The following is a 115,343-nucleotide window of genomic DNA, read 5'->3' as shown; positions in this document are numbered from 1 at the left end:
AGTTATTTTTGTAACATTTTCAGAGATCTTTATTTTTGGAATGATTTCTCCACCATCATTTACTGTGGCAGCAAGTTTATATACTCCTCCAAAAACTGGCGATGACTTTGAAGTTATAAGTCTTTCTCCAACTCCAAAGGAATCTATCTTAGCCCCTTGATGTAAAATATTTCTTATTGTAAATTCATCAAGAGAATTTGAAGCCATAATTTGTGCATCTGGATAACCTGCATCATCTAACATTTTTCTCGCCTTATTAGATATATAGGTTATATCTCCAGAATCAATTCTAATTCCCTTAGGTCTAAATCCTCTTGGAACAACTTCTTCATCAAAAATCTTTATTGCATTTGGCACACCTTCTTTTAAAGTGTCATAAGTGTCTACCAAAAGAAGACAATTGTCTGGATAAACTCTTGCAAAGGCTCTAAAAGCTTCTAATTCTGTGTCAAACATTTGAACCCAAGAATGTGCCATTGTTCCAAGAGCTGGAACTCCAAACATTTTGTCTGAAAGAGTATTTGCAGTGCCAGCACATCCTCCAATGTATGCAGCTCTTGCGCCTAAATTTGCAGCAGAATAACCTTGTGCCCTCCTCGAACCAAATTCCACAACTGGTCTTCCTTTTGCTTGTCTTACAATCCTACTTGCCTTTGTCGCAATCATTGACTGATGATTTATTGTCAAAAGCACCATAGTTTCAAGCATTTGTGCTTGGATGGCAGGACCTTTAACTGTGAGTAGTGGTTCTTCAGGAAAAGCAAGAGTTCCCTCTGGCATTGCCCACACGTCGCATTCAAATTTAAAATCTCTCAAATAATCCAAAAATTCTTCAACAAAAATATTTTTTTCTCTCAAAAATTCAATATCTTCTTCTGAAAAATGAAGATTTTCCATGTATTCAATTAATTGTTCAAGTCCTGCAACAATCGTGTACTGTCCGTTATCAGGCACCTCTCTAAAAAACATATCAAATATTACAATCTTATTTCTCATTTCTTCTTGAAAAAATCCATTTGCCATTGTTAGTTCATAAAAATCTACAAGAAGTGTGAAATTTTTCTTTACATTATAATTTACCATTTTTACTTTACTTCCTTCTTTTTTTCTTCGACTTGCTAAGTTCTTAATTAATTAAATAAATTATAACACAAAGAGTAACTTTTTTATAATTTAATCCCTTTATAGCAGAGTTTTATAGCAGAGTTTTCTACTTTTAATATTATTTTTAGAAAACATTTCTTGTGTTATAATTTTTAAACGAAAAGTTTTTAAATAGTCTTTATTTTTAAAATTTTTACGTTAAACTTATAAAATCGATTTAGTCTAAAAAATAGTAAATAACTGTGTTATAATAAAATTAGATTGGTAAAGGTGAAATAATTTTTGAATACAATTAAGAGTACTGTGGACATTGAAAGGTCTCTTATAAAAACTTATAGAAGAGATGTTTATAAAAAATTTGTGCAAGGAGTTAATAAATACGAACTAATAAGTCCAGGAGATAAAATTGCAGTTGCAATTTCTGGCGGAAAAGATTCTCTTACTCTTGCAAAACTTTTGCAAGAATTAAAAAAGCACAACAAGGTTCCCTTTGAGCTTGAATTTATTACAATGGACCCAGGTTATCTTCCTGAAAATAGAGAAAGATTGGAATTTAACTGCGAAAAACTTGGGATCCCAGTAAAAATTCACAATTCAGATGTCTTTTCTGTTGCAGAAAAAATGTCAGATGGCGGATCTCCTTGTTATATGTGTGCGAGAATGCGTCGTGGCAATCTATACAATAGAGCTCAAGAACTTGGCTGCAACAAACTTGCCCTTGGTCATCACTTTGACGATGTAATAGAAACTGTGATGTTAAATATTATTTATGCTGGCGATTTTAAAACTATGATGCCAAAATTAAAATCAAAAAATTTTGAGGGCATTGAGTTAATAAGACCAATGTATCTAGTTAGAGAAGAAGCTATAATTAGATTTATGAAATCAACTGGACTATCTGCTCTTGACTGTGCCTGTACTGTCACAAAGAAAAAGTCAGGTAACAAAAGATTTTTTATAAAAGATTTAATTGAAGAATTAAAAAAGGAAAATAAAAATGTTGACATAAATATTCTTCGTGCTACTGAAAATGTAAATATGGAACAAATCTTAGGGTATAAGGAAAAGGGCGAAAGACACGACTTTTTAGAATTTTATTAGGAGGAGATATGGAAGAGATTAAGATGATTTCTTGGAATGTAAACGGACTTCGTGCTGTTGTCAAAAAAGGTTTTATGGATGAATTTAAAAAACTTGACGCAGATTTATTTGCACTCCAAGAGATAAAACTTCAAGAGGGACAAATTGAAATGGACCTTCCCCATTACTATGAATTTTACAATTATGCAGAAAAAAAAGGCTATTCTGGTACAGCAATTTTCTCAAAAAAAGAACCTATCTCTGTCAATTATGGAATTGGAATAGATGAACACGACAAGGAAGGACGAGTTATTACTCTGGAGTTTGAAAATTTTTATTTTGTAACTTGTTATACTCCTAACTCAAAGAGAAAACTCGAAAGACTAGATTACAGACAAGTTTGGGAAGATGATTTTAGAAATTATTTAAATGAACTTAGAAAAAATAAAGAAGTAATTCTTTGTGGCGACTTAAATGTTGCCCACAAGGAGATCGACCTTGCAAATCCTTCTACTAATAGAAAATCAGCTGGATTTACTGATGAGGAAAGAGAAAAATTTACAGAACTTTTGAAAAATGGATATATAGATACTTTTAGATATTTCTATCCAGATTTAAAAGATGAATATTCTTGGTGGAGCTACTTTGCAAAATCAAGAGAAAGAAATGTAGGCTGGAGAATTGATTACTTTGTAGTTTCAGAAGGTCTAGAAAAACATTTAGTTGATGCAAAAATTCATCAGGAAGTTATGGGATCTGACCACTGCCCTGTTGAATTAAAAATAAAATTATAAAAATATAAGGAGGATTTAATGGAAAACTTATTGTCAGTACCTATTAAAGATGATATTTATTTTATAGGGACAAATGATAGAAAAACTGAACTATTTGAAGGGATGTGGCCACTCCCAAAGGGAGTTGCTTACAATTCTTATTTAGTTAAAGGCGAAAAAAATATTATCGTAGATCTTGTAAGAGCAAATACTACTGAAGCTTATGTTGAAAAGATAAATGAAATTATTGGAGAAGATGAAAAAATTGATTACATCGTAATAAACCATATGGAACCTGATCATTCATCTTCAATAAAATCAATCTTAGAAATTTATCCTGATGCAAAACTTGTAACAAATAAAAAAGCTGTTGCAATGTTAAATAATTTCTACGAAATTAAGGACAACATACTAGAAGTAAAAAATGGAGAAACTCTTGAACTAGGAAATAGAAAATTTACTTTCCACATGACACCAATGGTTCACTGGCCCGAATCCATGGTAACTTATGAAGAAGCAACAAAGACACTTTTCTCACAAGATATATTTGGTGGATTTGGAACACTTGACGGTGGTATTTTTGATGATCAAATTGAATACGACGCATACTATCTCGAAGAAACCACTAGATACTTTATAAATATTGTTGGGAAATATTCTTCCCAAGCACTTAAAGCATTAAATAATTTGGGCGGACTTGATATTGAATTAATTTGTCCAGTTCATGGTCCAATTTGGAGAGATAACCCCAAAAAAATAACTGACATTTACACATCTCTTGCAAATCAAGAAACAATTGATGGCTGTGTTGTAATATATGGATCAATGTATGGTAATACAGAAACAATGGCAGAAGCTGTTGCAAGAGGACTTTCACAAGGCGGTCTTAAAAATATAAAAGTGAGAGATATAACAAAAACTCCTTTCTCTTACCTTCTATCAGATATTTGGAGATACAAGGGAGTAATACTTGGTTCATGCTCTTATGACAACAACTTATTCCCACCAATGGATTATTTTTTGACAGAAGTTTCTCACCAAAGAATGAAAAATAATTATTGGGGAATCTTTGGATCTTATTCATGGAGCGGCGGTGCTCTTAAAAATCTAAAAAAATATATGGAAGAAGGAAAGTATGATGTGCTAGACACTCAACTTGAAATTCAAGGTGCAGCAACTGATGAAGAAATTAAAAAACTAATTGAATTTGGTGAAGAAATGGCTGCAAAAATTTTAGAAAAATAAATTTTAATAATTTTAATCGTCACGGTTTTATCTCGTGGCGATTTTTTTCTTAAAAATGTTAAATAATACTTAAATTCTTAAAAATTAATTGCAGTAAACTCTATAAAAAGGTAAAATTGCACAAAAAAAGAATGCCTCCACTTTTCATCGTAAGACATTCTTTTTTAGAAACCCAATTCCATCCAATGATTACTTTTTGGTTCAATCACGTCTATCACCTATATCTTATTTTACTAAAGCATCTTATAAATTTACATTGTCCAAAGTCCCAAACTCTAAGACTTTGTGCTCATTATAAAAATACTAAAAGTAATTTTTCTTACTAAACTTACTCGCAAATTAATAAAATCTTCCTATTCATTCGTTAAAACTATTCGATTTATATAAAAACTTTGGCATTTTAAGTCAAAATTTGTAAATTTAAAAAAATCAAAAACATTTTTACTTTTAATTGGATGGAATTGTCAAGCTTCTCCAAATAAGAATCGTAAATCTAAATTTCTATTTACTAATCAATTAATCTTATCTGGTATTAATATAATACCCTGTAAAATAATTTTAAAACACTTTTTATAAAAATTTTTTAAATTATTTTACTAATTTTTATAGTATAATAATTTTAAGTCAAAGGAGGCAAAATGAACACATTAATTGGATACAAAAAGTGCAGTACTTGTAAAAATATAGAAAAACTATTAGAAGAAAAAAACATTTCTTATAACTATAGAGAAATTGACAAAGATCTTTTGTCGAAAATTGAACTAAAAAATATAAAAGAAAAAGCAGACATTGATATTTATAAGCTCTTTAATTCAAGTGGAGTAAGATACAGAGAACTTGGACTAAAAGATAAAAAGAAGAGCATGACAGATGACGAAATCTATGAACTTCTTTCAACTGATGGTATGCTTGTCAAAAGGCCTATTCTCTTAACAGATAAAAAAGCTTTCATAGGCCCACAAGTAAAAAAATATTTAGAAAATTTATAATTTTTAATCTCATCTGAGGGTGAGATTTTTTATTGCAAAAAAATACTAGAATTGATATTTCAACTCTAGTAAAAATTTTTATTCTTTTCTATCTCTCTTAACCATACAAATTTTTTTATAAGTAATTCATTCTTTTTTAAAAAATTCATCTATCTCAAGAGCATCTTCTGAATTTATAAGGATAGTTATCTTATCGCCAAGTAATATTACATCATCTGCTGTTGGAACTATATCTACTCCATCTCTTTCAATTGAAATAATTATTAAGTGTTTTGGAAAATTTATTTCTCGAAGACTTTTACCTATTACATTTAGGTCATCTGTTATTGCATATTCAAAAATTGAATAATTGCCAAGTTCTCTCTCCTTTGGACTTAATAAATTTTTGTCATCTAATTGCCTTTCAAATAATGTGTCATAGATTGGAGCAACTTTTAAAAATTCTGCTACATAATAGGAAACTATTACAACCACAGAAAGTGCAATTAAGTGCTCAAATGTAGAGGTCATCTCCGATACTAAAATTATTGAAAGAATTGGACTTCTAACAACTGATGCCAAAATTCCGCTCATACCCAGAATTATAAAATTGATGTAGTAATCTTCAAATCCAAAAGTTTTATCTACGATTGCAAAAATAATAGCACCGCAAGATCCTCCTATTACAAGAACTGGTAGAAAAATTCCCCCTTGTACTCCCGAACCATAACAAAAAGTTGTGTAAAATAATTTTACTATTAAAATAATTAAAATATATTTTACAGAAAATCTTCCCTCTGCCATCTTTTCAAGAAGGTTATGTCCTCCGCCTGTTCCTTCAATAAATATAAATCCAATTGCAATTGTAACTCCCATTAAAAGTGTGAATTTTAAAACTTTTGAATTTATCTTTTTAAATAAGTCCTGAAATTTTGTAATAAAAAAATTGTAAATGCCGCCAATTAATCCCGTCAAAATTCCAATTAATATTGCAATCCACATAAATTTCATGGGAAGTGACTTTGTTACAAAAAAAGAAAAAGAAGTTTCTGCTCCCATTATTACAAAGGAAACATAATTTGCAACAATTGAAGCAATAAGTGCTGGCAATAGTACATATCTCGAATAAGTTTTATGCAATTCTTCTATGGCAAATATGCACCCTGCCATTGGTGCATTAAATGCTGCTGCAAGTCCTGCTGCTGCTCCTGCTGTTATCATATATTTTACTTCATCAGGAGGTCTTTTTAACATCTTGCCAATATATTTTGCAGATGCACCACCCATTTGGATTGATGGCCCCTCTCTTCCAAGAGAAAATCCCATTAGATTTCCAAGCCCTCCTCCTAAAACTTTTGATAAAAGCGTTGGCACTTCGTCCATATTAAACTTCCCAAGAATTTCTCCTCGTATTTGTGGAATCCCGCTTCCACCAGATAATGGCGCCCATTTAAGCAATTTATAAATAATAAATGAAATAATAATTGCTAAAAGTATTAAAATAAATAATGATTTAAAATTAAAATCTCTATATAAAAGCCCTCTGCAATAATCCATTTTTGAAATTACAAATCTGTACATCACAGAGAAAAGTCCTGCGAATGTCCCCACTATAATGGAATCAATTAAAATTCTAAATATTAATTTTTCTTTTTTATTAAAATCATTTTTCATTTTCTTCACCTTTTATTAAATTTTGCCAATCATCTCTATCTAATTTTAAAATTTCAATATAATCACTTTCCTTCTCAATCTTTTTGGGAACTGTATAAAAATTAAAATTTAGCTTTCTAAATTTTGAACCTTCTATGTCTGATATAACTTTAAAACTCTTTGCCCTTGTCAAATCAAAAATTCTAGATTCAAACTTCATCTTTTCATCGTGATATATTAATTTCTTTTCCTCAGGGTAATAGCTCATCCTGAAATTTCTGTCGTCAATTTTTCCTTTTATTGTATTTAATTTTTCATTTTCTTCTCTTTCCACATAAATATACCTATTTGGAACTCTAAGCTCAAGGGTATCTCCAATTATTAAAGTATAGCGATTGTCTTCTGAGTGCATTTTAAATAAATCAGAATCTTCATCTGTTTCCAGGTAAAAAATAATATTTTTTCTGTTTTTCAAATCGTGAGAAATATTTGCAAATTCTCTTTCCAAAATTCTAGTCAAATAATAGTTATAAAAAAAGTTATCTTCTAGAGAGTAAAATTCTTTTGTTTTTTTCATTAAGTTTTGAAGATCTTTTGACTTAACTTTCACTTCAAATTTATTTTCTGAAATATTTTTAACTCTAGTAGTTCTTATAATCTTTGTCCATTCTTTTTTGACATATTTTTTTAATTCTGTATTTTTTTCAGAAAAAGAAACTGGCGGTGCAAATAATTTTTCGTTATTTATATCATACCCTAAATCTTTTAGTGCGTCTGAATCCTCAGAAAGGCTTAACATTGTATTCCTATCCACAAATAAAGTTTTTTCCGAAATATATGGCAAATACAAATAAACATTGTTATTTACAATTTTTTCTCCAGATTTCTTTACCTTATTATCTCTTTCCACTCTTTTTAGAAAATACCTCGATTTATTAGTAGCACTTTCAAAATCTATTATGTTTAATTTATCACCACTTGTTTTTTTTGCACTCAATCTTATTCCATAATCGCCTGTACTTTTAACTTTATAAAAAATATCCCTTACTCCGACTTTCTCAAAATAATTATCTGCAAAGTCAAAAATCCTATCATCAATTGTATATAAAACTTCAGCAACAATTTTTTTTGGATAATGTCTAAATCTAAATTCAGCAAAAATTCCTAAAAATAATAAAATTATTATTAAAAAAATACTCTTCTTTTTCATAGAATCACTACTTTTAATATGTTAATTATAGTTTACAATAAAATTCTCCATTATTGCAATTAAAAAGGCATCTTTCGATGCCCAAAATTTTTTTAATTTATACTTTTTCTCCAGCTTCCAAATTTGAAATAAATTGACACTAATACAAAATTTAAAAAATATGACACTGGATAAATTATACTTATTACCCTTATGGATTGATATATCGGCATCGCAAAATAAACTACAACAAGCCTAAAAATACAAATTGTTAAAAGGGAAATAATCATAGGCCCCAAGGCGTGCCCGCTTCCCCTTATAAAACCTGATAAAGTTTCTGAAAGGCCAAAAGACCAAATTCCAAGACTTAAAATTTTTAAAAAGTCTGACCCATATGATATAACATTGGGATCTGTATTAAAAATTGCAATAAGCGGTTCTGCAAGTGTAAAAGCTATTATAGATAAAATTCCAGAAATTACAATTACGATAATTAAAGACACTTTTATACCTTCGCGAAGTCTTTCAAATTTTTTTGCTCCAAAATTTTGCCCAGAAAAAGTAGTGGCTGCAAGTGCAATTGCTTGTAGTGACATAAATAAAAATCCATCAATTCTTCCCTCTGCCGCAATACCTGCTATTGCATCTGAACCAAAGGAATTTATTTTTGCTTGAAAAACTACATTTGTAAAAGATAAAAGTGCAGTTTGAATTCCAGTTGGTATTCCAATTTCAAAAATTCTCTTTGCTTCAAATTTGTGAAGTTTAATTTCTTCTCTTCTAAGCTTATAAGACCCATCTGTCTTTAAAAGTGAAATTGTAACAAGTATTGCTGATGTAACTTGTGATGCGAGTGTTGCAAGTCCTGCTCCCAAAACTGACATGTGAAACATTCCAATTAAAATCAAATCTAGAACAATATTTACAACTGCAGATACACATAAAAAGTTAAAAGGTCTTTTTGAATCTCCAATTGCTCTTAGTATTGACGCTCCCATATTGTAAATTAAAATCGGAATTGTTCCCAAGAAGAAAACTCTCATATAAATTATTGCATCATTAAAAATTTCAGCAGGAGTGTCCATTATTCTTAGAAAAAAAGGAGTGGTTATATATCCAAAAATTGTAATTAAAAGCCCTGAAGTTATCCCTAGAAAATAAGAACATCCAACAGATCTTTTAAGTGCATCCCTGTCATTAGAACCATAATAAAGAGAAATTATTACAGAAGCACCAGTTGTAAGTCCCAAAAAAAGACCTATAAGTAAATTTGAAACGGGGCCAGTTGCTCCAACTGCTGCCATGGGATTTTTTCCTGCAAATCTACCTACAATCATAAGGTCGGCTGTATTATAAAGTTGTTGCAAAAAATTTGTCAGAAGAAGTGGAATTGCAAATTTTATAATACCCTCTGCAATGGAACCTTCTGTCAAATTAATATTTCTGCTAATTTTTTTACTCATCCCTGTACCTCACAATTCCAATATATATTTTTTTAATTTCTCCAACACTATTATTTAAAAGTTCCCCTTCTTTTACATCGGATATTGCATAAGTAATATTGGCAACAACACAATTGCCGTATTCTTCGCCTGTATCAGCATCAATGCCTGAGGGTATATCAACGGCAACTATATAATTCCCATGACAATTTATAACATCAATTAGATCTACATAAAATTTATCTAATTTTCTATTTAGACCAATTCCAAAAATTGCATCTAGGCACACTTCATTTACTTCCAAAGACTCAATAAGTTCGTCAAAATTTTTATCATCAATATATTTTACATCAGTCAATTTTTTAACAATTTCTAAATTTTTTGAAAATTCTTCTGTTCCTTCATCTGAAATAATAAAAACTTCAACTGATTTTCCAGTTAGTATTAAATGTCTTGCAATTACAAGTCCGTCTCCGCCATTATTTCCCTTCCCACAAATTATTGTAAAAGAATTATAATCTTTTATTTCACGAAAGATTCCCATGCCGGCGTTTTCCATTAAAATAAGAGAATCAATATTGTACTCACTCATTGTTCTCTTCTCAAGTTCAATCATTTTATTTTTTGAAATTGTCATAGTAATCCCTCCAGTTTCTATTATATGATATTTAAAATAAATTAACATCACATTCTAAGAATTATTTTTAAGTTTATTAAATTTTTTATATTGTACATTATAATTCTAAAAAATTCATAAATAATTCTTTAAATATATTCCGATAAAATTATTAATTGTAGTTAGTTGATATTCGGTATCAATTGTAATATAATTATTTTGTAAAAAAGTAATAGATAAAAATTTAAATGAAATAAAATTTTTTAAGGAGGAATTATGACAAATTATTTGCCAATTGCAGAAAAAACAAAACCTGAATGCATTAACTGTGCTCATGAGATTTTAGAAAATCTTTCAAAAAGTACTAATTTAAAAAATATAGATGAAATGAAAACACAAATCGAAGACTTAAACACTTTTTTATATACATATTTTTTAATTACATACAATAAAGATTTGTCCCCAGTTCATGCAGAATTTTCACAAAAACTCGCTCTAGTATTAGATCCTTCTTCTCTTAAATTGATAGCAAGAGATTTGATTGAAGCTTATTCAAACACCCTTTTAGATGCTCTAAATTTTTCTGAAAATGAAATAATAGACAGTGCAATTAAAATAATTAATGAAGAGTATAGTGACGGTCTTCATTTAGAAGAGCTTGCAGAAAAACTTCACCTTTCAAAAAATTATTTGTGCTCTCTTTTTAAAGAAGAAACTGGATTTACTTTTTGTCAGTATCTAAACACATTAAAGACAAATAAAGCCAAGGAACTTTTAAAAGAAGATAAAAAAACTTTGGAATATATAAGTTATGAATGTGGATTTTCTTCACAACCGCATTTTACAATGACTTTTAAAAAGTACACAGGAAAAACTCCAAGAGAGTACAAACTTAGTTTAGCAGAAGAAATCTAATTATTGAAATCCTCCATAATTTGCTATATTATATAGTGATTGGAGGATTTTATGCTTTTTAATTCATTTGAATATTTAATTTTTTTGCCTCTAGTTGTAATTTTTTATAACTTGTTTAGTGTAAAATTTAAAAATATATTTTTGCTACTGGCAAGTCTAATATTTTATAGTTTTTGGAATGTAAAATACACATTATTAATGATTTTCTCCATATTTATTACATACTTAACTGGGATTTATATAGAGAATAATAGAAATAAAGCTAAAAAAATGAAAATTGCTGTATTTTTGTGTTTTATAATAAATTTAGGAATACTTTTTGTCTTCAAATATTTTAATTTTTTTGCTGATTTAATAAATAATTTTTCTGGGAAAGATTTTAATATTTCAATAGATGTAATTTTGCCTGTGGGAATATCTTTCTACACTTTTCAGGCTCTCGGCTACACCATAGATGTATATAGAAAAGATCTCTGTGCAGAAAAAAATTTTATAGATTACGCTCTTTTTGTGTCTTTTTTCCCACAACTTGTCGCAGGTCCCATTGAAAGAAGCATAAATTTACTTCCACAAATTAAAAATCCGAGAAAATTTAGTTACGAAAATTTAATTAGTGGTCTTGTGCTCTTTTTCTATGGAATGTTTTTAAAATTAATTATAGCAGACAGGGCAGCAATTCTTGTAAATGAAGTTTTTAGAAACTATACAAATTTCTCAAGAGAAGTTTTAATTATCTCAGCAATTTTATTTACTCTTCAAATTTACTGTGATTTTTACTCATATTCTATTATGGCAAAAGGATCTGCAAGAATCCTTGGCATAAATTTAATGGACAATTTTAAAGAACCTCTATTGTCAAAATCAATTACTGAGTTCTGGAGGAGATGGCATATCTCTCTTTCTACTTGGTTTAAAGACTATCTCTACATACCACTTGGAGGAAATAGAAAGGGTAAAATAAAAAAATACTTTAATTTGATTATTGTCTTTTTAGTAAGTGGATTGTGGCATGGTGCAGATCTTTCCTTCGTTCTTTGGGGACTTATACATGGAATCTTAAATATATTTGAAAATATTTTTAATTTAAATAAAAAAATAAATAATGCTTTTATAAATTTTATAAGACGAGTTATAACTTTTATAGCAGTAGTCTTTGCCTTTATTTATTTTAGAGCAGAAAATATTTCTCATGGAAATAATTATATTAGTGCAATAATAAATAATCCAAAGAGCACAAATTTGACAGAAGAAATCGCAAAAACATCCTTTGGAATTTCAAATATTTATCCATTACTTATTGGGGTAATAATTTTAATTCTTTTTGATATTTTAAAATATAATAAAATAAATGTAGAAAAAATTATTTCAAAAACAATTTTTCCAATCAGATGGATTATTTATCTAGCCTTTATATTTGGAATTATTATTTTTGGAGTATACGGGCCACAGTTTTCTGAGTCACAATTTATTTATTTTCAATTTTAGGTGATTAAATGAAAAAATTCTTAAAAATTTTAAAATCAATAATTTTTATTTCAATAATAATTTGGGGCTCTTTAGAACTAAACAATATTTTTATAAGAAAATCTTTATCAAAACCTTGGGATATGGGAAATAAAATTGGAGGATTCTACAACGAAAAAGAAGATTACAACGTAATGTTTTTTGGCACAAGTCACAGCTACTGTTCCTTTGAACCTCTTGTTATTTATGAGAAAACTGGTATAAAATCTTATGTCCTTGCATCACAAAGTCAACCTCTAAAAATTACTGCAAACTATATAAAGGACGCTCTTAAAAGAAAAAATCCCCGCGTAATTTTTGTGGACATAAATGCAGCAATTTATAAAATTGACGAAGATACAAGTGTCGTCAACTCTTACTGCGACTATATGCCACTATCCCTAAATAAAATTAAAATGATTGCAAAAAAAGTTCCCTATAAAAATAAGCCATCCGCAATACTTCCCTTAGTGACCTATCACAGTCGTTGGGATGAATTAAAGGACGAAGATTTTAACTTCAATAAAAGTTCTTATTCAGACTACCTAAAGGGATATGTATTATTAAAAAATAAGAGCCAAAGTTTTTCTAAAGGGGATGGGGATATAGACGATTTTAGAGAAGGTGCAAGAAATTTTAATGAAAAAAAATACTTAGAAGAAAATTTAGAAGCTTTTGATGAAATTATGGAAGTAGCAAATAAAAATGGCGCTCGAGTTATTTTCGTAAAAACTCCAATTTATGATTACGATCTATATTCAAAAAATATAAAATATTTTGAAAAATATTTAAAAGAAAAAAATGCAGAATTTGTAGATTTTAATAAATTTACTAAAGAAATTAATTTAAGTAAAAGTGATTTTTATGATCCTCATCATTTAAATGTAGTTGGAGCAGAAAAATTTAATTTATTTTTCATAGATTTTATGGAAAAGAACAAAATCTTTGAAGAAAATTTGGCATCTGATAAAAGTTGGCAAGAAAATTTTAAAAAATATAATATAAATAAATTTTAATGGCAGGAATTTATCCTGTCATTTTATCATTATTTTTTATTTATAAAAGATTTTGTATTTACAAACAAAAATGAATTTTTTATAATAAATTTATAACCTTTTTTCTATATTTCTTGATTTTTCTTAAAAATAATAATAGAATATCTTTAAGGGGGTTCTTATGACTATTAGAGATTTAGAAATATTTATAGAAGTTGTTAAAGCAAAAAATATGTCAAACGCTGCGAAAAACTTGCAAATTTCTCAGCCAACTGTTTCTCATGCAATTTCTCAAATAGAAACTGAATACAATGTCAAGTTATTTGACAGAGTTTCAAAAAAATTATACATAACTGATGTTGGACTTAGATTATATGACTTTGCTTTAAACATTTTAGAACAGTTTGAAGATACAGTTATATTTTTGCAAGGATCATCAACTGCACACAATATAAACCTTGGCGTCAGTTCAAACTTTAGCTCACAATTTCTCTTAGAAATAATAGATGAATACGAAGCACAAAACGAAGATGTCAGCATAAGAGTTTATGTTGATTCTCGCGATAAAATTTTAGAAAAATTAGATTCTGGTATTGTCAACTTGGCAATAATAGACGGAGATAATGGAATAGAATACAATTCTTGTGAGCCTTTCTTGGAAGATGAAATTTTTATAATTTCATCAGGAGATTCTGATATAAAGGACAAAGATGTGCTAGATGCTAAAGACTTAAAAAATAAAAAGTTTGTCTTTGGAGATTTAGATGAATCTTCCAAAAAAATACTTTTAAATTATTTGCGTGAAAAAAACATTCCAATTGATCTTAAATTTATTTGTCAAAATAAAGACATGGTATTAAATATTATAAAAAATTCTGACGCAATCTCTATTGGATCTAGTTCGTCCTTTAGCGATCCATCTATTAAAAAGCACAGAATAAAAGATTTGGAAATTACTAGAACTTTTTATCTCGTTTATCACAACGATGCTTTCTTAAAAAATAATTTAAAAGACTTTATATATTTTGTAAAAAATAAGTTTAAATCATAAAATGGAATTACAAATTTTAGAATCTTTACAAAAAATCCACTTTAATTTTTTAGATAATTTGATGACTTTTATAACAAATCTTGGAAATGGTGGAATTATTTGGATAGCTATTATAATTATTCTTCTTTTTCAAAAAAATAATAAATTTAAAAGAGAAGGTTTTACAATAGCGATTGCACTAATTATCTTCTCAATAATTGGTCTTTTAATCTTAAAACCAATTATAAGAAGACCTAGACCTTTTAATTTTTCTAATGTGGATCTTTTGATAGGAGAACCCTTTGGCTTTTCTTTCCCATCAGGTCACACAGGCTCCTCATTTTCCGCTGCGACTGTGATTAACTTTCACAACAAAAAAGCAGGATTTTTTGCAATTGTTTTGGCATCACTTATAGCTTTTTCTAGAATGTATCACTTTGTACACTATCCAACAGATGTACTTGCAGGAATTTTAATAGGAATATTTTCTGGAACAATGGCAATTAAATTCACAAAAATATTGTCACAAAAAATAATTAAAAATTAATAAAAATATAAAGACCCCGCAGTTTTTAACTACGGGGTGCTATATTTTTCTGCAATTTTTATATTTAATTCCTCTCTAAGACCTGCATAAATTTCTTGATACTCTTCATATACATTTTTAAGTCTTTTCAAATTAAAATTTATGGCATCTTTGTCTTCCAGCATATCCAATTGATTTAAGGGAAACCTTTCAAATAAATTTGAAATTTCTATTTCCAAGTCATCCCTCATAAGCTGCAATACTTCTACACTTACATCAAGTTCTTTAGGTCTTTTTCTCTCTAAAAAATTTAAAAGTCCATCTTTGTCACACTCTTTAAAAAGAATTTTTGCTCTATCGAAGTCTTCCTTTGGAAAATCATAAAGTTTTGGACTGTAATGAAAGATAACTTCTCTAAAGATATCTTCAACTTCCCTTCTCTTCTCTTCATCTATATAAAAATTCTCATTTTCAAAAACTTCTTCGCTAAATTTTTTAAAATCATTTTTAAATTCTTCATCTGCTTTTTTTCTAGCATCTTCTGGAGGAAATTTATCTAAAAGTTTTATGTTTCTTCTAATTTTTCTTATATTTAAATTTAAAACATCGACAAAATTTTCAAGTTCGCCAAAAATCTCCCTATACTTTTCTTCAGTTTGGGGAATTAAGTTTGTAATAGTATCTTCTTTTACAAAAATAAGTTCAGATACCAAAAACTTTAAATAATCTTTTTCCATAATATCACCTACATTTAAACCTAGATTTTATTATAAACATTAAGACAAGTCAATGTTAAAAATATTGTAAGAAAAAATAGGTGCTTTCATAAAACCTTTTAAGGCATTGTAATCTATATAGGAAGGAGTTTTGTTCCAACCATCATAGACTTTTAAAATTTTTAATTTCATGCCTTTAAATTCATAAATTGAATAACCAAAGACTACAAGAGTATGCCTTTTATAATAACCACTGCCAAGATTCATCACCACTGGTCTAAAACTATCTATTTCTTCCTTCACATTTGAATAAAAATTACCAAGGTAAACACCTCTGCATCTTAATTTTAAATTATTATTGTAGCAAAATTTATTTGAAATGTGAGATATAAAAAAAGGAATTGTGCCAAAATCCTTAAAATAACCACTTCTCCTAGCTATTTTAAAGACTTCATCATAGATATAAAATTTATCCATGTCTTTGTAATAATAATTTATAATTCTAGTAAGACTTGCAATAGTGCAATTACTTGCTCCTACTTCAAAATCTTTTTGTAAAAAATTTGGAACATCAATTTCACTTGATTCGATAAATTCTGCGTCTTCATAATTTTCTTCAATATGTTTATCAAGGTTTGAAATTCTTTTGCCTTTCATTTACTACTTTTTCCTCCCTTATTATTATACCCTTTTATTTTAATCTATTCATTTCAGGAAGATTTTTCCAATATTTTTTTGGCATATTTTGAATTCTAAGTTTTTCATTTTTGCGTTCGTCTATTGCAATAGAATCATAAAACCTAAGCCAAAGATCCACATACTTATCTTCTATCTTTAAGTTCTTATCATCAATAAAGTCAAAAAATTTGCCTTTATTTCCATCGTAAAGTACAGCTTTTTTTCTATTTGTATCTGCGATTATAAATTTACAATTTCCCAGTCTATTTTTAAAATGTAAATATAAATAAAATAAAATATCATTCTCAGGACCAAATCTAGCAAATAAAATATTATCACACTCACTAAATCGAATAAGCCCCTTGTAAGAATGTATTTCCCCAGAAACTCTTTTTAAAATATTTCTAAAATCTACTACATTAGTATCTGCACTCTCAATATAATAAAATCCCTTAGTATAAAGCTTCTTCAAAGTTTTCGCTATTGCCATTTCCTTTTTATCTGATGAAGATGAAAAAACCATGCAAATATTATTGTAAAAAGAATAAGAGAAATTTTTTATAATGGATTTTTTCACTCTATTTGCTTTTTCAAGATCTGTTCTAGTATTTATTTTCTCACTAATAAAATCAATCTGCATATTTTTTACAGTTATTTTTTCCACACTTTCTAAAACTTTGTAAGAATCAAAAATAACTGTTAGAAGGCCTTCAAAACTTCCATCGTATACATAAATCATAATATCTTTCACTCCAAAAAGGATAGTTGCTCGCTACTTTCCCTATCCAAAATAATTGACCTAAGTGTATCTCTTGTGTCAAATTTTCTTCCATAATATTTTCCAGAAACTGTTATAAAATTAACTGCCCTTTTAGTGGATATTCTAAGCTTTTTCAAATCTTCAAATTTAAGAGGAAAAGCTCTTCTCGCCTTTACAATCTTTCTCGCAGCCTTTGGACCAAACCCTGGAACCTTTAAAAGTTCATCTAAACTTGCCTTATTTACCTCAAGAGGATTTGTAAAATTATCTATTGCCCAATCCATCTTAGGATCTAAATTTAGATCAAAATCTTTTTTCTCATGAGATAATAAATCACGAGAATTAAATCCATAAAATCTCATCAAAAAGTCAGCTTGATATATTCTATGTTCCCGAATAAGTGGAGTGCTTATATTAGGCAAATTAGAATTTTCTCTAACTGGAACATAAGAAGAATAATACACTCTTTTAAGAGAATAATCATCATATAACATTTGAGATCTAGTTATAACATCTATATCGTGAATATTTCCTGCTCCAACAATCATTTGAGTCGTCTGACCAGCTGGCAAAAATAAATTTTTTCTACTACGACTTTTCTTTTCCAAACCATTCATAAAAAGAGTTTTTGAAACTAAATCCATTGGCTTTGTAATTTCATCTATGCTCTTTTCTGGAGCTAAAAGTGCAAGACTCTCCTCAGTTGGCAACTCAATATTTATGCTCATTCTGTCCACATATCTTCCTAATTCTTTTATCAAATCTTCACTTGCTCCTGGAATTGCCTTCATGTGAATATATCCATTAAAATTTTTTTCAGTGCGAAGTTTTTTCGCAACTTCTATCAACTTTTCCATTGTATAATCGCAAGATTTAAAAATTCCAGAAGACAAAAAAAGACCTTCAATATAATTTCTCTTGTAAAAATTTATTGTAAGATCCACAACTTCGTCCACAGTAAAGGACGCTCTCTTAGAATCTACACTTTTAGCATTTATGCAATAATTACAATTGTATATGCAGTGATTTGTAAAAAGTATTTTTAAAAGAGATATGCATCTTCCATCTTCGCTCCATGAATGACAAATGCCACTTATACTCGCATTTCCCATTCCATTCTTTTTATTTTTTCTATTTGAACCCGATGAAGAACAACTCACATCATACTTAGCAGCATCGGAAAGAATTCTTATTTTTTCACTAAGTTCCATAATATCACCAAACTAATCTTATCATCTAAACTTTAGTTTGTAAACAAATATTTAAATGTATGTCTATCTCTATGCTTTTTATAAAATTAAATATATACATCTTTCTTTTATAAAATTTGCAATAAAAAAATCTGCCAGTTTCCCAACAGATAATTCTAAAATTTAATTTGCAAGCTTACTTGCGTTGGATATATATGAAGAAATTCTCTCTAAAGCAGCAAGAGTTTTTTCGTACAAAAGTCCACTTTCTGGATTACAAATCTTTTGTCGCATTCTTAGCATATGATTATTTCTAAAAGTAGACGCCTCCTTTTGCACCGTTTCGTTAGATTCACGCATAAATATAACTCTATCTCTTTTATCCAACTCACCCATTGCTGATTTGAACATTTTTTCTATAATCGCATTTAATTCACTCAATTCTTCAAAAGTTTTGTCTGTAAATTCCAACTTTTGATCATCCTTTAATTTTGCAACTTCTGCAATATTTTTTGAGTGATCTCCAATTCTTTCCATATCTCTTGAAATTCTAAGATATGCCGCAAAATTTGCTGATGTCTTTTCATTCATTGCAAGACCTAGAGAATCAATTATAAAAGCAGAAATTTCTTTATTTAAATAATTTATAGCTTCTTCTCTTCTAAATATTTCATCGTACTTTTCTTCATCAAAATTTTTAAGAAGGCTTACCGAATCCTCATAATTTTTAGTTACAACTTCAAGCAGTCTTCTAATTTCAGCCTTTACATCTGTAAATGTTGCTGGTGCATCCTTTATTACATTTTTATTTATAAATTGTAAAGACATCTCTTCTTGTTCTCTATCAATTCCCGGTATTATTTTAAAAGAAAGCTCTGCAAGTTTTCTAGAGAAAGGAAATAGTAAAAGTGTAGTTGTAACATTAAATAATGTATGCAAATTTGCAATCTGTGCCGCTGGCAAATCTCTAGAAATATTTGTTATTACCTCATCAATTGGAATAATAAAAGAAATTATTACAAAAATTATAGTTCCAATTATATTAAAAAGAACATGGACAAGGGCAGTTCTCTTTGCATTCTTAGACGAACCAACAGATGAAAGAACTGATGTTATACAAGTACCAATATTAAAACCAAAAATTATATACATAGCAGAGTGAAGTGGAATCACACCTTGATTAGCAATTGCCTGCAAAATACCAAGAGAAGCTGATGAAGATTGAATTATTGCAGTTATAGCAGTTCCTGCCAAAACTCCTAAGATCGGATTTTCAAATTTTGTCATCATAGTTACAAATCCAGGATAATCTCTCAAAGGCTCCATGGACTCACTCATAAATTCCATTCCCATAAATAAAAATCCAAGACCAATTACAGCTTGACCCACATATCTTTTTTTCTTATTTTTTGAAAATGTGTTTAATAAAAATCCTACAAAAGCAATAATAGGTGCAACAGTTGAAATATTAAGTGCAACTAATTGACCCGTTATAGTTGTACCAATATTTGCCCCCATTATAATACCAACTGCCTGATAAATTGTCATAAGTCCTGCATTTACAAAACCTACCACCATTACAGTCGTAGCAGAAGAGGACTGAATTATCGCAGTTACAAAAGTTCCGACAAGTATTGCTTTAAAAAAACTAGAAGTCATCTTTTCAATAACTGTTCTAAGTTTATCTCCTGCGACTAGTTCCAAACCACTGCTCATCATTTCCATTCCATATAGAAATAAGGCGAGCCCTCCTAATAGTTCGATAAAATAATTAATTTGCATAGCTCCTCCAAAATTGTATTACAATTTTATATTACAATATATTTTTCTTTTTTTAAAGTCAAAGTAAATATTTAGTAAAAATTTTGTAAACTAATTTCAGATTATTTTTAAAATTTTTTAGGAATTCTTTATAGGAACTAAATAAATTTTTCGCAAATAAAAAAGACGATTTTGAACTGACCCTCTGGGTTAATTTTGGCTCTAAAGAATCCATTGGGGGATGCTAACCTATAAAGTTGGCATCTCTTCTTAATTATACATCATTATTCACTTACTTTTAAAAGACCTATCTTAATAGTCACTTTCTACCTGTTTTTAGCGTCACTTAATAAGCCTATAGGCTTATTTTCCTAAAAGCTAATTCTTTTATTCAGTTCTTGTATATTATTCAAGTGCTAATATTCTATTTCTAAATCTTTTGAAATTTTTCATTCCAAATGTTATTCTCTTTAATACTTTTATTTTATTGTTAATTCCTTCTACATATCCATTTGTAAATTCGTAATCAAAACTGTTTGATATTTGTTCTATCCAGTTCTTAAATGCTGTTAGACAGGACCTCCATTTAATGGATCCATCTTCTAACAGGTAAACTATCCAACCTTGTATGTTTCTTTGAGCTTTCTCTTTGTTTTCACTCTTCATAACTAGGTTGTAGAAGGTTTCTTTTGTTAGGTATGCTTTTCTTATTTCTTCGTTTCTTTCTAACATTATTGATACTTTTATCTTTTCGTCATCTTCAAGTTTTATCATTGGTTTTGTCAGAAGGGATTTACTTCTCATAAAGTGTATTCTTTCTTGTTTTTTCATCTTTTTTGATTCTGATATTCTTGTATTTTCAAATCCCCATGTTACTTGTCTTATGAAATGATATCTGTCTATTAGATGTTTTGCGTTTGGAAAGTGTTTTTTCTTTATATCTCTATATGGTCTATACATATCGCTTACGAAGATTTTTACTTTATCTTTTTCTTCTTTTGGTATTTGACTAAAGTATTTATCTAAGTAATCAAATTTTCTTGTTGGTAGTACGTCTAATATCTTTTTGTTTTGACTATCTGCTATTATCGTCTGGTATTTCTCTCCTCCTGAATCTCCTTTGAATTCGTCTATGTTTAGGACTTCTCCTAGTTTTAGTCTTTTTATTTCTACTGTATCTATTATGTTTGAGACTGTTTTGGGTGAAATGTAAAATTTTTTAGCTATATCTTTGATGGATATTTTGTTTTTAAATTCTTCTAATACTCTTCTTTTTAGTCTTTTTGTTATTTGGCAATGTTTTGATACGAATGGCTTGTCTTCTGTGAATCTTTTTCCACATTCTCTACACTTAAATCGTCTTATGTCTATTTTTAATATTACTTGTTTGTCTCTATATGGTAAATCTCTTATGTTTTGTTGTCTATGGTCATGTATTTCTATCTTTTTTGATCCACAGCATAGACATGTTTTAGGTCTTTTCTTACATTTACCTGTTATTGTTATCTTATCTTCTGTTTCTTCTACTTTTTCTAATTTAATACCTTTAATTCCCACAAGCTTTGTGATATTATTTATTTGCACTTACTTTACCTCCTTTATTTGGTTGTGGTGACTTTATCTTAGGTGATTTGTAGAGTAAGTGCAATTTTTTTACTAAAAAACTGTTGAGATAGTATGTTTATTCATACCCCCCAACAGTTTCTTTTGTTCCTTTTTTAATACCATAGTTACTCTTCTGTAGCCATAGCTACCTTTTGATGCTTTTACTATGGTTTTAATTTCACCTTTAACTTCCTTGTCTTTGTCTGTTGGATTTTTTAATTTTATCTTCCATTCATAGTAGGATGATTTTGGTAACTTAGCTATTTCTATCCATTCACTTACCTTGCTTTTTGGATATTCTTTTTGTAGTTTGAGGATTATCTTTGTCTTTTCCTTGCTTCTGCTTCCTCTTCCAGTAGCAAGGCTTGTAGCTTTTTTTCGTAGATTATCTTCATTTTGAGAAGTCTATTTTCTTCTCTTAGTCTTATTAATTCTTCTCTCTCGCTTTCGTTTATTGGAGTATTATCCTTTGAATTCTTATTTAATTTGGTCATTTCTTTTTTAGGCCTTCCTCTATTGTCTTCTAACCCAGATAAACCATGCTTTTGATAAGCTTTCTCCCATCTATATACCATAGATCCATTAACAAGATTGAAATGCTCTGCAGTCTCTCTAAGCGAAGTATTATTGATTTGCCTATATTGTATTACAGATAGCTTGAATTCACTAGTGAATTTATTGTTTTTTAACTTTTTAGATAATTTATCGAAGCCACCAAATTTGTATTGATTTATCCATTCTCTTAATGTAGTCCAAGGAATATCATGTTTTTTAGCTACAATTCTATAGCCTCCAGATTTACCTGATAAGTATTCTATTACTAATCTTATTTTAAATTCATTTGTGTATTTTGGCATACAAAAACCCCTCCATCCGTATTCCGGATTTTGGGGTTCAGGTCATATGCGGGTAGGCGTTCTTAGGTTATACCAAAAAAATCACCAAGTATTATAATAGAGTTGTTCAGACCTAAAATAATAAGAGGTGATTTTATGGCAAATAAAACTAATTCATTGTCTCACACAAAATGGATGTGCAAGTATCACATAGTCTTCACTCCAAAGTATAGACGAAAAGTGATATTTTATCAATATAGAGAAAGTCTCATAGAAATATTCAAATTACTTTGTAAATACAAAGGAGTAAAAATAATAGAAGGGCATATGATGCCAGATCATGTACACATGTTAGTAAGCATTCCACCCAAAATATCAGTATCAAGTTTTATGGGATATTTAAAAGGGAAAAGTGCCCTAATGATGTTTGACAGACATGCGAATTTAAAATACAAATTTGGCAATCGTCATTTTTGGGCAGAAGGATATTATGTGAGCACAGTGGGATTGAATGAAAAGACAATAGCAAAATATATAAGAGAACAATAGCAACATGATATAGCACTTGATAAATTGAGTGTAAAAGAATATACAGATCCGTTTGGGAAATAGAAATTAAAAATCCCTTTCAGTGATAGGCTAAAGTGGCAAAAACAGTTAGATTTGAACGGAGTGAAAACCAGCGCCTTGAGACGCTGGTTGGTATCACTCGGGCTTATAGCCCTTGAACAAACCACCTGTTTTACGGGTGGTCATGATTTGTTGATATTATCGTTACCTTTTGGTTTTGCCAAAACAGAAATCACTATAAATACTACGCTAAATCCCAAAATTATAAAAAGATTAGGAAGAATTTTGGAAAGTTCTGGAAATTCTTCTAAAATTTCGTTATTACTTATATAGTAAAATCCTGGGAAGATTCTCCCTATTGTAAGAGCAGTTTTCCCTAGTAATTCTTGCGGAACAAATGCCCCACACAAAAACGACGATCCAAGTGAAACGATATTCATTACTCCTTGAACTGTGTTAGAATTTTTGATTACATTTGATATCATCACAGCCATCGACACCACAGATATAGTGAATACAAACGAATTAAGCATCATAAGATTGACGTGTATCTTTGTAAAATCGTATTTGTACAAAACACAGAAAAGTATCATGTAAATTAACCAGAACACAAGTCCTGTGACGATATGACCCAGCATCAACTCCAGATTTATTCTAGTTCTTGGACGTGGTGACACATTGTTTCTCATAAGAATTGGTTGTTTCTTGTAGACCAAAGCGATATTTGAAACGACTAATATCACTTGTGCAAGTAATAAGTAATTTAAAAAGTTAAAGTAGAATTTGGAGTTATCTTTTTTGGAATTTGTACTACCCTCTTTAATACTTACATCAATTTTTTTGTCCAAATCCTCAGTCGCATTTTTTATAGCCTCATTTTCAGTAAATCCACTTTTTTCGTAGGAACTTACTTGGCTCAGATAAATATTTATCTTTTCTTTGATATCCATCGCATAAGCATTATTCGGAGCGACTTTGTATAAAACTTCTTTTGTTTTGTCGAAATCCTCTGGGATTATCACAGCTGCGTTGATAATATTGTAGAAAAGCTTGTCGTCTACGATTGTTTCATCCATCGTTTTTATCTTAGCATTCTTGCCCAAATAATCGTAGAGAGATTTGGAAAGTTTGGTGTTCGCTTTGTCTTGCACATAAATATTTACATCAACGGGTTTGTAGGAAGTTTGTGTAGTGTTTTTTGTCGCAAAACTCATCAATACGAAAAATATTATCGTGTACAAAAGTATAGGAGTTTTGTGTGCCCATGTGATTTTAAAATAATTTTTAAAGACTCTCATACTCTTTACCTCTCATGAAAAATAGTGACGCTACGACAAATACAACTGTAATTATCAAAAGATTTATAATATCTTTGTTAAATCGTACCATTGAATCGTAATAATACAACGAATACACTGCATCTGTAACAACTGCAACAGGATTGATTTTGTTGATAATGGGAAGTTTCTCTGCGATAACTACTTTTATTTCTGGAACCATCATTCCCGCTAAAAAAGACATCAGCATCGTAATAGCGATTCCCATTCCGATTTTTGTATCAAGACTTTTTTTATTGGATACTCCGATTAAGATTCCAAACGCAACTCCACAAAAAGATGAAATACTTGCAAGTCCTATTATCGCCCCAATTCTATCTCCGAATTCAACTCCAAGTGCGTATTTCAAATATGCGATAAATAAAACTGTGATTGCAAAATTGATAATCCAGCTGACTAGAACTGATGCAGAAAGCATAGTGCCTTTTTTAGTTGGAGAAACTGCGTTACGTTTTGCGTTTGTAGACAAGTTCGCTTCGTATTGGAAACTCACGAAAAGTCCCCACATGTATCCGTAAATCGTCGTCATCCCCAAAAGCGTGTAGAAGAACACATTCACAGGATCCATATTTTTTCTTGAAACGTCTTTGATGTGATCGTCTACATTTAAAATTTTCCCGATATCAGCCGTCGGATTTTTCTGCATTATCTTAGTTATCATGGATACTTTTTGAGAATATGAATTCATAATAGTTTCGACGATTGTCTCGGAAATCCCCGATTTTTTCGTGTAAATTTTATCCATCGAATCAATGTACGCTTTTACATCTTCGTTAGTATTCAATATATCTTCGTTTTTTGATTCTACAACATTGAAATATTTCTCATCTTCCATCTCATTTATGAAGTTTTTGAAATTGTCGTCTTGCATAAGAGTTTCATTAACAGCTACATCTATCGTTTTAAATTTACTATTTTCATTGATATTTCCAAATGCTAATTTGAAGAAAATCCCCAAAACAATTGGAAACAACAACGCCCAAAATAGCATAGTTTTTTGTCTTAGAAGCAGCTTAAAAGTATTTTTAAATGAATGTAGAAACATATCAATCCCTCAAATCTTTGCCCGTCAATTCCAAGAAAACATCGTTAAGACTTGGCTTTTCGACATTTAAAGAACTGTACTGAACATTTTCTTCATCGAGAAGTTTAATCAACTTCATTAAATACCCATCTCCATTAGAAAAATTCAACTTAACATTGCCGTCCTTATTTTCAAAATTCATCAAATGTGGAAGAGATTTGATTTGAGATATCACATCTTCATTTAATTCGGTCGCTGTGAAGCTTATCTTCTCGTTCATTTCAATCATATCTTTGAGTTGTTCCGATGAGCCCTTAGCAATGACTTTGCCCTTGTCAATTATCACGATATTATCACACAAAAAATCAACTTCATCCATATAATGCGATGTGTAAATTATCGTTGATCCATCTTCGTTTAGTTTTTTTATTCCTTCCAAAATACTATTTCTAGATTGCGGATCAACAGCAACAGTCGGCTCATCTAGGATAATTAGCTCAGGTTTATGTGCAATTCCACAAGCTATATTAAGTCTTCTTAGTAAACCCCCTGATAATTTTTTCGGTTTAAACTTCACAAAATCATTCAGACTTACCAAATCCAACGCCCTTTTCACAAGCTTACTTCTTTCAGATTTGTCTTGTATGTACAATCCGCAGAAGTAGTCGATATTTTCGTATACAGTCAACTCATCATACACTGCGACATCTTGAAACACCACACCAATCCTTTTTTTGATATCATAAGCATCAGCTGACATTTCTTTTCCAAAAATCTTCACACTTCCAGAATCTTTTTTTAATAGCGACAATATGCAATTGATAGTCGTGGATTTCCCACTACCGTTTGGACCTAGTAGACCCAGAATTTCTCCTTTTTCCACGTCCAAATCCAAATTGTCGACCGCAGTAAGTTCCTTGTATTTTTTTACAAGACCTCTGACCTCTATAAGGTTTCCCATAAAATCCTCCATAAATTTTATTTCTATCTTTATTATATAATTAATCAATCATTATTGTGTAAAAAGTTTATAAACAAAGTGCAAAATTAATTATAAAATCTCTAAACTTCTTAAATTTGCCAAAAAAAATCAGCACAAAGAACAACTTTATGCTGAAATTTTTCGGCTCTAAAGAATCCATTGGGGGATGCTAACCTATAAAGTTGGCATCTCTTCTTAATTATACATCATTATTCACTTACTTTCAACAACTGCAAGAAAATCATCCCACATAAATTCCCTCTTAATTATACATCATTATTCACTTACTTTTAAAAGACCTATCTTAATAGTCACTTTCTACCTGTTTTTAGCGTCACTTAATAAGCCTATAGGCTTATTTTCCTAAAAGCTAATTCTTTTATTCAGTTCTTGTATATTATTCAAGTGCTAATATTCTATTTCTAAATCTTTTGAAATTTTTCATTCCAAATGTTATTCTCTTTAATACTTTTATTTTATTGTTAATTCCTTCTACATATCCATTTGTAAATTCGTAATCAAAACTGTTTGATATTTGTTCTATCCAGTTCTTAAATGCTGTTAGACAGGACCTCCATTTAATGGATCCATCTTCTAACAGGTAAACTATCCAACCTTGTATGTTTCTTTGAGCTTTCTCTTTGTTTTCACTCTTCATAACTAGGTTGTAGAAGGTTTCTTTTGTTAGGTATGCTTTTCTTATTTCTTCGTTTCTTTCTAACATTATTGATACTTTTATCTTTTCGTCATCTTCAAGTTTTATCATTGGTTTTGTCAGAAGGGATTTACTTCTCATAAAGTGTATTCTTTCTTGTTTTTTCATCTTTTTTGATTCTGATATTCTTGTATTTTCAAATCCCCATGTTACTTGTCTTATGAAATGATATCTGTCTATTAGATGTTTTGCGTTTGGAAAGTGTTTTTTCTTTATATCTCTATATGGTCTATACATATCGCTTACGAAGATTTTTACTTTATCTTTTTCTTCTTTTGGTATTTGACTAAAGTATTTATCTAAGTAATCAAATTTTCTTGTTGGTAGTACGTCTAATATCTTTTTGTTTTGACTATCTGCTATTATCGTCTGGTATTTCTCTCCTCCTGAATCTCCTTTGAATTCGTCTATGTTTAGGACTTCTCCTAGTTTTAGTCTTTTTATTTCTACTGTATCTATTATGTTTGAGACTGTTTTGGGTGAAATGTAAAATTTTTTAGCTATATCTTTGATGGATATTTTGTTTTTAAATTCTTCTAATACTCTTCTTTTTAGTCTTTTTGTTATTTGGCAATGTTTTGATACGAATGGCTTGTCTTCTGTGAATCTTTTTCCACATTCTCTACACTTAAATCGTCTTATGTCTATTTTTAATATTACTTGTTTGTCTCTATATGGTAAATCTCTTATGTTTTGTTGTCTATGGTCATGTATTTCTATCTTTTTTGATCCACAGCATAGACATGTTTTAGGTCTTTTCTTACATTTACCTGTTATTGTTATCTTATCTTCTGTTTCTTCTACTTTTTCTAATTTAATACCTTTAATTCCCACAAGCTTTGTGATATTATTCATTTGCACTTACTTTACCTCCTTTATTTGGTTGTGGTGACTTTATCTTAGGTGATTTGTAGAGTAAGTGCAATTTTTTTACTAAAAAACTGTTGAGATAGTATGTTTATTCATACCCCCCCCCAACAGTTTCTTTTGTTCCTTAATTTTTATTTAACCTTCTAGAGTCATCAAACTCGCCTTTCTTATTATTTTATTTCTCCTACCTTTAAGTAGAAAGGTATTGCCAAAATTTGTGCTGCAATAGAAATTGAAATCATAATAGGTATAGATACGCTATACATAACTCCCATTAACCAACTTCCCAAGAACCAAAAAATTCCAAAGGAACACTCAAATATTCCGTAGCCTGTCGCACGATTTTTCTTTGGAACCATTGACGTTACAGCTGCTTTTAATATCGATTCCTGTGCTCCCATTCCAATTCCCCAAAGTACTAAACCAAATAAAAGTGCAGGAACACTTTTCATTCCAAATATAAAAACAGAAAATGGTGCAGAAATTATCGTAGAAATAACAAGGGCTTTTACTCCATTCTTATCATATATATGACCAAATACAAGAGCCGCCACTGCATCCACAAGCATTGCTCCCGCATATAAAAGTGGAATTGTGCCACTATTTATTAAATTTGAAGTTTCATAAAGGTTTCCTGCAATAGAAGTGTAATTTTTTGATATGTGCATAATTATTATTGAGTAGTCAATAAACCCAAAAGCAAAAAAAGAAATACCAACAATATAAAATATAAAAGACTTCTTCATTTTAAAAGGCACATATTCCTTTGGCTCTGGCTCAAAATGTTCTGGATTTGGAAATTTTTTCTTTGTAAAAAATAAAAATAAAATTGTAATTATTCCTGGGATAAATAAAAATGCAAAACAAGTTTTGTAAATTTCAAAAGTGCTACCTTCTGTTTTAAATAACATCACAAGATAAAGCATAACTGGTCCAAGAAATGCCCCAATTTGATCTAGCATCTCTTGTATTCCAAAGGATTTTCCCACACCTTCTTGACTTGCTGCAAAGGACATAATTGTATCTTTTGCTGGCTTTTTTATAGCTTTTCCCATTCTCTGAATAACTAAGAGAATTGATGCAGCAATCCATCCATTTTCTCCAACAAGAGCAAGTGCAGGCACAGCTAAAATATCCAAAATATATCCAAAAATCACCATTGGCCAATATTTTTTAGTCTTGTCAGTAATTCTACCAAATACATATCTCATAGAATATCCAATTAGTTCTCCGAGTCCAGAAATAAAACCAATAGTTCCCGCCGATGCACCTAAAAGAGCGAGATAAGCTCCTCTTATACTAGCAGCACCTTCGTGAGTCATATCAGAAAATAAACTTACAATTCCAAATAAAATTATAAATAACATTGCTCGCGAAATATTTTTTTTCTTCACTCAATCACCCCAAAGTACTTTTTCATTATAGCACTTAATTATAAATTTTTATCTCTTTACAATAACTAAATTTGATTATATATTATTTTAAAGTTTTATAAAAAAATGACCTCAATCAAAATTAAAGTCATTAAAAATAATTTTTATAAATTTTTTACATATTGTCTTTTACGCCAACAGCAATCATTTTTGCCTTTGCACGAACTTCTCCATCAGCTTCCATAATCATATTTACAATAACTTTTCTGTCCCCAATTTCTTCTGCAGTAGCTGTAACAGTAATTTCTTTATCCATTGGAGTCGGCTTTTTAAAATCCACTTCAAGTCTTGCTGTTATAAATCTTCCAATAACTGTATCTTCTGTAAGTTCAAGTCCTTTATCCCTATGTTTAAACCAAGCTGCTGATGCAGTTCCATGGCAGTCAAAAATCATCGCAATCATTCCTCCAAATAAATTTGCAGGAACTCCTCCTGTATACATTTTGTCTGGAGTAATTTTTGTAATACACTCACTTCCATCTTCTGATGAATAAGATTTTAAATGCATTCCACTATCATTTTTTGGTCCACAACCCCAACAATGTTGAAATCTTTCACCATAAGTTTCTTGGATTGCAATCTTTTTATTTTCAGTCATAATTTTCTCCCTTCACAAAATAATTTATCTATATTATTTTATCACATTCTATCTTAATTCTATTATATCCAATTTAACTTTGAGTAATTATTTTTAAATTATAAAAATCCCAATAACTTTTACTCTTATTATTTTTTCTCTATCAAATTTTCTTTTATTAAATAATCTCTTGCAACTTCACTTGCAGGTTTTCCTTCTACATCAACCTGATAATTCATTTCCGTCATTTCACGAGATGTTATCTTACCATCAAGTTCTCCCAAAGCCTTTTCAAGTTCAGGATATTTTTCTAAAGTTTCTTCTCTTAAAAGAGGTGCTGCTTGATAAGGTGGAAATAATTTTTTGTCATCTTCCAAAACTCTTAAATTATTTGTAATAATCTGACTATCTGTCGAATAGACATCTGTTAAGTCAATAGATTTATTGGAAATTGCAGTGTATCTAAGTGCTGGCTCCATTGTCTTCACTTCAAAATTCAAATCATATAATGATTTTAACCCTTTATTTCCATCTTCCCTGTCATTAAATTCCAAAGTAAAACCTGCCACCATAGAATTTTCTAATCTCTTAAGATCAGAAACTTTCGTAAGATTATTTTTCTCTGCATAATCTTCTCTTACTGCAATCGCATAGGTATCCTGGAATTTACTTGGTTTTAAATAGACTAATTTATCTTGCTTGTATATTTTATCTCTTGCAATTTCATAAACTTCTTTTGGATCATTTGGGATTTTAAAAGTGTCCTCCTCAATTAAAGAGCTTGTGACAGTTCCTGTAAATTCAGGATAAATATCAATACTTTTTGACTTCAAAGCTTCGTACAAAAAACTTGTCTTTCCAAAATTTGGTTTCACTTCTACTTTTATATCTGTCTTATCTTCTATAAGTTCTTTATACATATTTATAATTATTTCTGGCTCAGCTCCTAATTTCCCAGCAACAACTAGTGACTTATTGCTTTTCATTGTAGAGGGAATAAAACTTATTCCTAATAAAACTAGAACCACTACAAATGAAATTAAAATTGTCTTTGGCTTTTTATTTTGCAAATTTTTAATTATTAAACTAAATAACACTGCCAAAATTGCTGATGATATTGCACCAATTAATATTAAAGCTGAATTATTTCTGTCAATGCCTAATAATATAAAAGAACCTAATCCTCCTGCACCAACTAGAGCTGCAAGAGTTGCAGTCCCTATAATCATAATACTTGATGTCCTCACGCCAGACATTATTATTGGCATTGCAAGAGATAACTTGTATTTTTTTAATTTTTCCCACTTAGTCATACCAAAGGCTGTTGCCGCTTCTTCTAATGATGGATCAATTTCAGCAAATCCTGTTACAGTTCCCTGATAAATAGGAAAAATTGCATAAATTACAAGAGCAGTAATTGCAGGCACCTTTCCTATTCCCATAAAAGGAATAAAAAGCCCCAAAAGCGCAAGCGAAGGTATTGTTTGAAAAATCCCCGTCACTTGTAAAATCCCTTCATTTACCTTTTTGTGATTTGATAAAAGAATTGCCAAAGGCACAGCTATAACTATTGCTATAATAAGCGACAATAAAGATATTTGCAAATGCTCAAAAAGACTAACTAACCAATCTGATTTTCTCTCATTAAAAGTTTCTATTAAAGTATTCATATGACGCCACTTTCGTTGTTAAAAAACTCACTTACAAATTTATTTTCAGGATTATCCATAATTTCCTTTGGTTCATCTATTTGAATAATCTTTCCTTCTCTCATAACACAAATTCTGTCAGCAAGCTTTAACGCTTCATTCATATCATGAGTTACAAAAACAGTTGTAATCTTATAATCATCATGAAGTTTTTTTATTAAATCTTGAAGTTGTGCCTTGCTTATTGGGTCGAGAGCAGAAAAAGGTTCGTCCATTAGAAGAATCTCTGGATCTGCTGCTATGGCTCTTAAAATTCCTATTCTTTGTCTTTCTCCTCCAGATAAATCTTTGGGAAGTCTATTTATATACTTTTTAGGATCCAATCCAACTTGTTCAAGCAATCTTTTTGTCTTTTTATTTATAGCTTTCTTATCCATCTTCTTCATCTCTGGAATAATGGCAATATTTTCGGCTACAGTTAGATTCGGAAAAAGAGCAATTTCTTGCAAAACATACCCAATCCTTAACCTTAATTCTCTTAAAGGATAATCTTTTATTTTTTTATCTTTAAATATTATATCTCCCTCAGTTTGTTCAATAAGTCTGTTAATAAGTTTTAATGTTGTCGTCTTTCCACTGCCACTTGGCCCAACTATCACAAAAAACTCTCCATCTTTAATATCAAAGTTGAGATTATCGAGAACTTTCCCACTATCTGGATAAGACATGGAAACATTTTTGTATGTTATCATTCTATTTTCCTCCCAAAATAAAATATCAACTAAACTATTAAATAAATCCCCACATATTTAATTTAAAGTTTACCCCACTCTATTATTAAAACTTATTAAAAATTTATATCATAAATTTCTTTTAAGATAAGTAACACTATTTTATTTAATAAAATCTCTGCATCCTTCTTTGTCGCTCCTTAAGTATTTTACTTTACAAAATCACCCCTTCTTTCATTAACTTTATTTTCCATTTTACACTCCCAATTTAAAATTAATATTCTTTTTTACAAACTATAATAAAAAATCTTTTGAACGAAGCCTTCGCTAATGTTTTTCCAATTAAACTAAAAGTATTTGACATACAGACTAAAAATCTTGTCAAAACTTATAAACTTAAAACCATAAAATCAGCATCATAATATTCATCCCTTATCTTTAAATGCTTTGGAATGGTAAATAATTTTTTAAACCCAAACTTTTCATAAAATTTTATAGCCCTAATATTGTCACTACGAACTTTTAAACTAATAATTTCAATTTCTCTACTTCTTGCAAACTCTATTAATTCATTTAGAAGTAAACTTCCTACGCCTCTTCCCCAATTATCTTTTATAACAGATAGACCAATTTCTGATCTATGGCTTGTTCTTCTAGGAAGTCTATTTAAATTTCCAATTCCAATGATTTTATCATCTTCAAGTGCACAAATAAAAATATTATTTGAATTTTCATCCATCTCTTCAATAAACTTCTTTTCCTCTTCTATAGATAAACCTATACCCTCTGAACCATACGTTAAGTTATCCGTTTCACTTCCTACCCTTTTACAATAACTTATAAGTTCATTAGCATCACTATGTTTAACTTTTCTAACTATAACCATAAAATATTTACCTCTCTTTCATTTACAAATAATTTCCAAGCTATAAAACTTTTACATCAGTTCTAATTTATATTTTTAATATTTTCTTATAAAAAAGATGCTCCTAAAAAGCAGAAGCATCCTATAATTTATTTTGTTAAATTTTTATTTATTTCTATTCTTTCTAGTCCATGGACTATTTTCCCACAAGTCTTCTGAAACAGGTTTCCATTCTACGGCATAGTCTTTACATTTATCACATAGTTCATCTACTTCTTCTTTTTCTAAAATGTCAGTAGACTTTGCCTTGGATTCTTTAACCATATTTCTAAGCATTTCTGGATTTTCAAGCATTGGACAAGGCCTAAGCATATTTTCATTAAAAGGTTGTCCATCATGATATGCCATAAATAGCGGTGACTGCAAACTTTCTATCAAAGATTTTTCTCTTATATTAGAATCTGAATAGTGAATAAATACACAAGGTTCTACATCACCATTTGCATTTATATGAAGATAATTTCTACCTCCTGCTATACAACCACCAATATATTCAGCGTCATTTTGAAAATCTAAGAAAAACATCGGCTTTCTTGATCTCATTTCTCTTAGATGTTCATAAACATAAGCTCTTTGTTCTGGCTTTGGAAGAAGTTCTTTGCCTGTTCCCTTTCCAACTGGCATAAAGTGGAAGTACCATGCAAATAACGCTCCTCTTTCTATCATTTCGTCTACAAACTCTTCGCTTATTATTGAGTCATAATTTGCAGATGTATAACAACAAGATATTCCAAAAGGTAGACCTTTTGCTTTAAGTCTATCCATAGCTTCAATAACCTTATTGTAGACACCATCTCCTCTTCTTGAATCTGTAGTAAATTCAGGGCCTTCAACGGAGATAGCCGGAATAATATTTTTAAGTCTTAACATTTCATCTGCAAACTCATCATCTATTAAAGTAGAATTAGTAAATATTAAAAATTCACAGTCACTATGTTTTTCACAAATTTTTAGCACATCTTTTTTGCGAACTAAAGGTTCTCCGCCTGTAAATATATAAAAATATATTCCAAGTTCCTTACCTTGTTTAATAATGTCATCAATCTCATCATAAGATAAATTTAAACTATTTCCATATTCAGCTGCCCAACATCCCTTACACTTTAAATTGCAAGCAGTAGTTGGATCTAACAAAATTGCCCATGGAACATTACATCCATATTTTTCTCTGCTTTCTTTTTTTAAATCTTCACTAAATAATCCTGCATTCAATAAAAAATTTACAACAAATTTATCAAAAACCTCTGGATCCAATCTGTCCAACATATTAATTGTATATTTATGATAGACATCGTCTTTATCTTTTACAATTCTTTCAATAAAGTCCATTTGACTTTTAAAAGCATCCGGAGAAATCTTTCTGCTTAAATTTAAAGCTTTTTCCAAATTCACCTCTGGATCCTTATGTATATATTTTAATGTTTGCTCCATACCATAAGTTTTTAATCTTTCACTTAAATTCATAATCCACCCCTAAAATTCTAACCTCTAAACATCATTCAAATCTTTTTCAACTTAAAATAAATTTTTTAATATATAAATTATTTTTTTAGAATTAGCATCATATAAAACACTTCTTAAATACCAACCCTCTTGCTATATACTCCAAACTCACATCTGAAATATACAAAGTGAAAAATTCCAAGAATTATGAAGAATTTTTCTTTACATTTATTAAAGCCTACAAGGCAAAATTAATAACTGTCCTATGTTCACATTATAGACTAGGACTAATTAGCTGTCAATTATAATTCCCTAAAAATGCCCTAATCAAGTTATAAAAATATAAGTATTAAAGAATAAAATTTCAAAAACTTCGAACAATTTTATAAAATATTTTTACCCAATTAAAAATGAATTTCTCTAATAAATAATACATTAATCAAATATTAAATATTTTCACAATTAAACAAATTCTATTTTATATCTAAATAATAAAGTAATTACTTCCGCATGGATTGAGTTGTTATTATGGATAAAATTAAAAGTTTTTCAAAAGCTTCATATGTGGGAATATATCCTTAACGAATAAGTTAAGTTATTCATCATAAGTCCAAACTTTCCTTGTTTAACAAAAAATCAAATAGATTAATAGTGAGTATTCCATTTTCATCTAAAAAGGGGGTTATTCTATCTTTTACGATAATAATTTTCTTAAATGAGTCGTCAATATTTAACAGGGACGCTTTTTCTTGATTTATTTTTTCGATTGATTGAAGACTATAGGCGGATTGAATATAATATCTTTTATTTCCAAGATTGGCTATGAAGTCAACTTCCAGCTGTTTCTTTATATCTTTATTATTAACATTTTCCCTTTTCATGACCATTCCTACATCAACCATATAGCCACGATATCTTAATTCGTTATAAATGATATTTTCCATTAGGTGGGTTGGTTCTATCTGTCTAAAGTTTAATCTTGCATTTCTCAACCCTACATCTTCAAAGTATATTTTATAAGGCGTGCCTATATATTTTCTCCCTTTAACATCGTATCGATAGACTCTTTTTAAAATAAAAGAATCTTCAAAATAGCCTATAAACTTATCAATTGTATTTGCAGAAATTTTAGATTTTTTTATGGATTGAAAAGTTGAAGCTATTTTACTTGGATTCGTAAGACTTGAAATGCCTGATGCCAAAATATTGAGTAGGTCTTCTAGTTCAGAAGTTAAACGTATGTCATACCTATGAACAATATCGCGCAAATATACATTTTCGAGTTGCCCCTTTAGATAATTCATCTTATCTTCATCCGTTTTCATTAAAGCCCCAGCTGGTAAACCGCCGTAAACTTGATATTCCGCAAAAGCATCTTCTTTGTCGCCATCATAAGTTTGAAGAAATTCAGAAAATACAAGCGGCATAACATGAATTTCATCACCCCTACCTGCAAATTCAGTAATGACATCTTTAGATAAGAATTTAGAATTACTCCCAGTAACATAAACATCAAAATTATCTTGACGCAAAAATCCATTTAAGACTTGCTCAAAAGATTTAAGCAATTGAACTTCATCTAAGAGGATATAAAATTTTTCCTTGTCATTCGTTTGGCTCATAATATAGTCTAAAAATTTTTTAGGATCTACTAATCTTTCACCACTTAGTAGATCTAAATCCATTAAATCTTCGCCAATTTTTAATAAATCCCTAGCCGAATCAAAGGCAAATTTTATAATATACTTATTATCTACTCCATTTTCATGCAAATGATTATAAAATAGATTATTCAGCAAATAAGATTTTCCGCTCCTTCTAATTCCTGTAATAATCTTAATAAATCCATTATCTTTTTTTCGTATTAATTTATCTAGATAGTAATCACGTTTTATTTCCATAAACCTACACCTTTTTCTATTTAGAATTATTTCCGTTTTGGAACTTAATCTAAGTACATCATAAATGATAAACCCATGTAATTCAACTCTATTTAGAAATAATTCCATATAGGACCTATTTCGAAGTTAATTTTACATCGTTTGAATTAGTTTTTAATATCCTTAAAGTGTTTGTTAATTTTTCATTCAAGTACTTGACCATTTTTTCTTATATAATACTTATGGAACAAGCCCTTACCATAACATGGTGGAGCTATTTTTACAACTAAAAGACCCAACTTACATCACTTTAAGAGGCATGTCGGATTCTGTGGGATTTATTGTGTATTTAGTTTTTATTTTTGTCAATTTTCTATTTCAACTTCAACTGAAGATTTAAATATTACTTTAATCATTTCATCATAAACTATAATCTTTTATATTAGTTAATTTGTAATTGAAGCCACCGCTTACCTTCGCTATTACATTAGCATTAATAATTGTATTTACATTTGCGTTCATACAACATTCGCATTAGCAGCTAAAATTATAAGAATTAATACTACAACCCTAGACTCAATGTCGTCACCTTGTATTACCAGTTTATTTTTTCATTTTCAATATACACAACTTTATCTTTTTTTAATTCTTAATAGATTCTAACTATTTTCTTTTTTCGCCAAAGCATTATTAACTTTATATCCAATGATGAAGTAGAATAGCATTTGCAATACAACTATGATTGTCATAGTTGTATTAGTTAGACTATTACTAAATATTATTATAATATTTAGTAATATAAAAAATATAGTATATATGCGCAAAAGTTTAGCTGCATACTTATGGGCATAATTCCAGTTTTCTTTTGATTTCATACTTAATGCTGTTCTAAATCCACTATACTTACTTATATTTCCATTTGCTTTATACTTATAAAAGAAAGACAAAAACAATCCTGCTATAGGTAATAAACTAATTACAATTTTTTCAAAATTCATACAAAACCCTCTAAAAATCCTAAAAGCTACTACTTTCAACACTATTATAACCTATAATCTTATTTTTGACATCAATACCACGCTCTCAACATGCATTGTCTTTTGCTTGGGAACATAATTTTTTATCCTCGTCATTCTTGTAGGAGCACAATTTATTAATGTCATTGTCTTTGGCATTTTTTCTATTATCTTTAAAGTTATTAGAATCTTGACTATCTTTAACCCCTGTTTTGAAATAGAATGTTAAGTCATAAGGATGGACTGTTCCGTCTTTGTCAATTCTACCCACTACGACTTTATCAACTATGCTTTCAAATACTGTTCTGTTAAATTCCTCTATGATTTCTCTATTCTCTAACACCTTTTTAAATTGCTTTAATCTTTCTTTAATAGAGTTTTCATCTTTTATTGTTAGCTCTAGGGTTTTCTTTTCATCAAGTAATTCTTCTTTTTGTTTTGTAAGTTTTTTATACTTTTTAGAATAAACTTCTTCGTCTATACTATCTTCTAAATGAAGATCAACTAACTTTCTTTCTTGACTAATGATTCTGTTTAATTGGTTTTCTAACTTTTTCAAATCTTTGACCAAAGTCTCATCATTTATTTCTTCTTCTACAATTTTTAAAAAGTCATCTATTACTGTTGAATCTACATGGCATAATTGCCTATAGCTTTCAACAAATGCTTTTTCTATTGCTGCTTCTTGTATTCCTTTTGAATGAGGGCAATATTTTTTACCTTTTTTAGTTGACTTTACACATTGCCAGTTAATTTTTTTATAAATTGAACTAGTGTGCCATGTTCTTCTTGAAAGTATTTCTCCACAAAATCCACATTCAAGCATACTTGAAAAAGCATATTGCCTTGATAGTTTCTGTCATCTTATTTCCTAATTAGCAATGGTGTTTCTATTTTGTGCTCTCCTGAGTCTAATCTCTTGTGCCTTTTCAAAATCTTCTCTTGGTATAATTGGCTCGTGATGATTTTCAATGTGGTATTTATCAGATTCACCAAAGTTTGCTAGTCTTCTTTTTGTTATGGGATCAACTGTGAAGGTCTTTCCCATTAGTATATCTCCAATATACTTTTCATTTTTAATTATTCCTAACACTGTAGTATCAGACCATTTTGTTTTACCTCTCGGGGTGAGATATCCTTGCTCTTCTAGTTCCCTGCCAATGACTGAGCCACCATTGCCCTCTAAATATCTTTTAAAGATGTATCTGACAATTTTGGCTTCTTCTTCATTTAAAGAGATACTTTTTGTTGTAGGGTCATAATCATATCCAAGACAACCTTGAAAACCAATAAGTTCCCCTTTTTCCATTTTCATTTTCAGTCCTTTTTTTACATGGGCTGAGGTATTTTCTACTTCTTGTTGAGCTACTGAACTTAATATTGTTAATAGTAACTCTCCATCCATTGTCAAAGTATCTATATTTTCTTCTTCAAATACTACACCAACATTGTTTTCCTTTAATAGTCTTACATACTTTAAAGTATCTAATGTATTTCTAGCAAATCTTGATATAGATTTAGTAATTATCATGTCTATATCTCCATTTTGGCAATCACTTATTAGTCTCATGAAATCTGCTCTTTTAGTAGCAGTTGTTCCTGTTGTCGCTTCATCTGCATATATACCAGCCAAAGTCCAGTTCTTATTATTTTTTATTAGATTTGTGTAATAATCAACTTGCGATTTATATGATTCAAGTTGGTCTTTGCTATCTGTACTTACTCTACAATACGCTGCAACACGTTTTAAATCTAAATGTAGTGCATTTCTATTTCTTGCTCCAGTATTTGAAGCTTTTATTAATTTTACTTTAGTATTCATTTTACCTCCTTCCCATTTTGTATCTTTCTACAGTGTTATTATATCACAAGATTAACTACTTTATATCCATCTTTTTATAATCATTTTCTAACCTATTCTTAATTTTTGTATATTCCTTATCATTAATTAATTTAAGCTCATAAAGTCTACGTAACATAGCAACTCTCATACTATAAATCTTTATTGCTTGCATTTTTACCTCCTATGTAAGTTAATTTTTTACCTTGATAAGTTGTTTAAATTTAAAATATACTAATCTCACCTAAGAAATTTATAAATATTCGCAACTCAAAGTATTTTGATTTTTATAGAAAGATGACAAAATACCCCTCACTTTATATAGTGAAATTTGCCCTCTTTGGTAACCAGAATTTTTATTTTTTTATAGTATTTTTGAGTTTTAATGATTAATTTGAACATAAAAAATGAGGACTTATGCTATTAGACATAAATCCTCTAATCTAAATTTTCCTGTTCAAAGACTTTAATATTTCTTCCTATCAATTATTTAATTTCCATGATTCCGCCTTAGCTTTTGCATTGATAAGGTCAGAATAAAGTCCATTATTTTTAATCAGTTCTTCGTGATTTCCACGTTCTACTATTTCTCCATCTTTTAAGACTAAGATTTGATCTGCATTTCTTATGGTTTTTAGTCTGTGGGCAATCATAATTACTGTTTTGTTTTTTGTTAGTGATTCTATCGCTTCTTTTAATTTATCTTCATTTTCTGGATCTATACTTGCTGTGGCTTCATCAAAGATAATTATATCTGCGTCTTTTAGCATGGCTCTGGCTATGGAGATTCTTTGTTTTTCTCCACCAGATAGGCTTGCTCCACCTTCCCCAATAATAGTGTCATATCCTTCTGGTAAAGCTTCTATAAATTCATGACACCTTGCCTTCTTTGCAGCTTCTACAACTTCTTCATGGCTTGCATTTTGTTTTCCAAATTTTATATTGTTTTCAATTGTATCTTCAAACAGATAGACGTCTTGAAATACCATGGAAATTGAATTCATAAGATTTTCTATCTTATAATCCTTAATATTTTTTCCACCTATTAAAATTTCACCAGAATTTACATCCCAAAATCTTGCAATAAGATTACAAAATGTTGTCTTACCAGATCCAGATGGTCCAACAATAGCAGTCATAGTATTTTCTTTTATCTCTGCTGATACATTTTTTAAAATTGGTCTATCATCATAGGAAAATGATACATTTTTAAAGACTATGTTGTGATTTTTTATAGGCTCTGTAATACTTCCTTCTCTCATATCAGGCATAGAGTCGATAAAACCTACAGAATCTATGGCATTTTCGCAAGCTCTTAGGATTGCCATGTTTGATCCTGCCCCGATTAAGCCTTCAAAGATAATAAAGGATGCCATAATCATAAGAATTGTTTCAGCAAGTGGAAGTTCACCAGATAAATTTAATTTTAATGATACATAGACCATAGCTACAGTTGTTATTCCCATTACAATTCTTTGGATAACTGTGTAAGGTGCTACAGATATTTCTAAATCTAAAAGTATATTTGATGTATCTTTTATAGACTTTCTTAAAGCTCTGTTATTTTCTCCACCAAGATTATAGGATTTTATAACCTGCATTCCTTGTAAAGTTGCTAATACTTCTTTTGTAAGTCTTGTTTGTGTTTCTGTCATTTTGTCTGCATTAGCTGATGATTTTTTCTCCATCATTGATGTAACTATAAAGAATACTATTACACCCACTACTGCAACAAGTCCTACCTTTACATTAAAAATTAAAGTTCCAAGGACAAAGACTAAAGTATTTAAAACTCCACCAAGTACAAGAACCAAAAGCATAGGCACCCACATTTCTGCTTGGGAAAGTGAAGATGTAGCAATAGTAGTTAATCTTCCTAGTGAAAAGCTTGAAAAGAAACCCATAGGAACTCTTTTTATCTTTTCTCCTATTTCTATTCTCTTGTGAGCTGCCATAAAATATCCAGCGTGTGTTTGTGCCATTTGTGATGATTTTTGTGTCATTATCTTTCCAACAAGGGATATAACTAATATTCCAAGACAAACAAAGATAGCCTTATAGTCTAAAGTTTTAGAAAATATATTTACTAGCATATAGTAAATCGCACCAAACTCAAGGGCATTAAATACTGCGTGCAAAAATCCAGCGAGAATAGATTTCTTAATATATACCTGTTCTTCTTTTGAAAAATTCCATATCTTTTTAAACACATTAAGCATTTTCATCACCCCTTAAATTTGCAGCATACATTTCCTTATAAAGTTCTGATGACTTTAATAGTTCTTCATGAGTACCATAAGAATTTAATTTGCCATCTTTAATAACAAATATCCTATCTGCATCAACAATTGTCTTTAACCTATGAGCGATTATGATTAAAGTTTTACCCTTAACTAGATTTGCCAAGGCGTTTTGTATGAGAGCTTCATTTTCAGGATCTATATAAGAAGTTGCTTCATCTAAAATTACGATTGGTGCATTCTTTAGCATGGCACGAGCAATAGATATTCTTTGTCTTTCTCCTCCAGACAGATAACCTCCACCTTCACCAACTCTTGTATCATAACCATTAGATAGATTCATAATAAAATCATGGCAGGCAGATTTTTTACATACATCTATAATTTCTTCGTCAGAGGCATTCTTATTTCCAAGCCTAATATTTTCCTTTATAGTCATATCAAAGAGGAAATTGTCTTGGGATACAAAAGAAATAAGTGAAGACAAGTTTTCGAGCGACACATCTTTTGTTTCTACTCCGCCAATTTTAACAGATCCCTTATCTACATTCCAAAATCCAGCAATAAGTTTTGCTATTGTGGACTTGCCTGACCCAGAAGGACCAACGAATGCTGAAACAGACTTTTCTTTTATTTCCATTGAAAGATTATCAATGATTTTCTTTTCTCCATTGTAAGAAAAGTCTACATCTTGAAGTTCTATATTATAGGATTCTATTTTCTCTCCCTTGTCAATATTTTCTAACTCTCTTGAATCTAAAATCTTTCCTATTTCAGAAGTTATAGTCGATATTCTTGACATATCATCCATATAGTTCATGATTTTTAAAATACTAGAAACTGTAGCAAAGGATAAGACGATTAAGGTAATTAAATTTCCTAAATCAATACTTCCATTTATATAAAATAAAATCCCAAAAGGTATGATTGTAATAATTCCCATAGGAGAAAGTAATCTACCTATAGCAACCTTATTCATAGATTCACCCATCCAGTTATAATAAAAGCTTGCATTGTCGTAAACGCTATCCGCATATTTTTTATAAGATGATTCGCTTTGATTAAAGGTCTTTATTACTTCTATCCCATTTATATACTCAACAATGGAATTATTCATATGTTGACCAATGGCAACTGACTTCCCAAACATCTCCTTATAATGAGCATTCATTACAGACATCATGGTAGCCATTCCTATCACAAATGGAATTAGTGATAGCAAGGTCAATCGCCAATCTAATGTAAACATATAAATAAATAATAGAATCGGTCCTACTAAGTTTGCCGTAAATTCTGGCACTAAGTGGGCAAGTGAAGTTTCCATAGAATCAACTTGCTCAACTATAATATTTTTTAATTCTCCAGATGATCTTGATAATACATCTCCCAGAGGCATCTTAAAAAATTTCTTAGAAATATCATTTCTGATTTCTCCAAGTGAATTAAAGGTTGCTGTATGAGAAATACTTGTTGATATTCCAGCTGCCACTTCTTTAATAACAAATGTTATTAAAATACTTATACATAGTGGAGTATATAAACTCATATCATTTGCACCATTAATCAAATTTACAATGATTTTTGCCATGTATATATAAGAAAAAAGCCCAGCAACTACTCCCACTATGGCAAGTAGTACGGATGCAAAATATGATCCTTTTCTTTTTCTTACATATTGTTTTATTAAATTCATCAAATCCCCTCCTAAATATTAAATTTTTTTCCCATTAATATAGCTAATATTTTTTCTTTATCCTCCTTTGTAGAAAATTCCTCAAAAGAGTATCCGTCTAAATAAAGAATTTTATTGCAGGAATTACACAAAAATTCATAATCATGGGAAATTATAAGTATAATTTTTTCTTTTTCTTGTAATTTCTTCATTCTTTCTGAAATAATTTGCATATTATGTCCATCTAAACCACTTGTTGGCTCATCAAATAAATAAACATCTCTTTCTAAAAGTTCTGCTGAAGCGATAGTTAATCTTTGTTTTTGTCCGCCTGACATGATTTGTGGATGGATGTCTTTTATATTTTCTAAGTTAAAATCAGCTAATATTTTATCTGTATCTGCATCTTTATTATTTAGTTTTAACTCGTCTTCTGCTGAAACTTCAAAAAGATTACTCTCAGGATTATTTGACAGGTAGTATATTCTTTTTTGCCTATTTCTTTTGTTTAATTTTTCTCCATTTATAGATATAAAACCACTATCTTTTTTCATAAGTCCACTTAAAATTTTAAACAGAGTAGATTTGCCTATGCCATTATCCCCAATAATTCCATAAATATTTCCACTTTTAAATGAGTAGGTCAAATCTTTTATTAGGACATTCTTATTATAGGAAAAATAAATTTTTTCTAAGTTCATAGAATTTATCTCTTTTAACTTATTTATTTTAGGAGATATTTTATTTAAAGAAAAGAATCTTAATCCTAACTTATTGAAAAAATCTTCACTTTTTGATGCGAGTTCTTCCTCTGTAAAAACATTGTTTATTTTCCCATTTTCAAGATAATAATATTTATCCACTAGTCCTCTAAGGTAGTACAGCCTATGCTCTGAAATGATTATTGTCTTTTTCTTTTTCTTTAATGAAAGCATAAGTTTTCTTAAAGCTTCAACACTTTTCATATCTAGGTTAGCAGACGGTTCATCAAAAACATAAATAGGTGGATTAAGTGCATTTATAGAAGCAATTGCTATTTTTTGTCTTTCTCCACTTGAAAGATGAAATAAGTTTTTATCTTTTAAATTTTCTCCATTAATAGATTGTAAGGAATTATTGATTATTTCATCTATTTTTTCTCTTTCTATCCCATAATTTTCAAGCCCGAAGGCAATTTCATCTTCTACATTTTCTGCAAAAAATTGACTCTTGGGATTTTGAAAAATAGATCCTACTTTCCTTCCTATTTCATATAATTCTTTTTCTAGGGGATTTATTCCATCTATGGAAATTTCTCCCTTTAATTTTCCTCCATAGAATTTATAAGCAAGACCATTTATAAGTCTTGTAAGGGTAGTTTTCCCACAACCACTCGCCCCTATAAAGGCAACACATTCCCCATCATTAATTTCCAAATTAATATTTTTTAAGATGTTTGCTGAATCTTTACTGTAGGCAAAGCTTACATTTTTTAACTTGATCATCTTAATAACTCCTCTCCAGGAAAATCATGCTCATTGTTATAAAGATGGTGATTAAACAAACAATAACATCAAGATTTCTAAATTTTATTTCTCTTCTTGAGCTATGTTTTCCAGATGCAGAAATTCCTCTTACTTCCGATGCGGCGGCAAGTTCTTCAGCTATTTTTGAAGATGAAAACATCATAGGAACAAATAAATATTCCATCGTTAAAAATGGTTTTTTAATAGAAATTAATCCTCTTAATCTCAACGAGTCGATAATTTCTTTAAACTCACTTTTAACTACTGGGAAAAATCTCATCATGAAAATAAGTGGCAAAGCAACATTTCTATGAATTTTCATTTTTTTCATTATTGCCATTATCTCTCCTGGAGGTGTTTTTAAAATTGGTATTACTGATAGAACTATAACTAATGTTCTTATAACCATAAACAGAAACATATCTGGAATCAAAATGCCAAAACCTTCACCATTTGAGACAAATCTCAAAAAACTTAAAACGCCAATTGCAATAATTAGTTTTATAGTAGATTTGCTATATCCTTGCAGTGATACATAAATAACTAGAATGGCGGCTAATAAAAAAAGTACAGTATCTTTGGACAATGCTGAAACCAAAAATACTGTACTTAAAAATACTACTAATTTGGAACGTAAGTCCAAATGCATCATTTTATTATGCCTGTCTTTTTAAAATGTTTTTCTGTCATCTTATTTCCTAAATAGCAACCAATAATTGCCGCCACAATAGTACATGCTAAAGAAATAAGAATCCACTTAGGATTTGTATAATACTGAGTTTGTATTTGAACTTGTTCTGGAGATACGCCAGACTTAATGAAAGCATCTTTAAAAAACCATATTTCGCTCATGCCATGAGCCGCTCTAGTTAATGATGTAATTATCCAAGCAATAGTAATTCTTTTTATATTCCTATAGCTATCTGTACCAAGCATAGATAACTCTGCAATTATCCCGCCACCTACAAACCATGGAATCATAAAAGGACCCATAAAGACAGTTGCTAATATAGCTTGTATAATATTATAAATTAGTGCAACTCCCGGTTTGCCTACTTTCATAGCCATATAAACAAAAAATGGTCCTAAAATTAGTGCAGTAAACACAGCATTAAAAATCATATTGAAAAATAATGATGCCCCTGTAATCATTGAAAAAGCAATGAATACAACAATCATGATTGCAGAAAAAATTCCTATGGTTGCTAAATCTTTTATAGTTAATTTTTTACTTTCCATAATTCAACCTCCTTAGTTGATAGCTGTTATCATTCTATAATAGACTAAGCTTATTTTCTTGACTATTTAGACTAAATGTGCTGTTTTAGATATTTTTCTATATTCTGAAGGAGTGAGATTAAACTTATTTTTAAAAGTATTTGAAAATTTAGCATGATCTGTGAAACCTACCCTAATAGCAATTTCCGTAATTGAAATTGATGTATTATTCAAAAAATCAGCTGCTACCTCCAATCTTTTACTTGTTATAACTTCCTTAATTGTTTGCCCAAAAACACTCTTATAGCAAGATTTCATTGTGGTAGAATTTATCTTAAAGATTTCCGATAGTTTATCATAAGTTATATTTTTTTCGTAATTATTCTTTATAAATTCATCTATTTTCTTTACAATATCAACATTTGTCTTAATAAAATATTTCCTATCGCTTATCTTGTTACTGGTATCAAGGCTTGAAATATATAGGAAAAGTTCTTGAAATTTTACCCTTAGATATTCAATTAGAATTTCATCTGGAACTTTATAAACTTCATAAAAAATATGTTCAATATGCCGAGTAGCTCTTTGTACAAAAACTTTGTCCTTATTGCATAATTTTCTTAAAACAACTTTAAATTTAATCCCTAACATTTCTTCTAAAAAATATATTTCGCTATCAAATTCATTTGGATTAATATAAAAAGTCACACCATGATAATGAGATATAGGAAAAAAAGATTCCTCGGAGCTGTTACTACTTGCATTGATTGCAAAATCTCCCGATTCCATATAAGTAATAGTTCCATCGCTTAATACGCATTCAAATCTTCCTTCTCTACAATGATTAATCTCGTAGCTTTGATTTAAATTTTTTGATAATTTTTTCTTTATGACAGAAGTGTGTATATCATTATAAAAAACTGTTACCCCTTTGAAAATTTCGTACTTCGAAACTATATACTTCCCATTTTCCAAATTATGAAATTCGCAAATTCTCCCTTTAGAATTTTCTATTATTTTTTCTAAATTTCTTCCATAAAGGTGGCACATTAACTCCTTACCCATAAAAATCTCCTAATTAATGAGTTTTTCTCTCAAATAACCTTCTAACATCTTTTTGATTGTTTCTTTATTTTCAATAAAAATTTCTTTTTGATTTAAACTTTCATATCCTAAAATCAAAGTATTTACAAAGGTCACTAAAAACTCATCTTCAAAAACAGATGATAGCTTATCGTTTGGAGGAAATGTAGACGATAAAATTTCTGTGTTTATTTCTTTTAAATTTTTAAACATTTCACACAATCTTTTATCTTCATTTTGAAGTTTCAAAAAAATTGCATATATGCTTTTAAATTCATTTTCATCATAAATTCTCTCCATCATCATCTCAGTAATTGCGTCTAAACTCGTTAACTTAGATGTGTCGATAGTTTTGTTTTTTTCTCCTCTATATTTGATGCCTAATTTCATAAAATCATAAATCATTTCATAGGTTGAGCCATAATGATAGTAAACACCACCTTTACTTAAACTTACTTTTTCTATAACATCTTCCATAGTTGTATTTTGGAAACCCTTTTCTAAGAAACATTTTTTTGCCGCTTCCAGAATTTCTAACTTCCTTTTTTCTCCAACTTTCAATTTTTTATCATTCAAAACTTTATCTCCTGTCAATAAATAATTCCGACGCTATCGTCAGTTTTATTGTAACTCATTTGATAATTAATTTCAATACATGAATTATTTTAAAATTTAGTAATCTTATTTAAGATATTTGTTTGAACGCCCTTTATATTTCTTTATTAATTTCTTTAAATGCGGTATAATTAATAAAACCTAATAAACGCTTAACGCTTATAACTTTAATAGCAAGCACAGTAAGTGTACGGACACTTACGAAAAAATTAATGGAGCAGACCTTTACGGATTGCTCCATTTTTTTAATTTTTACCTTGTTAGGGAGAACCCTAAGACCCCGAAATATATTTTATAAAGGAGAATAAAATGGCAAATAGATTTAGAAATGAAATAATAGAAATAAAACTAACTAAAGAAGAAAAAGAAGTTTTTGAAAAGAAAATGAGACTTGCAAACTGCAAAACTATGTCCCACTTTCTTAGAAAATGTGTATTAGAAAAAGAGATATATGTAGTAGATTTAGAACCATTTAGAAATCTACAATGGTTACTTTCAAATGCAACAAATAATATAAACCAGATTGCAAAAGCTACTAATACAACTGGTGTTATTTACAAAAATGAAATTGAATCAATGAATAAACAGATAGAAAAATTATCAAAAGAAATAAGGCAGGTCCATTCCCTACTTCTTAATAAATCAAAAGAAAATTCTGGTGATTAATATGGCAATTACAAAAATACATCATATAAAATAAACTCTAAATTTGGCAATAGACTACATTACTAAGAGTGAAAAAATCTTGGCATCTTCATTCAAATGTCACCCATCTACTGCCCATATTCAATTTATGAAAACAAGAGAATAGGATAATACTAAAGGTACAGTTTTAGCTAGACATCTGATTCAATCTTTTCTACCAGGAGAGGTTGATCCTACAAAAGCTCACGAGATAGGAATGAAATTATGCAAGAAAATTTTAAAGGAAGATTATGAATTTGTTCTTGTAACCCATATAGATAGAGGGCATATCCACAACCATATTATTTTTAATAATGTTAATTACAAAACTGGTAAATGCTACCAGTCTAACAAAAAAACTTACCATAAAATCAGGTATCAAAGTGATGAATTATGTAAAGAAAATAAGCTTTCAGTCATTGATAAATACTATGAAGCTTACAAGAGAAAATATAAAACTGCTGGTAAATCTTGGTACGAAAATGACCAATTTAATACATGTACTTCTTGGAAAACAGACTTCAATTTGACATTTATCATTTGATAAAATAGTCTAAGGCTTGGGAAGAATTTCTAAAGAAAATGACTGAGCTTGGTTATGAAATAAAGTATGGAAAACATATAGCCTTTAAGCAAAAAGATAAGCAGAGATTTACAAGAATTAAGATGATTGGGGATGACTATACAGAGGAAAGACTAAAATAGCGTCTTACAGAAAATCAAACTATTAAAACCCCATCTATCAAAAAACGAATCGGAAATGTCATCAATATGAATACTGATACAAAGGTTAAATATATCGAGGACTATGAATACTGGGCAACAAAACACAACTTAAATACAATGGCTGATTCAGTTGTTTTCATCAGAGAACATGGCATTAACTCCGTTAAGCAGCTTGATGAATACAACAAGAAAAGTACTGAAGAAAGACAGAACTTACAAGATAAAACCAAAGAAATTGACAAGGAAATGCATGAGCTTTCTGCAACTATGGAGCAAGTTTATACTATCAAAAAGCATCGAGAATACTACAAGGAACATAAAGCAAATCCATCTGACAAGGCATTTTTTTGAGAAATATAAATCTCAAATCATTCTATACGAAACTGCCCTTTCAGAGCTTAAAAAAACCATTCTAAGCCGCCAAATTCAAAAGATATTTTGACTAAACTTTATAAATTGCAAGAAAAAAAGAATACCCTTATGCAAGAGTACTCTTCTACAAAATCTGCTATGAACGAGCTTTGTCAAATACGAAAGAACTACGGAATTTACATGGGCAGGGAGATGGAGAGATAGCCTTTTAAATCTTCCTATTGCTTTAATAGAAATTTATGAACAGCTTCTAATGTAAATGCGTATGATAAAATTGACAAAAATATTACTATAATGCTAAGGAACATAACCGATTCAAATTGTTTTGTTTTAGCGATGAAACGACGAACTGATTGTATCGGTTTTTTCTTTTTTCTATCAATATAAACACTTATTACTCTAAGCAATAATATATAAGATATTAACTGTTGAATTACTCCTATAAATACGCCAAAAATTTTATATACCGATGCAAAAAGATTTCTTCCATCTGTTATTGTTGCACTCATTGTTGTCGCCATTTCTTTAAGATTAAGTCCATAATATAATGTCAATGCAGAAACAACTATTGAAACTGCGATGAATTTAACTGTAACTTTTTGAACTTCTTGACTAATAGATATAACAAATAAAAATAATATACATATCATCAGTGGGATAAGTCCAAACCACTTTAAAAACAAAGAAATATAATCTACATATTCTTTGAAAAAACTAACTACTATAGAAGCTACAAACACTCCTGCAATAATTAGCAAAAAAACATCATTGTCATTAGAATTTTCACTTCTAACATTTTCAGCTCGTCTTATTGTCGTGTAATGATAATCTGGAGATTCAATAAAAGTGGTTTTAGTAGATATTTCTATCTTCGTATTAAACAAATTTAATATGATATTTTTAATTTTAGAAGTTAAAAATTTAACTTTGTTAACAAGTTTTATTATAAGTAAAATTAAAAATGATGCTATTAGTCCTTTGATAATATCTTCAGGTATTGCTTTTACCAATCCCCATAACCAATATATAATTGTATCAGGCATAGTCATCACTCCCTCTAATCCTTTTCTAATATCATATCTAATAATTACATCCTAATGCAGTAATCCTAAATTTTTCAATGCCTCCATTAGCTTGAATCGGTATGTTTCCAAAATACATTGCTGATGTTTCTTGATAAAATCCCTCACAATAATATAATGTAAATAAATTAAGCATTGCCAACTCATATTCTTCTTTAGACAAACAAAGATGTTCTCGTACAACATTGCCATCTACGTACGAATTTTTTTATACCTAAGATTATTTCTATTCTGTATCCTAAGCTTCCCTCCTATACCACAACTGTTAATTTCTATTTCATATATCTTATCTTGATTCTCCATATCTCTTCACCTCTTATACTTGCTATAATTTTTATAAATATTCCATACCATCCCATTTACTGTCGATAGTGCAAAAAAACAAATACTATTCCCACTTAATTTCTTCATTAACTTTTTGGTGAATATCTACTCTATTAACAACATCGATTTCATTTACTAACCAACCATTTAATGTACAACTTCTGATAAATTCATCAATTCTATTAACTCCATTCATTTCTTTGAGTGTTACAACAACACCAAACCTAACTCCTATACCATCTTGAGGAGCTAATCGGTTATTTGTCTTCACTTCCATACCCCAGTTTTTATTTCTATAAGAGTCTTTTGGTATCATTCTTTTTGTAGCACTCTCTGCGATATACTTTACATTATCCCATTTTCTAAACTGCTTTCTGGCTTCACCTTCCAAAAGATAATTTCTTTCTCCCTCTAAAGTGTCTTCCGTATTCTGTTTATCCCCCTTAATATCCTTGATTTTTTTATCATCCCCTATTCGCCCAAAATGTAAATTTAATTCCGTATTTGTATAATCAACACCTTGCAATCTATCACACAATGGAAAATAACACATAGTAGCCTTTGCAATATATGGATACTTATTATCCTTTAGAGGCACTGGAAAATCGTAGCTATAAGTATTCCATTTTTCACTAACGTCTGATACCACAAATTTTATTTCATCATCTTTTGTTTGAATAATATCGTTTATATGAATTGGTACAACTCCATGCCCATATAAAGCAACTTCCTCAGGAGTCGGTTTTTCATCCCAACCTCTTGCAGCGTCAATAATAATGGCTTTTGCAACTTCTCTATTAAATCCTATCACATCAATTAAATAAGATAATTTTCTCGCAATCCACGGTGCAGCATAAGAAGTACCAGCAACACTCGCAGCCCCTAAAGGTTCACAAACCCTAATGTACTCTTCTTCACTGCCACCATAATAGCTCACATCAGGCTTTGCATAAAAAGATAATACCAATCCTTTACGAGCATATTTAGTAGACAGACCATTCTTACTAACTGAATTTACAACTATACTATTAACAGAATCTGCTGGAGATCCTATTTTTACTATATCTGCACTTGGTTTATTTGTCCCTGCCACAACAAATATTACATTGTTTTCAAACTGAATTTTATCTAATGTTGCAGCTTCAGCAGAAATAAAGTTGTCATTAATTTCCTGATTACTACCAAGTGAAATATTCCAGACTTTTATATCTGAATTATTTACCACAATACTCTTTATTTTCTTTATTATTGAAAATGAAGAAAATTCAGCACCTACCGCTACTCCAAAATGCCTAACTTTAAACCTTCCACAGCCATCATCCAGCCAAGGATTTAATCTTGCTCCATCAACAATAATGGAAGATACTGCTGTCCCATGATTATAATCTTTTGGATTTTTTGGTATATCTTCTGAGACCATATCATGATATTCAACCCAATCACTAAAATAAACACTTTCATCAAATAAGGTATCTATCACACCAATTGTTGGTTCAATAGTTGGGGATGGTATAGTTATCATTTTTGTTTGATGCTCATTGGTAAAATCATCAGGTGATAAACTTGACAAATCAACGGTTGCCATTGAAACAAGATAAGGTGCTTTTACTAAAAGTAGTTCTACCTGCTTTTCGTCTAAGTAAACAGTTTGATTATCTAAAATTCTGCTACTTAAAATATCTATCCCTAATCTTTCAAATAATAATTTTGTATCTTTTCTTACATCATACAAAGTTATAATACTCTGTTTTATATCTATCGTAGGTAACTCTACCTCAAAAGAATCAATATACGATACATCTGCAATCACCTGTTTAAATGTAGACATACTTACAGAAAGTTTTTTAAAAACCTCCGAATTAACAATACTTTTGTCTTTAAATTCGCTCTTGCTGATATTTCCTCTAAATTTTTGAGATAATATATTTGAAGTATTTACAATTAACTCTATACTTTTAGTTAAATCATCTTCATCAAGAAAATATGTTATTATATGCTTACTCTGATTTGAATTAAATTTTACTCCAACAATTGCTTCATTAGAATATGTCCCTTTAAAAAGTCCAGCAATTCGATTACTTTTCGCAACAATCTTATTATAATAAACACTAACCAAAATACCCTCAAACGGTTTTGTTTCTTTATCCCAAAATTCTTTAATCTGGATTAGCTGAGCTTTTAATCTTAATAAATGCTCTGTACTGACTTCCATCCTCCCATTCATGGATACACCACCACGATTACCATTTTTACTGGCTTGTACAAAGCGTTTCCCTTTTAATTCCAAGACATTATTCACTATCTACTTCCTCCTTATTTAACTTTCTTGAGACAGAACTTTTAGACTCTCCTTTTAATTTTTCTATTTCTCTTACAGTGAAGCCTTCCTCATGAAGCTGGTTTATATCCTTGTGATCCAGATTTCCTATCAAGCTATTATATAATCTCTTAAAATAATCATACTCAGAATCAACATCACTAAATGCAAGTGATGTTTTTATAATGTTTTTCAATTCTCCAGGATAAGGTATTTTTTTTGCTATTTTCAATATCTTTTTAAATAATCTTGTGTCTTTTGATATTCCTTTAAAATTCTTGATAAAAGAAGAAAAGTAATATTCAGCAACTTCTATTAAATCCTCATCGCTATACCTATTGAAATTAATAACAGCATCAAATCTCCTAATTAATGCTTTATCAAAATTTGAATATATATTAGTTGTTGCAATAAGCACTATTTCTTTATTAAGATCTGTTAATCTATCTAATTCTCTTAAAATTGTAGATGTTACTCTTCCCATCTCCCTAATATCATTAGAATTAATCCTATCTAAAGCAATAACATCAATTTCATCAAATAAAACCACAACCTTATTTGCATTTGGAAGCATATTTATTTCTCTAAATACTTTTACTATATTTTTATTAGTCTGTCCCAACTTGCTATCTATCAAATTTTCAAAATCCACTCTAAAAAGAGAGCGATCCAACAATCTTGCAACATTTTTTGCTGCTTCTGTTTTTCCGCTTCCCGGTAATCCTTCAAATAAAAATTTATTAATACCAACATTATGATTTACAGCATTAATAATACCTTTTATATCCTCTGTTATTTCAAGCGGTAAATTTAAAGCCTCCAAATTTTTTATTTCAACTTGCTTTAAAAACTCACTTTCAAAATCACTACTTTGTGGTGAATATAAATTTGATTCAGATATTAACCCCATAATATACTCAGATAACTGATAATCTCCTATGCTATCAAAATATCTTGCTATTGCTATAGCCTCATTTCTAAAGGAATTTTCATTCCTTTCCACATGGTATTTTATTAAATTCAAAACATTTTGTTTTTTCATATTGCCATACCTCCTAATTTCTTTATCATTATATCGCAAATCGGGACGTATTTCTACGTTTATGGGACAAATATTTAGATTTTTATGTCTAAAGTTATATTATCCTTTCTTCATAAAAAAAGAGCAGCCTTTTAAGCTACTCTTGTAGAAAGTACAAAATGAGTTTATCTTATTTTTTGTGTTTCCTCATACCAGTTGCAAAACTACTCTTACGTCCATGTAGTTTTTTTGAATCTTTTTTACATATCCTTCTTCATCTTTTTCAAATACAAAATGCTTATAAAACTGCTTGAAATGCAGGATTTCTAGATTTACATCTTTTGTATCAACGCTATAGTCTCCACATGAGAAGTTTTTGGAAATTGATCAATAATCTCTATTTCCTCTATTTTGTACCCTCCTTCTTCAAAAACTTTGAGATCTCTTACTTGTGTAACAGGATTGCATGATATATATAGAAATTTTTCTGGAGAAAAATCTATTATTCTTTCTATCGCTTTTGGATTTATTCCTTCTCTAGGGGGATCTAGTACAATTATATCTGGATTTTTTTCTAAACTATCTAAAACTTTTAGTACATCTTCTGCAATAAATTCTACATTTTTAATTCCATTTAATTTTGCATTTTCTCTTGCCGCTTCTACTGCTTCTTCCACAATCTCAACCCCAATTACTTTTTTCGCACTTCCTGCCAACATTTGTGTAATTGTTCCCGTTCCTGAATATAAATCAAAAACTAATTTATCCTTTGCATCAATTTTTTCTCTGGCTATATTGTAGAGAATTTCTGCTGATTTTGTATTTGTTTGAAAAAATGAAAAAGGACTTATTTTAAATTTTAGCCCTAAAACTTCTTCTTGGATATGATTTTTCCCATATATTAAATTTATTTCTTCTGGCACTATTGCATCTGATAGAGCATCGTTTTTTACATGAAAAATGCTTACTATTTTTCCATCTAATTCTAAACTTAATAAAAATTTTACAAAAGCATCTCTATCAAGTTCACTTTGAGTTGATGTGGCTAAAAGAACCATTATTTCTCCAGTTTTTGTTCCCTTTCTTATTAAAAGATGACGCAAAAATCCAAGGTGTGTCTTCCTATTGTAATGACTTTTCCTCAAATTCTCAAAATAATTTCTCACTTCACTTCTGATTTTATTGAAGTCAGAATCCACAATATTACACTCACTAGTATTTACTATTTCGTGAAACCTATTTTTTACATGCAATCCCAATGCAAGTGGTCCACCTTTGTACTCATCTCCAAAAGTATATTCCATTTTATTTCTATAAAATTTGTGACTTGGTGAAGGCACAATTTCTGGTGCAAAATCAAAATCATTTTCTTCAAATAATTTTTTTATTAAACTTTTTTTATATCCCAATTCATCTTCATATCTTAGCGTTTGATATGTACAACCTCCGCACTTCTCAAAATGAGGGCAGGGACTTTTCTTCTCTATGCTTGACCTTTCAACTACTTTTAATAATTTTGCTTTTCTTGATCTTTTCCCTCTCGGCTTTATCTCGACAGTTTGCCCAACTATGCCACCTTTAAATTCGTAATTTCTATTCTCAAAATTAGTCCTCGATATATTTGGAAATCTCGCTTCCTTTACTTTAACTTCTATACTCATATTGTCACTCCTTAGGAAAAATTATATCAAATTATATAAACCCCCTCAATTGTATTAATTTCATTGCTTAATTCCTTATATATTATTATCTAAAATATAATTATTATGATAATACATTTATAACTTTTAAAAGGCAAAAAAATAAGACAGTTTCCTGTCCTATTCGTAGAGATTCCTACTTCCAAATTTAATTTTGCTATTATTTAGAGCTCTCTTTTGTGGATAATTGTAATTAGAAATCATCGATCTAAATATTGTAGCTGCCTCTGACCTTTTAATAGATCTTCTTGGATAAAAGTTTCCATCTACATAGCCACGCAATATTCCACTTTCGACTAAAGTTCCTACATAACCTCTAGCCGATTCACTTATCTTGTTCTTGTCTTTAAATTCATTAGTTGCACTTTCCTTTGGAGTCAAAGAGTAAACATGGCCAAGAATTTCTGCAACTTCTTCTCTTGTAATTTCTCGAGTTGGGTTTAGTTTTCCAGTTGTCGGAGTAATATATCCTGCCTTGACACCCTTTGCAACATCATTATAAAACCAATCAGAAGTACTCACATCAGAAAAAGTAACAGTATAAGTTTTTTCATAACCAGCTAAACTATTTACAGTTGCATAAAACTCTGCTCTTGTCATATTTTCATCTGGTTTAAAATTGCCATCTTCATAACCTGACATAATATCTTTTTTAGTTACAAAATCAACTGCCGGCTCTGACCAATGCCCTCTTGTATCTTTAAAGGATCTTGCAATTACAGAACTTGGTAAAATCATCGTTGCACAGATAAGGATCAATGAAGTCTTATTAAAAATCTTCATTTTTATCACCCTCAATATAATTATAACTTAATTTTTTTCTTTTGAAATAGCTTCTATTTTAAGTTTTGATTACAAAGAATATTCTTTGTAACACTTGTGCAACAAATGTATCAAAATTACTTTTTTCCTATTTATTACAAAATTTTTATGTAAATAAAAAGAGAACAGATTATGTAAATAAATAACTGTTCTCTAAGGGAAGAAAAAAGATGATGAAGTTTTCACTTCACATATATTGTACTTTAGAAAGTTAAATTTGTCAACAACTTTATGAAAATATTTTCAAAAAAATATAAAAAAAATAAATTCCTTTATTTCCTTGATTTTAACTAATTTTAAATCTTTGATTGCAAATATTAAAAATATTATGAATATATTTGCACAGATTACTTTAATTAAATCTTTGTGGTAAAATGTAGTTGAGGTGATATTTTGTTAAAAGATACTATTTTAAAAAGAAGATCTGTTAGAAAATATAAGGATAAAGAAGTTGACAAAGAAAAATTAGAAGAACTTTTAATGTATGCTTCAATGGGGCCAAGCAATGGTAACTCCCATCCAGTAGAGTTCATAGTAGTTGATGATAAGGAAAAAATCGAAGAGCTTTCAAACATGGACTCCTTTGCAACTCTTTACCTAAAAGAAGCTCCAGTAGTTGTAATAGTGATTGCAAACACAGAAATTTGTAAAACTTGGGTTGAAGAAACTTCACTTACTGCAGCTTATCTTCAACTATTATTAGAAGAAGAAGGGCTTTCATCATCATGGATTAATGTAAAAGAAGGAAAAACTGCCGGAAAAATATCTTATGAAGAATATTTCGCAGAAAACTTTGGAATAAAAAAACCTTACAGAGCACAATGTTTAATTCCAATTGGCTACAAAAAATCAGGCACAAAGGATCACGAAGAATTTGATATATCAACAAAAGTTCACTACAACAAATTCTAAAATCTTTAAAAGATTTTAGAAGATTCAAGATCAATTTATATCAAAAAGACGAGGATACTAACTTTTCTCGTCTTTTTGTAATTATAAACTTTTCAAAAATTTCTTTATTAACAACTAGTCCTCATTAAATTCAATTAATGGTGCCGGCTTTCCTCCAGATGCTAAATCTATCTTAGTTACAATAAATATTACTATAAACGCAACTATTGCACCAGGCACTATTGCACTAAGTCCCCATGGATTATTTAAAATAAATATCCACAAAGCCGATACAATAGTGCCAGAAAGAATTGCTATAAAACCAGCTTTTTGTGTAACATCTTTCCAAAATAGTCCACAAACAAATGCTGCAAATGGTCCTGCTGAGCGTAATGCAAATGCAGACATCATAACGCTTATAATGTTAGAATTCAGTAGAGCCACACCTAATCCAAAGAGCCCTGCTAAAATCATTACTATTTTTGAAACTAAAACCTCTTCTTCAGGATCTGTGCCATTTTTAGCTATATAAGGTTTATAGATATCATTGGAAAACATTGTTGCTGTCCCAATCATATTTCCAGATGCACTTGATATTGTCGCTGCAACTACAGCCGCAAGAACTATACCTGCTACCACTGGTGGTGCAAACCTAATTGTTGCATCTGCAAGCGCCGATTTTGAAACTCCATTTTCTAAATATCCATCAATGTAAGAGTATGCTATTAAACCAATAAGCGCAGGAACTATGGCATATACTGCAGACAAAATCCCTGCTATTATGGAACCTGTCTTTGCCGCAGCTCCATTTTTTGCAGATGAAAATGTTTGTACAATTTCTTGTCCCGTTGGAAATGTCATACAATACATAGCAACATACCCAAGTACAGTTGGAAATCCTATTTTAGTCATACTAATTAAATCTACTTGTCCATTTGAACCAAGAGATACTTCTCTTGCTTTATCAAACAAACTAGTAAATCCACCAATTGTTTCACTCTTAACCATTATAAATAAAGCTATTGTCATACCAACCGTTATAAAAAATACATGCATCATATTGGCTGATGCAACTGACGCAAATCCACCAATCATCGTATAAGCAATTACAACTATTGTAGTTATAATTGCTACTATTTTAAAGTTTACTCCTGTTAATACATTTATTATAGAAGCTGTTGCTATTATTTGAGCTCCTGTAGCCATAAATAATGCTAAAATTGAAGTTATAGCAGTAATTATATGTGATGGTTTCCCATATCTCATTCCAATAATTTGTGGAACTGTATTAGCTGATGATCTTCTAAAATAAGAAGCAACCAAGGAAACAAGAACAAATCCAATGCCTGCGGCAATCACATACCATGCAGCTGAAATCCCATAGCTATAAACATTGGCTGCTATTCCTGTGGTTGATGCTCCTCCTGTATTAGCTGCAAACAATGTTCCTGCAAGTACTAAAGGTCCTAATGACTTTCCCGCCATTAAAAAATCTTCATTAGCATTATCAGACTTTGATTTCTTTTTTTGTCTAGCTGATGCGAAAAGACCAATTGCAACTGTTGCTACCATATAAATAATAATTATTATAAATGTCGTTTTTTGAGTAGCATTCATAGTTACCTTCCTTTAAATCTTAAAACTTTTCCCGCTTTTTTAGGAGTAGCTTTCCCATCTTCAATTAAAATATTTCCATTTACTATCGCGTAGTCGATACCTGTTGCTAATTGTTTAGGATTTGTGTAATCTCCATTATCTTTTATATTATTAAAATCAATAACTAGTATGTCTGCCGCATAACCGTCTTTCAAATAACCTCTGTCAGTAAGTCCTATTGTATCCGCTGCTTTGCCTGTCATCTTTCTAATAGCAACTTCAACTGGAAATACTTTTTCGTCCCTACAATACTTTCCAAGAACTCTTGCGAATGCTCCATAAAGTCTTGGATGTGGTTTTGCTCCTATGATTCCATCTGTACAAACATTTTGTTCATCTCTCTTCATAAATGTCTTTATGTGCTCTTCCATACCATAGAAATCAACTAATCCGATAATATTTTCTTCATCTCTAATTAAGTCAAATATTGCATCGTAAGGATCTTTACCTGTCGCTTCACCAAGTTCAATAAGATTCATTCCAACATACTTTTCTGACTCTTTATTCTTAACGAATGTTATATAAATTCCCTCAAATCCTGCAAAGTCTATAAAATTATCCCATCCAGGTATTCCGTCTTTAATGTCTTTCTTCATTTTTTCACGAAGATCTAGATCATTAAGTCTTTCTATTAGTTTATCTGTTCCTCCATCATGAACCCAAGGTGGTAGTATCACCGACATCATTGTTGACCCTGCAACATATGGATATTGATCAAAAGAAATTGTAAGTCCTTCTTCTTTAGCACTATCAAGCTTTTTTATAATGTCAGGAATTAAATCCCAGTTGTTCTTTCCACAAATTTTAAAGTGTGAGAAATGACTTCTGCATCCCCCTTCTCTTGCAATTTTTAAAATTTCATCCATTGATTCTAACATTGCATCTGCTTCTGATCTTTGGTGAGTTACAAACACGCCTCCATTTTTCTTTATAACTTTTCCAAGTTCTATAAACTCATCAATATCTGCATATACACATGGAGGATAAATCATTCCAGTGCTCATTCCAAAAGCTCCTGCATCAAAAGCCTTTTGAAGTTCATTGTTCATCCTCTCTTGCTCTTCTGCTGTTGGCTTTCTATTTTCAAGCCCCATACTAACCATTCTAAGATTTCCATGTGGTGCAAGATAGGCAATATTTGGGCCAAGGTCTAGCTTATCAACTTTGTTTAAATATTCTTCTATATTTCTCCAATCCCACTCGTACTCATATTCTCCTTCTAGTCCAGCCATTGCTTTCTTCCAAGGTTTTACAGTTTTATCATTTACTGGTGCAGGTCCCATTCCATCTTGTGCAACAAGCTCTGTTGTAATCCCTTGAAATAATTTTGGCGCAAGATATGGGTCTTCGATTACTAGCATTGAAGAGTGGGAATGTGTGTCAATAAACCCTGGAGTAACGATTTTTCCTTGTGCATCAATAACTTTATTAGCATCTACATCATCATCGACAAAATACATCTTTTCATCTTTAATAGCTATATTTCCATTAAATGTTTCTAAACCTGTTCCGTCAACTACAGTTCCATTTTTAATTAAGATATCGTACATATTATCTCCTTTACACTAATAACGCTTCCATTACAGCTTCATAAGAATCCACAACTTTATCTAGCTCAGAAATCTCTACATATTCATTTACGGTATGTGCTAAGTTTTCCTTAGAAGGTCCTATTCCAAGTGTCTTAATATTTCTTTCTCCAGCATAATGGCTCCCATTTGTGCAGAAATTATATTGAGTTACTTTTGGATTTTGCCCCTTATCTTTTAATTTTGCAACAACTCTTTTAACCCATTCTTCATCTTCGTCAAAAATCCAACCTGGAAAAAATCTTTCTCCCTCAATGATTTCTCCAGTAAAACACTTTTCATCTGCCTTTGTATAGTAAGCTCTAACTTTTAATTCACTGTCTTCTTTCATTAAACTTTCTAAAAGGTCATTTATTGGATCCAAAACAGATTCTTTAGTTTCGTTAACTAATAATCTTCTGTCATAAGTTGCAACACATTTTTCTGGTACAACTGATGCACCTGGATACGGACTTGATTTAATATCAACAAGTTCTAATATTCCATCGCCAAGTCTGTCGTGATGAATTGGTTTTAAAGTTTGCATCGCTTCAATCACCTTGCACATTTTATAAACTGCATTTATCCCTTTTTCAGGATTTGCTGAGTGAGATGGCTTTCCTAAAACTTCAATTTTAATTTCAGCTCTTCCTCTTTGTCCAATTTTAACATTACAATTTGAAGCTTCCCCAATTACTACATAGTCTGGTTTTGTAAAAGAACTCACTTCTCTTGCAGCAACACCTTCGAAGCATTCTTCATGAACAATTCCTGCAACAAAAATTTCACCAGCAAAGTCTCCAGCAGTTTTTTCTTTAAAATTAGTAGCTGCAACTGCCATTGATGCTAATGCCCCTTTCATATCGCTTGAACCTCTTCCGTAAAGTTTGCCATCATGAATTTCAGCTTTAAAAGGTGGATATAGCCATTCAGTTTCGTCAGTTACAGGAACTGTATCCATATGACCATCAAATACAATCTTTGGACCTGGCTTATTTCCCTTAATATGACCAATAGTATTTCCATATTTGTCCACGTGAACATCGTCAAAACTATTTTCTTTAAAAAATTTTTTAAGTTCTTCAGATACACCATTTTCATTACCTGAATAACTTTGTCTTCTAATTAGTTTTTGTGTTAATTCCACTGCAGTTATTTTACTCATTCTATACCTCCTGTACTTTCATATTTTCCATCCCAAACAATATCTAAATAATTTTGTGCATCTGTATCACCTTCTGTTGAAACAAATATTAAATTAGAATCTGAATTTATATCTAATTTTTTTCTCTCATCCTTATATTTATCATCAGTTAAAATTTTTATAATTGAACCAAAGGGAGCTGCTCCACTTTCTCCAGAAATAACTTTTTTGTCATCTTTATAAGGATTACCAAGAACTCTCATTCCATAAGCCGCAAATTCATCTGATACTTTTATAAAATTTTCACAATTATCTAAAAGTACTTTTAATCCAAAAGTATTTGGTTCTCCACAAGCAAGTCCTGCCATTATAGTTTCATGTTCTCCTCCTACTAGAACTCTTTCGTTAGCAATCGCTGATTCGTAAATGCACGCAACTGTATCAGGTTCTACTACAGTTATTATTGGCTTACCCTCATCTTTGTACATATTGGTGAAAAATCCAGTTGTCGCAGCCGCAAAGGATCCTACCCCTGCTTGTAAAAATAAATGAGTTGGTTTTATATTTTTCTCTTGCAAACTTTCATACATTTCCCATGCAAGAGTCATATATCCTTGCATAATCCACTTAGGAATATCTTCATATCCATCCCAAGCAGTATCTTGAACCATAATATATCCTTTTTTTTCTGCAAGTTTATTTGCTTTCCTAACGCATTCATCATAATTAGCATCTAAAACTTTTACAGTTGCTCCTTCCTTTTCTATATTCTCAACTCTTTCTTTAGCTGAACCTCTTGGCATGTATACTATTGCTTTCTGATTTAATTTATTAGCTGCCCATGCAACTCCACGCCCATGATTCCCATCAGTAGCCGTTATAAAGGTAATTTCTCCTAATTTATTTTTCACTTCTTTTGATGTTAGTTTTTCAAAAGTTAAATCTTTAATATCCATATCTAATTTTTTTGCAATTACTTTTCCTATTGCAAAACTTCCCCCGAGAACCTTAAATGCATTTAATCCGAACCTATAAGATTCATCCTTAACTAAAATATTTTTTACATTAACTTTTTCTGCAAGATTCTTTAATTCTATAAAGGGAGTTTTTTCGTACATAGGAAAACTATTATGATAATCATAAATTTTTTTTGCCTCTTCCTCATTCAAAAAACTAATATCATATTTTTCTTTTCTCTCATTTTTCTTTTTCGTAAAAACTTCTAAATTCATAAACCCTCCTAATAACTATATTTTTTCTTTTTCTAATTTATAACTTTACTTCGATATAAATATAAAAAAATATTATTTTTTCTAAAATTGTTAAAAAATTTTTAGCTAAACTTTTTTGTGTTGTGTGATATATTACATACTACATTTAACACCAACTTTTGTCAACACTAATTTATATTTTATGCTATACTTTATTTAATATAATAATGAGGTTTTTAAATTGAATTTAAATTTAGATAACAAAAAAATAAATAGAACTTTTATAAAAGATGAAGTATATGATACTCTTTCCAACTGGATTATCACAGGTATTTTAAAGCCAGAAACAAAAATAAATATAAACGATTTATCAGAAAGTTTAGGCACAAGTAGAACTCCTGTAAGGGAAGCTATTCTAAAGCTCGAAAATGAAGGCCTTGTCCTATCAAAAGCAAATAGATGGACTATTGTAGCTCCAATAAACTTAGACGTTTCTCTTTACACTTACTCTGTTGTTGCTAGTTTGGAAATGCTAGCTCTTGAACAAGCTTTTGACAAAATCGATAAAAACTTTATCAAGGATTTGGAAAATATAAATAAAAAATTAGATACTGCTTTTAAGAATTCAAATACCTTGGAACTCTTAGATTATGATAATGAATTTCATGATAAAATAATTTATCTATCTGAAAATCCTGAAATACCATTAATTATTCATCCACTGAAAAAGAAGATTCAAAGAGTTGAACTGCTGTTTTTTAAAGATAATGATGGTAAATCAAATACTTTTAAAGAACACCAATCTATAATTAAAGAATTAAAAAATAATGATTTAGAAAAAGCAAAATATTATTTAAAATCAAATTGGTACAATTCTATTAATTTAGTAAAAGAAAAAAATAAAAAATCATAGAATTTCATATTTAAGAACGCTAAAAAAGATTCGCCACAAAATGGTGAATCTTTTCTAACATTTTCTACACTTTTTCTAGAATTTATTATTTAAAAAGTGATACTATAAAATCTATAAATTTTTCTATAAAATTTTTTGTATCTTTTACTGCCTTTTCTCCCTCTTCGGAGTTTAGAAATTTTGAGGCTTTATTTTTATATTTTACTGCTGCATCTGCTATTTTATTCCAATCTACATCTGCATCTTTCATATTGTTAAATAGTGAAACAAGTTTATCTTCTTGCCCTTTGGTTAATTTTATATCGTAATTATCTGCTACTTCTTCTATTAATGATCTAACTTCTTTTTCATCCTTAGGCATATTTTTTGCCATTGCATCTTTTATTTGATAAATTATGTCATTAGAGTTCTCATCGCCAATTTCTTCTGAGAGTTCTGTTTGAACTACTAATTCTTCATTGGCAACTTTTTTTAAATCTTCAGGAAGCTTTTTTCCAGTATTTACTTCATAAGATTTCAAAATTCCTGTCAATGCTGCTGTTCCGCTAACTTTTCCTGGTGCAGTTACGTAAATATCTGCATCTTCTATTCCCACAGTTGTAAGTGCATTTCTAAAGGCATCTTCTTTTACGACTCGTATATTGTCTGATAATTTTATATTTATTCCACTACCTCTTTCTGTGTACTTAACTATTGCTGATGAAATTGCCTTATTGCCTATCTCCTTTGGAGAAAGTACATCACCTAAGTACTTATATTCTTCAGCATTTGTTACTTCAATTATTTTTGCATTCTCATCTGCTTTCATCTCTTGAAGCATTTCATCTTTTTGTGTTTCCTTTAAGTCGCTTCCAAGAATCACAATTTCATCCACATCTTTTGCAAAGGCAAAGGATGGTAAAATTAATAAAATTGCCAAGAATAAAATTGCAATTTTATTTTTATTCTTCATAATATCCCTCCGATTATTTATACAATATCATTTTATTATGAATTATATTTAAAATTTGTGTGAAATTTATTTCTATATATTTTTTTGAAACAATTATTTTACAACAAAAAGAGCCAGTTTCAACTAGCTCTATCTATATTTTGTTCTTATTCATCATAAAAACGCATCATATCTTCAAAGATAAACCACATATCTTTTACTTCATCTCTATCTTGTGATGAAAATGGAATTATATTTTCTTTGTGTTCTACACCCAATTTTTTTGCAATTGTATCTACGTGTTTATTTATTTGCGATCTTTTTATTTTATCTTTTTTGGTAGCTACAACTATTCCTGAAAATCCTGAATCTATTATATAGTCATACATTTGCTTATCTAAATTTGTGGGTTCATGTCTTATATCTACAAGTAAAATTGTTTCCAGAATATTCTCTCTAGTTTCAAGATACCTATTTATTATTCCAGCCCATTTTTCTTTTTCACTTTTTGCCACTTTTGCATAACCATAACCAGGCAAATCTACAAAGCGAAGAGAATTATTTATTTTATAAAAATTAATTGTGCGAGTCTTTCCTGGCGTTGATGAAGTCCTTGCTAGATTTTTTCTGTTTAGCATTGCATTTATAAAAGAAGATTTACCAACATTAGACCTTCCTGCAAAGGCAAATTCTGGCAAATTTTCATGTGGATATTGCTTTTCAAGCACAGCAACTTTTTCAAGTTCTGCGTTATTTATCTTCATTAAAATCACCTATCGCAATTTTTGCAACTTCTTTAAAATTTGAAACTGTTTTTATTTCCAACTTTTTAACAGCTGATTCTTCAATTTCTTTTAAATCTCTCTTATTTTCTTCCGGAATAATAACTGTACTAACTCCAAATCTTTCTGCAGCCAAAAGTTTTTCTTTAAGTCCTCCAATTGGAAGAACTTTCCCACGAAGAGTTATCTCTCCTGTCATGGCAACATCATTTCTCACTGGTTTTTTTGTAAGTGCAGACAAAACTGAGGTTGCAATTGTTATACCTGCAGATGGCCCATCTTTTGGCACTGCACCTTCTGGCACATGAATGTGAATGTCTTTATTAGTTCTAAAATTTGGATCAACATCAAATTCTTCTGCATTTGACGCAATATAAGAAGTTGCTGCTATGGCAGATTCTTTCATGACATCGCCAAGAGAGCCTGTAAGCGTAAGTTTCCCATTTCCTGGCATAACTGTTGTTTCTATTACAAGTGTAGTTCCACCCACTTGCGTCCAAGCAAGTCCATTTACAGAACCAATTTCAGAAATTTTTTCTCTTTCACTAATTAAATAAATTTTCTCCCCTAAAAAATCTGAAATATTTCTAGTAGACACCGAAACTTTTCCTTCATTCTCTTCTACAATCTTTAGCGCAGACTTTCTCACAATTTTTGAAATTTGTTTTTCAAGACCTCTAACTCCTGATTCACGAGTGTAATAATCAATTATATCTTTTAAAGCTCTATCTGAAATATTTATATTTTCACTTTTTAATCCATTTTCAGAAATTTGTTTTGAAACTAAATATTTTTTTGCTATATTTAATTTCTCATTTGGAGTATACCCTCCAATTTCAATTACTTCCATTCTATCTAAAAGAGGTCTTGGAATAGTTTGTGTTGTGTTAGCCGTAGCAATAAAAAACACTTTAGATAAATCAAAAGGAAGCTCCAAATATCTATCTGTAAAAGTATTATTTTGCTCAGGATCCAAAACTTCTAAAAGTGCAGAAGCAGGATCTCCTTTAAAGTCATTTCCCACTTTATCTATTTCATCAAATAAAAATACTGGATCATTTGTGCCTGCTTTTTTCATTTCACTTATAATTCTTCCTGGTAGAGCACCAATATAAGTCCTTCTGTGTCCTCTAATCTCTGCTTCATCAGTTACACCACCAAGGCTCATGCGGACAAATTCTTTATCTAGAGCTTTTGCAATGGACTTAGCAATAGAAGTTTTCCCAACTCCAGGAGGACCTACTAGACACAAAATAGGCCCTTTTTGTTTGCCCTCTGATAAAGTTCTTACAGCTATAAATTCTAAAATTCTCTCTTTTACACTTTTTAGACCATAGTGTTCATCATTTAAAACTTTTCTAGCATCTTTTAACTCAACTTTTTCGCTGCTGCCTTCAAGCCAAGGAAGGTCAATTATCCAATCTAAATAGTTTATAAGCATAGAATAATCTGGAGATTGTGAATTCAAATTGTTTAATCTTTTAATTTCACTAAGAGCTTTTTCTTTTACTTCTTCCGGAAGTTTTTTATCTTCAATTTTTTTCTTATAAGTTTCTGTAAGCTCGCCTTCTTCCTCTCCATCGCCAAGTTCTTGATGAATTATTTTAAGTTGTTCTTTTAAATAATATTCCCTCTGAATTTCGTCCATATTGCTTTTAACTTTGTCATTTATCTTTTTCTCAATAGAAAGAATTTCAATTTCCTTTTTCATTATCTCGTGAAAGGCAACAAGTCTTTCGTAAATATCAGTTGTCTCAAGTAGTTTTTGGTACTCTTCAAGTTTAAAGTCAAGATAGCCAACAACAGTGTCGATAAACCTTGATGGGTTGTCTGTGTCTGCAATGTTAGATAAAAGTCCTGGGAAGAATTTTTCATCTAAGGAAGCGTAAGATTCCAAGTCATTTAAAGCAAGGCGAAGTGCTGCCTCGATTTGGTCGTCTTCTCTGTAGTCAATTTCCTCTTCTTCTAGGATTTCTATATCCGCTTCAATTATCTCCTCGCTAATATCAAGGCTTGAGATTCTTGCCCTCTCTTCACCTTCAACTAGGACCCTAACAACTCCACCTGGGAGTTTTAAAATTTGTTTTATAGTTGCCACAGTCCCAACATCAAAGAGGTCTTCTCTCTTTGGGTCTTCAACTTCCAGTTCTCTTTGCGCCACCAAAAATATTTTTGAATCCTGCATTTCTGACCTTTCAATTGCGTTTACAGAAATTTTTCTACCGCAATCAAAGTGCATGACCATGTGGGGAAAGCTTACTAAGTCGCGAAGAGGGATTAGTGGTAATTTTACTTTTTCCATTTTTCACCTTCTAAAAAAGCCGTGTCAACCACGGCTAAATTTATTTTTATTTTTTTATTAACTCAGCAGATGCTGTGCCTTCTACTGATTCCTTAGTTATTTTTACTGCCTTGATGTCATCTCTTGAAGGAATTTCGTACATGACATTCATAATGGTGTTTTCGATAACTCCTCTTAAGCCTCTAGCTCCTGCCTTCTTTTCTATTGCCTTCTTTGCAATATAATTTAGGGCTTGGTCGTCAAAAATTAATTCAACATCGTCAAACTTTAATAGCTCCTTGTATTGTTTTACAAGGGCATTCTTTGGCTTAGTCAAAATTTCTACTAGGGCATCTTCGTCTAATTCCTCAAGAGTTATAGTTACAGGAAGTCTGCCTATGAGTTCTGGTATAAGTCCAAACTTTAATAAGTCTTCAGTTTCAACTTTTTTAAGAATATTTTCTCTATTTGCTCTTTTATCGACAATCTCTGACCCAAAACCCATAGAAGATTTTGCAGTTCTATTTTCGATAATCTTTTCAATTCCATCAAAAGCTCCACCAACAATAAATAAAATATTTGTAGTGTCGACTTGGATAAACTCTTGAGAAGGATGTTTTCTTCCGCCTTGTGGAGGAACATTTGCAACAGTCCCCTCAATTATTTTCAGCAAAGCCTGTTGAACTCCTTCACCGCTTACATCTCTTGTAATAGATACATTTTCAGACTTCCTAGCAATCTTATCTATTTCATCAATATAGATGATTCCCTTTTCTGCTCTTTCAATGTCATAATCTGCATTTTGAATTAACTTCAAGATAATATTCTCAACATCTTCACCAACATATCCAGCTTCAGTTAGGGTAGTTGCATCAGCAATGGCAAAGGGAACATTTAAAAGTCTTGCTAAAGTCTGTGCAAGAAGAGTTTTTCCTGATCCTGTTGGTCCAATCATTAAAATATTTGACTTTTGAAGTTCAATATCTTTATCTGCTTTTTTTGAAGAACTAATTCTCTTATAATGATTGTATACAGCTACTGCAAGAGCTCTTTTCGCATCTTCTTGTTTTACAACATACTGATCTAAAATTTCTTTTATCTCATTAGGTTTCTTCAAGTTGAAGTCTCTATTAATATTTACAGGAACTTCCTCTTCTAAAATTGAGTGGCATCTCTCTATGCACTCATCACATATATTTACATTAGGCCCGGCGATTAATCTATTCACTTGATTTTGTGTTTTCCCACAGAATGAACATCTCAAAATTTCATCTGTATTTGCCATATTTCACCTCAAGACCTTTTTTCAATAACTTTATCTATTAAACCATACTTTTTGGCTTCTTCTGAACTAAGCCAGTAATCTCTATCCGTATCTCTTTCAATTTTTTCAAGAGGTTGACCAGTTCTATCAGATAAAATTTCATTTAATTTGTGTCTAATTTTTAAAATCTTTTCTGCATTAATTTGTATATCACTTGCTTGACCTTGTGCTCCACCAGAAGGTTGATGAATCATAATGTCAGAATTAGGAAGTGCAAATCTCTTTCCTTTTGCACCTGACGCAAGTAAAAAAGCACCCATTGATGCAGCCATTCCTATACAAATTGTAGATACATCTGGCTTTATATAATTCATAGTATCATAAATTGCAAAACCTGCACTGACAGATCCGCCAGGTGAATTAATATAAAGTTGTATATCTTTATTCGGATCTTCAGATTCTAAAAACAAAAGTTGTGCAACTATTAAATCTGCCATAGCATCATTTACTTCGCCACTGGCAAAAATAATTCTGTCCTTTAAAAGCCTTGAATAAATGTCATAGGATCTTTCTCCCCTATTCGTTTGTTCTACTACCATTGGCACTAATGCCATTTAATCACATCCTCTGATTATTTATCTTCTTTATCTTTTTTTACTTCTTCTTTAATTTCTTCTTCAGTAGTTTCTTCTGGTTCTACAAATTTTACTTTTTCTACTAATTTATCAATTGCTTTTCTCTTCTTAAGGTCCTCTCTTACAACTTCCTTATTTTGATTTAGCATATATTCTCTCATTTTTTCCATGTGATCCTTGTCGTCTTTGAAGTACTCTTCTACAACTTTATTTACTTCTTCTTCGACTTCTTCATCACTTACTTCAACATTTTCGGACTTAACAAGAGCTTCTAGTGCAAGGTCATTTTTAACAGTCTTTTCAGCTTCTGGTTTCATAGTTTCCTTAAACTCATCAAGACTTTGACCTACCATTTTAATATAGTCTTCAAAACTTATTCCTTGTGCTCTAAGAGTTTGATCATAATTTCTAATCATATCATCAATTTGAGCGTTAATCATTCCTTCAGGAATATCTGTATCTACCATTTCACCGATTTTATCTATTGCTCTTCTTTCTTTTTCCATTTTAGAATTAACTTTGAATTCTTCTTCTTTTTTCTTTCTAAGATCTTCTTTAAATTCATCAAGAGTATCAAATTCAGAAATGTCTTTCACAAACTCATCGTCAAGTTCAGGAAGTTCTTCATAGGAAATACTATTTATTTTAATTTCAAATTTAGCATCCTTCTCGGCAAGATCTTTTTGATGATAATCTTCTGGGAACTTTACATTTATATCAAATTCTTCTCCAATTTCATGACCTATTAATTGTTCTTCAAAGCCCGGAATAAATGTATTTGAACCAACTTTAAGATCTTGACTTTCAGCAGTGCCACCATCAAAATATTCCCCATCTAAAGAACCTTTAAAATCAATATTTACAGTGTCGCCTTCTTCTACAGCCCTGTCATCAACATTTATAATTCTTGCATTCATTGCTCTTTCATTTTCAACTTCAGAATCAATAAGTTCATCAGTTACTTCCATAGTTGGATCTTCAATTTCTATTCCTTCATAATCCTTAATTTCTACTTCAGGCTTAACATCAACAGAAACATTTACAATTAAATCATCTTTATCAATTGATTCTTCGTCAATATCAATATTTGGTTGATCAACAACTTTAAGATCAAGTTCACTTATAGCTTTTTCATATTCTGCTGGCAAAAGTTCATTGATTGCATCTTCAAAGAATACATCTTTTCCATACATATTTTCAATCATTTGTCTAGGAACATGACCCTTTCTGAAACCAGGAAGTTGAAAATGCTTTTTATTTTTCTTGTATACTTCAGTTTCAGCTTTATTTATATCTTCTCTTTTTAAAACAATATCAAAAAAAACAGTATTGTTTTCTTTCTTTTTTATTTCCATTTTAATTGCCTCCTCGCACATGACTTTTTTTCATTCATATATTATAACATAAGTTATTTTAAAAATATATTAAATCCCTCTGTCCCTTAGTATCTTAGAGAGTATTTCTATTTCTTCATCATTAAGTGTTACACCTTTTGACATTTTTTCATGATTTGGATCCCATTCTCTAAGGTCATATTTAGGTGGTCTATCATTAAAACTAACTTTATTTAGTTCCTTAGTCCATCCCTTAGTACTTTCAGAAAGAACTCCTAAATGTTCTGTTATTTCAAATTTAAAATCGCTCATATTACCTAACCTTTTCTACTTCATTTAAAACAGTTCTAATTGCATCTTCAAAAGAAATCTCAAAATTTTTCAATTCTCTTCTAGTTGAATATTCAACAATATTATAAGAAGATTTTTTACCACAAGTAATTCTAAGTGGAATTCCAATTAAATCTCTGTCCTTAAATTTAACTCCTGCTCTTTCTTTTCTATCATCAAGCAAAACTTCTACACCTTGAGATTTTAAATCTTCATAAATTCTTTCGCCAAGAGCAACTTGATCATCATCCTTTGTATTTACAATAGTAACAATTGCTTCATAAGGTGCAACAGCCATAGGCCAAATAATTCCATTGTCATCGTGATTCTGTTCAATTACAGCAGTCACAGATCTTGTAATTCCAACACCATAAGAACCCATATAGAAATAATTGCTTTTACCATTTTCATCTAGATAAGTAGCATTTAAAGCCTCTGAATATTTTGTACCCAATTTAAAAATATTCCCAACTTCAATACCCCTTGCAAATTTATAGTCTTCATCAGTACCAGGCACCTTATCGCCTTCTGTCACAAGTAAAAGGTCATCAACAACTTCTCCATCAAAATCTCTGCCATAATTTGCATTAACATAGTGGTACTCATCTTCATTAGCTCCAATTACAAGATTATTTATTTCTGTTATTCTTTTATCAAAAATCTTTCTAACATCTAAATCAATTGGACCAGTGTAACCTTTTTTAGTTTTTATAGATTCAATTTCACTATCTTCCATCATTCTAATATCGTGTTCAGCTACGCCAGTGTAAGAAACAAGTTTAGCAAGATTAAGTTCCCTGTCCCCTGGAATAAAAACAATAACAGGCTCATCTTCAATCATAAGGTCAATTGCCTTAGCACATCTTTTAGAATCAACATCTAAAAACTTAGAAACCTCTTCAATTGTACTAGCATTAGGAGTGTGAACTTTTTCCAAATCTTTTACATCTTTACTTTGAGGAAGAATATACTCAACAGGAGCTTTTTCTTCTGTCGCACCAAACTTACCAGAATTAGAATAAACAATAACACCTTCACCAGTTTCAGAAAGAGCAATGAATTCATGAGAGCCAGTTCCTCCCATTGCACCATTGTCGCCCTCAACAATTTTATAATCAAGCTCTAACCTATCAAAGATTTTTTCATAAGCATTGTACATATTATTGTAAGAAATTTCTAAAGTTTCAGGAGAAACATCAAAAGTATAGGCATCCTTCATAGAAAATTCTCTGGCTCTATTGATGCCAAATCTAGGCCTTTTTTCATCTCTATATTTAGTTTGAATTTGATATAAATTTAAAGGAAGATCCTTATAAGACTTGACTTCATCCCTAACAAGAGTAGTAAAATATTCTTCCGCAGTAGGTCCAAGACAAAACTCTCTATCATTTCTATCCTTTAATTTAAACATCTCTGGTCCAAACTTTTCCCATCTTCCAGACTCTTTCCAAATTTCAGAAGGTTGGATAGCAGACATTAAAATTTCCATAGCCCCTGCATTATCCATCTCTTCACGCACAATATTTTCAATTTTTCTAATAGATCTATAACCAAGTGGCAAATATGTATAAATACCACTAGCAGATTTTCTAATCATACCAGCTCTTAAAAGAAACTTGTGAGATGCAATCTCTGCATCTTGAGGATCTTCCCTTAAAGTTGGCATATAAAGTTTTGATAATCTCATATTACCTCCATAATAAAAGTATTATAATAAATAAAATAAATTTCTACAAGTTTTTACAAAAAATCTCATAGCACGCTATTTTTATTATACTACAAAGCTATTAAGACTACACATTTGTTAAAGTATAATTAACTTTTTAATAAATTCAAATAAAAAATGCTTTTACAGTTGAGCAAATCAAAAATTAACTCTACCTAAAAGCATCATTTGTATTTTAAACTTTTATTTCAATTCACGCACCCATAAAGGATGCGACAAGTGGCTTTTCCCTTAGCTTCTCTACATTGTGTATATTTCAATCCACGCACCCATAAAGGGTGCGACTCACTGGTTTTTCGTAAAAATATCAAGTCGCCATCATTTCAATCCACGCACCCATAAAGGGTGCGACAAAACAAATATTTGGGAACTTTTGACACCATAGAAATTTCAATCCACGCACCCATAAAGGGTGCGACGGATAATAATCCATCATAATGTCGTTTACAATTGACATTTCAATCCACGCACCCATAAAGGGTGCGACTTAAATCTTCTAAAATGTTATATTGTAAATTTATAATTTCAATCCACGCACCCATAAAGGGTGCGACGGGTTTGCGTTATTAACGATGGTAGTAGATGCAAAATTTCAATCCACGCACCCATAAAGGGTGCGACTAGAAACTCCCGTCAGGTCATCAGAGACTTTGGAGATTTCAATCCACGCACCCATAAAGGGTGCGACAGGTCCTGCAGTAGAAAATTTCTCTGGAGCCTCATATTTCAATCCACGCACCCATAAAGGGTGCGACTTTCCCTTGCCTTTGCAAGATATATCATCAACCTCATTTCAATCCACGCACCCATAAAGGGTGCGACAACGGAATTTGAATTATCGTATAAAGTAAATAATGATTTCAATCCACGCACCCATAAAGGGTGCGACTTGTTTTTTGTTTTCTCTACTGCAACCACAACGGATTTCAATCCACGCACCCATAAAGGGTGCGACATAAAAACCAAAAACATACAATTTCTTTATTATATAATTTCAATCCACGCACCCATAAAGGGTGCGACTGGTGTTGTCAGACCTACATATACCATTTCATAAGATTTCAATCCACGCACCCATAAAGGGTGCGACCTAACAATTTAAATCTTATTATTGTTAGTATCTATAATTTCAATCCACGCACCCATAAAGGGTGCGACAAACGGTGAGGGAGTAACGTGATAGTAAAGCGTTATTTCAATCCACGCACCCATAAAGGGTGCGACTGTATGTAGGAACAAATAAAAGTGAAAATTTAACATTTCAATCCACGCACCCATAAAGGGTGCGACCTTTTTACCCTTTACTGCATACTTAGGATATTTTAATTTCAATCCACGCACCCATAAAGGGTGCGACTAGTGTGTTTCCCTTCTAAAATCCCAGTTAATGTGATTTCAATCCACGCACCCATAAAGGGTGCGACCAAATGGTATTAAGTACAAGTATCAAATAATGACAATTTCAATCCACGCACCCATAAAGGGTGCGACTGAAACAAAGGTAAGAGTCATCAACAATCCAGACGATTTCAATCCACGCACCCATAAAGGGTGCGACTGGTTATGAAAAGGCAATTTATATGACAAAGGATATTTCAATCCACGCACCCATAAAGGGTGCGACATACTAGATAAAGAAAATAATCTTGTCTATGATTCATTTCAATCCACGCACCCATAAAGGGTGCGACGTACAGGATTTTATGATACAGATATAGAGCTTGGAATTTCAATCCACGCACCCATAAAGGGTGCGACAGAACATTTGAATTTAGCATAGATGCACATGAAATTATTTCAATCCACGCACCCATAAAGGGTGCGACCTGCATCTTTTTTGCTTTTAAGATGTGCGTGCTGGATTTCAATCCACGCACCCATAAAGGGTGCGACTCGTTGCAATCACTAGCTTAGAGCGTGTTCCCAAAAATTTCAATCCACGCACCCATAAAGGGTGCGACATAATAGATTTATAACAAGTTTCTTCTATTTATAGATTTCAATCCACGCACCCATAAAGGGTGCGACGTGGTAAGCGAAAGTGAACTTGAAGCTGCTGAATTATTTCAATCCACGCACCCATAAAGGGTGCGACTTTTAGGTGCTAGAGTAGAAGTTTTAAAAGACGAATTTCAATCCACGCACCCATAAAGGGTGCGACCTGGCATATCACCTACGTTATACCTTAAAATTAGTATTTCAATCCACGCACCCATAAAGGGTGCGACCTGGCATATCACCTACGTTATACCTTAAAATTAGTATTTCAATCCACGCACCCATAAAGGGTGCGACAAATTATAACACAACAAAGGAGTGATTGCAATAGTAATTTCAATCCACGCACCCATAAAGGGTGCGACTTGTTGGCAACTTGATACAAGGTAAGGCAGATTTTATTTCAATCCACGCACCCATAAAGGGTGCGACGAATTTGAATCTGATTTAGATTTAGAAATTTATCAAATTTCAATCCACGCACCCATAAAGGGTGCGACATCAAAGATTTACTCGATAAAGGGGTGGAAAAATATTTCAATCCACGCACCCATAAAGGGTGCGACATGTGGATAACATTAGCAAGTCCTGTCTTTCTACCATTTCAATCCACGCACCCATAAAGGGTGCGACATACAAGCATTGAGTCTGAGGTTACTTACATGAATTTCAATCCACGCACCCATAAAGGGTGCGACAAGTCAAATGTATACACTTGATAAAGATATAAGAAATTTCAATCCACGCACCCATAAAGGGTGCGACTGAAAAGACGTGGGAACTTTTAAACTTTAGAGAGTTATTTCAATCCACGCACCCATAAAGGGTGCGACGTATCATTGCTCTCATTATTTTTTTTAAGTGCCTGTATTTCAATCCACGCACCCATAAAGGGTGCGACTATGAGATTTAAAGGAGTTAGAAAATGAATAACGTATTTCAATCCACGCACCCATAAAGGGTGCGACATTATCAGCAGTAAAAATAATATTCTCGCCTTTTTGATTTCAATCCACGCACCCATAAAGGGTGCGACTTGATGTGCAAGTTTGCCTAGTGATACCTTATAAATTTCAATCCACGCACCCATAAAGGGTGCGACACTTCTTTTTTGTCACTTGTACAGATAATTCTGTTATTTCAATCCACGCACCCATAAAGGGTGCGACTGCATTTTTTAGACATTTTCATCAATTAAAAAAAATACAGCTAATCATTTTTTTAGAGTTTTGTTTCTTTTTTACTATTTTTTGTGAGTTAGTTTATATGTTTTTATGTTTAACTCTAATTCTCATATCCATTATAACATAAGTAAATCTTTTTCTGGATTATAGGAATCATCTTTTCCTAATGTTTCTACTCTTCTCTCCCAATTTTTCCCTAAATTATAAATTCTTATTGAATCTTTTTGCGGATCAATTATTTTTATAAGTTTGTTTTTTATTTCTAATAAATCTGCTTGATAAATATTTAATTCAAATACTGAATTTTGTACTCTTTGCCCATAATCAACACATACTTTTGATACTTGCCTAAGTCTTTTTTTGCCTTCAGATGTTATTGTTTCTACGTCATATGTTATTAATACTTGCATTTTATCCTCCTATCATAAATGGTGGATAAGATTCTATATCTCCTCTTATGTATGAATTTAAAAGTTGCGCCTGTATATGAGGAAGTAATCCTATTTTTATATTTTCTTCTATAAATGTGTGATATATCTCATCTTGTTCTTTTTTGTTCCAATTTTCTAATACTATTTGTCTTCCTTTCTCGTTTAATAATGTTGCCCCATTTTCTTTTACTTCAAAATGATTTTTATTTATTCTGCCTAAGTTTATCATTGAAAGAGAAAACTTATCAACTAAAAGGGCTCTCATTTCTTCTATTATGTCTAGTGCCATGCTAACTCTTCCCGGTCTATCTGTGTGAAAAAAACCTGCATAAGAATCTATTCCAACACCTTCAAGTGCTGCTGCTATATTATTTGTAAGTAATGAGTATAAAAAAGAAATCAATGCATTGAATCTATCCATTGGTGGTCTTTTTGATCTCTCTATAAAGTAAAAGTCTTCTCTTTGTTTTATAATTAGTTCATCTAATACAGAAAAATAAAATCTCGCTATAGTCCCTTCAATTCCTCTCACACTGTCTTTATTACTACAGTTTCTAATTTCTAACATTAATATCTTTATTGCGTCTATTGCTTCTTCTAATCTTAATACATCCACTTTATCTTTGTGGTCTAATTTTCCTCTTATTAAAATTTTTCTAGAATTGTAGGCTTTGGCATAAATTATATTTTTTACAAAATCTAAGGACTCTTCTGATTCCTGCATTTTATATTGTTTTTTCCTTGTGTAAATATTTCCATAAGATGCACCTATTACTCTGCCACAATATTTCCCATAGGGTGTAAAAAATGTTATTGCAACATTTTCTTCCATGCACATCTTCATAAGAGCTGGGCTTACTCCCATATAGTTAAAGCAAACTATTTGTTTTAAAATGTGGATAGGATATCTTGCTACTCTTTTTGAATCCAATGTTACTGATATATTCCTTCCTTCTTTTTTAAGATAGTAATCTGGATTTGTCACATAAAGTGTGTTTAATAATTTTTTCATAACTCTGCTCCATAAATATAATTACTAACACTTTTTATCTTTTTTGTGAGTCTAGGTCTACATTCTTCACAAAGTGAACAAAGTTTGCAATTTTTAAAATATTCTGCTCTTGGTATGTATTTGTTTTTGTAATATTCATGCATTTTTTCTGAAGAATTTATTGTTAAACTTCTAAGTTCTTCTGTGAATTCTACTTTTTCTCTTGTATCAGTTTCGTTGTAGTAAACATATCCATATTCAAGTTTTATGTTAAAGTCCTCTTCTATACAAATTGCTTGTGCCATTAGTTGAGCGTTGTCATAATCATATTTTTTCTTTTTTCCTCGTTTGTATTCGACAATTATTGGTTTCCATTTTCCGCTTCTATTTTTTAGTTTGATTCCTTCTTCTGACCTATGAAATTCTATTACATCAAGCCTGCCCGAGAGCCCCAAAGTTTTGGAACTCACTGACATTGCTCTTGATATTATTATATTTTTTCTCTTCTCTTTTATAAAAGGTTCGTCTGCTTTTTCGTGAACTATTTGACCTTGTGCTGTGAAAAAATTTTCTGTCCATATATTTTCTATATGAATAAGTGCCCACTGTCTTTTGCAAAACAAAAAGTGTTGTAAACCACTTAGCATTAAATAGTCGTCTTCAGCATACATTTTAAATCCCTTTAATATATTCTAATCTTATTCCATTTTCTTCGTATTCTTTTAATTTTTCTTCATCTAATCTTATATTGTAATTTTCGTATTTTGGTTTTAAAGTTTCTGCGTCAGGCAAATCATATCTTAAAAGTTCTTTTATTTTTCCACTTGATACATCGCCAACTTTAGAAGAATGATTGAACCAGAATATGTCTTTAACTTCCATTGAGCCATCTGGTCTAGCTGAAGATATATCATTTATAAATAAAGTTTTAATACACTCTTTTAAAGTTTCTATATCATTTTCATTAAAACCAGTTTTTTCTGCAAAGTATGAATTAACACTTCCATTTACTACATAAATTCCATAATCTACAAAGTGTTTTGTACCCATGGTATCTGCACTTCTTGTCTTGCCAGCACTAGGCTCCATTCCACTTATGCTTTTTGTTATTTGCATTGTAGTTACTTCTATGGGCTCAATTGATTTTGCAATAGAAATGCTTACTGGTCCTCTTATTCCAAGAGCCCTCTTTTGATAAGTAAATACTTGCCCAAAAGATCTTATGTCAATCCACATTTCGTTGGCTCTTTTTTCGACTTCTTCATCACTTACATCCTTTTTAAAAATATTTTCAAATCTTTTTTCAAGAGATCTAAATCCATCATCACTTCTGTCCAAAGATTTTACAAATATTTCATTGCCCATATCTTGCATTCTATTTCTAATTTTTCTTTTTAAGCAAACGTCACTAATTTCTCCAAATCCACGATTGTCAATTCTAGGCATATTACCAGTAAGTGGGTCCCCATTTGGATTAGCTCCAGAAACTTCAATCGTGAATATAAAATCTATTTTATTGTTAATCATGTTTTTCCTCACTTTCTAAATCTTTTTTATCTTCTCTTTTTGTAAATAAATCTTTCATTTGAGCTTCGTATCCGAATATAAAACCTGGCCCTAGTGGTCTATTGTTTTCTTTTAACTTATAATCATAATTCTCACTCAATAGATTTGAAACTTCTCGTATATCTCTTTTTATTTTAAAATATATTCCTCTTTTAGATTCATTGACAATCAATTTATCTTCATAAGGTCTTAGTAAATTTCTAAGTCTTAAATTCATTGTTACAGGTTTATTGACATAACTCGTCCATAGTTTTTCTGCATTAGTTACTCTTTCGTTATCAGTATCATAAGTAATTTTTTCTAATCTTTCATAGAGTGCTAAAAGTCTTCCAAATAAGTAAGATCTATCTGTATCTTTTCTATCTAACATATCGCTTGTTATTCCCTCCTTTTCTTTTAAAACTGCTAAAGCACATAGCTTTACTTGTGCCCAAGATTTATCATAATTAAGTCTATTTCTTATGTTCATTTCCAATGCATATGAAATATTTTTTGGCATATCTCTACCTTCTATTATTGATGCCAAAATATTTTTATATTGATCTGTGACAAACTTCTTTTTAGATACCTCTAACCCCTTTTCTCTCTCAACTCCATAAGCTGCTAGTATTAGCATAAGTGGACTTGGTGTGTAATTTTTTATTTCACTATCTTTAGTGTGCTTAATCCAATTATATTTATTTTGCCAACTCACTAAATTTTCTTTTAACCTTGAACTATCCATCTCTCTAAAATATTTTACAGCAACCCTTCCATTGCTAACTTTGTCAACTATCGCCATATAATATTTTGATTCATTTGAAAATAAAATCTTTCCACTTGTAAATGACTTAACTATGTTTTCTGAATTTTCATCAGATATTTTCTCTTTTTTAAGAATTCCAGAGCTTTTTATGCCATCTTTTTTCCCTAGTAGGGATAATACTCCTCCAACATTTTCAATTTCAACACTCTTACCTGGATCTAGTCCAGATTTGTTTTGTATATCATCAGAAAACCAAGAAAGGGCATAAGTGAATTCTCCAAGCCATCTAGATGTTTTTTCTCCATCTAAAAGAGATTTTGCCATTTGAATAATTTTTTGACTAGATTCTTTTCCAATTTTTATAGTATTGTCTGGCTTTTCAAATCTACCTAAATAGTTTTCATTGTTAGCAGTTATTTGAGAAATTAATCTTGCAGAACCTATTAAAGGTTTATGCTTTAAACACAAAAAATCTTCTTTTCCGCTAATATTACAAATTATTTTTTCAGAGTCTTTGTCCCTTTCAAAGGTCTTTCTAGTATATTCTATAAATTTTTGTTGTAAATTTTTATTTTCAGAAAGGCTCAAGTCTTTTTTCTCATCATAATTTTGGATTTTAAAAGTTAAAAAAACTTTAGAAAAATCTATGTTCATCTTCTTTGATTTTTTATCAGAATTATCAATAAATCCAACATTTTTATCCTTTAAAATTTTATATTCTTTAAAAAGTTTACCTAATATTTCTTCAAAAACCTTTTCTTTAATGATAAAGTCATGAATTATCTTTACAAAATCATCTTCACAAGAATTTAACCAAAACTCCTGTTGCTCTATATACGCATTAGATTTTTTGGTGTCCTCTTGAATTACATAATCAAAATTATCAAATAAAGGATGTGGCGCAACCCCACTAGAACGAGCAACAGAATCTTCTGTAACTGGAAAAATTACAATTTCATTTTCATTTAAAAAATGAGCATCAACTAATTCACTTTTTTTATTTACAAGAATCTCTACAATATTTTTCCCATTAGACTTCATAGAATTGTGATAAATAGGTAAAATTAAACTTGATTTATTATCTAAATCTCCCACTAAATTATTTTCAAGTCCATAGTTATAACTATCGTATAAAGCTGTCAAAAAACTCAATATATCACCTCCATCAATAATCCTTTAATTCCTCATCAACTGTCTTAGTAAGACTTGGCTCTTTAAAAGAATAGTTTGAAACTTCATTTATTATCGGACATTCCTCTGGCTTTGGATAAACTATCCTCCCATTTTTCATGTTAATTGGTGCATAAGCTGATTTTAAAATTTCTCCAGATTCCCTTGGATAAATAAATCCAACAAACATAAGCCCAAATCCCTTTGATGTGTCATCATAATATCCAATATCATTTTCATATTCTTCTTCAGTTAGAATATCAATATAACCCATACATTCAGACACCCCTAAAAATATTGGTCTTCTTCCACCTCTTCTAAGGGATCTTTCTGTTATAGATTCGTGTTTATTAAAATTTCTGTCATTTTTCAAATCTTCTCTATACTCATTCCATTCAAAATGAAATTTCACATAATAGCATACATCCGTCAAAAATGTATATGCACTAAGGTCAGATTTATAATCTTTTAAAAGAAGTCTTATTCCTTGAGTATAGGATTCAATTTTATTCATTATTCTAACTTCGTCAATCACATTTAAAATTGTGGGTTTAAAATAATTTGCATCAATTATACCTTTCAAAACTTCTCCCGTAGGAATGTCATATGAAATTTTTTCTCCCCCACTCTTGCTTTCAGGAGCAGTAATTAATGCCTTTGCCCCGTAAATTTTTGCGTAAAAATATCTTGATTTATTCATAATTCACCTCCTCAAGCTTAAATTAAAATAACTTCCTTAATTACATATTAATATGAAAATTTATTTTTGTCAACTGTTTTTGAATTTTAAATTTTTTATTTTTTTGATATAATAGATTATCAGCAAGAGCTGTGGATTGAAAAATATTTATATGGAAAATAGACCTAATTAATTTAATAGGTCTTTTTTCTTTGGTATTATAAAATCATCCCTCCAAGACTTTTAAAATCTAATCCAAATTTTTTATCATAATAAATCTCTGGCAAAATATACACTTCTCCATCTAATATTTTGTCGCAACTACTCACATCTTTTTCTCTAATTGCAACTGTGTGTCTATTTAATTTTTTTAAAATTACCTTTAATTCCTTTAAAATATTTACATCATAAGATTCCAAAAATTTCTCTTCCAAATCCCAAATTTTCTTAATTTCTTCCCTTGTTTCGTCATAGTTTACTATGGCTGTCTTCTGGTTTTCTTCAATAAGCTGAAATTTATTATATGCCTTCTTAAAAGATTGAAATAAATTTAAAATCATTTTTTCTTCTTGTGCATAAAGAAATCTATCTTCCAAATTTTTAATATTTTCATCTTTAGTTTTTAATAAATTGTCAATTTTTTCTGGATTTTCAGACAGCCATTCCAAAATAGGAGAAAAATTATCTTCATTTAAATTTGCGTATAGTTTCTCAAAATAGTCCTCAGTCAAGCACTTAAGATCAAAATTTTCTTCTACTTCTCCCAAAACAAATTGGCTGGCACTTTTTCTCTCATCGACACCTTTTAATAGAGATGACTTTTCTTCATTTTTGTCCAAATTTATTAAATAAGTATATGCAATTTCTTTCTTGCCCTCTCGATTACACCTTCCCATCGCTTGAATTACAGAGTCCATCCCAGTTAAAGACCTTATCACAAGATCAAAGTCCACATCAACTCCAGCTTCTATTAATTGAGTTGATATTACGCAAATTTTTTCATTATTTTTTAATCTTTTCTTTATCTCTGAAATTTTTTTGAGTCTATCATTGGCAGTTAAATTTGTCGTAAGATAATATAAATCTTTTTCATCATAATTTTCTTTTAACAAATCATATAGTTTTCTAACTACACTTTTTGTGTTTAAAATAATTAAATTTGACTTGTAAGGATTTTCCAGAACTAAATCTCTTATATCTTCTATACCATACATATCTCTAATATTTCCAAATATTTTTAATTTAGCCCTTTCAAAAACACTGCATTCATAATTTTTTAAGTCAATTATATCTTCATTTTTTCCATCTAAATCTCCATAAAAAAGTTTATGTTTTAAATAATTTGATGCATTTGTTGGTTGAGTTGCAGTGGATAACACAATAGTTACATTCATTACAACTTTCATAAAATTTAAAGCTAAATTTGTTAAATATAAAAATTCTGTTGGAATAGATTGCCATTCGTCCAAAATAATTACAGAGTTTATCATTGACTTAAATCTAGTTAAATTAGAAGATTTACCTTTGAAAATAGTATTGTAAAATTGCACTGTTGTAGTCAATACTACTGGAGATGTCCAATCATCTAAAAGATATTTCTTTCGAACCTTCTTTATTGAATCATCGATATCATCATTTGTCTTGCTATCATAGTCTTCGTCAATAATATTTGAGTGATGTTCAAGTATATAATCATCGTTGTCAAGCACATCTTTCATTTCCTTTGCATTTTGCTCAAGAACAGAAAGAAAAGAAGTTACATAAAAAAATCTCTCTTTATTTTGATAATTCATTTGATTAATGCCATATCTAAGAGATAATAAAGTTTTTCCAGCGCCTGTCGGAAGATCAAGTTTATAAATTCCAGTTCCGTCTTCCTTTGATCTATTTAAAATATCTTCTGCTATTTCATTTCTCACAATATTTAACTTGCCGTCTGGATTTCCAAAGGAAGCATATTTATTTTCTACATTTTTTTCAAAACTCTTAATAACTTTTTTGAGTTCTTCTTCATCTTTTTTTATAATTATTTCATCATAAGAATTTATAGTGTCCTTTATATCTGCTGATTTTAAAATTGAAACCAAAAGCCTTATCATCATGCCTTTATAAAAAAATAGAGCTTCATTACCTTCGCTAAATTTTGAAGAAACATTTTTTAAACTCTTTAAAATTTCTGCATATTCACAAAAACCTTTGCAAAATAAATCTTTTATGTAAATATTTTTTGATTCAAAAAACTTTTGTGAATCTTCATAAAATTCATCAATATTTAAAATTCTTTCATTATTAATTTTTTTATCTTTATAAAGACTATTTTCAATTTTTTTAATTCTATCAAAACTTGTAAAAACAAACTCATTTTTATCATTTTTTCTTACCATATCATACTGACCATGATGGGACATAATCGTGTAAATTAAAATATTTGCATAATCTCCCAATTCAAAAACTAAAGAAGAATCCTCATTTAAAATAGAAAATAAATCTTGCCAATTATCAAATTTTTTATTTTCAACATCTCTATTAAAGTCTTCATAAATTTTTAAAATAAAAAGTCCACCCAAAGTAGAATGATCCACTAAAGCATTGCTATTTTTAGTGATCTTTTCTTGAAAATCGTTACTTGCCTTTCCAATATCATGCAGAAGACCAATTAAAAAAGAAAGATTTGCCATGTGAACTTTCTCTCCAATAGCTTTGCATTCACAAGCAGTATTGACTAGATGCGAAAATAAATCTTGTTTTTTATTACCATCAATGTGTGCATATAACTTATCTAACATTTACTTCACCCTTATAAATTATTAATCTAATTTAATTATATTGTAACCAAAAAAATATTCAATCTATATTAAAGATTTTTTAATTTTCTATATCTTTTAAAATAAAAAAATAAAGACTCCCATTGGAAGTCTTTAAGTCAAATTTTAATTATAAAACTGCTTGTGCTGCTGTTATAATTGCAAGTGAATATACTTCATCTTCTGAGCAACCACGAGATAAGTCATTTACTGGGGCATTAAGTCCTTGAAGGATTGGTCCTATTGCTTCAAATCCGCCAAATCTTTGTGCAATTTTGTATCCAATATTTCCTGCTTCTATGTTAGGGAATACAAACACATTTGCGTGACCTGCAACTTCTGAACCTGGTGCTTTTTTATTTGCAACTGATTCTACAAAAGCTGCGTCAAATTGAAGCTCTCCGTCTATTGCCATTTCAGGATTTTTTTCTTTAGCAATTTCTGTTGCTTCTGCAACCATTGTAACTCTTTCATGAGATGCTGATCCCTTTGTTGAGAAAGAAAGCATTGCAATTTTTGGATCCATTCCAAATTGTCTTGCTGTTTCATTTGAAACAAGTGCAACTTCTGCAAGTCCATCTTTGTCAAGGTCAATATTTATTGCACAGTCTGCCATTAAATACATTTCTTCATCTCTTAACATAATAAATGCTCCTGAGCATCTCTTGTATCCTTCTTTTGTTTTTATGATTTGAAGAGCTGGTCTAACTGTATCTGCTGTTGTATGTGCCGCACCTGATACAAGTCCCTTAGCTTTTCCCATATAAATTAACATAGTTCCAAAATAATTATGGTCTTTTAAAATTTCCTCAGCATCTTCTTCTGATACTTTTCCCTTTCTTCTTTCTACAAAAGATTTTACCATTGCATCTTTTTCATCATAATTAGCTGGGTTTAAAATTTCAAGATTTCCTAATTTTACTCCTTCTTTTTCTGCAAGAGTTTCAAGTTCTTTTTTATCTCCAAGAACTATTGGTTTAATATCTCCATCTTCATTAAGTCTAATTGCTGCTCTCAAAATTCTTGGATCATTGCCTTCTGGAAAAACTATTTCTGGTTTTGATGATCTTACACTAGCTTTCAAATTTTCAATTAATGACATAATGTCCCCCTTTTTTTATTCTAAATATATTATATCTCTTATAAAAAATAATTTAAAGTGAATAAGGTTTGAAATTTACATCTTCAATAACTTCATTCAATCTAACAGAATCAGCAACGAGTTTTGCAAGAAGATGATGTTTCATTGTGTGAACTCTTAGCACTTCAACACCTTTATATGAAGCTATTGTAGTAAGTGCAGCTGATGCTTCATCTCTATTTTCAAAACCTTCTTCATTATTCCCGTCTGCGTCAATATTATTTTCACTTAAAATATTTGTGATAAATCTCTTTCTAGAAACTCCCAAAAATATAAAACATCCAAAATCTCTTATTGTATCAATTTTATCAATTAATTTTAAATTTTCCTTTTTTGTAAGAGCAAATCCAATTCCTGGATCAAGCATTATTCTTTCTCTTTCAATTCCATTTTCATGAGCACGAAGAAGAGCCTTTTCAAAATACTTTTTCATAACTTCAACAATATCCATATCTTCAAAGGATTTCAATTCTTCTTCTGTAAAAGCACCTTCTCCACCAAAAGATGGAAAATTTGCACTACTTTTGTGTTTTGGCCTTGCAATTTTTGGATTAAACATTACAATTGCACCTACATCACTTTTACCAACAACTTCTGCCATTTTGGGATCACCCATAAATCCAGTTATATCATTTACAAAGTCGACCCCTGCTTCTATTGCAGCTTCTGCAACATCAGCTTTCCAAGTATCTATAGAAATTGGCACATCTGTCATCTCTTTTAATTTTTTTATAACTGGAATAACTCTACTTATCTCTTCTTCAACTTCAACATAAGTCGAACCCGGTCTTGTTGATTCTCCACCAACATCAATCATCCTAGCTCCAGATTCAATTAATTCCATTGCTCTTTTTACAGCTTTGTCCACTCCAAAAAATTTTCCACCATCAGAAAAAGAATCTGGGGTAACATTTATAATTCCACATAAAATTGTTTCCTTACCACTTTCTAAAACTTTATTTTTGTACTTACAAATTAATTCTTCCATTATTGTCCCATTCTCTCCATTTTTTTATTATTTCTAAACTTATATTAAATCAAAAAAGATTAAATTGCAAAATACTTGAGAACTCCATTCTCATCTTTTTTAACACCAGCTTTTCCTATTGCTCTTAAGTATTCAAGATGAGCATGAGCCTCTCCTGCTGCAAAAAACTTTTGTGTATTTGGGAATTCTGAAAAATCTTTTGCTCTCATATCCCAACTCATATTCATGGCAATATCTCTCACTGTGCACTCTTTATTTCTATTTAAAGTTTCAAAAGCTTCACCTATTCTCTTTTTGTGATGATTTTCTAGCTCATCAATTCTCTTTGGCACATCTTCTATTAAATCTCTGTGAGATGAATAAATATGATCAATGGGAAGATTTCTTAATTTTTCAATATTTTTTAAATATCTTCCCAAACTATCTCCCACTAGAAAATTCCAAAAAGTAATATTTGGAGTAATTTTTTTAAGAAGGTGATCTCCACAAAATAAAATCTTCTTATCTTTTTCATAAAGACCAACCATGCCAGGCGTGTGTCCAGAAAAATCCATTCCTGTAAAACTGAAATCTCCAACTTTTAAAGTATACCCCGGATTAAAAGAAATATATGGAAACTCATTTTTAGGTCTATACCTAAAGCCTGCATGCTCCCAAATTTTTAAATTATCTTCATCAAGACCTTGCATATGAGTTGTACCCATAACTTCTCTCCATCTCTTAGAATTCGCATCAGCCATTGAAGACATCATTTTGTAATCAATATCTCCCATATAAATTTCCACGCCAAGTTCATCAGAAAACCAATTTGCAAGACCAGTGTGATCAGAATGAAGATGAGTTAAAAATAAAATTGTTTTATTTAAATTAACTTCCATATCCTTTATAAAGGACAACATTTCACTTTTTATCTCTTCAGTATTAAAACCTGTATCGATAATCATTGCTTCGTCTTTCGACTTTACCATATAAATATTAATACTTTTAAGCGGATTTCCCTTTAAAGGAATTATTTTACAAAAAATTCCATCCTGCAATTTTTTTATCTCAGACATATTTCCTCCCAAAGCTCAATTCATGTATAATAAATAAGAGGTGAATTATGAGCGATTTTTTATTAAAACTGTTCAAAGTAGAAACAATAAACAAACTACCTATTGACAAATTATACCCTATTATTGAAAACTTAGACGATTATCAAAGGACACTAATATCAAGTTCTTATAAAATTGATATTTCTAAGTTAAACGAAGAAGAACAAAATAAAGTTTTGTACGAAAAAATTTTATCAGAATTTGAAAAAACTCTTATGAACTTTGATGAAAAAGAGCATAAGAGTTTCTACGATTTTTATAACGGTGCAGTAGATTATTCAGACGAAAATGTATATGTAAACATGAAAAAATTTACAGCACTAGGCATAATGTATTTATTTCTATCAAAATCAGGAACATACTTTAACTTTGTAATACCAACAGAACTTATTGAAAAATATGAAGAACTTTTAAAGTCAAGTTGATAAAAATCTAGAAATATCTACTTGCTATTTCTTTTTTATTTTACTGATAATGACAAATTTCTTGTAAAGATAAATTATCATAACAAGTACAAAACAAAATAAACTCCTAACTAACTTAAACCGCATTAATATATAAGAGATATTTTCTACTTAAAATCAAAGGATAAATATCTTGTAGAAAAAAATATTGCATATAATAATCCGAACATAACTAATAAATACTAAAATTAATAAGCTTTACTAAGATCAATTATTTTCAAAAAATTGGACAATAAATTTACAAAATAATAAAAGCTACAGAATTATTGGAAGGACAATAAAAATGGATGACATTGTAATTATTTTAATATTATTTTCGTTTATAGGAATTATAGTTAGTATAACTCAAATCGTGAAGAATATATTGAAATTTCTAACATCCATAAATTTAACTACGCATATTGGGAAAGTATCGATAAGTTGAAACAACTAAACATAGTTGAATTTAGCACTAGAGAATAAACTATTAATGCTGTACATATTTCTTATGAAAAATGCAATACATAATCTGAGATTATAAAAAATCAAATTTTTATTTTATATATGCTCTATTTTTATCTCTTATTTAATTTAGTAACTTTTGCTTATAAAAATACTAAAACTATTAAGTCCCAAATCAATTAAAATCTTTACTAATTAATAGTAAAATCTATTAATTGTTTTTGAACTTTAATGCTTGTACTCTTCCTTTCTAAAACTCAACTTTCAATATAAAGCCTTTGAAATGCTAAAAGACTATAATAAAAAATGACTTCTGTGAATGCTTCTTGATGAATGAATCTTCAGCATATATTATGAATCCATAATTACAAATACTTTTTATTAAATTTTTTTAACTTATAGCACAATTTTTTTATCTTTTCTTTCACACTAAAAGTGTAACCCTTCTTTCATTTATTTCTTTTGTCTTCAATAATTTTTTAGATAATCTTATCAGATTTTATTTATTTCTTTGGATATAACTGCTCTCATACCTGGTATCAATATGGTATCTCCACGTGGAACTATTATTTCTCCACTTGGACTTTCTACCATTATTATTAATTCATTTTTACCCACATCGATGTCTTTAACTTTTTTCCCTGCCCACTTGTGACTTTTAGAAATTTTTATCTCTAAAAGATCTTCCCCAGTTTTATCAAAATATGCTTCTCCACCTAATACAAGGATGTCACCTTCTTTAAGATAAGTATCTCCTCTTGGCACGATACTCTTTCTCTCTCTTTCAATTTTTGCAATTATTACATTGAATTCTATCTTTACATCTGATATTTTTTTATTTACCCAAGGAGAATTTTTTGTTACTTTAGTTTTTATAAATTCTAAATCTGTCTTGTCAGAGTAATAATTAAATGTTCTCAAAACTGTATCATCTGGATCGTACATATCTAATTTCTTTGTTGCAAAGGGAAGTGCTGTGCCTTGAATTAAAAGTGATATTATACAAATTACGAAAACTATGTGGAAAATGTCTATTGATAATTTTAGCCCGCTATTTACAACCATTATGGCAAAGGCAATTGCTGCTGCTCCTCTAAGTCCTGCAATTGAAATAAGTTTTAGCTGGTTTCTTTTCATTTTAAAGGGTGCCATAAGTCCAAAAACAGAAATTGGTCTTGCGATAAAAAGCATAAAAATTGCAATAATAAACCCAATTGGCAATACTCTTATTATCAAATGTATGTCTGATAAAAGTCCAAGAAGGAAAAACATTGCTATTTGAAAAATTGTTGAAAGCCCATCATAAAAAAATACTACATCTCTTTTTCTTTTAAACTCATGATTTCCAATGTAAATTCCTAAAATATAAAGTGCCAAGAATCCGTTGCCGCCAAAAAGAACTGTCACTGCATAAGTTCCAATCATAATAGTTGCAATAAATACAGAAAAAAGTCCATCTTCATCTATAGACAATTTCTCTATTATTTTTAAAAATATAAATCCAAGAAGAAATCCAAATATTAATCCAACAATTACTTGATTTAAAATTAAAAGTGGAATTGATACATTATTTCCTGAAAGTATTGACAAAAAAACCATTGTCATTGTATAAGCAGTTGGGTCATTTGAACCACTTTCTATTTCTAACAGCGGTGCTGTTGAATATTTTAAATTTAATTTTTTAGAAACTAAAATATTTGAAACTGAAGCATAATCTGTTGATGCTACAACAGAACCCAGTAGCATGGATTCCAAAAAGTTGAATTTCAATATATAGTGGCAAAAAAATCCAGTTATAATTGCAGTTAAAAATACTCCAACTGTTGCCAAAATTATTGACTCTCTTGCAGTAGACTTTCCCATGTTCCAGTTCGTTCCAAATCCGCCGTAAAACATAATTATCATAAGAGATATTGTGGCAATGTCTTCTGCAATTTTAAAATTATTAAAATCAAATCCAAAACAAGAAAAGATAACTCCAAGAGTTAAAAATAAAAGGAGCGATGGAAGTCCTGCTCTATTTGAAATTCTTGTAGCTATAATTGCCAAAAAAGAACTAGAGTTATTAGTAATAAATTCATAAATTCCTCTTCTTTCTAAAAAAGGGGCTGTAAAAACAGTCCCCATAACTATATTATAATTATACCATATTTAACATATGAGTTTATTATAATATTTTTATTTAATTTTAAATTCTATTTGCTGATTTAAATACATAAAATAATGCTGCCGTCAGTGCATAAAATCCAAGCATTACAAAAAACATTTTTTTATTTTTGCTCACAATTGCCATTATAAGTGTCAAAACTACAACTGCTATTGCAATAAAAATCTGTGCCATTCTAAAGGATTCATTTATTGCTCCTTGACTTGTTTTTATATATTGATTTGCCATTACTAAAACCATAATGGCAGTTACAAGAATTATTGTAATTTTTTCTAAAATTTTTAAAACCTTATCTCTATTCATTTTCATTCACATAAGCTTTTATACCTTCGCGCAAAATTTTCATGCTCTTCTTTAAATCTTCTGTGTTTAGTATAAAGGCAAGTCTAATCATTTGCTTTCCATCTTCTTGATTTTTGAAAAATCCTTTTGCTGGAGCAAACATAATAGTTTCTCCATCTATATCAAAGTTTTCAAGCATCCAAATTGCAAATTTTTCTGTATCATCAACAGGAAGTTTTGGCATTACATAAAAGGCTCCCTTTGGTTTTTTTACTGTGACTCCTGGAATATTAATTAGTTCTTCGTAAATTAAATCACGCCTTTTTTGATACTCTTCATTTACTTCTTTAAAATAACTTTCATCGATATCATAAAGTCTTGCTGCTGCCATTTGTTCAATTGTTGGTGCTGCAAGTCTTGAATTGCAAAGTTTATTTATTCCATCTTTAAATTCTTCATTTTTTGAAGCTACTGAACCAATTCTTGCACCACAAGCTCCAAACCTCTTTGAAATTGAATCTATTAAAATTAAATTTTCTTCAATTCCCTCAACTTCTCCAAAGGATTTATATTTATTTCCATCATATACAAATTCTCTATATACTTCATCTGCAACAATATATAAATCATATTTTTTTGCAATTTTACAAATTCTTTCTATTTCTTCTTCTGAATACAATGCTCCTGTTGGATTCGTAGGATTTGACAAAAGAATACCTACTGTTTTATCGCTTATATGCTTTTCTATTTCTTTTTCTTCTGGAAGTGCAAATCCATCATTAGGATCTGTGTCAAAAGTTTCTATATTTATTCCAAGTTGATCAAAGGCTGTCATATAATTTGTGTAGAATGGATTTGTTGTCAAGATTTCTTCTCCATAATCTGCAATTGTTTCAAAGGTAAATAAAAGTGCTTCACTTGCTCCATTTGTTATAAATATATCATCAGCATCAAAATTTATATTTCTATTTTTATAATATTTTGCTGTTGCCTTTCTTAGTTCTGGAAGCCCTTGTGCTTGGGCGTATGGGAGTGCACCTTTCTTTACTGTCTTAAAAGTTTCATAATAGACATCAGGTACAGATACATCTGGCGCTCCAATATTCAATTCATAAATTTTTTTACCATTTTCCTTTGCCTTTCGTTCATAAGGAATTAATTCTCTAATTGCTGAATATCCTACTTTTTGAATTCTGTTTGATAATTTCATTTTTCTCCCCTTTTCCATAAAATACTTACTGCCATCTTAAATCTGGTCCAAAAAATCTAATTGGAACAAATTTTTGGAAAACTCTTGAAAAAACTCGATCTGTATAAGTTTTCGAAAGTTCTTTGGGCGACAAATTCGTAGAGATCAAAGTTTTTTTGCCACGCAAGAGTCTTGTGTTTATAATATTAAAAATTTCTGAAGTTGTAAAAGAATTTACAAATTCAATCCCAAGATCATCCACTATTAAAAGATCTGCTTCAAAGTATAAATTGTATTTGTCATCATCTTTATTCTTAAATTTTCTGTCTTCCATTGTCTTTAAAATCTCGTAAGCTGTCTGATAGATAACTATAACATCTTCTTTTATAAGTTCCGCAGCAATACAGTTTAATAAGAAAGTCTTTCCCTGTCCTGTTGGACCCCAAAGAAGTAAATTTAAATCATTTTTTTCATCAAAAGTTTTTATATAATTTTTGGAAATCGCAAGAATATTTTTCATATTTTCCTTTGGCGACATATTAAATTTATCATAAACTTTTTCAGAAAATACATTTAAATCAAAGTTGTCAAAATTTTCTCTTTCCAACATATAGGAAATGGAACTCATATCATAAAGCTCTGATACAATTAATTTTTTGAGACAGTGACACTTTTCTGTAGTTTCTAGATGAACTTCATCTTCTATTATTCCAGTGTCATGACAATCCTTGCAAGTGTAAATATCATCAAGGTAATCTCTAGGATACCCCCTTTTTTCTAAAAAATCCATCTTTTTTAACTTTAATTTATAAATTTTTTCCGATTCTTCTATGGATTTATCTGAATCAGGATTTTTTATCTGTTCAATTGATGCTTTTAGTGCAATATCTCTTATTAGTGCATCCATTTCCCTTATCTCTGGAATCTTTTTGTAAATTTCTCCTACTCTTTTTTCATGAGTTTCTGCATTCTTTCTCCTGAGATTTTCATAATAATTACTTATCTTTGTGGTAAGTTCCATAATCAACACCTAACTTTTTAAAGCCTTCTTTTTGCTTTCTCATGGCGACATCATTTAACTCTTCTTCAGAATATTTGTCAGTTATTTGTTTAAAATTGTGAAATGCTGTGGGCTTTTTCTTTTTTTTCTTTTGATCTTTTTCTTCAATTTCTTCCACAGAATTAATATTTAAATCCTTCCACCTCATTAAAATCGCATCAACATACGCCACATTTGGTTTTGAAATTTTAGAAGTTCTGTTGCAGGCTGCAAAAATTAAATCCTTTGAGAATTTAAATTCGTCAAACCACGAATTAATAATATTAAAATCCGCTTGACTAAATTTTTTGTCCACTCCAATATATCTCATAACTTTTTTGTATCTATAATATTTTACATCATGTTCAATATAGGATTTCTCCACATCTTCCATAGTCCTAATATTTTCTTTTGACCAATTTCTAACAACTTTTTCAACATAGGAAATGTTGTAGATTCCCTTTATCTCCGTAGTATAAAAAAAAGCCTCTTCAATTAAATTTGCAGGCATATTGTAAGATGTGATCCAATTTATAATATCAATCTTTTTCATTGGAGCAATTGGCTCTCTCATAAGAAATTCAACTCTTGTCAAGAGATTTGCATAAGTCGGATTCTCTACAATTTTCGAATATCCTCTATCCTCTTTTTTCTCTTCTTTTAAATTGTAGACATTATTTATATAAAGTTCTCTTAAATTTACAAACTTTATTTTCTCATCTTCAATCTCAATTATGCCCATTTTTTTCCAATATTGCCAAGCTCTTTTTACATCTGACTCTAAAATCCCAAGGTAATCGGCTATATTTTCATTTGTAATATCTTCCCTATTCTCCTTTGCAAATTTATATCCTAAAATATAAACTTTTACAAATTCTCCATTGGCTCCTGGCATAAAGTCATTTATAAAAATATTTTCAAAGGAAGTTTCTCCCAAATCATATTTATTTTTCTCAAGTAAAAACATTTTTCACCAATCTCTTTCAAGGTTCAGTTCCATTTTAGTTGCATAATTAAAAGTCTTGTTTAAAATTATTTTAAAAGAAGATTTATTTTCTATAAAATCTTCATTATCTTTATCGTACTCTCCATTTTGGAATAACATTAAAAATTTATATTTTTCTTTAAATCCAAGGCTTTCGTAAACTCTTATCGCCCTTTTATTGTAATCCGCTACAAAAAGAATTATCTTTTTAAATCCTCTATCTTTTGCATAGTCCAAAAATTTTTTTAAAATATCTTTTCCAAGTCCTTTATTTATGTAATTAGGATCTAATACTATCCCCAGTTCTGCCGTCTTTAAAATTTTATTTATATTTTTAAAAGACATATATCCAATTATTTTATCTTTAAAAAGAGCAACATAGTATTCTGACATAGGTTTTTTAGTTTTCCAATTAAACCAATCTACTACTTCTTTTTCGCTCTCTTCAATAAAATTGTAATCTAAAAATAAAATTGAATCATGTCTTGCCCAATTTTTAAAAGTAAATACGTCTTCAAGCTCCATCTTTCTAAAACTAAGATATGATAAATTATCCATAAGAAGCCTCCGTAAAGATTATTATATACTATTTTATCTCGTCTATAAAGATTTATAATCTTTTGAATTTTTATTATAAGATAAAAACTTTTAATTTTTTCACTTCGAAATAATTATTTTACTTTTAAAGAGTTGTATAAATAAATTTTTTACATTATTCAATTCTTTCTAATTTATGTTAAAATAAAGTAAGGTTAATAAAAATTTTTATACAAATCGTAACAGGGAGAATTTTATGAGAAAAAATGAAAATTTAGATGAAATTGATATCGAAATTTTAGAACTCTTGAGAAAAAATGGAAGAATGAGTCACGAAGATATTTCTAAAAAATTAAATCTTACTAGGCCTGCTATACACAGAAGAATTTACAAAATGGAAGATGCTGGCTTTATCAAAGGTTATAAAGTTCTTGTGGATTGGCAAAAAATTGGATACAATGTGGACACTTATGTTTTGGCAAAGGTCAATACCAATGATTTTAAAAGCCTCATAGAAGAAATAATGAATATAAAAGATGGGAAATTTAAAATCTTTGAATGTTACAGAGTAACTGGTGAACATTGCATTATGCTTAGAATTAAAACTATTAATACTTCAGATTTGACAAGATTTTATGATATGATTTTAAAAATAGACGGAATACTTGATACAAAAACTCTTTTAATCTTGTATTCACAAAAGGGGAATGACGAAATTTTTACAAGAGTTGATGAAAATTAACAAAGGATGGTTTTATGGAAGAGAAAATACTCGTAGTAGACGATGAAACTGCAATTTCTGATATTATAAAATTTAATTTTGAAAAAGAAGGATATGTCATTGACACTGCAAACAATGGCAAAAGTGCAATTGCCCTTGTAGAAAAAAATAACTACGATTTAATTTTACTTGATATTATGATGCCAAAATTAAATGGTTTTGAAACTTTGCGCGAGATAAGAAAGTCTTCTGACGTCCCTGTAATTATGCTAACTGCAAGAGAAGATGAGGTCGATAAAGTTTTGGGCCTTGAACTTGGCGCCGATGACTATGTGGTAAAACCTTTCTCCATGAGAGAATTAATTGCAAGAGTAAAGGCAGTTTTGCGTCGATTTGATGTTCATGAAAAAAAAGAAGAAGATGTAAAAATTTTAAATGCAATGGATCTTGAAATTGATTTAAACAAATATCAAGTTTCGAGAAATGGCGAAATAATTGAACTAACTCTTCGTGAGTTTGAACTTTTAAAATTTTTGGCATCTCACCCAGGAAAAGTTTTTTCAAGGGAAGAACTTTTGCAAGAAGTTTGGGAATATGAGTATTATGGCGATATAAGAACTGTGGATGTAACTGTTAGAAGACTTCGTGAAAAAATTGAAGATGAAAACAAAAGCTTCAAATATATTAAGACAAAAAGAGGAGTTGGATATTTATTCGCTCAAGATAATGGTGAATCCTCATGAATCACAGTATTAAATCTAGATTTATTTTAATTTATGTCGTACTCGTTTTAATATCAATGTTTATAGCTTCTTCCTTTATAATAGATAGACTTGAAAGGGTACAAGTGGAAACTGCAACTACTTCTATGATTAAAACTATGGACACCCTTGCAACTACAACATCTGCTTTTTTTAAAAATAATAATTATGATACACTACCCCAGCTTGATGAAACTCTAAAAGACTGGGGTATTTCCAGTGAAGAATCTGCCTATATTATATCTGCAGAAAAAAATCCCAAAATTATCGCAAGCACAAAAAATATTTCTTATAAAGATTTAAAAAGTGCCTATGGGTTTAAATATATTGAGCCAAAACTTGTCATGGACACAATTAATGGAAAAAGTCGTGAAAAAATTGTGGAATACAAAAATGAAAAAAATGTAGAAAAACACATTACAAGACCAATTTTATCTGGTGACGGAAAGATCCTTGCTATAATCTATGTGACTAGAAATTTAAATTCAATTTATTCTGTCATTGACGACTCAAAGGTCATAATCACTTACGCAACTTTAATTTCTCTTATTGTAACTTCAATTCTTGGATACTTTATTGCCAATTCTATCACAGATCCAATTAGAGCCCTCACTAAAAAAACAAGGGCTATGGCAAAAGGAAATTTCAATCAAAGTGTTGAGATTAAAAGTGACGATGAAATTGGCGAACTTGGAAAAACTTTTAATTTTTTAACTAAAGAACTTCGTGAAACTATTGAAAAAATGGATCTTGAAAAATCTAAGCTTGACACAATTTTTAATTACATGGCAGAAGGTGTAATTGCAATTGACAGAAAAAACAGGCTTATTCACGCAAACTCCATTGCAAAGAAAATTTTAAACATTTCTGAAAAAGATTTTAATAGAGAAATCAATTTAAAAAGTATTAATTTATACAATGTAGATTACAAAAATGAAGAAAGTTTAAAGGGCGAAGAATTGACAAAAATTGGAGATAATTTTTATAAAATTAAATATGCTCCCTATAAATCAGATGCCTTTGTAAATTCTGGGCTTATTATTGTGTTACAAGATGTCAACAAAGAACACCTTCTTGATATTATGAGAAAAGAATTTGTTGCAAATGTAAGCCACGAGCTTAAAACTCCAATAACAACTATTAAATCATACACAGAAACTCTCTTGGAAAGTGAGCTTGACGATGAATCTGAAAAGAAATTTTTAAGAGTGATAGACAGAGAAAATTCTAGAATGTCTAGGATTGTAACAGATCTTTTATCTCTTTCAAACATTGATTACAATAGGAATAATTTGAGTTTTTCAAAATTTGACACTTATGAATTTATAGACGAAGCAATTGAGTCGCAATCAATTTTAATTTCTAGCAAGAATCACAAAATAGAATTTAATATTGCCATGGATATAAATGACATTTATGCAGATAGAAATGGAGCCGATCAAATCCTTACAAATATTATTTCTAATTCTTGTAAGTACACTCCTGAAAATGGAAAAATCTCTATTCTTGCAAAAAATGTAGATGACTTTGTTGAAATAAAAATATCTGATAATGGTATAGGAATCCCAGAAGAAGATCTTCCTCGAATAACAGAAAGATTTTACAGAGTTGAAAAAGGAAGAAGTAGAGCCATGGGCGGCACTGGACTTGGGCTTTCTATTGCAAATGAAATGATAAAACTTTTGGGTGGAAATTTAAAATTAGATTCAAAATTTGGCGAAGGAACAACTGTCACTCTTTTATTTAGGACTGGTGATGAAGATGGAAAAAAATAAAAAATCTTTATCCACTTTTCTAATATTTTTTTTGATAATTCTTCTAGTTATTCAGTCCAAAAATTTATGGCTCTCCTTTAGTACCACAGATGAAAACCCAAAAAGTAATTTCAATGCAAATGAGTTTTTACAAGAAATATTAACTCCACAGAGAATTATTGCAAACTTTTCAGAAAGAGAACACTTTATGACATCTGACACATCAGAATTTTGGAAGATAACTGCAGAAAGTATTTCTAAAAAACTCCAAAATGCTACTTCAGAAAATTTAAAAGTCATAAGCATAGATGAATATTTAAATCTGCAAAGTCAAAGATCCATTGTTTTTAAATTTAATTCTCCTCTTTCTGGTTCTGTTTTTGTAAATTTAATTGGCGATAATAGAAATAGCAACGAAATTAATTTAAGTGTAGACTCCATTTACATTTCTGATAAAGGTGAAATTTACATCTCTGGGAGCAAAAATTTTTATAAATTAATTGACATAAAAGTTGATTTTCAAATCGACGAAATTTTGAATAAAGTAAGAGAAAAGGGACTTCACGCAGTAAATTTCTATGAAGCCTATGGGATAAAAAAAGATATATATATTCCTTCTGAAAATTATATATCTTTGCAAAAAGTTTCTTATATTTCTGGCCTTTACAATTTGGAAGATGATAAAAAAAATGCCTTAGCCGAAAGATTTTTAAATGTAGATTCAGATTTTATGAGAGAACTTTCTGCCGATGGAAAAAACACTTATATATATGAAAATGAGTACTTATCTCTTTCTCGCGATGGAATAATAGAATATTCCTTGGAATCTCTTTTTGATTCTAAAATGAGGAATTTAAATAAATCCTTGGACCAAGCGGTTGAATTTATTGCACAAAAAGCAGGTATAAGTAGCGGGATATATTTAGAAAAAATTGAACCAATTGAATACAATAAAAATTTAGGATACAGGTTCTTCTTTAATTTAAAAGACGGACAAATCCCATTAGTTTTGCCTTCAAAGGAACATAGCTTTATTGAAATTGATGTGTATTCTGAATTTGTAAAAAATTATAGAGAATATTATATTAGAAAAGATGACAATCCAATTTACAAAAAGGAAAAAATTTATTTAACAGATATTCACAGAATTTTAAATAAAAACAAAAAATTATTTTCTTACAAATCTGCAATGGATATTTTAAAAAATATAGATAGCTTAAATCTCGTCTATTTAAGCTTCAATAAATTTGAAACAGAAGAGCCAATGTTAGTATATGAAATGTCCTACATGGATAACATTTATTATTTCAACACCGAAGACGGAAAATTAATGATGGTAAGGTAGATATTATGGATTGGAAAAAAATTAAAAAAATTTTAATAATTGCACTCCTAATTGCCAATGCTGTTTTATTTATCTACATCAATTACAATAATATAAGACTTGGCAATGAATCAAGTAGAATGGACTTTTCAAAGGAAGTAGAAGGACTTTTAGAGGAAAAAGATATTAAAATTGACACAAATATTCCAAGGAAGGTAGAAAAATTACCTTCTCTTCTAGTTTCCTTGGAAACATCAACAGAAGAAGACATAAACGAAAGATATTTTAATGGCAATGGAAAAATTGTAAGACCTAGTACAGACCTTGCAGAAATCTCTCGCGGAGATGAATATATTAATCTCGTAAATAACAGAAGAATCTTTTATGAAAATAGAATAAAAGAAAATAAATATAAAATTACAAATCTTGAAGATGCACAAGAAATTGCAAAAAAATTTTTATTAGATAAAAAATATGACAATAGAGATATTTATCTAAGTTACTACGCAATAGATGGAGATAAATATATTCTAAACTACACAAAAATTTATGAAAATATACCTGTTGAAAGTTCCTACACAAATTTTGTAATTGACAATAGAGGTGTGCTCTCAATGGATAGGCTTTGGCTAAACGTGTTAGATGAATCTGAACAAAAAATTTATCTACCTCCTGCCCCAAGACTTTTACTTTCACTAATTGACAACAACGATTATTACAACAAAACAATTGAAAAAATAACTACCTGTTTTTACTTTAATCCAGAAGATCAAGGATATATAGAGGATATAACTCGTGCCGTAAGGGGTAGAGCCATCCCTGCGTGGAAAGTAAAATTTTCTGATGGAGAGTACACTGTACTATACAATTACTAAACTTAACAAAATTTAAAGCCTGTGTTAGAATATCTTTGGAGGTTTTTATGAAATTTTGCTCATTGGCAAGTGGCTCTAGTGGCAACTGCCAATATATTGAATATAAAGATACAAAAATTATTATAGATGCAGGACTTTCAGGCAAAAAAATTGAAGAAAATTTGCAAAAAATTGGTGTAGATGCAAGTGAACTTGATGCAATTTTTGTCACGCACGAACACATTGACCACATAAAATCTGTGGGAGTTTTATCTAGAAGACATAACCTAAAAGTTTTTTCAAATATGATGACACTAGATGCCATACTTCCCACAGTAAAAAAACTGGATCCAAAAAATACTTTTATTTTCGAAAACGGAAAAAATTTTACATTTAAAGACCTTGAAATCTTGCCAATTCACACTTTTCATGACTGTCAAGACGGCTGTGGTTTTGTAATAAAAGGTAATAAAAAAATCTCAATTTTAACAGATACAGGTTGGGTAAATAGCAGCGCAATGGAAAAAATGGAAAATTCAAATTTATTCTATCTTGAATCCAATCACGATGTTGATATGCTTTTAAATGGAACCTATCCCTTCGCCACAAAACAAAGGATACTTTCAACTAAGGGTCATCTCTCAAATGAAAATGCAGCAGAAGTTCTCTCTATGATTTTGAAAAAGAAAAAAGAAAAAATTATCTTGGGACATCTATCATCTGACAACAACTTGCCAGAAGTTGCACTAAATACAATTAATAACATGCTTTTATCATCTCATAAAGAAGAAAATATTGATTACACAATTGATGTCGCACCAAGATTTTTGCCATCAGAAGTTTTTGAAATTTAAAGGGGGAAATTTTTTGAATATACTAGTTACAAATGACGACGGAATAAATGCTGAAGGAATAGAAATTCTTGCAAAAACACTAATTTCTGAGGGACATAAGGTTACAATTGCAGCACCAAATGTAGAAAACTCTGGCAAATCTCACGCCATTACTTTTAAAAGTCCACTAATTGTGCAAGATGCAAAACTAGATGGACTTCATAATGTAAGAAGCCTTTGTGTTTATGGAACGCCAGCAGACTGCGTGAGGGCTGCAGTTCACCTATTAGAAGAAGACTTTGATTTTTGTTTCTCAGGAATTAATTCTGGATTTAATACTGCAACAAACGTTCTTTATTCTGGAACAGTTTCTGCCGCCATAGAGGCAAATTTATTTAATATACCATCAATTGCAATATCATCACAATGGGTAAAGGGTCATTCTAAATTTGAAACAGCTGCAAAAGTTGCAATAGATGTTTTTAACAAATTAGATGATTTAAAAAGACTTCAAGTTTTAAATATAAATGTTCCTTACCTTGACTACGAAGAATTAAAGGGAATTAAAGTTTGCAAAGTTGGTGCCGATGTCATGAGTATCTACGACATTTCTGAAGAAGGGGAAGGATACAACATGAAGTTAAAGGGATTCCCAAAAGAAAACAACGCCAAAGATTCCGACGTTTATTATTTGGGACAAAATTACGCAACAGTAAGCCCACTTCTATATGATGTAACAAATTTAACCCTTATAAATGAATTAAAAGAAATACTTAAGTAGTTATTTAGCGTGAGTTTTTTGGATTACAAATTTACTCTAACTTTTTAAGTGTTCTAATCTTTTAGACTTTTCTCAAAACTTTTATGTAAAATAAATGAATTTAAAAAGTCCTTTTGACTTTTTATTTTTTGTTAAAATAAACTAAGGAGGTAATATAACTTTGAAGAAACTATTAATTTCTTTTATTTTGATATCTATTGTTATATTTTCTGGATGTAGCAAAAAAGAAGAAGTACTTTACGATTTCAAGACGGATTATGTAGGTGACAACTCAAAAGTATCTCAAATAGTTTATAAACAAAAATATCCCAAAAATTTTGAACCGGGAGAAATTAAAATACTATCGGAAAAAGAGCCTTATGGGTTAAAAGTCTTCTGCAAAAATTATAATGACATAAAAAAAGAAGAACTTTTTAAAAATGCAGCCACAACACTTTCCTTAATAAAAAACTTAGCCAACTTATACTATGTAGATGAAGAGGAAAAAGAAATTTTTACATTTACTCGATCTGAAGTAGAAGAAAAACTCCAAAAAGAAAATATGAGTCTTGACAAAATATCAGAAAACGAAGAAAGCTTAAGAAATTTTATAAATAATTAAAGGGAAGAACTAAAATTCAGTCTTCCCCTTTTTTATAAATTATCTTTCCAATGCCTTTAATTTATTAAATTTTAAACTCCAATTAGAACTGTTGCTATTTCAAAATATACAAATAACACCAATGTGTCTACTATTGTCGTGATAAGTGGCCCTGCCATAATTGTTGGATCTACTTTTAATTTTTCTGCAATTAAAGGTAGTATTCCTCCAATCATTTTAGAAAGTATTATCGTCGTTAAAAGTGTCAAAGAAACTGTCATGGTAACTCCAATACTTACATCATCAAGTATAGACATTCTAACTATATTTACTATTACAAGAGCAAGTCCAACAAGTATTCCTATTCTAAATTCTTTAAACATTACGCTCAAAAATTCTTTGAATTCTATTTCTCCTGTATAAAGTCCTCTTATAATTGTTGTTGATGATTGTGTCCCTGCGTTTCCACCTGAATCCATTAGCATTGGAATGTATGCTGCAAGGGCAACACTTGTCGCTAAAAGTGATTCATATCTCTTTATAATAAAACTCGTAAAAGTTGCTGTGACAAGACAAATTATAAGCCACATAGTCCTATTCTTTGCTAGTTCAAAAACTGACTTATCCCAATAGTGTTCTGAAGAAGAATCGCTAATACCATGAATATTTCCAAGGTCTTCGTCATATTCATCATGCATTACATCGATTGCCCACTCAACTGGAACAATTCCCACAAGTCTTCCCTCTGAATCTGTTACGGGAATTTCTGACAAATCATATCTGTGCGCAAGTTTTGCAACTACTTCTTGGTCATCTGTTGCATAGACACTAAAATTCACTGAATTCATAAAGTCTTCTACTTTGTCACTTTTATTTTTATTACGAATGAGGTCTGCTAAGTTTACATAACCTATCAAAACAAGTGAACTATTTGTAACCCAAACTTGTTCAAGTCTATCTGCGTCTAAATCTGAGTGAATTATCTTTTCTAGTGCTTCCACTGGACTTGCACTGCTCTTCACAAAAATAAATCCAACTGACATAATAGAACCAACAGATTCCTTTGGATAGCCTAATAGTTCATTTATTATAGGTCTTCTTTCAGCTTCAATAAAATGATCCATTAATTTTCTTACCATATTGGCCGGAAGTTCTTGAAGTGTATCTACAAGTTCATCTTCTTCCAAGTCTTTCATAAGAGTCATAATCCTTTCTTCTGAAAGAGAACCCATTATCTCAATTTTTTTATCTCTTGGCAAAAGTGAAAAAGCATCTGCCAAAAGATCCTTGTTCAAAAGTTTTATCCAAATGGCAACTTCTTCTTTTGGAAGCTCTTCAAGATTTTCTGCAATATCAACAGGATCCATTCTATTAATTTCATTTTGAAGCTCTTTTAATTTTTCTACATCATATTTTTTCACATCATACCTCCTAATTGGCACAAAAACCGCTTATCTAAGCGGTAAAGAGGCATAATTAAATAGACTTATCTTATAAATAAATCTTCTAAAAATAATTCCTTATCACTTAGACTTCTTACACAAATAATTTTCCAGGGTCGACTGGTATCCATGTAAACACCTCCATATTTTTAATTCTAACATAAAATTTTTTGCAGAACAATTAAAGCTTTTTAACAAAAAACCTTATGATTTAATTTTTCTATCTCTATAATCCTTTGGACTAAGTTCATAAATCTCCTTGAAAGCTTTAGAAAAATAAGAGTAGTCATTAAAACCAACATCAAGTGAAATATCGTAAATTGTTTTGTCCGAACTTCTCAAAAGTTTTTCTGCATTTGCAACTCTAACTTCTATTAAATATTTTGAAAAATTTTTGTCAACATATTCCTTAAAAGTCCTTGAGAAATGGCTCTTGCTATATCCAGCAACTAAAGAAATTTTATCTAAACTTATATCATTCATATAATATTTTTCTATATAAGCTTTTGCATTATTCATAGCAAGTTCTTTACTATCTTCTCTATCCAATTCTCTATCTATAAGATCAATTGTCTTTTTTAGATAATTATTTATGTCTTCAATATTATTTGCATCTACAATTTTTTCTATGATTTTAACAATTAAAATAGAAAGATCTGACTTGGAATTTTCCCTTTTAAAGTAATTTGTAATTTCAACTAAAATTCTTATTGCATTTGACTTTACATACTCCTCTGTCATATTTCTACCTATCATTTCTTCTATTATTTCGTCTATAATTTCATAAGAAGCCTCTCTATCTTGAAATCCAATTCTTATCAATAACTCATAAATATTTTTGTCAATTTGAGATTTATAATTTTCCTCTACATTTAAATTAACTTTTGTGGGCCTTAATATTTTCCCTCTGCCCTTGTTAAAAATATTTTCCAAAACGCTAAAAGCTTCTTCGTAACACTTTGCTATTTCTCTGTCGCTTTCACAATAAGAACTTATACCAATACTTACAGAATTTATTATATTATTTTTTAGTTCATCAATTATCTTTTTTGCAACTTCCATACTCAATTTATATGCATCTTTTTCATCTTTTCCTTCACAATCTAAAAAAATTATTATTTTATCCGTTCCAGTTAGTGTGGTGGAGATAGTTTTATAATTTTTTAAAATCACTCTAGTGTAAGACAAAAGTTTTTTCTTAATGTAGTATCTGTATTGATTGTCCTTATTTCTGCAAATTTTCCAAAAATCATCGTACATCACAATTAAAATATAATTTGTCTTTAAATTTAATTTATAGCTTTCAAAAGTGTCTTTAAATAATTTTGCACGAGCAAGGTCACCATAAATTAAGTTGTAAATATATTCTTTAGTTATCATGTCGTATAAAAGTACTTTTTCTTCCATGTTTATCCTCTTCTTATCTATAAAATCTTATCACTTTATTGTAATTAAATTATAAAGCAAAAACTTCAAAATATAAAGCAATATATTCCATGTGAAACCTATCTTAAAAAGTTTATTATTTAATCAAGAAGGAGGGATTTATGTGAATGAGAAAACTTTACATACTGATGAGAAACTTTATAAAGATCCAAAGCTGCTATTTAAATTTATTATTCTAAGTGCAATTGGTATTTTTGTATTTTTCATACCTATAAAGGTAAATGGGTCTTCAACAATTCCACTTGAATATGTAATTTCATTATTTATAAATAATTTTCCAAAAGTTGCCACAACTTATGCTTTTATAATAATAATGATTGGAGCAATTAGACCTTTTGTAAAGAAAAATTGGAATGAAGATAAGGTTTCAACTATATTTTCTATTACTAAATTAATTGGTGCATTTTTTACAATTTATTTGTTTTCAGGTTTTGCACCAGAAGCTGTATCAAGATCCGATCATGGTCCTTTTTTGTTTAATTCACTCGCAATACAAGTTGGAATTCTCATACCTGTATCTGCCATATTTATTACATTTCTAATGGATTATGGTTTTATTGATTTTATTGGAAATTTTTTAAGACCTGTAATGAGAAAAATTTGGAAAACTCCAGGAAGAACTGCTGTAATTGCAGTGGCTGCTTTTATGGGATCAACTGCTGTTGGAGTTATGATGACTGATGATTTATATAAAGAAAGAAAATATACCCTAAGGGAGGCAATAGCAGTTGTCACTGGTTTTACCACAGTAGCAATTTCATTTTTAATTGTTATTGCAAACACAACTGATCTAATGGCATATTGGGGAGAATATGTTTTTGTATCTCTATTTGTAACTTTTTTTCTTAGTGCTATTACAGTTAGAATACCTCCTATATCAACAGCACCTAATGTTTATTACGAGAATAAGGAAGGCTATCCTGAAGAAAAACTTGAAGGAAATTTATTTAAAGCTTCTTTAAATGAAGCTCTAACTCTTTGCAAAAATTCTGGTCCTGTTTTACCTAGAACTGCAAAAAATGTATTAGATTCCTTTAATTTGGCATTTGAAGTTCTTCCAAATTTTATGTCAATTGGTTTAATTGCTCTTATAATTGCAAACTACACTAAGGTTTTCGATTACTTTGGATATATATTATATCCTCTTACACTTTTACTTAGAGTACCTGAACCATTGCTTGCAGCTAAAGCAGCAATGCTTGGCTTAGCAGAAATGTTTTTGCCAGTCATGGTAATAACTAAGGCACCTCTTGTTACAAGATTTATAATCTCTGTAATGAGCGTTGCACAAGTAATAATGTTTTCAACTACAATTCCTACAATTGTAGCTTCTGAAATAGATGTATCAATTAAGGACTTAGTACTTATATGGTTTGAAAGAACTATATTGTGTTTCTTAATCACCACACCAATAGCATTTTTAATAATTAAATAATAATTACTTAACAAAAGGAGAGATTTTATGTTTTACGAACCTAAGAAAAATAATCATGGACTAAAGAAAAATCCATTTAAATCATGTACAGTACCAAGAGTAATCGGTTGGATATCAACTAAAAATGAAGATGGAACAGATAATATTGCCCCATATTCACAATTTACAAATTTAACTTTTGATCCACCACTAGTTTTATTTTCTGCAAATCAAAATGTATTTGACGATAGAAAAAATACTGTAAAAAATATTGAAAGAACTGGTGAATTTGTTTACAACATGGTATCAGAAGATCTTGCAGAAGCAATGAATAAATCTTCAATTGCAGAACTTCCTGAAGGATTTAAAGACAAATTTGATTACTGCGGTCTTGAAAAAGCAGAATCAAAAATAGTAGATGTTGCAAGAGTAAAGGCATCACCAGTACAATATGAAATAAAATATGTACAAACTCTTAGACTTCCTGGTGTAGATAAACTAAATACAATTGACATAATTATAGGAGAAGTTGTTGGAATTCATGTTAAAGATGAATTTATAACAGATGAAGATAAAGTAGACGTATGTAAAATAAGACCAGTTGCAAGACTTGGATACTTTGACTTTACAGTAGTAAACAATTCATTTACAATGGATACTCCAAAAATCGACCCAGCTAAGCAAGCTTTAGTAGACAAGGGTCTTGAAGGAAAAGCTTAAAATTTTTAAATTTTAATAAATATTTACCCTAAAAAGGCTCATTACTTTTGGTAGTGAGCCTTTTCCCTTTGATTTTTAAAACTTTTATTTTACAAAAATTTTGTAATCAGAATATCCCTCATCGTCCATATCTTCATAAGGAATAAACTCAAGTGCTGCGCCATTTATGCAATATCTAAGTCCCCCCGTTTCTCTTGGCCCATCATTAAAAACATGGCCTAAATGTGAATCCGATGATTTTGATTTTACCTCTGTTCTTATCATTCCAAAAGAATTATCCTTCTCTTCTTCCAAATAATTTGAAATAATTGGTCTTGAGAAAGAAGGCCATCCACAACCTGAATCAAATTTGTCACTTGATGCAAAAAGAGGTTTCTTTGAAAGTTTATCTACATAAATACCTTTTCTATATTCATCGTTTAAATTACTTGTAAAAGGTCTTTCAGTATCAGCATTTTCCATTACATCATAACTTAAGTCATCTAAAAATTCTCTTTTATTTTTTTCTGCAAATTTTCTGTCGTCATCAATTATAGGTTCATCTGCCCAATTTAAATTAACATGACAATATCCCATAGGATTTTTGTCTAAATAATCTTGATGATAATCCTCTGCCTTTACAAAATTTTTAATTGAAGAAATTTCTACTGCAACTTTTCCAATTTTATCTTCTTCATATTTTATAAATTCTTTTATTATTCTTTCAGATTCTTCATCGCCATCTTCCCAGTAAATTCCTGTGCGATATTGTCTGCCAAAATCATTTCCCTGTCTATTAATTGATTTTGGATCTATTATCCTAAAATAATGAAGAAGTATTTCTGTTAGAGAAATTCTAGAAAAATCATAATAAATCTTTACAGTTTCTGCGTGATCAGTCCTTGAAACTATTTCATAATTTGTCTTGTCACCATCTCCATTGGCATAACCAACATTTGTCTTTAAAATTCCCTTTAATTTTTTAAAATAAGCTTCTGTTCCCCAAAAACATCCACCAGCTAAATATATGATTTTAATATTATTCATTTAATCACCTTATAAAACTATACCCCAAAGATTTATACAAAAACTATTTTATGATTTCAATCTTTTTTCCTCTTAACAAAGTTTTCGTAAAATCCTTTTTAACTATTAAAAATAATTTAGTAAAGGTCTTAAAAAAAACTTTCTAAAATTGTTACACTATATTTCTTAAATGATAAAAAATATCATTTAAGAAAGTTGCGATTATTTTGTCACTCCTAATTTGTCTAGGACAAATAATTATTTTTCTTTAAATTACTTTAATTTTCTTTTTTGACAAAATATCAATACTTAAAAAAAGGAGGATTTATGAACAAAAAATTTAAAACATCATTAGCTATTTTTGCTATGACTTCTGCTTTACTCATTGGTTGCAACAAAAATAATGGAAATGTAGAAGATAATGCGAATGCAAAAGAAAGTAATACTAAAGTCGAGCAAAATGTAAATACAAAAGCTAGTGAAGAAAAAACAGAAGAAGTTTCTCTTTCTGATTGGGAAGGCGAATGGAATAGCATTGCAAACTACAAAGACGATGAAGGTTTAAAAGGTGCATATGAAGAAGTCGCTGAAAGAGATCATATAACAGAAGAGGAAGCTAAATCTAATTTTGCAAATCACGTGGCTGTCGACTTTGGAGCAGTAAAAATTGACGATGAAAGCATAACTTTTTTATCTGAACCTAATGGAGCAGAAATTGAAAAAGCCAATTTCAAATATGTGACCAAACACCCTATGGAACATGGTGGAAAAACTTTTTATTGGTATGAATTTTCTTCTGATGGAAAATATCCTACAATTTTATTAATGCCTGTCCATGGCGAAGATCACATGCCACACTTTCATTTAAGAGTTGGAGGCACTGCCGAAGAAATGCTCGCAAAAGACGACTGGTATCCAACTTTCGTAAGCCCAACAGTCACTATCGATCAAGTTTACGAAGAAGTTGCAGAATAATATTTTTTTATATCTATTTGTTCTATCCTCGATTTTTATCGGGGATAAATTTTTTTAATTGAGAGGAGATAATATGTCAAAAATAAAAAAAATTTTTTTAATAATTTTAATGTTCTCTTCTTTAGTAGCTTGTGACAATGAAAAAAATATAGATGATAGACCTGTGGTTTACACTTCTTTTTATCCTGTTTACAGTCTAACTAAAAGTGTAGTTGGAGATACTGTGGATCTTAGAATGTTTATGCCAAAAAATCAAGACCCTCATTTGTGGGAGCCTACTCCCAAAAAAATCAAGGAACTGTCTAATGCTAATCTTTTGATAATAAATGGTGCCAACATGGAAAATTGGGCAGACAACATTTCTAAAACTCTACCTAATTTGGATATTCTAAATCTGGCAAGTGGTGTAAATTTAATATCTTATAAAGGTGCTGCAGCTATGGGAGATTTTCAATATATGGTAAAAGGTAGCTTTGATAGAGAAACTTATTCCTTTGATTTTGGACACACTCACGAGGACAATATGCGAATTGCCTTCTTATATTGTGACAAAGATTATTCTGAAAAAGAACTCGTTAAAATAGGTCGCAAACTAATGGAAGATATTGGAGAAGATATTCCTCAAAAAAATTTAATTAATGTAGAGGATAAAAAAGTTTATAAATTAGAGATGGGTCACGAACATGGAGAAATATATTATAAACTTCCTAAAAAAGGAAAGTGGATTATGTTTAGTGACAGAGTTTCTACAGATTTATTATCTTATAAAATGCTTAACTCGCATGGAGAAGACCTTAATTTAGAAATACTAAGAGATACTTCCACAACTAATGAGGACAAAATAACTTATGATCCCCATTCGTGGATGAGCATTAGAAATGCCAAGAGATATGTAAATGACATTGAATATAAAATGAGCAAGCTATATCCAGAAAATGCAAAAATATACAGAAAAAATGCTTCCAAAACTTTAAGAGAGCTAACAGAGTTAGACTATAAGTACAGAGATTTATTTAAAAATACAAAGAGAAAGGAATTTATAGTAAGCCACTTTGCCTTTGCATATTTGGCAAAGGATTTTGACCTAATTCAATACCCTCTGCAATCTCTTACAAGCATGGATTCTCCAAGTATTAAAAAACTCACAAAAGTAATTGACGATTCTAGGTCCAAAAATATCAACACAATTTTTTATGAATATGGAATGCCAAAAAACGGTTCTGATATTATAGCTGAAGAAATTGATGCTGATTTAAAGGGACTTATCTCCATGGAATACCTTAATAAAGATATTGAAAGAGATATTGGAGAAGATTTTATAGACATAATGGAATACAACTTAAAAACTATATACGATTCATTGAGGTGACTATGAAGGCAATAGAAATACAAAATGCAAATTTTTCCTACGATAGTGATCCTATTCTAAAAGACTTAAATTTAACTGTTAATAATAAAGAAAAAATCACTATAATTGGAGGAAATGGAGTTGGAAAAACAACCCTAATTAAAATAATTGTAGGTGAACTAAAACTTAACAGTGGAACTATTAAAATTTTTGAAGATGATTTAAATTCTAATTCATTAAAAAGAATCGGCTATGTCCCACAATCTCAAAAAGAAAATCTGTATACTTTTCCCATAACCGTAAAAGAACTTGTAACTTTACAACTCTACGACAGTTTCGGAAAATTTAAAATCCCAAGAAAAACTCACTATGATAAAACAATAAGCTTATTAAAAAAAATGAATTTGGAAAAATATCAAAATTATCCCATAAGAGAATTATCTGGAGGACTTAGGCAGAGAGTAATTATAGCAAGAGCTCTTATGAACAGTCCTGATATTTTAATTTTTGACGAACCTACATCAGGTGTCGATGAAAATTCAAAGACACAGTTTGCACAAACTATTGAAAACTTAAATAAAAATTTTAATGTTTCCATAGTTTTGATAACTCACGAATTAGATTGGGTCAAAAATAATCTAAAAATGGACTGCATTTATGAACTTAAAAAAGGAGGTCTTATAAATGTTTCAATATAATTTTATGATTAGAACTCTCGCCGTTTCTCTTATGATTTCAATAATAATACCTCTAATAGGAATAGTAATTGTTAATCGCGGGACTTCCATGATGGGAGATGCTCTTTCCCATGTATCTTTAGCAGGAGTAGCAATAGGCCTTATTTTATCAATAAATCCTCTAATCGGTGCTATAATAGCTTGTATAATTGGTGCTTTTTCAATAGAAAAAATTAGAAAAAGATTTCCACAATTTGGAGATATGGCAACTGCTATAATTACATCAATAGGACTAGGTCTTGCAGCGGTTCTTTCTGATTTTTCTCCTGGAGGCAACAGTTTTGATGCCTATTTATTTGGAAGTATTGCCTCAGTTTCAAAATCAGATGTAATAATAGTCCTTGTAACTTTTATTCTCGTAGTCTTAACTTCATTTATTTATTACTTTGGACTTCTAAGCATTGCAGTTGATAAACAACTTGCAAAGATGAGTGGGGTAAATGTAGAAAAAATTAATTCTATTTTCACATTTCTTTCTGCAATAACTATTGCACTTTCTGCAAAAATAATTGGAGCTTTAATGGTAACTTCTCTTATAGTTTTACCTGTGGCATCATCTCTTCTTATAAGTAAAAGCTACAAAAAAACTTTTATGAACACAATTATATTGGGAATAATCTACACTCTTTCTGGCGTGACAGTTTCTTATTATTTTGATGTAAAACCAGGAGGAGCAATTGTAATTATTGCATCAATTGGAATGCTTTTATGTCTTTTAATTTCAAAAATTAAATACAAAAACACATCTAAAAAATAATTTTTATAAAATTTTAAACTAGAAATACATCTGTAAAGTTTAAAACCTATGGATGTATTTCTTTATTAAAACATAAAATTAAACTCTGATATTCTTATTTTTGCAATCCTTTTCACTTGTTATCCATAAAAATTATAGTACTTAATTAAAACATTGACACATAAACACACTAGTGGTACTTTATATTTATAAGATTTCTTTATAGATTTGTATTTCTATATTAGGAAAACAATTTTATTTTAAAGAAATTTAATTACTTTTTAGGAGGTTATTATGAAAAAAAATAAGAAAAAAATTCTAGTTGCAGGCCTTGTTTCTGCTCTTGTTTTATCAATGGCACAAAGTACTTTCGCCTGCACAGGCATTATTGTAGGAAAGGATCTCACAGATGATGGATCTTTTATCTTTGGAAGAACTGAAGATTATCAAAGAAATAGAACTATGCGTCTTGTAACTCACCCTCGTGGAGAAATGAAAAAAGGAGACAAATTAGTTGATGTAAACAATGGATTTGAATACATACATAAAGAAGACTCAATGAAGTTCTTCTCAACTCCTGACTCAAGTGCAAAACCAAAGGACATGGAACAAGGTGTTTATGATGCGGCAGGCTACAATGAAGCTGGTGTTGGGATTTTCTGTACAGTTTCTGCAGATCCATCAGAAGAAATTGAAAAAGCTGATCCTTTTGTAAAAACTGGTGTAAATGAAGCAAGCATGACTACATTTTTACTTGCACATGCAAAATCTGCAAAGGGTGCAATAGAACTTTTGGCAGATACAATTGACAAACAAGGTGCTTCAATGGGTGACATTGTTGCTTTTGGAGATCAAGATGAAGTTTGGTATATGGAAATTTATTCTGGCCACCAATATGTTGCAATAAAATACCCTGCTGACAAATTCAGTATTTTCCCAAATGATTTTTGGCTTGGCGGAGTTGATTTAAATGACAAAGAAAATGTAATCGCATCAAAAGATATTGTAAAAGTTGCCAAAGATGCAAACACTTATGTTGAAACTGAAGATGGTCTAATGCACATGGCTGCATCTTACGGTCCAAAAGAAATTTCAGACACAAGTCGTTCAAGAATTTGGTCTGGTATTCACGATTTAGACCCTAATTCAAAGGTTCCTTACGATGCAAGGAGATTTGATTTATTAAACGACTTATCTGATGGCAGTGAAAAAATTGATATAAATCACGCACTAAATGTATTTAGAAATAGATTTGAAGGAACAGATTATATTCCATCCGACAATAAAGCTGAAAGAAAAGCACACCCTGACACTCACAAAAGACCAATTGGAAGTATTAACACAATGCAAGCACATATATTTCAAATAAAAGAAGACTATCCAAAGGATGCTCCTGGAATTATGTGGATGACTCTTGGAAGCCCATTAAATATTCCTTGGATTCCAATTTTCCCTGACATCAATGATTCAACAGACGCTTGCAAAAATAACTCTCCAGTATATGATGCAAATTCATACTACTGGGTTGGATCTTCTGTAAATGATTTAGTTTCAGGAAATAGAGAAGAACTTGGAGATTCTACTCGCAAAAAAATAACTGAATACGAAGAAAAAGTTATGAAAGAACTTCCAGAAGTTGAAAAAGAATGGAAAGAACTTTATTCAAAGGACAAAGAAAAGGCTGCAGAATTTTCTACAAAGAAAACAATGGAATGGGAAAAAGAAGTTTTTGAACTTGAAAAAGGACTTCAAAATGAACTTTCAGAAATTTCAAAAACAGATTTAATCGACCACTGGGCAAGAAAACCAATTCTTGAAGCAATGGGCAAAAAATTAATGCTCGGCACAAGCGATTTAAAATTCTCTCCAAATGAAAAAATAACTCGTGGTGAATTTATCACTATCTTGGGAAGACTTGAAAAAATTGACATAGCAAAATATTCTGAAATCAAAGATAAAAATATCGAAGCTGGAAAATTCTACACAGAATATATGAACTGGGCAGTAGAAAATAAATTACTTCCAAAAACTTCAAAAGCTCTTGCATCAGAAAATATAACTCGTGAAGAAATGGCTTATACTTTGGCATCTTATCTAAAATTAAAAGGAGATGATACTGCAACACTTAAAGCAGTAGTATTTGATGACCAAAAAGAAATTTCTGACTGGGCCTTTGCAGATATTGAATTCTTAGTTAATAAAGGCATTCTAAGTGGAACTTCAAATAACAAATTCTCACCAAAGGAAAATCTAACAAGAGCAGAAGTTGCACAAATAATTTCAAATCTTTCAAAATAATTTAAACTTTTTGCAACAAAATCCTAGAGCCTAAAAACTCTAGGATTTTATTTTTGTTTAATTTCTTATGATAGATTATAAAATTAATATCCAAA

General features: G+C 30.0%; 97 protein-coding genes, 4 pseudogenes and 1 CRISPR repeat array (1 of these 102 only partly in view). Of the genes and pseudogenes, 30 read left to right on the top strand and 71 right to left on the bottom strand.

The genetic code is table 11. From position 1 onward, the window contains the following. Positions 1-1,083, bottom strand: the 5' portion of a protein-coding gene (locus BQ5450_RS06635) for a nicotinate phosphoribosyltransferase (protein ID WP_071126363.1). 372 nt of this gene lie to the left of the window's left edge; the window shows 1,083 of its 1,455 coding nt (coding positions 1-1,083); its start codon is at positions 1,081-1,083; its stop codon lies off the left edge, out of view. Between the two features lie 303 nt (positions 1,084-1,386). Between BQ5450_RS06635 and BQ5450_RS06630 the strand changes: the two genes are divergently transcribed. The 4 genes from BQ5450_RS06630 (at position 1,387) to BQ5450_RS06615 (ending at position 5,191) form a co-directional block, all read left to right on the top strand. Further along, positions 1,387-2,205, top strand: coding sequence for a tRNA lysidine(34) synthetase (locus BQ5450_RS06630; RefSeq protein ID WP_071126362.1), 819 nt, complete (start codon positions 1,387-1,389; stop codon positions 2,203-2,205). A gap of 17 nt (positions 2,206-2,222) precedes the next feature. Next, the gene (locus BQ5450_RS06625; RefSeq protein WP_071126599.1) at positions 2,223-2,978 is read left to right on the top strand and encodes an exodeoxyribonuclease III; all 756 of its coding nucleotides are present in this window, start codon (positions 2,223-2,225) and stop codon (positions 2,976-2,978) included. Between the two features lie 18 nt (positions 2,979-2,996). Continuing rightward, positions 2,997-4,202 (top strand): FprA family A-type flavoprotein, encoded by a 1,206-nt coding sequence (locus BQ5450_RS06620; RefSeq protein ID WP_071126361.1) that lies wholly within the window; start codon positions 2,997-2,999, stop codon positions 4,200-4,202. A 638-nt stretch (positions 4,203-4,840) separates the two neighbouring features. Beyond that, positions 4,841-5,191: a Spx/MgsR family RNA polymerase-binding regulatory protein gene (locus BQ5450_RS06615; RefSeq protein WP_010247931.1), complete on the top strand. Its 351-nt coding sequence runs from the start codon at positions 4,841-4,843 to the stop codon at positions 5,189-5,191. Positions 5,192-5,317: 126 nt separating this feature from the next. Here the strand turns inward: BQ5450_RS06615 and BQ5450_RS06610 are convergent, their stop codons facing one another. The 4 genes from BQ5450_RS06610 to BQ5450_RS06595 form a co-directional block, all read right to left on the bottom strand. After that, positions 5,318-6,844: a chloride channel protein gene (locus tag BQ5450_RS06610; RefSeq protein ID WP_071126360.1), complete on the bottom strand. Its 1,527-nt coding sequence runs from the start codon at positions 6,842-6,844 to the stop codon at positions 5,318-5,320. Next, entirely contained in the window at positions 6,834-8,033 is a 1,200-nt protein-coding gene (locus BQ5450_RS06605; RefSeq protein WP_071126359.1) for a hypothetical protein, read from the bottom strand. Before BQ5450_RS06605 ends, BQ5450_RS06610 begins: the two co-directional genes overlap by 11 nt. Before the next feature lie 92 nt (positions 8,034-8,125). Beyond that, on the bottom strand, positions 8,126-9,475 hold the full coding sequence (locus tag BQ5450_RS06600) for an MATE family efflux transporter (protein ID WP_071126358.1): 1,350 nt from the start codon (positions 9,473-9,475) through the stop codon (positions 8,126-8,128). Continuing rightward, positions 9,468-10,091 carry an NAD(P)H-hydrate epimerase gene (locus tag BQ5450_RS06595; RefSeq protein WP_010247919.1) on the bottom strand — a complete coding sequence of 208 codons (624 nt, stop codon included), beginning with the start codon at positions 10,089-10,091 and terminating at the stop codon, positions 9,468-9,470. Before BQ5450_RS06595 ends, BQ5450_RS06600 begins: the two co-directional genes overlap by 8 nt. A gap of 255 nt (positions 10,092-10,346) precedes the next feature. Between BQ5450_RS06595 and BQ5450_RS06590 the strand changes: the two genes are divergently transcribed. From BQ5450_RS06590 to BQ5450_RS06570, 5 genes are all read left to right on the top strand, one after another. Continuing rightward, positions 10,347-10,985 (top strand): helix-turn-helix domain-containing protein, encoded by a 639-nt coding sequence (locus BQ5450_RS06590; RefSeq protein ID WP_010247917.1) that lies wholly within the window; start codon positions 10,347-10,349, stop codon positions 10,983-10,985. Between the two features lie 51 nt (positions 10,986-11,036). Further along, entirely contained in the window at positions 11,037-12,470 is a 1,434-nt protein-coding gene (locus tag BQ5450_RS06585; RefSeq protein ID WP_071126357.1) for an MBOAT family O-acyltransferase, read from the top strand. Positions 12,471-12,478: 8 nt separating this feature from the next. Continuing rightward, complete coding sequence (locus BQ5450_RS06580; RefSeq protein ID WP_071126356.1) at positions 12,479-13,504, top strand: LB_356 family protein; 1,026 nt, start codon at positions 12,479-12,481, stop codon at positions 13,502-13,504. A 160-nt stretch (positions 13,505-13,664) separates the two neighbouring features. Beyond that, a complete protein-coding gene (locus BQ5450_RS06575) occupies positions 13,665-14,534 on the top strand; it encodes a LysR family transcriptional regulator (RefSeq protein WP_010247908.1) in 870 nt (289 codons plus the stop codon). Between the two features lies 1 nt (position 14,535). Beyond that, complete coding sequence (locus tag BQ5450_RS06570; RefSeq protein ID WP_010247904.1) at positions 14,536-15,060, top strand: phosphatase PAP2 family protein; 525 nt, start codon at positions 14,536-14,538, stop codon at positions 15,058-15,060. 29 nt (positions 15,061-15,089) lie between these two features. On the opposite strand, the gene BQ5450_RS06565 is transcribed toward BQ5450_RS06570, so the two are convergent. The 8 genes from BQ5450_RS06565 to BQ5450_RS06535 form a co-directional block, all read right to left on the bottom strand. Next, on the bottom strand, positions 15,090-15,776 hold the full coding sequence (locus BQ5450_RS06565; protein WP_071126355.1) for a hypothetical protein: 687 nt from the start codon (positions 15,774-15,776) through the stop codon (positions 15,090-15,092). A gap of 39 nt (positions 15,777-15,815) precedes the next feature. Further along, positions 15,816-16,412, bottom strand: coding sequence for a C39 family peptidase (locus BQ5450_RS06560; RefSeq protein WP_071126354.1), 597 nt, complete (start codon positions 16,410-16,412; stop codon positions 15,816-15,818). A 34-nt stretch (positions 16,413-16,446) separates the two neighbouring features. Then, positions 16,447-17,172 (bottom strand): TIGR03915 family putative DNA repair protein, encoded by a 726-nt coding sequence (locus BQ5450_RS06555; RefSeq protein WP_071126353.1) that lies wholly within the window; start codon positions 17,170-17,172, stop codon positions 16,447-16,449. An 8-nt stretch (positions 17,173-17,180) separates the two neighbouring features. After that, the gene (locus tag BQ5450_RS06550) at positions 17,181-18,404 is read right to left on the bottom strand and encodes a putative DNA modification/repair radical SAM protein (protein WP_071126352.1); all 1,224 of its coding nucleotides are present in this window, start codon (positions 18,402-18,404) and stop codon (positions 17,181-17,183) included. Between the two features lie 162 nt (positions 18,405-18,566). Then, entirely contained in the window at positions 18,567-20,165 is a 1,599-nt protein-coding gene (locus BQ5450_RS06545) for a Na/Pi cotransporter family protein (protein ID WP_071126351.1), read from the bottom strand. A 384-nt stretch (positions 20,166-20,549) separates the two neighbouring features. After that, on the bottom strand, positions 20,550-21,728 hold the full coding sequence (locus tag BQ5450_RS06540; RefSeq protein WP_071126350.1) for an ISL3 family transposase: 1,179 nt from the start codon (positions 21,726-21,728) through the stop codon (positions 20,550-20,552). Positions 21,729-21,800: 72 nt separating this feature from the next. Then, positions 21,801-21,974: an IS3 family transposase gene (locus tag BQ5450_RS09460; protein WP_394274020.1), complete on the bottom strand. Its 174-nt coding sequence runs from the start codon at positions 21,972-21,974 to the stop codon at positions 21,801-21,803. A gap of 92 nt (positions 21,975-22,066) precedes the next feature. Then, entirely contained in the window at positions 22,067-22,606 is a 540-nt protein-coding gene (locus BQ5450_RS06535) for a helix-turn-helix domain-containing protein (protein ID WP_071126349.1), read from the bottom strand. Between the two features lie 135 nt (positions 22,607-22,741). On the opposite strand from BQ5450_RS06535, the pseudogene tnpA reads away from it, so the two are divergent. Beyond that, a pseudogene (tnpA, locus tag BQ5450_RS06530) lies at positions 22,742-23,131 on the top strand (IS200/IS605 family transposase); the annotation flags it as partial. Between the two features lie 206 nt (positions 23,132-23,337). Here the strand turns inward: tnpA and BQ5450_RS06525 are convergent. The 21 genes and pseudogenes from BQ5450_RS06525 to BQ5450_RS06430 form a co-directional block, all read right to left on the bottom strand. Further along, positions 23,338-24,453, bottom strand: a complete 1,116-nt coding sequence (locus BQ5450_RS06525; RefSeq protein WP_010248766.1) for an ABC transporter permease — start codon at positions 24,451-24,453, stop codon at positions 23,338-23,340. Then, positions 24,440-25,483 (bottom strand): ABC transporter permease, encoded by a 1,044-nt coding sequence (locus tag BQ5450_RS06520; protein ID WP_234347018.1) that lies wholly within the window; start codon positions 25,481-25,483, stop codon positions 24,440-24,442. The genes BQ5450_RS06525 and BQ5450_RS06520 overlap by 14 nt, the downstream gene beginning before the upstream one ends. A 55-nt stretch (positions 25,484-25,538) precedes the next feature. Further along, a complete protein-coding gene (locus BQ5450_RS06515) occupies positions 25,539-26,477 on the bottom strand; it encodes an ABC transporter ATP-binding protein (protein WP_071126347.1) in 939 nt (312 codons plus the stop codon). A gap of 418 nt (positions 26,478-26,895) precedes the next feature. Beyond that, positions 26,896-28,068, bottom strand: coding sequence for an ISL3 family transposase (locus BQ5450_RS06510; RefSeq protein WP_159052473.1), 1,173 nt, complete (start codon positions 28,066-28,068; stop codon positions 26,896-26,898). Between the two features lie 185 nt (positions 28,069-28,253). Further along, positions 28,254-29,477 (bottom strand): MFS transporter, encoded by a 1,224-nt coding sequence (locus BQ5450_RS06505; RefSeq protein WP_010248447.1) that lies wholly within the window; start codon positions 29,475-29,477, stop codon positions 28,254-28,256. Between the two features lie 154 nt (positions 29,478-29,631). Beyond that, the gene (locus BQ5450_RS06500) at positions 29,632-30,114 is read right to left on the bottom strand and encodes a hotdog domain-containing protein (protein ID WP_071126345.1); all 483 of its coding nucleotides are present in this window, start codon (positions 30,112-30,114) and stop codon (positions 29,632-29,634) included. A 128-nt stretch (positions 30,115-30,242) separates the two neighbouring features. Next, positions 30,243-31,763, bottom strand: coding sequence for an ABC transporter permease/substrate-binding protein (locus BQ5450_RS06495; RefSeq protein ID WP_010248452.1), 1,521 nt, complete (start codon positions 31,761-31,763; stop codon positions 30,243-30,245). Continuing rightward, the gene (locus BQ5450_RS06490; RefSeq protein ID WP_010248454.1) at positions 31,760-32,494 is read right to left on the bottom strand and encodes an ABC transporter ATP-binding protein; all 735 of its coding nucleotides are present in this window, start codon (positions 32,492-32,494) and stop codon (positions 31,760-31,762) included. The genes BQ5450_RS06495 and BQ5450_RS06490 overlap by 4 nt, the downstream gene beginning before the upstream one ends. A gap of 367 nt (positions 32,495-32,861) precedes the next feature. Next, positions 32,862-33,359, bottom strand: a complete 498-nt coding sequence (locus BQ5450_RS06485) for a GNAT family N-acetyltransferase (protein WP_071126344.1) — start codon at positions 33,357-33,359, stop codon at positions 32,862-32,864. A 144-nt stretch (positions 33,360-33,503) separates the two neighbouring features. Then, a complete protein-coding gene (locus tag BQ5450_RS06480; RefSeq protein WP_071126343.1) occupies positions 33,504-34,862 on the bottom strand; it encodes a radical SAM/SPASM domain-containing protein in 1,359 nt (452 codons plus the stop codon). 581 nt (positions 34,863-35,443) lie between these two features. Further along, positions 35,444-36,742 (bottom strand): ATP-binding protein, encoded by a 1,299-nt coding sequence (locus BQ5450_RS06475; RefSeq protein WP_071126342.1) that lies wholly within the window; start codon positions 36,740-36,742, stop codon positions 35,444-35,446. Positions 36,743-37,380: 638 nt separating this feature from the next. After that, the gene (locus BQ5450_RS06470; RefSeq protein ID WP_071126341.1) at positions 37,381-37,719 is read right to left on the bottom strand and encodes an SdpI family protein; all 339 of its coding nucleotides are present in this window, start codon (positions 37,717-37,719) and stop codon (positions 37,381-37,383) included. 85 nt (positions 37,720-37,804) lie between these two features. Beyond that, a pseudogene (locus BQ5450_RS06465) lies at positions 37,805-39,559 on the bottom strand (recombinase family protein). A gap of 55 nt (positions 39,560-39,614) precedes the next feature. Then, positions 39,615-39,752, bottom strand: coding sequence for a hypothetical protein (locus tag BQ5450_RS09155; RefSeq protein WP_199820658.1), 138 nt, complete (start codon positions 39,750-39,752; stop codon positions 39,615-39,617). Positions 39,753-40,059: 307 nt separating this feature from the next. Continuing rightward, positions 40,060-41,796, bottom strand: coding sequence for an ABC transporter ATP-binding protein (locus BQ5450_RS06460; RefSeq protein WP_071126340.1), 1,737 nt, complete (start codon positions 41,794-41,796; stop codon positions 40,060-40,062). Next, positions 41,789-43,510 (bottom strand): ABC transporter ATP-binding protein, encoded by a 1,722-nt coding sequence (locus BQ5450_RS06455; protein ID WP_071126339.1) that lies wholly within the window; start codon positions 43,508-43,510, stop codon positions 41,789-41,791. The genes BQ5450_RS06460 and BQ5450_RS06455 overlap by 8 nt, the downstream gene beginning before the upstream one ends. Positions 43,511-43,521: 11 nt before the next feature. Then, on the bottom strand, positions 43,522-44,973 hold the full coding sequence (locus tag BQ5450_RS06450) for an ABC transporter ATP-binding protein (RefSeq protein WP_071126338.1): 1,452 nt from the start codon (positions 44,971-44,973) through the stop codon (positions 43,522-43,524). A gap of 1 nt (position 44,974) precedes the next feature. After that, on the bottom strand, positions 44,975-45,643 hold the full coding sequence (locus tag BQ5450_RS06445) for an energy-coupling factor transporter transmembrane component T (protein WP_234347017.1): 669 nt from the start codon (positions 45,641-45,643) through the stop codon (positions 44,975-44,977). Then, positions 45,643-46,233 carry an MptD family putative ECF transporter S component gene (locus tag BQ5450_RS06440; protein ID WP_002834820.1) on the bottom strand — a complete coding sequence of 197 codons (591 nt, stop codon included), beginning with the start codon at positions 46,231-46,233 and terminating at the stop codon, positions 45,643-45,645. Before BQ5450_RS06440 ends, BQ5450_RS06445 begins: the two co-directional genes overlap by 1 nt. Positions 46,234-46,299: 66 nt before the next feature. Then, positions 46,300-47,277 carry a helix-turn-helix domain-containing protein gene (locus BQ5450_RS06435; RefSeq protein ID WP_071126336.1) on the bottom strand — a complete coding sequence of 326 codons (978 nt, stop codon included), beginning with the start codon at positions 47,275-47,277 and terminating at the stop codon, positions 46,300-46,302. 9 nt (positions 47,278-47,286) lie between these two features. Then, complete coding sequence (locus tag BQ5450_RS06430) at positions 47,287-47,871, bottom strand: TetR/AcrR family transcriptional regulator (RefSeq protein ID WP_071126335.1); 585 nt, start codon at positions 47,869-47,871, stop codon at positions 47,287-47,289. Between the two features lie 348 nt (positions 47,872-48,219). Here BQ5450_RS06430 and BQ5450_RS06425 point away from each other — a divergent pair, with 348 nt between their 5' ends. After that, entirely contained in the window at positions 48,220-48,576 is a 357-nt protein-coding gene (locus BQ5450_RS06425; protein WP_071126334.1) for a plasmid mobilization protein, read from the top strand. Positions 48,577-48,619: 43 nt separating this feature from the next. Further along, positions 48,620-49,896: pseudogene (locus BQ5450_RS09320) on the top strand (relaxase/mobilization nuclease domain-containing protein). Positions 49,897-49,910: 14 nt separating this feature from the next. Here BQ5450_RS09320 and BQ5450_RS06415 read toward each other — a convergent pair. The 6 genes from BQ5450_RS06415 to BQ5450_RS06395 all read right to left on the bottom strand — a co-directional run bounded on the left by BQ5450_RS06415 (position 49,911) and on the right by BQ5450_RS06395 (position 56,919). Then, positions 49,911-50,735, bottom strand: a complete 825-nt coding sequence (locus BQ5450_RS06415) for a hypothetical protein (protein ID WP_036731808.1) — start codon at positions 50,733-50,735, stop codon at positions 49,911-49,913. Positions 50,736-50,772: 37 nt separating this feature from the next. Beyond that, complete coding sequence (locus BQ5450_RS09060) at positions 50,773-50,937, bottom strand: hypothetical protein (protein ID WP_159052472.1); 165 nt, start codon at positions 50,935-50,937, stop codon at positions 50,773-50,775. Positions 50,938-51,162: 225 nt separating this feature from the next. Then, positions 51,163-53,397 (bottom strand): S8 family peptidase, encoded by a 2,235-nt coding sequence (locus BQ5450_RS06410; RefSeq protein ID WP_071126333.1) that lies wholly within the window; start codon positions 53,395-53,397, stop codon positions 51,163-51,165. Beyond that, positions 53,390-54,457 carry an ATP-binding protein gene (locus BQ5450_RS06405; RefSeq protein ID WP_071126332.1) on the bottom strand — a complete coding sequence of 356 codons (1,068 nt, stop codon included), beginning with the start codon at positions 54,455-54,457 and terminating at the stop codon, positions 53,390-53,392. The genes BQ5450_RS06410 and BQ5450_RS06405 overlap by 8 nt, the downstream gene beginning before the upstream one ends. Positions 54,458-54,768: 311 nt before the next feature. Then, the gene (gene rlmD, locus BQ5450_RS06400) at positions 54,769-56,097 is read right to left on the bottom strand and encodes a 23S rRNA (uracil(1939)-C(5))-methyltransferase RlmD (protein ID WP_071126331.1); all 1,329 of its coding nucleotides are present in this window, start codon (positions 56,095-56,097) and stop codon (positions 54,769-54,771) included. A 159-nt stretch (positions 56,098-56,256) separates the two neighbouring features. Continuing rightward, positions 56,257-56,919 (bottom strand): S-layer homology domain-containing protein, encoded by a 663-nt coding sequence (locus BQ5450_RS06395; RefSeq protein ID WP_071126330.1) that lies wholly within the window; start codon positions 56,917-56,919, stop codon positions 56,257-56,259. A gap of 432 nt (positions 56,920-57,351) precedes the next feature. Here BQ5450_RS06395 and BQ5450_RS06390 point away from each other — a divergent pair, with 432 nt between their 5' ends. Continuing rightward, on the top strand, positions 57,352-57,870 hold the full coding sequence (locus tag BQ5450_RS06390) for a nitroreductase family protein (protein WP_010245105.1): 519 nt from the start codon (positions 57,352-57,354) through the stop codon (positions 57,868-57,870). A 114-nt stretch (positions 57,871-57,984) separates the two neighbouring features. Here BQ5450_RS06390 and BQ5450_RS06385 read toward each other — a convergent pair whose 3' ends face one another. From BQ5450_RS06385 to dpaL, 4 genes are read right to left on the bottom strand one after another with little or no spacing between them, the layout of a single operon-like run. Then, positions 57,985-59,466 carry a sodium:solute symporter family protein gene (locus BQ5450_RS06385; protein WP_071126329.1) on the bottom strand — a complete coding sequence of 494 codons (1,482 nt, stop codon included), beginning with the start codon at positions 59,464-59,466 and terminating at the stop codon, positions 57,985-57,987. A gap of 2 nt (positions 59,467-59,468) precedes the next feature. After that, positions 59,469-61,055 (bottom strand): N-acyl-D-amino-acid deacylase family protein, encoded by a 1,587-nt coding sequence (locus tag BQ5450_RS06380; RefSeq protein ID WP_071126328.1) that lies wholly within the window; start codon positions 61,053-61,055, stop codon positions 59,469-59,471. Positions 61,056-61,065: 10 nt separating this feature from the next. Beyond that, positions 61,066-62,238: a YgeY family selenium metabolism-linked hydrolase gene (locus BQ5450_RS06375; RefSeq protein ID WP_010245114.1), complete on the bottom strand. Its 1,173-nt coding sequence runs from the start codon at positions 62,236-62,238 to the stop codon at positions 61,066-61,068. Next, entirely contained in the window at positions 62,235-63,449 is a 1,215-nt protein-coding gene (gene dpaL, locus BQ5450_RS06370; RefSeq protein ID WP_071126327.1) for a diaminopropionate ammonia-lyase, read from the bottom strand. The genes BQ5450_RS06375 and dpaL overlap by 4 nt, the downstream gene beginning before the upstream one ends. Positions 63,450-63,669: 220 nt before the next feature. Here dpaL and BQ5450_RS06365 point away from each other — a divergent pair, with 220 nt between their 5' ends. Then, complete coding sequence (locus BQ5450_RS06365) at positions 63,670-64,341, top strand: GntR family transcriptional regulator (protein WP_010245121.1); 672 nt, start codon at positions 63,670-63,672, stop codon at positions 64,339-64,341. Positions 64,342-64,426: 85 nt separating this feature from the next. Here the strand turns inward: BQ5450_RS06365 and BQ5450_RS06360 are convergent, their stop codons facing one another. From BQ5450_RS06360 to BQ5450_RS06275, 18 genes are all read right to left on the bottom strand, one after another. After that, entirely contained in the window at positions 64,427-65,293 is an 867-nt protein-coding gene (locus BQ5450_RS06360) for a DUF1002 domain-containing protein (RefSeq protein ID WP_010245124.1), read from the bottom strand. Positions 65,294-65,439: 146 nt separating this feature from the next. Beyond that, complete coding sequence (yihA, locus tag BQ5450_RS06355; RefSeq protein ID WP_071126326.1) at positions 65,440-66,036, bottom strand: ribosome biogenesis GTP-binding protein YihA/YsxC; 597 nt, start codon at positions 66,034-66,036, stop codon at positions 65,440-65,442. After that, positions 66,023-68,356 carry an endopeptidase La gene (lon, locus tag BQ5450_RS06350; RefSeq protein WP_010245129.1) on the bottom strand — a complete coding sequence of 778 codons (2,334 nt, stop codon included), beginning with the start codon at positions 68,354-68,356 and terminating at the stop codon, positions 66,023-66,025. Before lon ends, yihA begins: the two co-directional genes overlap by 14 nt. Positions 68,357-68,402: 46 nt before the next feature. Beyond that, a complete protein-coding gene (gene clpX / locus BQ5450_RS06345) occupies positions 68,403-69,620 on the bottom strand; it encodes an ATP-dependent Clp protease ATP-binding subunit ClpX (RefSeq protein ID WP_071126325.1) in 1,218 nt (405 codons plus the stop codon). Between the two features lie 8 nt (positions 69,621-69,628). Then, positions 69,629-70,213 carry an ATP-dependent Clp endopeptidase proteolytic subunit ClpP gene (gene clpP / locus BQ5450_RS06340; RefSeq protein WP_010245135.1) on the bottom strand — a complete coding sequence of 195 codons (585 nt, stop codon included), beginning with the start codon at positions 70,211-70,213 and terminating at the stop codon, positions 69,629-69,631. A 17-nt stretch (positions 70,214-70,230) separates the two neighbouring features. Beyond that, positions 70,231-71,589: a trigger factor gene (tig, locus tag BQ5450_RS06335; RefSeq protein WP_010245138.1), complete on the bottom strand. Its 1,359-nt coding sequence runs from the start codon at positions 71,587-71,589 to the stop codon at positions 70,231-70,233. 69 nt (positions 71,590-71,658) lie between these two features. Further along, positions 71,659-71,880 carry a YdbC family protein gene (locus tag BQ5450_RS06330; protein ID WP_010245141.1) on the bottom strand — a complete coding sequence of 74 codons (222 nt, stop codon included), beginning with the start codon at positions 71,878-71,880 and terminating at the stop codon, positions 71,659-71,661. 1 nt (position 71,881) lies between these two features. Next, complete coding sequence (locus BQ5450_RS06325) at positions 71,882-73,585, bottom strand: proline--tRNA ligase (RefSeq protein ID WP_071126324.1); 1,704 nt, start codon at positions 73,583-73,585, stop codon at positions 71,882-71,884. Positions 73,586-73,809: 224 nt separating this feature from the next. Further along, positions 73,810-76,791: direct repeats of the CRISPR family, unit length 32 nt; unit sequence ATTTCAATCCACGCACCCATAAAGGGTGCGAC. Positions 76,792-76,922: 131 nt separating this feature from the next. Beyond that, positions 76,923-77,216, bottom strand: coding sequence for a CRISPR-associated endonuclease Cas2 (cas2, locus tag BQ5450_RS06320; RefSeq protein WP_010245148.1), 294 nt, complete (start codon positions 77,214-77,216; stop codon positions 76,923-76,925). Between the two features lies 1 nt (position 77,217). Beyond that, complete coding sequence (cas1c, locus tag BQ5450_RS06315) at positions 77,218-78,249, bottom strand: type I-C CRISPR-associated endonuclease Cas1c (RefSeq protein WP_071126323.1); 1,032 nt, start codon at positions 78,247-78,249, stop codon at positions 77,218-77,220. Further along, positions 78,246-78,899: a CRISPR-associated protein Cas4 gene (gene cas4, locus BQ5450_RS06310; protein WP_010245155.1), complete on the bottom strand. Its 654-nt coding sequence runs from the start codon at positions 78,897-78,899 to the stop codon at positions 78,246-78,248. The genes cas1c and cas4 overlap by 4 nt, the downstream gene beginning before the upstream one ends. A 1-nt stretch (position 78,900) precedes the next feature. Further along, positions 78,901-79,755, bottom strand: a complete 855-nt coding sequence (gene cas7c, locus BQ5450_RS06305) for a type I-C CRISPR-associated protein Cas7/Csd2 (RefSeq protein ID WP_071126322.1) — start codon at positions 79,753-79,755, stop codon at positions 78,901-78,903. After that, the gene (cas8c, locus tag BQ5450_RS06300; protein ID WP_071126321.1) at positions 79,748-81,691 is read right to left on the bottom strand and encodes a type I-C CRISPR-associated protein Cas8c/Csd1; all 1,944 of its coding nucleotides are present in this window, start codon (positions 81,689-81,691) and stop codon (positions 79,748-79,750) included. Before cas8c ends, cas7c begins: the two co-directional genes overlap by 8 nt. A gap of 13 nt (positions 81,692-81,704) precedes the next feature. Beyond that, positions 81,705-82,409, bottom strand: a complete 705-nt coding sequence (gene cas5c / locus BQ5450_RS06295) for a type I-C CRISPR-associated protein Cas5c (RefSeq protein ID WP_071126320.1) — start codon at positions 82,407-82,409, stop codon at positions 81,705-81,707. A 197-nt stretch (positions 82,410-82,606) separates the two neighbouring features. Then, positions 82,607-85,174: a CRISPR-associated helicase/endonuclease Cas3 gene (locus BQ5450_RS06290; protein WP_071126319.1), complete on the bottom strand. Its 2,568-nt coding sequence runs from the start codon at positions 85,172-85,174 to the stop codon at positions 82,607-82,609. Positions 85,175-85,322: 148 nt separating this feature from the next. Further along, positions 85,323-86,294, bottom strand: a complete 972-nt coding sequence (gene pta / locus BQ5450_RS06285) for a phosphate acetyltransferase (RefSeq protein ID WP_010245169.1) — start codon at positions 86,292-86,294, stop codon at positions 85,323-85,325. Between the two features lie 52 nt (positions 86,295-86,346). Continuing rightward, positions 86,347-87,321: a dihydropteroate synthase gene (gene folP, locus BQ5450_RS06280; protein WP_071126318.1), complete on the bottom strand. Its 975-nt coding sequence runs from the start codon at positions 87,319-87,321 to the stop codon at positions 86,347-86,349. 59 nt (positions 87,322-87,380) lie between these two features. After that, the gene (locus BQ5450_RS06275; RefSeq protein ID WP_083379743.1) at positions 87,381-88,376 is read right to left on the bottom strand and encodes an MBL fold metallo-hydrolase; all 996 of its coding nucleotides are present in this window, start codon (positions 88,374-88,376) and stop codon (positions 87,381-87,383) included. A gap of 47 nt (positions 88,377-88,423) precedes the next feature. Here BQ5450_RS06275 and BQ5450_RS06270 point away from each other — a divergent pair, with 47 nt between their 5' ends. Next, entirely contained in the window at positions 88,424-88,840 is a 417-nt protein-coding gene (locus tag BQ5450_RS06270) for a hypothetical protein (protein WP_071126317.1), read from the top strand. 972 nt (positions 88,841-89,812) lie between these two features. On the opposite strand, the pseudogene BQ5450_RS06265 reads toward BQ5450_RS06270, so the two are convergent. From BQ5450_RS06265 to BQ5450_RS06240, 6 genes and pseudogenes are all read right to left on the bottom strand, one after another. Continuing rightward, positions 89,813-91,401 (bottom strand): annotated as a pseudogene (locus tag BQ5450_RS06265) (potassium/proton antiporter). A gap of 107 nt (positions 91,402-91,508) precedes the next feature. Beyond that, a complete protein-coding gene (locus tag BQ5450_RS06260; protein WP_010245184.1) occupies positions 91,509-91,790 on the bottom strand; it encodes a hypothetical protein in 282 nt (93 codons plus the stop codon). Next, positions 91,783-92,979, bottom strand: coding sequence for a pyridoxal phosphate-dependent aminotransferase (locus BQ5450_RS06255; protein WP_071126316.1), 1,197 nt, complete (start codon positions 92,977-92,979; stop codon positions 91,783-91,785). Before BQ5450_RS06255 ends, BQ5450_RS06260 begins: the two co-directional genes overlap by 8 nt. 25 nt (positions 92,980-93,004) lie before the next feature. Beyond that, positions 93,005-93,979, bottom strand: a complete 975-nt coding sequence (locus BQ5450_RS06250; RefSeq protein ID WP_071126315.1) for an ATP-binding protein — start codon at positions 93,977-93,979, stop codon at positions 93,005-93,007. Further along, positions 93,954-94,964, bottom strand: coding sequence for a DnaD domain protein (locus BQ5450_RS06245; protein WP_071126314.1), 1,011 nt, complete (start codon positions 94,962-94,964; stop codon positions 93,954-93,956). Before BQ5450_RS06245 ends, BQ5450_RS06250 begins: the two co-directional genes overlap by 26 nt. Before the next feature lie 3 nt (positions 94,965-94,967). Continuing rightward, positions 94,968-95,540 (bottom strand): GNAT family N-acetyltransferase, encoded by a 573-nt coding sequence (locus BQ5450_RS06240; RefSeq protein WP_010245201.1) that lies wholly within the window; start codon positions 95,538-95,540, stop codon positions 94,968-94,970. A gap of 235 nt (positions 95,541-95,775) precedes the next feature. On the opposite strand from BQ5450_RS06240, the gene BQ5450_RS06235 reads away from it, so the two are divergent. From BQ5450_RS06235 to BQ5450_RS06200, 8 genes are all read left to right on the top strand, one after another. Further along, positions 95,776-96,261 carry an Lrp/AsnC family transcriptional regulator gene (locus tag BQ5450_RS06235; RefSeq protein ID WP_010245204.1) on the top strand — a complete coding sequence of 162 codons (486 nt, stop codon included), beginning with the start codon at positions 95,776-95,778 and terminating at the stop codon, positions 96,259-96,261. Between the two features lie 14 nt (positions 96,262-96,275). Next, positions 96,276-96,983, top strand: coding sequence for a response regulator (locus tag BQ5450_RS06230; protein ID WP_010245206.1), 708 nt, complete (start codon positions 96,276-96,278; stop codon positions 96,981-96,983). Then, positions 96,980-98,776 carry a HAMP domain-containing sensor histidine kinase gene (locus BQ5450_RS06225; RefSeq protein ID WP_083379741.1) on the top strand — a complete coding sequence of 599 codons (1,797 nt, stop codon included), beginning with the start codon at positions 96,980-96,982 and terminating at the stop codon, positions 98,774-98,776. Before BQ5450_RS06230 ends, BQ5450_RS06225 begins: the two co-directional genes overlap by 4 nt. Next, positions 98,763-100,100, top strand: coding sequence for a hypothetical protein (locus BQ5450_RS06220; protein WP_071126312.1), 1,338 nt, complete (start codon positions 98,763-98,765; stop codon positions 100,098-100,100). The genes BQ5450_RS06225 and BQ5450_RS06220 overlap by 14 nt, the downstream gene beginning before the upstream one ends. 5 nt (positions 100,101-100,105) lie before the next feature. Further along, positions 100,106-100,954, top strand: a complete 849-nt coding sequence (locus BQ5450_RS06215) for a two-component system regulatory protein YycI (protein WP_071126311.1) — start codon at positions 100,106-100,108, stop codon at positions 100,952-100,954. A 47-nt stretch (positions 100,955-101,001) separates the two neighbouring features. Then, positions 101,002-101,787, top strand: coding sequence for an MBL fold metallo-hydrolase (locus tag BQ5450_RS06210; protein WP_071126310.1), 786 nt, complete (start codon positions 101,002-101,004; stop codon positions 101,785-101,787). Between the two features lie 13 nt (positions 101,788-101,800). Then, entirely contained in the window at positions 101,801-102,547 is a 747-nt protein-coding gene (gene surE, locus BQ5450_RS06205) for a 5'/3'-nucleotidase SurE (protein WP_071126309.1), read from the top strand. Between the two features lie 160 nt (positions 102,548-102,707). Continuing rightward, positions 102,708-103,148, top strand: a complete 441-nt coding sequence (locus BQ5450_RS06200) for a DUF4825 domain-containing protein (RefSeq protein ID WP_071126308.1) — start codon at positions 102,708-102,710, stop codon at positions 103,146-103,148. Between the two features lie 71 nt (positions 103,149-103,219). On the opposite strand, the gene mgtE is transcribed toward BQ5450_RS06200, so the two are convergent. Then, positions 103,220-104,548, bottom strand: a complete 1,329-nt coding sequence (gene mgtE / locus BQ5450_RS06195) for a magnesium transporter (protein WP_010245243.1) — start codon at positions 104,546-104,548, stop codon at positions 103,220-103,222. A gap of 225 nt (positions 104,549-104,773) precedes the next feature. Then, complete coding sequence (locus tag BQ5450_RS06190) at positions 104,774-105,976, bottom strand: helix-turn-helix domain-containing protein (protein ID WP_071126307.1); 1,203 nt, start codon at positions 105,974-105,976, stop codon at positions 104,774-104,776. Between the two features lie 142 nt (positions 105,977-106,118). Here BQ5450_RS06190 and BQ5450_RS06185 point away from each other — a divergent pair, with 142 nt between their 5' ends. Together BQ5450_RS06185 and BQ5450_RS06180 are read left to right on the top strand one after the other, a co-directional pair. Continuing rightward, positions 106,119-107,450: a YjiH family protein gene (locus BQ5450_RS06185; RefSeq protein WP_071126306.1), complete on the top strand. Its 1,332-nt coding sequence runs from the start codon at positions 106,119-106,121 to the stop codon at positions 107,448-107,450. 27 nt (positions 107,451-107,477) lie between these two features. Next, on the top strand, positions 107,478-108,149 hold the full coding sequence (locus tag BQ5450_RS06180) for a flavin reductase family protein (RefSeq protein ID WP_010245251.1): 672 nt from the start codon (positions 107,478-107,480) through the stop codon (positions 108,147-108,149). An 84-nt stretch (positions 108,150-108,233) separates the two neighbouring features. Here the strand turns inward: BQ5450_RS06180 and msrB are convergent, their stop codons facing one another. Beyond that, positions 108,234-109,175: a peptide-methionine (R)-S-oxide reductase MsrB gene (gene msrB / locus BQ5450_RS06175; protein ID WP_071126305.1), complete on the bottom strand. Its 942-nt coding sequence runs from the start codon at positions 109,173-109,175 to the stop codon at positions 108,234-108,236. A 306-nt stretch (positions 109,176-109,481) separates the two neighbouring features. On the opposite strand from msrB, the gene BQ5450_RS06170 reads away from it, so the two are divergent. The 5 genes from BQ5450_RS06170 (at position 109,482) to BQ5450_RS06150 (ending at position 115,248) form a co-directional block, all read left to right on the top strand. After that, positions 109,482-110,129 carry a ZinT/AdcA family metal-binding protein gene (locus BQ5450_RS06170; protein ID WP_010245255.1) on the top strand — a complete coding sequence of 216 codons (648 nt, stop codon included), beginning with the start codon at positions 109,482-109,484 and terminating at the stop codon, positions 110,127-110,129. Between the two features lie 73 nt (positions 110,130-110,202). Continuing rightward, positions 110,203-111,498 (top strand): metal ABC transporter substrate-binding protein, encoded by a 1,296-nt coding sequence (locus BQ5450_RS06165; protein WP_071126304.1) that lies wholly within the window; start codon positions 110,203-110,205, stop codon positions 111,496-111,498. Between the two features lie 2 nt (positions 111,499-111,500). Then, positions 111,501-112,175: a metal ABC transporter ATP-binding protein gene (locus tag BQ5450_RS06160; RefSeq protein ID WP_071126303.1), complete on the top strand. Its 675-nt coding sequence runs from the start codon at positions 111,501-111,503 to the stop codon at positions 112,173-112,175. Next, entirely contained in the window at positions 112,162-112,971 is an 810-nt protein-coding gene (locus BQ5450_RS06155; protein WP_071126302.1) for a metal ABC transporter permease, read from the top strand. The genes BQ5450_RS06160 and BQ5450_RS06155 overlap by 14 nt, the downstream gene beginning before the upstream one ends. Before the next feature lie 273 nt (positions 112,972-113,244). Further along, positions 113,245-115,248: a C69 family dipeptidase gene (locus BQ5450_RS06150; protein WP_071126301.1), complete on the top strand. Its 2,004-nt coding sequence runs from the start codon at positions 113,245-113,247 to the stop codon at positions 115,246-115,248. Positions 115,249-115,343 lie beyond the last annotated feature (95 nt).

The organism is Peptoniphilus lacydonensis (assembly GCF_900106515.1).
Lineage (GTDB): Bacteria > Bacillota > Clostridia > Tissierellales > Peptoniphilaceae > Peptoniphilus_A > Peptoniphilus_A lacydonensis.
This window is presented reverse-complemented; position numbering and strand designations above follow the sequence as displayed.

Coding starts and splice junctions, on each gene's coding strand:
- BQ5450_RS06620 (WP_071126361.1), top strand. CDS start 2,997: ATGGAAAACTTATTGTCAGTACCTATTAAAGATGATATTTATTTTATA.
- BQ5450_RS06615 (WP_010247931.1), top strand. CDS start 4,841: ATGAACACATTAATTGGATACAAAAAGTGCAGTACTTGTAAAAATATA.
- BQ5450_RS06610 (WP_071126360.1), bottom strand. CDS start 6,844: ATGAAAAATGATTTTAATAAAAAAGAAAAATTAATATTTAGAATTTTA.
- BQ5450_RS06605 (WP_071126359.1), bottom strand. CDS start 8,033: ATGAAAAAGAAGAGTATTTTTTTAATAATAATTTTATTATTTTTAGGA.
- BQ5450_RS06600 (WP_071126358.1), bottom strand. CDS start 9,475: ATGAGTAAAAAAATTAGCAGAAATATTAATTTGACAGAAGGTTCCATT.
- BQ5450_RS06595 (WP_010247919.1), bottom strand. CDS start 10,091: ATGACAATTTCAAAAAATAAAATGATTGAACTTGAGAAGAGAACAATG.
- BQ5450_RS06590 (WP_010247917.1), top strand. CDS start 10,347: ATGACAAATTATTTGCCAATTGCAGAAAAAACAAAACCTGAATGCATT.
- BQ5450_RS06585 (WP_071126357.1), top strand. CDS start 11,037: ATGCTTTTTAATTCATTTGAATATTTAATTTTTTTGCCTCTAGTTGTA.
- BQ5450_RS06580 (WP_071126356.1), top strand. CDS start 12,479: ATGAAAAAATTCTTAAAAATTTTAAAATCAATAATTTTTATTTCAATA.
- BQ5450_RS06575 (WP_010247908.1), top strand. CDS start 13,665: ATGACTATTAGAGATTTAGAAATATTTATAGAAGTTGTTAAAGCAAAA.
- BQ5450_RS06570 (WP_010247904.1), top strand. CDS start 14,536: ATGGAATTACAAATTTTAGAATCTTTACAAAAAATCCACTTTAATTTT.
- BQ5450_RS06565 (WP_071126355.1), bottom strand. CDS start 15,776: ATGGAAAAAGATTATTTAAAGTTTTTGGTATCTGAACTTATTTTTGTA.
- BQ5450_RS06560 (WP_071126354.1), bottom strand. CDS start 16,412: ATGAAAGGCAAAAGAATTTCAAACCTTGATAAACATATTGAAGAAAAT.
- BQ5450_RS06555 (WP_071126353.1), bottom strand. CDS start 17,172: ATGATTTATGTATACGATGGAAGTTTTGAAGGCCTTCTAACAGTTATT.
- BQ5450_RS06550 (WP_071126352.1), bottom strand. CDS start 18,404: ATGGAACTTAGTGAAAAAATAAGAATTCTTTCCGATGCTGCTAAGTAT.
- BQ5450_RS06545 (WP_071126351.1), bottom strand. CDS start 20,165: ATGCAAATTAATTATTTTATCGAACTATTAGGAGGGCTCGCCTTATTT.
- BQ5450_RS06535 (WP_071126349.1), bottom strand. CDS start 22,606: ATGCCAAAATACACAAATGAATTTAAAATAAGATTAGTAATAGAATAC.
- BQ5450_RS06525 (WP_010248766.1), bottom strand. CDS start 24,453: ATGAGAGTCTTTAAAAATTATTTTAAAATCACATGGGCACACAAAACT.
- BQ5450_RS06520 (WP_234347018.1), bottom strand. CDS start 25,483: ATGCTATTTTGGGCGTTGTTGTTTCCAATTGTTTTGGGGATTTTCTTC.
- BQ5450_RS06515 (WP_071126347.1), bottom strand. CDS start 26,477: ATGGGAAACCTTATAGAGGTCAGAGGTCTTGTAAAAAAATACAAGGAA.
- BQ5450_RS06510 (WP_159052473.1), bottom strand. CDS start 28,068: ATGAATAATATCACAAAGCTTGTGGGAATTAAAGGTATTAAATTAGAA.
- BQ5450_RS06500 (WP_071126345.1), bottom strand. CDS start 30,114: ATGACTGAAAATAAAAAGATTGCAATCCAAGAAACTTATGGTGAAAGA.
- BQ5450_RS06495 (WP_010248452.1), bottom strand. CDS start 31,763: ATGAATACTTTAATAGAAACTTTTAATGAGAGAAAATCAGATTGGTTA.
- BQ5450_RS06490 (WP_010248454.1), bottom strand. CDS start 32,494: ATGATAACATACAAAAATGTTTCCATGTCTTATCCAGATAGTGGGAAA.
- BQ5450_RS06485 (WP_071126344.1), bottom strand. CDS start 33,359: ATGGTTATAGTTAGAAAAGTTAAACATAGTGATGCTAATGAACTTATA.
- BQ5450_RS06480 (WP_071126343.1), bottom strand. CDS start 34,862: ATGAATTTAAGTGAAAGATTAAAAACTTATGGTATGGAGCAAACATTA.
- BQ5450_RS06475 (WP_071126342.1), bottom strand. CDS start 36,742: ATGGAAATAAAACGTGATTACTATCTAGATAAATTAATACGAAAAAAA.
- BQ5450_RS06470 (WP_071126341.1), bottom strand. CDS start 37,719: ATGAATTTTGAAAAAATTGTAATTAGTTTATTACCTATAGCAGGATTG.
- BQ5450_RS09155 (WP_199820658.1), bottom strand. CDS start 39,752: ATGCAAGCAATAAAGATTTATAGTATGAGAGTTGCTATGTTACGTAGA.
- BQ5450_RS06460 (WP_071126340.1), bottom strand. CDS start 41,796: ATGCTTAATGTGTTTAAAAAGATATGGAATTTTTCAAAAGAAGAACAG.
- BQ5450_RS06455 (WP_071126339.1), bottom strand. CDS start 43,510: ATGAATTTAATAAAACAATATGTAAGAAAAAGAAAAGGATCATATTTT.
- BQ5450_RS06450 (WP_071126338.1), bottom strand. CDS start 44,973: ATGATCAAGTTAAAAAATGTAAGCTTTGCCTACAGTAAAGATTCAGCA.
- BQ5450_RS06445 (WP_234347017.1), bottom strand. CDS start 45,643: ATGCATTTGGACTTACGTTCCAAATTAGTAGTATTTTTAAGTACAGTA.
- BQ5450_RS06440 (WP_002834820.1), bottom strand. CDS start 46,233: ATGGAAAGTAAAAAATTAACTATAAAAGATTTAGCAACCATAGGAATT.
- BQ5450_RS06435 (WP_071126336.1), bottom strand. CDS start 47,277: ATGGGTAAGGAGTTAATGTGCCACCTTTATGGAAGAAATTTAGAAAAA.
- BQ5450_RS06425 (WP_071126334.1), top strand. CDS start 48,220: ATGGCAAATAGATTTAGAAATGAAATAATAGAAATAAAACTAACTAAA.
- BQ5450_RS06415 (WP_036731808.1), bottom strand. CDS start 50,735: ATGCCTGATACAATTATATATTGGTTATGGGGATTGGTAAAAGCAATA.
- BQ5450_RS06405 (WP_071126332.1), bottom strand. CDS start 54,457: ATGAAAAAACAAAATGTTTTGAATTTAATAAAATACCATGTGGAAAGG.
- rlmD (WP_071126331.1), bottom strand. CDS start 56,097: ATGAGTATAGAAGTTAAAGTAAAGGAAGCGAGATTTCCAAATATATCG.
- BQ5450_RS06395 (WP_071126330.1), bottom strand. CDS start 56,919: ATGAAGATTTTTAATAAGACTTCATTGATCCTTATCTGTGCAACGATG.
- BQ5450_RS06385 (WP_071126329.1), bottom strand. CDS start 59,466: ATGAATGCTACTCAAAAAACGACATTTATAATAATTATTATTTATATG.
- BQ5450_RS06380 (WP_071126328.1), bottom strand. CDS start 61,055: ATGTACGATATCTTAATTAAAAATGGAACTGTAGTTGACGGAACAGGT.
- BQ5450_RS06375 (WP_010245114.1), bottom strand. CDS start 62,238: ATGAGTAAAATAACTGCAGTGGAATTAACACAAAAACTAATTAGAAGA.
- dpaL (WP_071126327.1), bottom strand. CDS start 63,449: ATGAATTTAGAAGTTTTTACGAAAAAGAAAAATGAGAGAAAAGAAAAA.
- BQ5450_RS06360 (WP_010245124.1), bottom strand. CDS start 65,293: ATGAAGAATAAAAATAAAATTGCAATTTTATTCTTGGCAATTTTATTA.
- yihA (WP_071126326.1), bottom strand. CDS start 66,036: ATGAAGATAAATAACGCAGAACTTGAAAAAGTTGCTGTGCTTGAAAAG.
- lon (WP_010245129.1), bottom strand. CDS start 68,356: ATGGAAAAAGTAAAATTACCACTAATCCCTCTTCGCGACTTAGTAAGC.
- clpX (WP_071126325.1), bottom strand. CDS start 69,620: ATGGCAAATACAGATGAAATTTTGAGATGTTCATTCTGTGGGAAAACA.
- clpP (WP_010245135.1), bottom strand. CDS start 70,213: ATGGCATTAGTGCCAATGGTAGTAGAACAAACGAATAGGGGAGAAAGA.
- tig (WP_010245138.1), bottom strand. CDS start 71,589: ATGGAAATAAAAAAGAAAGAAAACAATACTGTTTTTTTTGATATTGTT.
- BQ5450_RS06330 (WP_010245141.1), bottom strand. CDS start 71,880: ATGAGCGATTTTAAATTTGAAATAACAGAACATTTAGGAGTTCTTTCT.
- BQ5450_RS06325 (WP_071126324.1), bottom strand. CDS start 73,585: ATGAGATTATCAAAACTTTATATGCCAACTTTAAGGGAAGATCCTCAA.
- cas2 (WP_010245148.1), bottom strand. CDS start 77,216: ATGCAAGTATTAATAACATATGACGTAGAAACAATAACATCTGAAGGC.
- cas1c (WP_071126323.1), bottom strand. CDS start 78,249: ATGAAAAAATTATTAAACACACTTTATGTGACAAATCCAGATTACTAT.
- cas4 (WP_010245155.1), bottom strand. CDS start 78,899: ATGTATGCTGAAGACGACTATTTAATGCTAAGTGGTTTACAACACTTT.
- cas7c (WP_071126322.1), bottom strand. CDS start 79,755: ATGATTAACAATAAAATAGATTTTATATTCACGATTGAAGTTTCTGGA.
- cas5c (WP_071126320.1), bottom strand. CDS start 82,409: ATGAATAAATCAAGATATTTTTACGCAAAAATTTACGGGGCAAAGGCA.
- BQ5450_RS06290 (WP_071126319.1), bottom strand. CDS start 85,174: ATGTTAGATAAGTTATATGCACACATTGATGGTAATAAAAAACAAGAT.
- pta (WP_010245169.1), bottom strand. CDS start 86,294: ATGTCATTAATTGAAAATTTGAAAGCTAGTGTAAGATCATCAAAACCA.
- folP (WP_071126318.1), bottom strand. CDS start 87,321: ATGGAAGAATTAATTTGTAAGTACAAAAATAAAGTTTTAGAAAGTGGT.
- BQ5450_RS06275 (WP_083379743.1), bottom strand. CDS start 88,376: ATGTCTGAGATAAAAAAATTGCAGGATGGAATTTTTTGTAAAATAATT.
- BQ5450_RS06270 (WP_071126317.1), top strand. CDS start 88,424: ATGAGCGATTTTTTATTAAAACTGTTCAAAGTAGAAACAATAAACAAA.
- BQ5450_RS06260 (WP_010245184.1), bottom strand. CDS start 91,790: ATGAATAGAGATAAGGTTTTAAAAATTTTAGAAAAAATTACAATAATT.
- BQ5450_RS06255 (WP_071126316.1), bottom strand. CDS start 92,979: ATGAAATTATCAAACAGAATTCAAAAAGTAGGATATTCAGCAATTAGA.
- BQ5450_RS06250 (WP_071126315.1), bottom strand. CDS start 93,979: ATGGAACTTACCACAAAGATAAGTAATTATTATGAAAATCTCAGGAGA.
- BQ5450_RS06245 (WP_071126314.1), bottom strand. CDS start 94,964: ATGTTTTTACTTGAGAAAAATAAATATGATTTGGGAGAAACTTCCTTT.
- BQ5450_RS06240 (WP_010245201.1), bottom strand. CDS start 95,540: ATGGATAATTTATCATATCTTAGTTTTAGAAAGATGGAGCTTGAAGAC.
- BQ5450_RS06235 (WP_010245204.1), top strand. CDS start 95,776: ATGAGAAAAAATGAAAATTTAGATGAAATTGATATCGAAATTTTAGAA.
- BQ5450_RS06230 (WP_010245206.1), top strand. CDS start 96,276: ATGGAAGAGAAAATACTCGTAGTAGACGATGAAACTGCAATTTCTGAT.
- BQ5450_RS06225 (WP_083379741.1), top strand. CDS start 96,980: ATGAATCACAGTATTAAATCTAGATTTATTTTAATTTATGTCGTACTC.
- BQ5450_RS06220 (WP_071126312.1), top strand. CDS start 98,763: ATGGAAAAAAATAAAAAATCTTTATCCACTTTTCTAATATTTTTTTTG.
- BQ5450_RS06215 (WP_071126311.1), top strand. CDS start 100,106: ATGGATTGGAAAAAAATTAAAAAAATTTTAATAATTGCACTCCTAATT.
- BQ5450_RS06210 (WP_071126310.1), top strand. CDS start 101,002: ATGAAATTTTGCTCATTGGCAAGTGGCTCTAGTGGCAACTGCCAATAT.
- BQ5450_RS06190 (WP_071126307.1), bottom strand. CDS start 105,976: ATGGAAGAAAAAGTACTTTTATACGACATGATAACTAAAGAATATATT.
- BQ5450_RS06180 (WP_010245251.1), top strand. CDS start 107,478: ATGTTTTACGAACCTAAGAAAAATAATCATGGACTAAAGAAAAATCCA.
- msrB (WP_071126305.1), bottom strand. CDS start 109,175: ATGAATAATATTAAAATCATATATTTAGCTGGTGGATGTTTTTGGGGA.
- BQ5450_RS06170 (WP_010245255.1), top strand. CDS start 109,482: ATGAACAAAAAATTTAAAACATCATTAGCTATTTTTGCTATGACTTCT.
- BQ5450_RS06165 (WP_071126304.1), top strand. CDS start 110,203: ATGTCAAAAATAAAAAAAATTTTTTTAATAATTTTAATGTTCTCTTCT.
- BQ5450_RS06160 (WP_071126303.1), top strand. CDS start 111,501: ATGAAGGCAATAGAAATACAAAATGCAAATTTTTCCTACGATAGTGAT.
- BQ5450_RS06155 (WP_071126302.1), top strand. CDS start 112,162: ATGTTTCAATATAATTTTATGATTAGAACTCTCGCCGTTTCTCTTATG.
- BQ5450_RS06150 (WP_071126301.1), top strand. CDS start 113,245: ATGAAAAAAAATAAGAAAAAAATTCTAGTTGCAGGCCTTGTTTCTGCT.